Raw genomic sequence first — 99,573 nt, 5'->3', positions numbered from 1 at the left:
TCACGCTCCGGAATGCGCGTCGATGTAATGCCCCAATGCGCTCGCGGCGTTGAGCTCGCGCGCCCCGCTCCCACATGCAGTCCGCGACAGCCACATCGTACGGTCCTCGCGACTGTCGGCTTCCGGTCCCGCACTTGGCTTATCCTCGACCCGCTCCGACCCATTGGCTGGTGACGCCGCCGTTCCGGCCTCGTTCATCGCGCGCACCCTACCAAGAGACTTAGCGCTCGCTCCGGGGGCGCCTTGCTGATGAAGCCGGGCTCGGCGTTCGCGCGCGTGTCCATAAAGCCAGAGGCCGGGCCTGTGGAGCAGTGGGGCCGCCAAGGCAGTGGCAGGTATCAGCATGAGGATGGTACCAGCGCCCGTGAGCGGCTTGACCCGTGGGATGTTGTCCTCCGGTTCATCTCTTGTCTGATAGCCCTGTCAGGTGCTCTCCCGGGCTTCTTAAGAAATCTTTGAGACAATAGGCCATCTGCCGCCCTTATAGGAAAGTGTCGCCCGACCATGACCAGTCCGGTCCACCAGCCTCTCAAGATGCGCGCGTCACTGTCCTTCGCCGGGATGGGTGGTTGTCTTCGTCATCGGCTCGCCATGAGGCGGCGGCATGCGATCAGCGGATCGCCGTGGTGGGGGGCGTTCCGGCGCGACATGTCGCACGGCGCCGAGGCTTCTTCGCCTCGTTAGACCACCGGACTTATCGGATGAATTCGTTGCGTATGGCCCGCAGCAGAGTGAGTCCGGAACCCTCATCCGCCCTTCCGAGCCCTCCAGCATCATGATCCGGATCCCGTGAAGATCGCCCTCATCGCGCATCTCAAATTTCCGATCGCTCAGCCGTTCTCGGGAGGCCTCGAGATGCACACGCATCTTCTGGCCACGGCGCTGCAGGCGCGCGGCCATGCCGTGACGCTGTATGCGTCCGAAGGATCGACGGCGAGCCTCGGGCTCGAGGCAGTCTGCCCGCCGACGGGCAGCGCGTTCGATGACGTATCGGCCGAACGGATCGATGCGATCGAGGATGCCGCCTACGTGGCGATCATGGACGCGGTGGCGGATGGCGATTTCGACATCGTTCACAACAACAGCCTGCATTACCTGCCGCTGCTGCGGGCGCCGGAACTGACGGTGCCGATGGTGACGGCCTTGCACACCCCGCCTTTCGAGCCGTTCATGCGCGGCGTCCGGGCACGGGCGCACGACATGACCTTCGCCGCCGTCTCGGAATCGCTGGCGCGGGAATGGCGCGATCTGATCGGTATGCCGTTGGTGATCGCCAACGGCATCGACCTCAAGGCCTTCGCCTATTCCGCGGCGCCGAAGGGCGCGGCGCACGCGATCTGGATGGGACGGCTCGTGCCGGAAAAGGGCCCGCATCTCGCCATCGATGCCGCCCGTGCGGCGGGGCTCCCGTTGCGCTTTGCCGGCCCGCGGAGCGACCCGGCCTATTGGGACGCGGAGATCGCGCCCCGGCTCGGTCCGGATATCACCTATCTCGGTCATCTCGGCCATGCGGCTCTCGCCCGGGAGGTCGGCGAGGCGCATGTCGCCCTCTGCACGCCGCGCTGGGAGGAGCCGTTCGGCCTCGTGCTGGCGGAATTCCTGGCCTGCGGCACGCCGGTAGCGGCTTTCGCCCGCGGCGCGATCCCCGACATCCTCGATGAATCCTGCGGCGTCCTCGCCGCGGCCGACGACGTCGCGGGTCTCGGCCGCGCGGTCACCCATGCCATCCGCCTCCACCGTCACGATTGCCGACGCCGGGCGGAGCACCTGTTCGATGCCGACACCATGACGGATCGCTACGAGGCGATGTACCAGACCGTCCTGAAGGACTCGGTGCCGCGTGCAGGCATCGTCACCCATGCTCGCGCGCCGCTGCTCGACGATGCGTAAGTCTGCCCCTTCTCTCGGATGCGCCGTCGTCTGCGTCCCGGCCCGGAACGAGGCGGAGATCCTGCCCCGCTTGATCCGGTCCCTCGACGCTCAGCTCGGCGCCGGTGATGGCGCCCGCCTGCGCGTCGTCATCCTGGCCAACAATTGCACCGACGGCACCGTGGAGCTGATCCACGCCATGGAGCGCGACGGTGAGGCCACTCACCTGATATTACGCGTGATCGAGGCACGGATCGCCCCCCCCGATGCCCATGTCGGCACCGCACGCCGGATGGCCCTCGACGCCGGCGCCGACTGGCTCGACGCCGATGCCGTCGTGGACGGCGTCGTGCTCAGCACGGATGCCGATGCGGTTGCGCCGGCCGACTGGGTGCGAGCCAACCTCGCAGCCCTCGACGGAGCCGAACTCGTGGGTGGCCGCCTCGTCATCCACGGTGCCGTGAGCGACCCGGCCCTCGACGATCTGCATCGCCGGATCGAGCGTTACTGGGTCGGCGTGCGCGCCCTCGAGGAAGCGCTCGACCCGCCGGCTCATGATCCGGCGCCGCGCCACGGTGATCATGTCGCCGCGAGCCTCGCCATCCGGGCCGATCTGTATCGCCGCGTCGGCGGCCTGCCGGCCCTCGCCTGCGGGGAGGACAACGCCTTCGTCGCCCGGGTCCGCCTCCATGGTGGCCGGGTCCGGCATTGCCCTGCCGTGTCCATTGCGGTCTCGGATCGGGCGACCGGCCGGGTCGAGGGTGGGATGGCCACGGAGATGACCCGGCGCGCCCGCGTCGCTGCCGGCACCGAGGCATATCTGCTGCCGCCCGCCAGCCATTGGTGCGCCCTCATCGCACGCCGGCGTGCCCTGCGCGAAGCCTGGAACGCGCCAGCCGGGACCGAGACGGCGCTGCGCGCGCTCGGGATCACCCCCGCCGACATCGCAGCCATCGATCCGGCCACCTGTCCCAATGCCATCGCCCTCGTCGAGCGGATCGAGGCGCGGATCGGAGAAGGCTTGCCCGAGCCCGTGGCCGAACCCCTCGACCGGGTTCTGGCCGATATCGAGGCGATGCTCGCCGAACTGCACCGGGTGCCGGTGGCGCGAGTCGCATGAGCCGACGGCCGATCGGCTATTACGTCCACCATCAGGGGGCCGGTCATTGGCAGCGGGCCTGCCTGATCGCGGCGCATCTCGATCGCCCGGTGACGCTGATCGGCACATTCGGTGAGATCGAAACAGGCGGCGCGCCGGGTGCCGTTCTCGATTTGCCCGACGACAGGCTGACCGGGTTCGATGGTCGCGACGGGGAAGCCGAACGCCCGCAGGCATTGCACTACGCACCGCTCGGCGCCGATGCGATTCGGGCCCGCATGGCCCGGCTCGCGGCCTGGATCGGGGCTTCCGACCCGGTATTGATGATCGTCGATGTGTCCGTCGAGATCGCGCTGTTCGCCCGTCTCATGTCGGTGCCGACCCTGACGGTTCGGCTTGCCGGCAATCGCACCGATACGCCCCATCTGGAAGCGTTTCGCGGGGCCAAGAAGGTGCTGGCGTTCTTCCCGCCTGCCCTCGAAGCGGCCGGGACCCCCGACTGGGTCCGTTCCAAGACGCTCTATGCCGGATTCGTTTCGGCCGGATCGGCGACCGGGCGATCGGAGCCCGAGGATGGATCGATCGTCGTGATCTACGGGCGCGGCGGGGAGGGCGGCGGCCTCGGTGATCTCGCCGCAGCGGCCCGTATGGTGCCGGATCGGACCTGGCACGTGCTCGGGCCCGTGCGTGAAACCGATGCGACTGTCCTCACCCGGCTTCCTGCGAATCTGCATTGCCACGGCTGGGTCGCCGATCCGGCGCCGTTTCTGGCGCGCGCCGCCCTCGTCATCGGCGGCGGCGGCGATGGCGTGGTCGCGGGGGTCGCCGCATCGGCCAAGCGCTTCGTCTGTCTCTCGGAAGCCCGCGCCTTCGATGAACAGGTGACCAAAGCCGACGCGCTCCACGCGATGGGGGCGGCGATACATCGGCGGGATTGGCCGGCGGCGGCGGAGTGGCCCGGCCTCGTCCGGGCGGGGCTGGCGCTCGATCCGGCTGTGATCGGCGCCCTGGTCCAACCGGATTCGGCGAGGCGCGCTGCCGGACTCATCGCGGCGGAAGCCAACCGCATCGAGGGGCTGCGCCGCAGCTGAACCTCATTCGGCCCGCGCTGGCTGGTCAGCCCGACGTGAGCTATCGAAACGCCGCAGTTGGCGGAGCATAAAACTGCCCGCGCAGCGCGACCGGATCAGGCTTGCGACGCGGGCTCGACGATAAAGGCAGTTAAGTGTGTCGCCTCAGCGGCGACGGAACTGGCCGCGGATCGGCGGACGCGGACCGGCGGAGCGCTCGTCCTTGTGACGGAACACGAGGCGGCCCTTCTCCAGATCGTACGGCGACATTTCGACGGTGACGCGATCGCCGGCCAAAGTCTTGATGCGGTTCTTCTTCATCTTGCCGGCCGTGTAGGCCACGATCTCGTGGCCCTGGTCGAGCTGCACGCGGTAGCGAGCGTCCGGCAGGATCTCGATCACGAGACCGTCGAACTGCATCAACTCTTCTTTCGCCATCCACACTCTCCAGCCGGAACGCCGAACGGGGCGACCCGGGACACCAAAAAACAAAGCCGTTCGGCAAAACGCAGCGGGCGGCGGGTCCGATCCCATCGGATGCGCAACACCGGCGAGCGTTGCCTGGACATAATGTTCGTGCGGGGCCGAAGCAAGCTTTTACCGCCGTCGATGAATTCTCGTCGACAGAAAACCACAGGGCTGCAGTCCGCCGGCAAGTGTCGTGCGGCTTTCACCTGAGGCCATCGCGCGACCGCGTCGGACCCGGATTTCATCGGCGTTCATCGCCGGCGCCCGCATCTCCGGGCATCGTGCGTCCGGTCCGTGGGGCGATCATGGCGCGATGGCGTTGCCGGCATAGTCGATCCGCCCGTCCGGCGTCCGGCGCCAGACCTGCAGCGTATAGGCGGGACGTCGCGGATCGGCCTTGAGATCGCCCGTCGCGTCGAAGGCGATCTCGCCGATTGCCGTCCGCAGCGGCAGGCCCCGGTGCAGGAAGGCGGCGACCGCCTGGGCGTCCGCCGATTTCGCTCCTCCGATGCCGAGCGCCAGGACCTCAACGGCGGCGTAGCCCTGGGCGGCGAACGTATCGGCCTCCGGTGAACGCACGGACTTTGCCGGAGTGCCTTTCGCGTCGGGCAGCCGGCGCTCGGGTGCGAGGGTCATCACCGTGCCATCGGCGGCCGCTCCCGCCGCTTGCAGAAACTCTTTGTCGAGGAGGCCGTCGCTCCCGACCAGGGGAGCATCGAGGCCCGCCTCGCGCATCGCCTTGACCAACAGGCCGGCTTCGGGGCCGAGGCCGCCGAAATACACCACCGCGATGCGGGCCCGCTTCAACCGCGCGGCCAGGGCGGACAGATCTCTTTCACCGGGCGTCAGGGTCTCGAAGGCCGCCTCGCTCTGCCCGGCCGCCTTGAGTGCGCGAGCGACGCCGTCGACGAGCCCGCGTCCGAAGGTGGTCTTGTCGTGGACGAGGCCGATGCGCTGGCCTGCGAACTTCTCTGCGAGGTAGGCCCCGGCGATGGTGCTCTGGTCGGAATCGTTGGCGAACGGCCGGAAAACATTCCACTGCCCGCGTGCCGTCAGGGGCGCCCAACTGGTGCCGGGTGTCACTGCCACGATACCCGCCTCCGCGTAGGCCGGGATCGCCAGGGCTGCTACGGCCGCGTTCAGCGGCCCGACCACGAGACTCACCCGATCCGCGGCGAATTTCTTGACCACCGCGAGTCCCTGCTTGCCGTCGCCGGCATCGTCCGCCGCCACGAGGACGAGGCGCTGTCCGTTGACGCCGCCCGCCTTGTTCAGATCGGCCACCGCCTGCTCGGCGCCGCCTCGCAGTCCCTGGCCGAAGGCCGCGTCCGGTCCGGTGAGCGGCGCCGACAGCCCGATCTTCACCTGCGCCTGCGCGGCGGTGGCGAGACAGAGGAGGGCGGCGGCTGCGAGACACGGTCTCATGAGGTTTGTCACCGGTGGTCGAACTGGGGTGGTCGAACTGGAGCGCGACGATAGTTCGGCCGGACCCGTGCGGAAAGGCACGCCCTGCAGCGGCAACCCGGCGCGCAGGACGGTCGCTTTGTCCTGGATTCCTGTTTTCGCACCGACTGTTGATCGGCAAGAGGGTCGGCGCCGCGGGCCGATCCCCTGGCGCCCGACCTGTCGCGACGGCATTGTGTCGGGAGCGCGGGAGCCTAACTGCCTCTGCCTGTGTTGCGAGGAGGCGGATCCACGCCCGATCCCGGAGTCGCGTCCATGCTGTCCACCGACAACGACATTCTGAGCGCCGCTGAATCCTGGCGCCGCGACGGGCGCACGGTCGCCCTCGCCACCGTGATCGAGACCTGGGGGTCGGCCCCGCGTCCGGTCGGCAGCCATCTCGTGGTCGACGGGGACGGCAACTTCCTGGGGTCGGTCTCGGGCGGCTGCGTCGAGGGGGCGGTCATCACCGAGGGGTTGGACGCCATCGCCGATGGGCGGCCGCGTGTCGTCGAGTTCGGCGTCGCCGACGAAACCGCGTGGCGGGTCGGTTTGTCCTGCGGCGGGCGCATCCGCGTCTTCGTCGAGCCCGTGACCTGAGGCGCCCCCGATGAAGCTCGATTCCCTGACCATCCTCAACGCCGAGCGCGCCGCCCGGCGTGCGGCGATCCTCGTCACCGATCTCGACGATGGGGCGCAGCGCGTGGTTCGGGAAGCCGAGATCGCCGCCGACCCGCTCGCCGACATCCTCGCCAAACGCCTCGCCTCGGGGAAAAGCGGGCTGATCGAGCTGGACGGGCGGCAGGTGTTCTTCACCGTTCAGGCCCCGCCCGTGCGCCTCGTGGTGATCGGCGCGGTGCATATCAGCCAGGCCTTGTGTCCGATGGCTGCCGCCCTCGGCCTCTCGGTGGCCGTCATCGATCCGCGCACCGCCTTCGCGACGCCGGAGCGCTTTCCCGATATCGACTTGGTGGCCGAATGGCCCGACGACGCCTTCGCGACGCGGCTCGCCCCACTGGACCGCTACTGCGCGGTGGCGGCCCTGACGCACGATCCCAAGATCGACGACCCGGCCCTGATCGCCGCGTTGCACGCCGGGTGCTTCTATGTCGGGGCGCTCGGCTCGAAGAAGACTCACGCCGCCCGCGTGGCGCGGCTGGAGCAGGCCGGGTTCTCCGAGGCCGAGATCGGCCGCATCGCGGCGCCCATCGGCCTGAATATCGGTGCGATCAGCCCCGCCGAGATCGCGGTGTCGATCCTGGCACAGATCGTCGCGGCGCAGCGTGCGCCGCGCTCCGGGCCGGTGGCGTGAAATTCGGAATCGTCCCCATCGCTGAGGCCGGCGGTCTGATCGCCGCCCACACGGTGCGCGCGCACGACGTGACCTTGCGCAAGGGGCACCCGATCCCGTCCGAGGATGCGGCCCGTCTCGCGGCCGCCGGCTTGTCCGAACTCGTCGCCGTGACGCTGGAGGCGGGGGATGTCGGCGAGGATGCCGCCGCAGGCCGGCTCGCCTCCCTGTTGATGGGAGCGGCCCTGAGGGCCGAGCCGCCCTTCACCGGGCGCTGCAATCTCCACGCCCTGACCGCCGGCCTCCTTCTCGTCGACCGGGCCGGGATCGATGCCGTCAACGGCGTCGACGAGGCGATCACCGTGGCGACCCTGCCGCCCTACAAGCCGGTGGTGGCCGGCGAGATGGTCGCCACGGTCAAGATCATTCCCTACGCCGTCGCCGGCCGCGCGCTGGAACGCGCCTGTCTGGCAGCACCCGCGGCGGCCCTGCGCATCGCGCCCTATACCCGCCGTCGCGTCGCCGTGGTCTCGACCCTCCTGCCCGGCCTCAAGACATCCACCGTCGACAAGACCCTGGCGATCCTCGCCCAGCGCCTGGCGCCCACCGGGGCGGCCATCGTCACCGATGCCCGTGTGCCCCACCGCGCCGGGTCGGTGGCCGCGGCCATTGGTGCGGCCGTGGACGAGGACGGCGCCGATCTCGTCGTGGTGTTCGGTGCCTCGGCCATTACCGACCGGCGCGACGTGATCCCGGCCGGGATCGAGGCGTCCGGCGGGTCTGTCGCGCATCTCGGGATGCCGGTGGACCCGGGCAATCTGCTTCTCGTCGGCGCACGGGGCGACGTGCCGGTGATCGGTGCGCCGGGCTGCGCCCGCTCGCCGAAGGAGAACGGGTTCGACTGGGTGCTGCACCGTCTGCTGGCCGGCCTTGCCGTCACCCGCGCCGATATCGTCGCGCTCGGCGTCGGCGGCCTCCTGATGGAGATCGTCTCGCGGCCGCAGCCGCGCTCGGGCGGCGAATCGACCGGAGACGACGATGCCTGAAATCGGCATCGTCATACTGGCGGCCGGCCGCGGCACCCGGTTCGGAGCCGAGCCGAAACTCTTGAGCCTTCTCGGCGGCAAGCCCTTGGTCCGCCATGCCGCGGCCGCGGCCGTCGCGTCCCGTCTCGGGCTGGTGATCGTAGTGCTCGGCGCCCACGGCGAGGCAATGCGCGCCGCTCTGGACGGCCTCGATCTCACGCTGGTGGACAATCCGCATTTCGCCGACGGTCTCTCGACTTCCCTGCGCGCCGGCCTCGCTGCGATGCCCGACACGGTCACGGGCGTGCTCGTGCTGCTTGCCGACATGCCGCGGATCACAGCCGATCATCTGACCGCGCTCGCCGATGCCTATTCCGGCGCCGACCCGGCACCGGCGGCGGTGGTGCCGGTGAATGCCGGACGGCGCGGCAACCCGGTTCTGCTCGATCGCCGCCGGCTCGCGGACGATCTCGCCAGCCTCACCGGCGATCAGGGGGCGGGCCGTATCCTCGCCCGGCGCAGCGACGTGCTCGAGGTGGCGATGGATGCCGCCGTGGCGGCCGATATCGACACGCCGGCGGCCCTCGCCGCCCTTGCGGGCGGCCCTGAGCCCCGGCCTCAGGAGGCTTTGCCGCGCTTCGCTTCGGCCCGGCACCGGTCGGAGCAATAGCGCACCTCCTCCCACACCCGCTCCCATTTCTTGCGCCAGGTGAACGGCTTGGCGCAGTGCGCGCACAGCTTGGTCGGCAGGTCGGCCTTCTTGCGCATGCGCGCCATGGGAAATTCGCTCGCAGCGATGGGGCTTGGGATCGGCGTCTGGGTGATATGTGCTTGATCGAAGAAGCGTCGATAGCGTCCGGGACCAATGGCAGCGGGGACTGTTTCCCTACCCCGACCGATGAGCACTGGATGGGGATCGCGGCACACGACTCCGCTCCACGGGGTGTGGAAGGCGTTGGTCCTCTCAATCCGCTAATGCGATCATCGGCGAACTCGGGCGTCCCCCACTGTCACCGCCACGGGTCTCGCGCGCGAAGCGCGATGTCAGAGCGTCCGAATCCTATTACTCGTCGACGGCAGTTCGTACATCGACCCCGCCGCGCTGCGTTCGCCAAAGGTCTCGATGTCACCCCAGAGCGCTAGGATGCGCTCGGCCTTCTTGACCAAGGGCGCCCTGTTCAACCCCGACGACAGAAAGAAGCCAACCAAGCGGGACGTCCGGAACGCCTGGAATTCGGCCTTCGTCTTCCTGATCCGTCTGTCGGCCGAAAGGACGATCCAACGCCCTTCCTGGCCCAATTCCGGAATCCACTGGAGGTCCGTCACGCCAGCGCCGTAGCGGTCACGGATGTGGGTGATCTCATGCTCGCCGGCGAACAGGGCGTGAAGTGCACGGGCGAGGGCGGGCGGAAGGTTCTCGTCGACGACGACCTTCACGCGGCGAGCAGGTACTCTTCGAAGCGAACGGCATCGCGGACAACCGAAGGCGACACCTCATAGAGGCGCGCCACACGTTCCACTGACCCCTCCGACTTCACGGCCTCGGCCAGGGCAACCGTTGGGACCCCAAACTCCGCGGCGATCGGCTGCCCGAACGACCGCTGCGGATCGATCACGATGGTGTCCTTGCCCCGGAATGGCCGCCACCGGGCAACGACCTCGTTATCGAGATCCAGGTCCTTGAATGTCCGCTCGACGACCCCCAGAAAAACGAACTGGCCCTTCCGCAGATCTATGAGCTCACGCTCGCCGCTTGCCCGCAGGCTGTCCAGGAAGATGGTTCGGCCGTCGGTCTGGAACTTCCGCGTGGAGAATGGGCGGTCATCGCTCACGTACGTCCGCGCATGCTCCATGCAGCTCCGGATGACCCTCAGATCCAGATCCTTCTCAATGAATGCCTGGACGAACCGAAGCTCGATCAAATCGCGGAACCCAAGCTCGAGGTGGTCGCCATCCGCCGGCAGCTCAGGTGTCCACAGAGGCGGCATTCGCCCGGCCTTGCCCGCGGACTTGAAAGCGTAGCCGCCAAGCCACCGATTGATGTTGCGCGCGGGCATGCGGATGAGCCGCGCCGCTTCGGAAACGGTGTAATAACCGATCCCGAGAGGGGGCGCTTCACGCGCAGCCGTTTTCACGCGCTCCAACATCTTGTCGATCGTACGCGTTGGGCCAAGGCGCCGCTACGAGAATCCGCACCAGCGGCACCGTACGACGTGTGTATCCCTACCGCTGGCAAAGCGTATGACGGGCTGTCGGCGGCGGTGCAGCGTCGCCACCGCTGGTCCACTAAGGCGGCCAGAGCCACCGATTCTCGGGTTCCCGCTACCGCCCGAGGTGCTCGGCTTCCGTCAGCGCCATGGGGCTCCAGCGGGTGATCTGGATGTAGCCGTCGCGGGCGGCGACGACCATGTGGCGGCGGTAGCGGTGGACCACCGTGCCGGGCGAATGCCGGTGCGCCTCGCGCCAGCCCTCCGCCGCGGCCACGTAGACGCGGCTGTCTCCGAGGCGCGCGATGGTCTCGATGGTGCCGAAGGCGCGCACCCGGCGCAGGATCGCCTCGACCCCGGCCCTGAAATCGAGGGTCCGGTCGGCATCGCTGACGCGGGGCCAGTAGGAGCCTTCACCCTGGGGAGTGGCGGCCTTCCAGCGGGCCGGAAGATCCCGCGCGATCGCCCCGAAGGCGATGCGGCGGGCCGCCATCTGGCATTTGGCGAGCAGCGTTTCGTGGGTCTCGCCCGGTGCCACCGCGAAGTTCTCCTGCGCCAGGATGTCCCCGGTATCGAACCCCTCTTCGGCAAGGACGTGGGCGGTGACGCCCCAGGTGTCGTGCGCGTCCGTGATGGCCTTGAACAGCGGATAGGGTCCGCGACCCATCGGCAACGGCGAGGGGTGGAAGTTCAGGCCGTAGGCCGCGCGTCCGCGCCAGTCCCGGATGAGCCAGGGATAGCCCGCGACCACCAGGGCCCAATCGCCGCCATGGCTCTGGGCCAGGGCGTCCAGATCGGCGGCCTTGAGCCGCGAGAGCTGCATCGGCACCCGATGGCGCCGCGCCTGGGCCACCACCACGTCGTTGTGGTCGTAGAGCCCGTCGCAGGGCCGGGTGAACAGCTTCACCGGTGTCCAGCCCGCTTCGACGAGGGTCTCGAACACACCACCGAGGAAATCGATGCCGGCGAAGGCGAACTTCATGACGCATCTCGAATCAGGGGCTGCGACGCCGCGGCTGCGGCAATTCGGGAGGCCACCGCTCCACGGCGACCCTGCGCGCCTTACCTAATCGATCACGGACCGAATGGGAGCCGATTTTTCGGTGTCGGCAGGTCCGGCCAGACATGCCCGGGCAGACATGCCCGGGCAGACACGCCGGGGCAGGCAAGTGGGAGTTGGTATGGCACGGGTTCTTCTCTACGGCGGAACGGGCGGCATCGGGTTGGCGACGGCGCGGGCCCTTCGCGCACGGGGCCATGCCCTGCATCTCGCCGCCCGCGATTCGGCGCGCCTCGACGCGGCGGCGACGGAACTCGGCGACACCACCTTCACCGCCGGCGACGTGACCGACCCGGCCTTCTTCGAGCGTGCCACCGACGAGGCCGGCGCAGCCCTGTCCGGCCTGGTCTATGCGGTCGGTACCATCAATCTGCGCCCGCTTGCCCGGCTCACCGCCGCAGACGTGGAGACGGATTTCCGCATCAATGCGCTCGGCGCCTTCCTGGCGGTGCAGGCGGCGGCCTCCGCGCTCAAGGCCGGTGCCGGGCAAGCCGGTGCCGGCATCGTCCTGTTCTCCACGGTTGCGGTGGCGCAAGGGTTTCCCGCTCACGCCTCCGTGGCGATGGCCAAGGGCGCCGTCGAGGGCCTCGCCCTGTCGCTCGCCGCCGAGATGAGCCCCCATGTGCGGATCAACGTGGTGGCTCCGTCGCTCACCCGCACGCCCCTGGCCGCCGCGATCACCGGCAACGAGACCCTGGCGTCGGGGATCGCCGCCATGCATGCGCTCCAGCGCCTCGGCACGCCCGAGGATGTCGGGGGGCTCGCCGCATTCCTGGTCTCGCAGGAGGCGGGCTGGATCACCGGTCAGGTGATCGGCGTCGACGGCGGCCGGTCTTCGTTGCGCACCAAGGGCTGAGCGCATGCGGACCCTGCGCTTCGTGCTGGGCGACCAGCTCCACCGTCGGGTCTCCTCCCTGACCGATCTCGACCCGGACCACGACGTCGTCCTCCTCGTCGAGGTCCGGGCGGAGGCGACCTATGTCCGCCATCACAAGCAGAAGATCGCCTTCCTGTTCTCGGCCATGCGGCACTTCGCGGCCGAGCTCGAGGCCGAGGGTGTCGCGGTCGACTACGTTCGCCTCGATGCGCCGGGCAACACCGGCTCGTTCACCGGCGAACTGGAGCGGGCCATCGCCCGGCACGACCCGGCCCGCATCGTCGTCACCGAGCCCGGCGAGTGGCGGGTCTGGGAGATGATGCAGGGCTGGCGCGACGCCGTGCCGGTGCCGCTGGAGATCCGCGACGACAACCGCTTCCTGTGCCCGCGCCGCGACTTCGCCACTTGGGCCGAGGGCCGCCATTCCCTGCGAATGGAGACGTTCTATCGCGGCATGCGCAAGCGCACCGGCCTCCTGATGGAGAAGGGCGAGCCCGTGGGCGGCCAGTGGAACTTCGATCACGACAACCGCAAGAAGCTGCCCAAGGGCCACGTTCCGCCACAGCGTGTCGGCTTCCCGCCGGATGCGATCACGCAAGAGGTCATCGCTCTGGTTGAGCGGGAATTCCCCGACCATTTCGGGGACACCGAGAGCTTCGGATGGCCGGTGACGCGGGTGGAGGCGCTGAGCGCCCTCAAGCACTTCGTCGCCGATTGCCTGCCGACCTTCGGCGACTATCAGGACGCGATGAAGACCGGCGCGCCGTTTCTCTACCATGCGCTGATTTCGCCGGCCTTGAATGCCGGTCTGCTCACCGCCGAAGAGGTCTGCCGCGCCGCCGAGCGCGCCTATCACGATGGTGCCGCGCCGCTCCACTGCGTCGAGGGCTTCATTCGCCAGATTCTCGGCTGGCGCGAATACGTCCGCGGGCTCTACTGGGCGCGGATGCCGGCCTATGCCGAGACCAATGCGCTGGACGCGAAGCGCCCGCTGCCGTGGTTCTACTGGTCCGGAGAGACGAAGCTGAACTGCCTCGCGCAGTGCATCGGCGAGACCAGGGCCCACGCCTATGCCCATCATATCCAGCGCCTGATGGTGACCGGCAATTTCGCCCTGCTGGCGGGGCTCGATCCGGCACAGGTGGAGGAATGGTACCTCGTCGTCTATGCCGACGCCTACGAATGGGTCGAGTTGCCCAACGTCCACGGCATGGTCCTGTGGGCCGATGGCGGCGTGATGGGCTCGAAGCCCTATGCGGCGTCGGGCGCCTACATCAACCGGATGTCGGATTATTGCGGGGCCTGCGCCTACGACGTCACCGCCAAGGCCGGGGAGACGGCATGCCCGTTCAACTACCTCTACTGGAATTTTCTCATCGAACACGCCGAACGGCTGGAGCCGAACCCGCGCATGGCGATGCCCTACCGCACACTGGCGCGCATGGACGATGCGCGCCGGGCCGAGATCGTCGCGGATGCCGCGCGTTTTCTCGATGGACCCGCAATGAGCCCCGAGGCCGGGGAGGGCGGCCATCGGATGCCCGATCCTGCCACTCCAAGCCGTCGGCGTCGAAAGGCGTCGGCGTGATCGCCCGGGCAAGTCCGACGACCTGAGGCCTGAGCACCGTCACCACGGCGTCCAGACGTCGAACGCCACGTAGGGGCTTCCGCTCCGCGCCTCGGTGGTCCTCTGATATCCGGCCGAGGCGCGGAAACTGAACCGGCCGATCTTGAAGTCGGTGGCGTGAAGGCCGACGCTCCATTTCGCGTAGCCGGTGTGGTCGCCGTAGAGCGTCGCTTCCGGCCCGAGATAGGCGCCCCAGAGCTGCGTGCCCCAGGATATCCGGCTCCAGGCGCTGGTCCGGGCCGAGCCGAGAATCAGGGTGGCGGTCAGCAGCGTGCCTTCGCTCGGGCGAGCCCAGACCTCTCCGTGCAGGCGCAGGCCGAGGCGGGCGGGCAGAATCCCTGAGCCGGCGGCGCCGGACAGGACCTCCACCGATCCTTCAGGCCCGACATAGGCGGCGGCGACGCCCCAATCGCGGACCCATTGATAGCCGAACACCGCCGCAAAGCCGATCGTCTGGCGGACCAGCGCCGGCTCCGTACGCCGGCCGGCGCCGATGCTGGCCAAGGCGACGAACCCCTCGCGGTCGAGCCGGTCCAGGGCCAGTTTGGCGCCGGTGGTGGCGAAGACGGACGGACTCGCTTCGAGGCTGCCGAACAGCAGCAGCGAGGCCGGGTTCGTCTCCGCCCTCAACGGGTCGCTCCAGAGACATACGAAGATCGCCGTCCAGGCAACGGCCCGCGGCAATGTCAACCGATGCGTGTGCCCGTATCCTGCCCGGGTCATCAGATGACCGCCCCATGCGGGGCATGACAATACCGATCAGATAGTGGGTTGCATTCGATTTTATCAAAACAGCCGTGGATAGTGTGGATATCGCGTCATGCCATACTGAATTTCGATACTCGCTTGCCGAGTTACGATCGAAGCGTGACTTCAGATTAATTGGCCGACCGTTTTCAACCTTGGGTTGGCGGTACGGATTCGCGTCTCCGTCGAACGAGCCGCGTCGGTGTGTGGCCGACGCGGCGGTGCGGCGCTTGGCGCCGGACCGCGACTGGGTTACAGCCCGCGCCAGGACAGTCGCCAATGGCCGAGCATTCTTGTCACCCAGCGCCAGAACTTCCGAGGTTCTCACCGTGCTCGCCGCACAGGAGGGAGACCGACTGACCGTCGGCGACATCGTCGCCGTGCTGAAGGATCGCGCGTTCGCGCTCCTCATCGTCATCCTCGGCTTGCCCAACTGCCTGCCGATGCCGCCGCCGATCCCGCTGGTCTGCGGATTGCTGCTTCTGCTGGTGGCGCTCCAGATCACCGTCGGCATGGCCTCGCCGTGGCTCCCGAGCGCCTTGCTGCGCCGGTCTGTCGCCCGTAAGGACGTCGAGCGGGCCGCTAAGCGGGCCGTGCCGCTGCTGCGGCGGCTCGAGAACTGGTCGCGACCGCGCATGAGCCTGTTCGAGACCGCCATCGGCATGCGCGGCGTCGGCCTGCTGCTGCTGGCGCTGTCGCTGGCCCTGATCGTTGCCGCGCCGCTGGTGGGCCAGATCCCGCTCGGGCTGGCGATCTGCCTGGTCGGCCTCGGCCTGGTCGAGCGCGACGGCGTCGTCGTGATCGTCGGCCTCGCCGTCGGGGCCGTGGGCGTGCTGCTCAATGCCGGCTTCGTCTATGCCATCGTCTCGGGCATCATCAGCCTGTTCCACCACTGAAACCGAGGCGCCTCCTGGGGCGCTTCAGGCTTCGAGGTGACGGGCGCGGAACAACCGCCGGATGAGGCCGCCGCGTGGTCCCACCAGGATCGAGGCGAGGTAGAGCGCACCGGCGGCGAGCACGATGGCCGGTCCGGTAGGCAGATCGGCATGGTACGAGACGCTGAGCCCGATCACGCTCGACAGCATCGCGATCAGCATCGACACCGGGATCATGCCCGACAGGTCCGCCGCCCAGAACCGGGCCGCGATCGCGGGCAGCAGCATCAGGCCCACCGCCAGCAGGGTGCCGAGTGCCTGGAAGCCGCCGACGAGGTTCATGACCACGAGCCCGAGGAAGGCGTAATGCACCGGGCCGCCGGCCCGGCTCACGGTGCGCAGGAACAGCGGATCGACGCATTCCATCACCAGCGGCCGGTAGATCGCCGCCAGTCCGAACAGCGTGACGGTGCTGATGCCGCCGAGCAGCCACAGGGCCGGATCGTCGAGCGCCAGCACCGTGCCGAACAGGATGTGCAGGAGGTCGATCTGCGAGCCGCGCAGCGACACCAGCAGAACGCCGCCGGCGAGCGAGATCAGATAGAAGGCGGCCAGACTCGCATCCTCCTTGATCGCGGTGGACCGGGTGACGAAGCCCGCGAGCAACGCCACCGCCAGACCGGCCACAAGGCCGCCCAGCGTCATCGCCGGCAGTGACAGGCCGGCGACCAGGAAACCCACCGCGGCGCCGGGCAGGATCGCGTGGCTCATGGCGTCGCTCATCAGGCTCATGCGGCGCAGCATCAGGAACACGCCGACGGGCGGCGCCGACAGCGACAGCGCGAGGCAGCCGACCAGCGCTCGCCGCATGAAGCCGAATTCGAGGAACGGGCCGAACAGGAGGTCGATCAAGCGGCGTGCCCGTGGTCGTGGGGGTGATCGTGCGAAGAATGGTCGTGCGAAGAGTGGGTATGCGAAGAGTGTTCGTGCGGGTTGCCATGGGCGTGCTCGGCTCCGGGGCCGGTGGCCCCGCGCCCGCACACGGCCGCATCCTCGTCCCAGGCTTCCGACAGGGCTTGCGCCCGCGCCAGGTTGTGGGGCGTCAGCACCGCGTCGGTCGGCCCCCAGGCCACCGGCTCGCGGGCGAGGAGCAGGGTGTGGGAGAAGTGGCCGCGCACCTGCGCGAGGTCGTGCAGGGCCGCCACGATGGTGCGTCCCTGGCGGTGCCAATCCCGGATCAGCCCGAGGAGGTCGGCGGTGGTGCGCCCGTCGATCCCGGTGAAGGGCTCGTCGAGGAGCAGCACGCGGGCATCCTGCACGATCAGGCGGGCGAACAGGGCCCGCTGGAACTGGCCGCCCGAGAGCGTGCCGATGAGCCGGTCGGCGAAGCCGTCGAGGCCGACATTCGCCAGCGCCGCCAGCAGCGTCGCCCGATGCGGTCTGGCACTGCGCCACGGGCCGAGCCTTCGCCAAAGACCCATGGCGACGAGGTCGAGGACGCTCAACGGAAAGCTCCGGTCGATCTCGCCGGCCTGGGGCAGATACGCGATGGCATCCTTGAGAGCCGGCCGGTCGATCCGTCCATCGAGGCAGGGAATCTCGCCGACGATGCCTTTCAGCAGCGTCGACTTGCCTGCCCCGTTGGGGCCGACGAGGGCGAGCAGCGCCCCGCCAGGGATCGTGCCGTCGAGGTGGTGCACGGCCGGATGGCGGTCGTAGCCGAGGGTCAGACCGCGCAGGGTGATCGAGGTATCGGCGGTCATCGGGCGGCCCAGAGGATGGCGCCCCAGAGCAGGAGTGCCAGGATGAGCGCAACGATGAAGCGCACGCGCGCGCTGGCCTGAAACAGGGAGCTACGGACGGGAGCGGGGGGCCGGTGGGGTCGGGTCACGGATGGATCATTTGCCCGAACGGGAGCGCCGGCTTATGTTCGCGGGTGATACACTGTAACACTCGGCGAGTTCAATCGCCCGGGTTCGCGAGGCTCACCATGCACGACCATGCGGAGACGCATGATGCGGCCGGATGCTGCGGCGACGCGGATGGCGCGATCAGCCGCGCCGAGCGCATCTGCCGGGAGCGCGACCTCCAGTTCACCCGCCTGCGCCGGGACGTGCTGGTCGCGGTGGCGGGCCAGACCAAGCCCCTCGGCGCCTACGACATCGCCGAACGCCTGAGCGCGCCGGGCCGGCGGGTGGCGGCGGTGTCGGTCTACCGGGCCCTCGACTTCCTCACCGAGAACGGCCTCGTCCATCGCATCGCCAGCCGCAACGCCTTCGTCTCGTGCGGCCATTCGCATACCGACGGCGCCGGCCTCGTCTTCCTGATCTGCCGCAACTGCGGCACCATCGACGAGACCACCTCGCCGGAGATCGAGCATCAGCTCGGCCGCACCCTGGCAAAAGCCGGCTTCAAGCCGACGAGCCGGATCCTCGAGGTCGAGGGTGAGTGCGGGGCTTGCCTCGGCCGCTCGGCCGAGGCGTGAGGTGAACGCGCGGCTCGCCGATGGCTGCCGGCACTGGCCTTGGCTCGCCTGCGTCGTTGACGTATAGGTCGCGATGGCAAAGCCACTTCAGACGGTGGTCGAGACCGGAGTCTATGTCACCCGCTGCGACACGCTGGGGCTGACGGCGCAGGAGCGCATCGGCATCGTCGATCAAGTGGCCGGCAATCCGGGTGCCGGAGATCTGGTGCGCGGCTCCGGCGGTGTCCGCAAGGTGAGATACGGCGGGTCGGGCGGATACCGGATCATGGTCGCGTATTTCGGACCGGACGTTCCCACCTATCTGCTTTCGATCCTGTCGAAGGGGCAACAGGCGAATTTCACGGATGCGCAGATCAAGGTCATGCACGGGCTGACCAAGGACCTGAAAGCATGGTGGAGCAAGACGCTCAAGGAAGGGTGAAAGGCATGGCGGACGTGACGGATGACGTCTTCGGCGATCTTGTCGCCGGGCTCGGACAAGCCATCGCCCATGCCAGAGGGGAGGCGGATTCCGGGGTCATCGTCCATGTGCCCGATTCCGTCGACGTGGCCGGAATTCGCAAGCGCACGGGGAAGACCCAGCCGGCCTTCGCCGCCAGCATCGGCGTGCCGGTTGCGACGCTTCGGCAATGGGAGCATCGGCGACGCCAGCCGAAGGGCGCCGCTCGTGTGCTTCTCGCGCTCATCGAACGAAACCCACGCCTGGTGGAAGAGACGCTCGGTCGGCTCTAGCCTGCCGGCCGAATGGTCACGACCCGACCGGGTTCAAAACGCGTTCTTGTAGGCGCGGGGCGAGAACACGGTCATGAACATGATCCGGATGTCGAGCCAGATCGACCATTTGTCGATGTAGTGCAGGTCGTGCTGGACGCGCCGCTCCATGTCGAGGTCGGTGAGCGTCTCGCCGCGCAGGCCGTTGACCTGGGCCCAGCCTGTGATGCCCGGCATGACGTTGTGGCGGCGGGCGTAGAGGGCGATGCGGTTCTCGAAGCTGCGATCATGCGCCAGCGCGTGCGGCCGGGGGCCGACCAGGGACATCTCACCGCGCAGCACGTTGATGAGCTGGGGCAATTCGTCGATGTTCGAGCGGCGCAGGATCGCCCCGATCGGCGTGATGCGACTGTCGTTGCGGGCGGCCTGCTTGAACACCGCGTCGCGCTCGGTCTTCATGCTGCGGAACTTGTACACGCCGAAGGGCTGCTGGTTGAAGCCGTAGCGCTTCTGCCGAAAGAACACCGGCCCCGGGCTGTCGAACTTGATCAGCGCCGCGACCGCGGCGAAGAGCGGCGCCAGCAGCACGAGGGCGACGAGCGCCAGGGTCAGGTCGAGGGCGCGCTTCATCAGGAGCTCGCCGGTGCTCAGCGGCCGGCGTCCGATATTGATGCCGGACAGGCGGCCGACGCGGGCGACCTTGAGATCGGGGAAACGATCCATCACCGAGCCGGGGCGCAGGTGCAGGGCGGCGGGTACGCGCAGGAATGCATCGATGCAGCGCTCGATATCGGCGGAATCCGACCACGGAACCAGGATGAACACGTCGTCCGGGCGCAGGAAGCGCACCACCGAGACCGCGAGATCGAGGTCTTCCGACATCTGACTGCGGCGGGACAGGGCGTCGCCCATCGGATCGATGCTGCGCAGGTAGCTGGTCCCGATCACGCGCAGGCCCAGCGCCTCGGTGTCGTTGTTGGCGTAGAAGCGCGCGATGTCCTCCTCGTACCCGACGAGATGGATGCGATTGATCGAGGCCGAGTTCGGCGTGATCGCACCGCGCACCACGCCCACCATGGCGAAGCGCACCAGCACCACCGCCGGCAGCCCGGCGAAGAAGAACCCGAGCGAGACGATGCGCGAAACGTCGTTCGTGGTCTTCGTGGCGAAGCCGACGACGAGGACGAGAGCCCAGGCCATCAGCCACAGGGTCGCGGTGCGTCGCAGGTGCGGCCCGTGCGAGAGCTGCGTCTCGATGCTGTATTCCTCGCGCACGATGTTGGTGAGCACCACGAAGAGTGCCACGAGAACGGAGATCTCGAAGCTTCCGGTGGAGCCGACCTCGGGGAGCGCGCCGAGTACAACGTAGTAATAGGCCGCCTCGATCAGCGCGGCGGTGCCGAGAATGGTCAGGACATCGGCAACCGCCACCGCCGCGGAGATTCCGAAGCGAAACGCCGCCCGGCGCCGACGCGGCAGGAGAGCGGCCCAGACATCGCGGCGCCGACCCGGGGTAGCGGGCAGGCTCTGAAAGACCTCGGGGATCGGTTCGTGAAACATCTGCAGCGCCATGTCCCGTCGTGAGGCGGAAAGTGTCCCAAATCGAGCCGTTTTCGGGTTCGATCTCGGTTTCTGGAGACCAAGGCGCAAACCTCGGACCTCGACCGCCGTCACAGGGATCCCTACGTCGCGACCGGCACCGACGTTTCACACGCGTGGGATTTCACGATTTCATGAGTCTAGTTGAGGTACGCGCACGACATCGGACGCGCGCAGACGAGCTCGTTATAGAATCAGCTCAGCCCGCATCTCCGCTCGCGTCACCTACGCTTCCGCTGCGGCGACGGCAACGCATGGTTAATCGCGCGCGCTCCAGACCCACAGCTTCGTGAGTGTCGGAGCCTCGCTCCGCCTGCGGCAGAGGTTTGCGAAGCAGGGCGCGCGTGACGTAAGTCCAGCCGCACCGGGCTTCGGGAAGGACGACCTCCGAACCGGCCTCAACGGGACCGACCATGGCAGGGACATCGAACCAGGTTGCCGATGGCACGATGCAGACGCGGCCGATCGCGGCCACCGGCCCGGCTTTCGCGATCCTGGGCGCCCTCAGCCTCTCGCACCTGCTCAACGATCTCGTCTAGTCGCTGCTGCCCGCGATCTATCCGCTGCTGAAGACCACGTTCCAGCTCGATTTCGGCCAGATCGGGCTCATCACCCTCGTGTTCCAAGTGACCGCCTCGGTGTTGCAGCCCCTGGTCGGGCTTTACACGGACCGGCGGCCGATGCCGTTCTCGCTGGCGCTCGGCATGGCATCTTCCCTTGTCGGCCTCGTTTTGCTGTCGATGGCGTGGAGCTTCGGCGTGCTGCTGCTCGCGGCCGGCCTCGTCGGCCTCGGGTCCGCGGTGTTCCATCCGGAATCGTCACGGGTGGCGCGCCTCGCCTCCGGCGGACGCTACGGATTCGCTCAGTCGGTGTTCCAGGTCGGCGGCAATGCCGGCACGGCGCTCGGGCCGCTCCTGGCCGCCTTCGTCGTCGTGCCGCACGGCCAGTCGAGCGTGGCGTGGTTCTCCCTCGTCGCCCTCGCCGGCATCTGCGTGCTCAGCCTCGTCGGTCGCTGGTACCGCGACCGGCTGGCGACGTCCGTCCGGCCCGCCCCCAGGACGACGACGGGTGCCGAGGCGCCGCTGTCGCGCGCCCGGGTCAGCGTGACGGTCGCGATCCTGCTCACGCTGATCTTCTCCAAGTACTTCTACATGGCGAGTTTTTCGTCCTACTACACCTTCTATCTGATCCAGCGCTTCGGCGTGTCGGTGGCCCAGTCGCAGATCTACCTTTTCGTCTTCCTCGGGGCGGCGGCGGCTGGAACCATCCTCGGCGGCCCGATCGGCGACAGGTTCGGGCGCAAACCCGTGATCTGGGGCTCGATCCTCGGCGTCCTGCCGTTCACCCTCGCCCTGCCGCATGTCGGCCTGCTCTGGACGGTGCTCCTGACGGTTCCGATCGGGATGATCCTCGCCTCGGCGATGCCCGCCATCCTGGTCTATGCGCAGGAACTCCTTCCGGGGCGGATCGGCCTCGTGGGCGGCCTGTTCTTCGGCTTCGCCTTCGGGATGGGCGGGCTCGGAGCCGCGATCCTCGGAGAACTCGCCGACCACCGCGGCATCACCTCCGTCTACACGCTCTGTTCCTACCTGCCGCTGATCGGCCTGGCGGCAGCGTTCCTGCCGCGTCTGCGCCGCTAACGGATTGGTCGCGGGATGCGTTCACGAACGCGCGTGCCGGCCCCCGATCGGAGGCCGGCGTTCAGGTCTGGCGCAAGTCGCGAATCAGGCCGCGGCTTCCGAAGCCGGACGGGCCACCGTCTGAATGGTCTCGAAGCCTTCGAATTGCGGATGGCCGAGGTAGAGCGGCTTCGTCGTCGGCACCCGACCATGAGCCTTTCGAAATTGTTCGGAGCGGGTCCAAGCCTCGAAGTCAGCTTTCGAGGACCAGATGGTATGCGATGCGTACAATACGTAGTCTTCGTGCTCGGGCCCACGCAGCAGATGGAACTCGACGAAGCCTGGCATCTCGCCTAAGTGGCTGTCACGGCCAAGCCAGACCTGTTCGAAGTCTTGTGCGGAGTCCTTGACCACCTGGAACCGATTCATCGCGATATACATGATGTGCCTTCGCTTTCTCGACTTCGGAGTGCTCCGGTGCGCACCTTAGACAGGTTGCGTGCCGATCGGAATTCCTCCGATCGCCGCTGCCCCCGGAAAGCGCGTTTTGGAGCGCCGATGCTCCGTCCCCGTGTCGCGCTACCGCACTTGTGATACGCGTCTCCGACATGACCGATTTCGTTCGGTGCGGGTTTTACCTTTCAGATACAATCGCAGGCTTGCATTTCGTGTTTGCTTTGTGGTCAATCTGTCACAACGGTCAGGGCCTCAAGCGGCTCGGGAGTAAAATACTAGTGAGTACGCACTTTCGTACACGCTTGATCTGTTCGTCACGGAGTGACTGACTTAGGATTGGCGTCGGTCGAGCTTTTTCAGCTTTTCCACCCGTCGCTATGACTTTGTACGATAGCGAACGTTTCGAAGCGCCCCGGTGGCTGGTCCGGGCAGGGGCGCGACTCTTCGATAAGGACTGGATCGAGACATGATGCCCAAGCAAACCACCGACGTTGACCGCCTCGTCGGGTTGCGGATCACGGCTTTGCGCAAAGCGCGCGGCCTGAGCCAGACCGCCCTCGGCACTGCCGTCGGCGTGACCTTTCAGCAGGTCCAGAAATACGAGAAGGGCCAGAACCGCGTCGGCGCCGGCCGGCTGCGCGAGATCTCCCGACTTCTCGAAGTCCCGGTCTCCGCCTTTTTCGAGGACGACGACGCCGGCGGCACCCAGTCCGATGTGTTCGGCTTCCTGAGTGCGCAGGGCGCCATCGAGTTGCTCCGGGCCTACGCGCTCATCGAGGACGACCAGTTGCGGCGTGACGTCCTGGCCATCGTCCGCACCGCGGCCAAGATGGGCAAGCACGCCGAGCCGGCTGTGGCCGTCGTCGCGGAATAGCCCTCCGGCTCCGGCCCTGAGCCGTGTCCGCCGAGGTGGACCGGCATCGGGGTGGCGAGGAGACGCGTATTTTGGCGTGCGCCGGGCCCACCCGCCGCTCAGACGCTCTACCCGATCAGATGGAAGAAGCTTCCGGTCACACGGCCCCGGCGATGACCGGCGAGCCCTTGGGGCACGCCCTCCGCATCGGTGACGCGGGCGAGTGCCGTCGCGTCGTCGGGGGCCGGCGTACGCTCGCTCGCATAGTGGAATTCGTGCCCGACGAGGCGTGCGCCGGCGGCCCCGAGGGCGCCGTCCGCCAGTAGCGTCGCCACCCGGTAGCCGAGATGCAGGCGGCGGGTCTTGTACGAGGTCGCCACCGGCAGAAGGCCAGCCATGGCGTGGGTGGTTCCGGCGGCATCCTCGAGGCTGTCCCCGAGCACCATGTAGCCGCCGCACTCTCCGTGGATCGGCTTTTCCGCGCCGAAGGCCCGTAGCCCGTCGAGAAAGCGTCGGGCGGTCCCGATGCGATCGGCGTGCAATTCGGGATAGCCCCCGGGCAGCCAGCAGGCATCGCAATCGGCGGGGGGCGCCTCGTCGGCGAGCGGCGAGAACGCCACGAGTTCGGCGCCCTGGGCGCGCCAGCCCGCTTCCATATGCGGATACAGGAACGAGAACGCCGCGTCGGAGGCCACTGCGATGCGCTGCCCGGGCGGCCGGGGCAGGGCGCTCGGACCCGCCACCGGGGATCGGCCGCCCGCCGCGGCAAGGATCGCGTCGAGGTCGAGCCCCGCCTCGGCCAGATCGGCCAGCCGGTCGAGCCGCGCGTCGAGGTCGTTTGTCTCGCGCGCCTGGACGAGGCCGAGATGGCGCTCGGGCAGGACCAGGGTGGTATCCCGCATCAGCGCGCCGAAGACCGGCAACCCGACCTGGGCCAAGCCCGCTTCCACCAGGCGGCGATGGCGCGGGCTCGCGACCTTGTTGAGCACCACGCCCGCGATGCGGATGCGGGCATCGTAGAGCTTGCACCCCAGCGCCACGGCGGCGGCCGATTGCGCTGCGCCGGAGACGTCCAGGACGAGGAGTATGGGCCAATCGTAACGGGCGGCGATATCGGCATTGGCCCCCGTGCGGCCGGCGCCGGCGACGATGCCGTCGAACAGGCCCATGGAGCCCTCGGCCACGACGAGGTCGGCGCCCTCCGCCGCCAATGCGGCCACGGAATCGAGCATCGCCTCGGGCATCGCGAAACTGTCGAGGTTGAAGCTCGGATACCCCGTCGCCGCCTGATGGAAGGCCGGATCGATGTAGTCCGGCCCGCATTTGGCGCCGCGGACCGCGATCCCGCGCCGGGCGAGCGCGCGCATCAGGGCCAGAGTGACGGTGGTCTTGCCGGAACTCGATCTCGGCGCCGCCACGAGGAGGCCGCGGGCGGGCGTCATGTCCGGTCTCCGGCGATCGTGTTGGCATTGGGGCGGAAGCGCCGATCGTAATCGGGCGAATACAGCGCGCTCTCGCGAAAATCCCGCGGCGCCAGGGCCGGGCCGACCAGGATCAGCGCCGTGCGCTCCAGGGCGGCCGCCTCGACGCTGGCGCGGATCGTCGCCAACGTCCCGGTCAGGACCTGCTCGTCGGGCCAAGTGGCCCGGAACACCACGGCGGCCGGGCAGGTCGCCCCGTAGAACGGGGTGAGTTCGTCGACCACGGTGCCGATCACGTGGATCGAGAGGTGCAGCGCCAGGGTCGCGCCGGTGGCGGCGAAAGCCGCGAGGGTCTCGCGCTCCGGCATGGCGCTCGCCCGGCCCGAGGTCCGGGTGAGGATGACGGATTGGGCCAGCCCCGGCACGGTCAGTTCGCGCCCGAGCACGGCCGCGGCGGCGGCGAAGGCGGGCACCCCCGGCGTCACCGTGTAGGAAATACCGGCCTGTTCGAGGCGGCGGGTCTGTTCGGCGAGCGCGCTCCAGATCGACAGATCGCCCGAATGCAGGCGCGCCACGTCCTGGCCGGCGGCCTGTGCGGCGGCGCATTCGGCCACGATGGCGTCGAGGTCGAGGGGAGCGGTATCGACGATGCGCGCACCCGGCGGACACCAGCCCAGGATCTCGGGCGCAACCAGGGAGCCGGCATGCAGGCAGACGGGGCAGCGGGCGATGAGATCGCGGCCGCGCACGGTGATGAGGTCGGCGGCACCGGGGCCGGCACCGATGAAATGGACGGTCATGTCGCCTGAGTGACGGATTGTGGGCCGAGCGCAAGGGCGCATGTCGCCCCGCCACTCGCGATTCGCGGAAGGAGCAGGGTCGCCTGCGGCCCCGCCACCGCCAGCGCCGCGGCCTCCGCCACGGAACCGATCCCGCGGCTCGCCGCGATCCGCCCCGAGCGGGTCACCACGAGATCGTCGACCGCGATCAGCGCATCGGACGGTACCGCGACCAGCGGCACCGCGAAAACCGCCGCGACGGCGCGGATCGCCGGTTCCTCGGCCCGGTCGGCGGCGGTGGCGAGGCGACCGAGCCGGCCGGGATCGAGGCCGCACGCCGCGAGCGCCTGATGAATCAGCCCGACGATCTCGTCCGTGGGCGTGGCGTGACGGAAGCCGAGGCCGGCGACGCAGTCTCGCGCCATCGTCACGGCTTGACCCAGGCCCATTGCGTCACCGGCATCGCGGTGCGCCAGCCGTGGAGGTGCCCGACCGGGTCGGCGCGGGCCACCGAAAGCCGTTTGAGGCTGCCGCCATGCCGGGCGAAAGCGGCGAGCAGGACGGCTTCGCCCTCCAGGGTCACCACGTTCGAGACCAGCCGGCCACCGGGGCGCAACGCTCCCATCGCTCGGACGAGCAGGCCCGGCACCGAGATGCCGCCGCCGATGAAGAGCGCGTCCGGCGGCGCCAATCCGTCGAGGGATGCCGGGGCCGGCCCCTCGACCACCCTGAGGTCGGGAACGCCGAGGCGGCTCGCGTTGCGGGCGATGCGCGCGGCGCGGTCCGGGTTCGCCTCCACCGCGATGGCGCCCATGCTAGGGTGGCGCAGCATCCATTCGATGGAGATCGAGCCGGCCCCGGCGCCGATATCCCACAAAAGCTGCCCGGCGCGAGGGCGCAGGGCCGCCAACGTCACCGCGCGGATGTCCGACTTGGTGAGCTGGCCATCATTTTCGAACCACGCATCGTCGAGGCCCGGCGCCAGCGTCACCACCTGCGCGTCGGGGGCCGCCATGACGACGATGGCCAGGGTGTTGAGCGGATCGATATCGGCGATGTCGAATCCGTCGGCCGGACAGCTGCGCCGCCGCTCGCGCGGGCCGCCCATGGCCTCCAGCACGGTGAGGTCCGAGGCGCCGAAGCCGCGCGCGCGCATCAGTGCGGCGACGGTGTACGGCGTGGTCTCGTCCCAGCTCAGCACGAGCAGACGGGCGCCGGGTTGGAGATGCGGTACGATGCGGGTCAGTGCGCGGCCGTGCAGGGTCAGGCATGCGGTCTCGGCGAGCGGCCAGCCGAGGCGGGCGGAGGCGAGGCTGAAGGCGGAGGGTTGCGAAAACACCCGCATTTCGGCCGCCGGGACCAGCCGGGCGATCTCGGCGCCGATGCCGTAATGGAACGGGTCGCCGGTGGCGAGGATGCAGGTCGGCAGACCGCGCCGCGCGAGGATGTCGGGATAGGCGTTTGCGATCGGGCTCGGCCAGGATCGCGTCTCGGCGGCGAGCGGGGCGGCCAATGCGAGGTGGCGTCGTCCGCCATAGACCAGGGTCGCCGTGTCGAGGGCGTTCTGCGCCGCCGGGCTCAAGCCGGCTCGCCCATCCTCGCCGATCCCGACGAGAGTCAGCCACGGCGTGCTCGACAGGGGATCATCGCTCATGGACAAGGCGCTCATGCGTATCCTGATCCTCGGCGGCACCGGAGAGGCGAGCGCCCTGGTGCGGGGCCTGCCCCCCGGCCTCGACGCCACGCTTTCGCTCGCTGGCCGGACCTCGGCGCCGAAGGCCGAGCCGGTGCCGACCCGCAGCGGCGGCTTCGGCGGTGCGGAGGGTCTCGGCGCCTGGATCGTCGAGCATCGCATCGGGTGCGTGATCGACGCGACCCATCCGTTCGCCGCCCGGATCAGCGCCAACGCGGCGCAGGCCTGCGCGGCCACCGGCACGACGCTGCTCGCCATCCGCCGTCCGGCCTGGGACCCGGTGCCGGGCGATCGCTGGATCGACGCCGCCGACATGGCCGCCGCCGTGCTGGCCCTGGGCGATACGCCGCGCCGCATCTTCCTCACCGTGGGCCGCCTCGAAGTCGGGGCCTTCGCGGTGGCGCCGCAGCACGATTACGTGGTGCGGGCCATCGAGCCGATCGGCGACGCTCTGCCGGTGCCGCGCCTCACCACCATCGCGGCGCGCGGGCCCTTCGACGTCCAGGCCGAGACGGCCTTCCTGGCCGAGCGCGGCATCGCGGTGCTGGTCAGCAAGAATTCCGGCGGGGCCGCGACCTACGGCAAGATCGCGGCGGCGCGGGCGCTCGCCCTGCCGGTGGTGATGGTGCGCCGGCCGGCCAAGCCCGCCGTGGCGAGCGTGGCGGACGCGGCGGGGGCGCTGGACTGGCTGAAGGCTTTGTAGCTCGTCCGCGGTCCCTCCCCCCTCCGCGGGGGAGGGTGGGCTTCGCGTCGGCGAAGGTCGGGAGAGGGGAGCGCCGCTCTCTCCGAAGAGACCTGAGCCGGCCCCTCTCCCGCCCGCTCCGCGGGCACCCTCCCCGGCGGAGGGGGGAGGGGTCTGGGCTCTCCCCGTCACGCCGGCGACACGCTGCGCGGTGTGTAGACGTAGGGCTGGTCACCGGGCCCGCGTGTGATCAGGCGGGTGGCGGAGGCGCCGATGATCACCATCGTGGCCATGTCCGCCGTGGTCTCCCGCGCCCGATCGAGGGTGAGGATGCGGATCGCTTCGTCGGGCCGCGACACCGCGCGGGCGAAGATGACCGGGGTGTCGCCCGACCGGAACTCAGCGGCGAGCCCCAGGGCCTTGCCGAGCTGCCACGGCCGCGCGGACGAGATCGGGTTGTACAGGCTGATCACGAAATCGGCCCGTAGAACCGCCTCCAGCCGAGCCAGGATGACGTCCCAGGGCTTCAGGTTGTCCGACAGCGACATCGCGCAGAAATCGCCGCCGAGCGGCGCGCCGAGCTTGGCGGCGGCGGCCAGCATCGCGGTGATACCGGGCTCGACCGTGATGGTGAGCCGCGCCCAAGCCGGATCGCCGGCTTCCACCGCCTCGAACACCGCAGCCGCCATGGCGAACACGCCCGGATCGCCACCCGACACCACCGCCACCCGGCGTCCGGAGGCGGCGAGTTCCAGCGCGTGGCGGGCGCGGTCGACCTCGACCCGATTGTCGGAGGCGTGCCGGGTCAGGCCCGCGCGCTCGGGCACGCGGGCGACGTACGGGATGTACCCGATCAGGTCCTGCGCCGCGGCCAGGGCTTCGGAGGCGGCTTGCGTGAGCAGGCGCGGATCGCCGGGACCGAGCCCGATGATCGTGACGCACCCGGTCACGGCCGGCGGCCTTCGCCCGGCAGCAGCACCATCGAGAAGTACGGCGCCACGTCGTCAAGTTTTTCGTCGAGCGCGATCACCCGCTCGCCGGCCATGGTGCCGCGCTCGACATAGACCGCGCGGGCCAGCACGCCGACCTCGGCCAAGGCCGCGCGGACCTTGGGCAGGTGGCGCCCGAGTTTCATGATGACCGCGGCGTCGGTGATCCGCAGGCGCTCGACGAGGGCCGCATGCGGCAGCGTCGCCGGAAGCACGGTGAGCACATCGTCGCCCCACGTAATCGGGGTGCCGGCCCGCGTCCAGCAGCCGGACATGCCGGTGACGCCGGGGACCACCTCCACGGGGAAACGGTCTTTCAACCGCCGCCACAGGTGCATGAACGAGCCGTAGAAGAACGGATCGCCCTCCGACAGGATCGCCACGTCGCGCCCAGCGCCGAGATGGTCGGCGAGCCGGCCCGCCGCGTCGTCGTAGAAGCTCGCCAGCGCGGAGACGTAATCCGGATGATCGGGATGCAGCTCTGTGGTGTAGGGATAGACCAGCGGGTGCTCGCGCGCCGGCTCCGGGCTCAGCACCGCATCCGCGATGGTGCGGGCATTGCCGCGCCGGCCCTTCTTGCAGAAATGCACCAGCACCGGGGCCGCGGCCAGCACCTTCATGGCGCGGACCGTGAGGTAGTCCGGCTCACCTGGCCCCATGCCGACGCCGAACAGCGTGCCGGTGGTCACGGTGCGCGGCAGCTCGATCCGTTCCGCCGGATCGGCGGGGCTCAGGCGCTCGCCGGCCTCCATCACTCGATCTCCTGCGCGAGCGCGTTGACGGCGGCGGCCGTCATGGCGCTGCCGCCGCGCCGGCCATGGACGACGATGAAGGGCACGCGCCCATCGCGCGCCAGCGCCTCCTTCGACTCGGCCGCGCCGACGAAGCCTACCGGAATGCCGATGACGGCCGCTGGCGGCGCGATGCCCTCGTCGAGCAATTCGAGCAGGCGGAACAGCGATGTCGGCGCATTGCCCACCGCCACGACGCTGCCGGGAAGGTGCTCGCGCCACAATTCCATCGCGGCCGCCGAGCGGGTGGTGCCCATGGCGGCGGCCATGTCGGCCACGCGCGGATCGCTGAGCGTACAGATCACCCGGTTGTCGGAGGGCAGGCGCGCGCGGGTGACGCCGTCGGCGACCATGCGGACGTCGCACAGGATCGGCGCGCCGGCCTTCAACGCCGCTTCGCCGCTGGCGGCGAAATCGTCGGAGGCTTCCACGTCCCCGGGCAGATCGGTCATGCCACAGGCATGGATCATGCGGACGACCACACGCTCGGCGGTGCCGTGGAACCGGCCGAGGTCGGCCTCGGCGCGAATCATCGCGAAGGAGCGGGCGTAGATCGCCTGCCCGTCGCGCAGATAGTCCAGGCGCGAACTCATGCGGGCGAACTCATCGTGTCGGTGGTCCTGAAGGCCTGGGCGAGGGCGGCTGCCGAATCCGCACTCCTTACGCGGTCCAGCGCGGCCTCGAAAGTGAGTCGCATCGCCGGCAATGCATCGGGGCGGCCGTCGAGGACGATGTCGTAGTGGCCGTGATGGCCGACGAGGGTGAGGGCGGCGGCGCCCGGATGGGCGCAGCCCTTGGCGCAGCCGGAGACATGTGCGGTCAGGCCGGCAGCGATCAGCGGACCTAAGGCCTCGGCCAACCGGGCTGCGTCGCCGAGGGTCGGCGTCGTGCCGGAGGCACAGGCCGGTGCGCCGGGGCAGGCGGCCACGCCGCCGCGCGGATCGTCGGCGGCATGGACGAACCCTTGGGCTCCGAGCGCGTCCCAGGCACGCCGTGCGCCCTCGCTGTCCGTCCCCACGAGGACGAAGCCGCGGGTCGGGCTGAGGCGCAGGTCGGGTGCGCCGATGGCGTCGCTCCAGGCGGCGAGGCTGTCGAGCCCATCGGCGCTGCAGCGTCCGAAAGCCGTATCGACGGCGAGGACCAGACGATCGCCGCCAAAATCATGCAGTCCCGGCTCCAGCGCCGGTGCTGGGAGCGGTGGCGGTATCGCTGTGCTGTCCGCTCCGAGCCGGGACAGGGTGTCGGCATCGAGATCCCGCATGCGCCGGGCCCCGCTCGCCGCCAGTGCGTGCAGACTTTCGGTGAGATGGCGCAAAACCTGGGCCGTGGGAACGGCCGCGAACCAGACCGGTCCGTCCGGCGTCGCGAGCGCCCACGCGATCCGGTCGGGGTCGACGAGGCGGAGCATCACGTCGGCCTCCGCGCCGGCCAGCCCGAACCGACTGCCATCCTCGAGGGTCACCAGGGTCTTGGCCGGTAGGCCAGCGACCGCGCGTCCGGCCGCCTCGACGGCTTCGGCCAGAATCGCGATGGCGGGCCCGGCCAACGGTGCGGTGAGGGTCAGGCGTTGCACGCTGCCGTCATCGCGCACATCGCCCAGGCCCACCGCTTCCAGGCTCGCGGCGAGCGGACCCTGCGTCTCCGGCGTGACGCCGCGGATCTGGAGGTTGGCCCGTGCGGTGACGTCGATATGCCCGTTGCCGAAATGGCGCGCGCCCTGCGCCACCGCGCGCGCCTGCAAGCCGGTGAGCCGCCCGAGCGGCGGATGGACCCGGACCAGCAGACCGTCGCCGGTGGGCATCGGCCGCAGCAGGCTCGGGCACCAGCCACGCCGGTTGGGAGCATCGGGGAGGACGCGGCGGTCGGCGCTCATTCGGCGGCCTCCGGCATCAATTCGTCGGCGGCCATCGCGTTGCGACGGGTGGTCCACAGGCCGCGTCGCCGCGCCTCGTCGAAGCGCTCGAGGATGGCGCGGGCGGCCTCAGGGTTGGCGGCGCGCAGGGTCTCGAAGGTGTCGAGATCGGCGATCATCGCACCGTAGAGCCGGTCGAGATCGGCATCCGAGACCGCATCCGTGGTGGCGGCGAGCACGAACACCGCGTCGATGCCCTGCGCCAATTCCTGCGCGCCGCGATAGCCGTGGCGCAACTGCGCCGCGATCCAGCGCGGATGGCTCAGCTTTCCCCGGATGAGCCGGGCGGTGTCCTCGCGGGCGGTGCGGGCCTTCGGGGCCTCGGGCGTTGCCACGTCGAGGCTGTAGAGGGTCGGGCTGGCGCCGGTGAGCGCGGCGGCGGCGGAAAATCCGCCCATGGCATCCACGGCGGCATCGCCGTCCAGGAGGTCGCGCTCGGCGACGTCGAAGGCGTGGACATAGGCGTCGGCTTGCGCGACCCGGGCGGCAAAGCCCACATCGGCCGTATCCTCCGCGCCGCCATAGGCGTGCGACGTGGCGTCCAGATAGGCGCGGCCGAGGTCGGCGCGCCCATCCCACACCCCATCGAGGGCGAGGCCGCCGGCTCCGGCGCCGTAGCGGCCCGGCGCCGCGCCGTAGACGCGGGCGGCGGCCTCGCCCCGGCGACGGGCGGCGGCCAGGGGATTCTCGGAATCCTCCTCGTCGCGGGCGGCGACCGCGGCGGCGGCGCGGGCGAGCAGCGACAGGGTGTCCGGAAAGGTATCGCGAAACGCGCCGGAGACCCGCACCGTCACGTCGATGCGCGGCCGGTCGAGGAGGGCGAGCGGCAGCACCTCGAAGCCGGTGACGCGGGTCGAGGCGTGGTCCCAGACCGGGCGCACGCCCATCAGGTTGAGGGCATGCGCGACGTCTTCGCCGCCGGTGCGCAGAGTCGGCGAGGCCCACAGATCCATGACGATGCGGGCCGGATACTCGCCCTCGTCCTGGAGGTAGCGGCGCACCACCGCGTCGGCCGCCTTGGCGCCGAGGATGGTGGCGGCGCGGGTCGGCAGACTGCGCGGATCGAGGGTCGTCAGGTTCCGGCCCGTGGGCATCACGTCCGTGCGTCCGCGCGACGGCGAGCCGGCCGGGCCCGGCACCACGAAGCGGCCATCGAGGGCGGCGAGCAGCCCCGCGCCCTCGGCCGCGGCACAGGCCGCCACGCCCGGCGCGGCCCCGGCGGCGGCCCGTCCGAAGACGTGGAGCCCGTCGCGGGTGGTCACCTCGCCGAGATCGCACAGGTGCGCGTCGAGGGCCGCCAGCGCGTCGGGCATCGCCGTGCCGGTATCGATGCCGGCCGATGCCAGCAGCCCGGCGGATGCGGCCTCGTCGAGGATCGTCCGGGCGATGAGGGCGGCCCGGCGCGGATCGAGCACGCTCGCCGCCGAGTATTCCTCGACGAGTTCGCGCAGGTGCGCGGCTTCGGGGTCGAGCCCCGAACTTTCGGTCTGCGGCGTGAGATGGCCGAGCGCCACGCCGCCGAGCCGGCGCTTCAGGGGCGCTGCCTCACCGGGATCGTCGACGATGAACGGGTAGATCACCGGCAGTGGACCGATGGCACGGGCCGGCCAGCAATCCGGCGACAGGGCCACGGCCTTGCCGGGCAGCCACTCGGTGGTGCCGTGGGTGCCGAGATGGATCAGGGCATCGAAGTGGGTCCGCAGTCCGAGATGGAAGGCGAGATAGGCATGCGTCGGGACCGCATCGGGATCGTGGTAGCCGGCCTTGCGGTCGGCGGCGCGGCCGCGGTCGGGCTGCAGGAACAGGGCGATGCGGCCCTCGATGCTACTCCGCCCCCTACCATCGTCTTCGGACAGGTCACGCCCCTCTCCCGAATGGGAGAGCGAGCCCGGCGCGGGCCCGCGTGCAAGGTCCCCCGCAGGGGCGTCCGGACACACCATCGCAAAACGGAAGGCGCCGTCGATGCAGAGTGGGTCGGCCTCGGGCGCACCCCAGCTCGCGCTCAGATCGGTCCGTTCGTCCGCCGCCAGGGTGGCGAACCAAGCCCGATAGGCGTCGAGGGACACGGAAAAACTGCGCGATCCCTGCGTGAGCGCACGCATGAGCGCATCCGCTTCCGGCAGCGCGTCCGTCGCATAACCGGCCTCGGCGAGATCCGACAGGATGGCGCGCGCGCTCTCGGGCGTATCGAGGCCGACGGCGAAGCCCGCCCGGCCGCCACGGGCCGGATAATCCGAGAGCACCAGTGCGAGGCGGCGGTCCGCCCGCGGCAGGCGCGCCAGCCGGACCCAGGCGGTGGCCCGGTCGGCGAGGGCGGAAATCCCTGCGGTGAAGGGCCGGGCCCGGCGTTCGCTGAAACCGTCGATCTCCGGGCCGTCCTCCTTGAACGAGATCGGAAACCCGGAAAGCCGCCCGTCGAATTCCGGCAGGGCGACCTGCATGGCGAGATCCGCCGCGCCCATGCCGCGCGCCGAAGCGCCCCAGGCAGCCTGTGCAGCACCGATGGTGAAGGCCTGGATTACCGGGCAATCGGCGGCATCCAGAACGAAGCCCGCATCCTCGCGTGCCGAAAACGCGGTGGCGGCGATGACGATGGCGGGCTTCTGCGCCGCGATGGTCTCACGGAGGGTTCCGAGGGCCTCCGGATCCTTGAGGCTCGACACGGCGACCGCCACCACCTGAAGACCCCGCGCCTGCAATGCGTCGGCGAGCGCGGCGATGGGCGCGGCATCGCCCGACAGGATCGCCGAGCGGTAGACGACGAGGAGGGCCAGCGGTGCCTTTGTGACCCGAGACTGCAACGGCCGTCCGGCGGCAAGCGCCCGCTCCCGGTCGACCGGACCGCAGCCGGGGCAGCAGACGAAACCGCGCGGCAGGGCCTGCGGCGCCTCGACCTCCCCCGCAAAGCCGATCTCGGCGGCGAGCCGCCCGAGCATCCGCCGCAGATTGTCGGTGCCGGCGGCCCGGAAATAGGCGTCGAGAACGCCGGCGAGAGCGGGTGCCGTGGAGAAGGTGTCGAGGCGGGGGTCGGGCCTGTCGTCGCCGGGCAGGACCACGAGCTTGACGCCGTTGGCGCGTACGGCGACAGCGGCCCGCTCGATGCCGTAGCGCCAATAATCGAGGCCGCCGAGGCAGCGGATCACGACGATCTTCGACCGCGCGATCACCGCCTCGACGTAGAGGTCCACCGACATCGGATGGCGCAGCTTGGCGAGCTTGGCGAGGCGCAGGGTCGGGGCGCGGTGCGGGCCGTCCCCGTTCGGGAGAGGGGTCGGAAACGCGGCCGCAAAGGCGCCGGCGACCCCGAACAGATCGGAATCGGTGAAGGACAGAAACACGATGTCGCCCGGCGCCTGACCGAGATCGATCGCGGCTTCGCCCTCGTCGAGGGAAACCGTATCGATGCGGATCAGGTGCATGGCGGAACGCTACCCAGCCAGGGCGGCGGCCACCGCGCCCTGGTCGAAGCCCTTGAGGCCGATGACCACGAGGCGTCCGTCGCGCGCTTCGGTGCCCTTCCAGGGCCGGTCGTAATGATGCGCGATGCGGGTGCCGACGCCCTGCACCACGAGGCGCATGGGCTTGCCGGTGACTTCGGCGAATCCCTTGATGCGCAGGACGCCCGGGGTCTCGGCGGCCCGCGCCACGCGGATCGCCAGATCTTCGGCGGTGGCGGCGGCGGAGACGGGCAGGGCAACGGAATCGAAGTCGTCGTGATCGTGATCTTCACCCTCGCCGTGATGCGAGGGACGGGCGTCGAGGTCGTCCTCGGCGGCGGCCCCGAGGCCGAGGATCACGCGCGGATCGAGGCGGCCGTGCTCGGATTCCACCATCTTCACGGCGCGCGGCAGATGGGCCTGCACCTCGGCGCGGACCTTGGCGCGGCCGGCGGCGTCGAGGAGGTCGGCCTTGTTCATCACCACCAGATCGGCGCAGAGGAGCTGGTCCTCGAACACCTCTTCCAGCGGATTGTCGTGATCGACGCTGGCGTCGTCGGTGCGCTGGGCGGCGGACGCCGCCGGATCGTCGGCGAAGAAGCCGGCGGCCACCGCCGGTCCGTCGATGACGGCGATGACGCCATCCACCGTCACCCGCGAGCGGATCGCCGGCCACTGGAACGCCTGGACCAAGGGCTTGGGCAGGGCGAGACCGGAGGTCTCGATGAGGATGTGCTCGGGCGGATCGGCCCGGTCGAGCAGCTTGTTCAAGGCCGGCACGAAGTCGTCGGCGACCGTGCAGCAGATGCAGCCATTGGCGAGTTCGACGATGTCCTCGTCCTGGCAGCCTTCGATGCCGCAGGCGGCGAGAAACGAGCCGTCGAAGCCGATATCGCCGAACTCGTTGACGATGATCGCGAGGCGCCGGCCGTTGGCGTTCTCGATGAGGTGACGCACCAGGGTGGTCTTGCCGGCCCCGAGGAAGCCGGTGACGATGGTGCAGGGAATCTTCTCGACGAGGCTCATTCGGCGGCGTCCGGGATCGGGTGCGCCGCGAGCGGCGGGATGCGGGCGACGACGCCCTTGCGGAATTCCTGCGGACGCGCCTTCCACGGCACGATGCCGTCGGGCGTCTGTCCGTAGAGGCCGACGCCCGCCAGGATGGCGCGGGCGGATTCGGCCGGGTCGAGGTCGCCGTAGACGTAGGTCCAGCGCCCTTCCGAGGCCACCGCGACGGTGCAGGGCCGCTTGCACACCGAGAGGCATTCGACGCCCTCGATGCGCAGGTGCGGATGCTCGCTGCCGGTCACCGCCTCCCGCAGGGCGGTGAGCAGCCGGGCCCCGGCGCGGGGCTCGGCCGTGTCGCCTTCGGCGCGGCAGGCGGTGCAGACGTAGAGTGTGACGGGATCAGGCATGCGCCGGTCCCGTCGCCTTGCGCCCCAGCATCGCCCAGGCCCAGCCGTAGCTGAGCCCCAGCACCGTCCAGAACACGAAGGCGATCCCGAGCGAGCGCGCGGCGAATTGGGCCGCGTATCCCGGCGGCAGGGCGGACGCCGAATGGCTCGTCTCCGGCGCGCCGGCGAGATGCGGCGCGACGATGAGCACGAGGCCGCCCGCGATGGCGATCGGCACTCGGCGGATCGCGATGAGGTAGAGCCCCATGGCGGTGGCGGCGGCAGTCATCACCCACCAGAACTGGCGTTCGGCCAGGGGCGCGGCGTCCATCCCGGGCAGTTCCGGCGGCAGGCCGACGGCCGGCGCCAGCGCCACGGCGAGGAAGCCCGCGATAGCGAAGCGCAGACCCGTCTCCGGTGTGGGTTCGCGGCCGCAGGCCAGCAGCACGGCCCCGAGCAGCAGCGCGTAGCCGACGCCGCCGACCAGAGTGGCGAGCGCGGTGAACGCCATGCGCGGCAGGCCCGGGCCGGGCTGCCATTCCGGCGCGGTTTCACCGCCGCTCACGCTCGGATCCTTCTCGCCGTGATCGTGTCCGCTATGGACCTGCACGATGAGGGAGGCGGGCGAGAGAAGCGCGGGAGCGTGGGAAGCCTGCATCTCATAACGCTCGGCCGCGATGATCAGCGGCGAAGTGAGCGAGAGCTGCAGGCCCGTCGCGACCACAGCCGCGAGGAAGCCGGCGACCAGGGCCGCCGACACGAGCCGGATGATCATGGGGGTGTCTGCCTGAGCGCGAATGCGGTCAGTGGCAGGGGAAATTCTGGGTGTGGCGGAAGTCGTGCGCCGCGTTGTGCAGCGCCATCGCCGGGGCGAAGCCGGCCATGAACACGAGACCGAGGCCGAGGAACGCCGCCATGAGCACGGCGCCGAGGCGCTCGTTGGTGCGGGTGCCGGCAAGAACGAGGGTGTTGGTCGACATCGGTTCTATCTCCTGGCCGCCCCGCCGGCGGCCGTGATCGAGCGGGTGGGGTCGAACCCCTTCGGATGGCAGGTCTCCTGGCTCGCGGGTCATCCGGTCCTGCCGCCTTCCCGGATCGCTCCAGTGGCCGATGGCAGGCCCGTCTCCGCTCACAGTTGCGGGGGCAGCCGCGGTTTCGGGGCTCGCACCCCACACCGCATTCCCTTTTCACCCCGTTTCCGGGGCACCGTCCTGTTTTCGGTTCTACGCGTTCGATGAAGCGCTGACAACGCGCCGGTCAGGCGTTTTGCAGGCTTTGACCGCGGAGGCCGATTTCGGGCACAGGGGGGGCATGGTGCATGTCCCTCCCAAGATGACTTTTGCCCGCCTGACCCTGGTGCTGGGCGGTGCGCGCTCGGGGAAAAGCGTCCATGCCGAGGCGCTGATCGAGGCGCATCCGGCGCCGTGGCTCTACCTCGCCACCGCGCAGGCTTACGACGACGAGATGCGTGCGCGCATCGGGCTTCACCGCGAGCGACGCTCGGCCGACTGGATCACCCGCGACGTGCCGATCGACCTGCCCGAGGCGGTGGCGCAGGCGCCCGGGCCGGTGCTGGTCGATTGCCTCACGCTCTGGCTCACCAACATCATCCTGTCGGAGGCCGATGTCGCGGCGGCGATCGCCGCCCTCCTGGCGGCCTGCGCGACGGCACCTGGCCCGGTGGTGCTGGTCGGCAACGAGGTCGGCCTCGGCATCGTGCCCGACAACGCGCTCGCCCGCCGGTTTCGCGACGAAGCCGGGCGTCTGCATCAGCGCCTCGCAGCCCAGGCCGACCACGTCGTGTTCCTGGTGGCGGGTCTGCCGCTGATCGTAAAACCCCAACCCGGAGCCGCCTCATGAGCCAAGCCGACAGCCAAGTCGACAGTGATGCCGAGGCCGACCGCCATCGCGAAAAGATGGGGAAGCGCAAGGCCGTGCAGGATGCCGAGGTTGCCGAGAAGACGATCGAGAAGGGCCTCCTCATCGTCAATACCGGTCCCGGCAAGGGCAAGACCACGGCCGCCCTCGGCCTGATGCTGCGTGCCCTCGGGCATGGCTGGCGGGTGGGCGTGGTGCAGTTCATCAAGGGTGCGTGGGACACGGGCGAGAGGCATGCGCTGAAGGCCTTCGGCACACAGATCGACTGGCATACCCTCGGCGAGGGCTTCACCTGGGAGACCCAGGACAAGGCCCGCGACATCGCCGCCGCCGAACACGCCTGGGCCAAGGCCCTCGAGCTGATGGCCGATCCGACGATCCGCCTCGTGGTGCTGGACGAGCTCAACATCGCGCTCCGCTACGACTATCTCCCCATCGCCGACGTGGTCGCGGCCTTCCGGGCGCGCCGGCCGGATCTCCACGTGATCGTCACCGGCCGCAACGCCAAGCCGGCCTTGATCGAGGCCGCCGACCTCGTCACCGAGATGGCCTCCGTGAAGCACCATTTCGCCGCCGGCGTGAAGGCGCAGGAGGGGATCGAGTTCTGATGGGCCCGCTCCGATGACCCGCGCCTTCATGATCCAGGGCACCGGCTCGGATGTCGGCAAGTCGCTCGTCGTCGCCGGCCTGTGCCGGGCCTTCGCCAAGAGGGGCCTGGTGGTGCGGCCGTTCAAGCCGCAGAACATGTCGAACAACGCCGCCGTCACCGCCGATGGCGGCGAGATCGGGCGGGCCCAGGCGCTGCAGGCGCGGGCGGCCGGGGTGGCGCCCTCGGTCCACATGAACCCGGTGCTACTGAAACCCCAGAGCGAGACCGGCAGCCAGATCGTGGTCCAGGGCCGCATGGTGGGACAGGCCGGCGCGCGGGAGTATCAGGCGTGGAAGCCGCGCCTGCTCGCCTCGGTTCTTGAGAGTTTCTCGCATCTGAAGGGCGAGGCCGACCTCGTCATCGTCGAGGGCGCGGGGTCTGCCTCGGAGGTGAACCTGCGCCGCGGCGACATCGCCAATATGGGGTTTGCCCGCGCTTCGGGCACGCCGGTGATCCTGCTCGGCGACATCGACCGGGGGGGCGTCATCGCCAGCCTCGTCGGCACCAAGGCGGTCATCGATGCCGACGATGCGGCGATGATCCGCGGCTTCCTCGTCAACCGCTTTCGCGGCGACCCCAGCCTGTTCGCAGACGGCATGGACATCGTCGCGCGCGCCACCGGCTGGCCGAGCTTCGGCTTGATCCCGCATTTTCCGCAAGCCGCGCGCCTGCCCGCCGAGGACGTGCTCGGGCTGACCGGATCGCAGGCGCGTTCGGGACGCTGCAAGATCGCCGTGCCGGTGCTGCCGCGCATCGCCAATTTCGACGATCTCGATCCCTTGCGCGCCGAACCCGGCGTGTCGGTGGTTCTGGTGCATCCGGGCGCGCCGATCCCGGCCGAGGCCGACCTCGTGCTGCTGCCGGGCTCGAAGACCACCATCGACGATCTGCTGTTCCTGCAGGCGCAGGGCTGGGACATCGACATCCGGGCCCATGTCCGGCGCGGCGGGCGTGTGCTCGGCCTGTGCGGCGGCTACCAGATGCTGGGGCGGCGCATCGACGATCCGCACGGCATCGAGGGGAGCCCGCGCTCCGTCCCCGGTCTCGGCCTCCTCGATATCGAAACCGTCATGACACCGCTGAAGCGCCTGGCCGCCGTCACCGGCACCAGCCTGCCCGATGACGTGCCGTTCTCCGGCTACGAGATGCATGTGGGCGAGACCACCGGTCCCGATATCGCCCGCCCGCTGATCCGCCTCGCCGATGGGCGCAAGGACGGTGCGATCTCGGCCGATGGTCTGGTCTGCGGCACCTATATCCATGGCTTGTTCGCCGATGATCGCCAGCGCGGAGCCTGGCTCGCGCGCCTCGGAACCACCGCGAGCGGGGCCTCGTACGAGGCGGGCATCGAGACGGTGCTCGACCAGCTTGCCGCGCACATGGAGCGGTACGTGGATTGCGACCGCCTGCTCGCCCTCGGCTGAGGCTTAACGGATCGGCACCGCGTAGGCGCGCGGGCCGCCGTTCTTCAGGCTGTCGAACAGCATCAGCAGGCGGCCCGGCCCGAGCCGGACCATCGCCTCGGCCTTGCCGCCCGCATCCTCGCCTTCGAGCGCCGCGAAGGTTCCCACCGAGGTGAGCTTGCCCGAGGCGATCTCGAAAGCGAACAGGCGGTAGGGCACGGCGAGGCCGTTCTCGGCCGGGCCGGTGAGCACCAGGAGCGTCCCGTCAGGGAGGACCGAGAGGTCGCGGATGCCCGCATCGGCACCGACATCGAGCGGGATCACCCTGGGCGTCTCGGCCAGCGCCGCGGTGCCGGGCGCGAATAGGGCCTCGACCCCGACCGAGACCAGGAACGCCTTGCCGTCGAGGTTGGGCGCGCGCAGGCCGGCGTAGAGCCGCCCGCCCGCCACCGCGAGGCCCTCGACGTTGAGGCCCTTGGTCGAGGTGCCGCCGGCCCGCGCTTCGAGATCCTTGAGGAAGTAGGCGCCCACTGTCTCGGCGTTCTTCAGCGCATCGCCGAGCCGATAGGTCGTCTCCACCGCCTCCGCCCCCGTACCCGCCGCGTTCGGGCGGATTCGGGCGAGGACGAAGGTCGACATCTTGTATTCGCGGCCCCTGCGCGAACACCCGTGCGAGCCGGTGACGTAGAAGTTCGGCGCCGCGTAGGCGACCGCCTCGCCGTCCATTTCGCCGTATTCTCCCTGGCCGAGGGTGCAGCCGCCCGTGGTCGGGGCCGCGCCGAGGGTGGTCCGCGACGGCGCCCGGCCGACGAGGTCGACTTCCGCGCCCGGAATCAGGGTGGTGCCGTCGATGGCGACGAATTGCGCGCCGGTATTCTCGTCGTTGACCACCAGGCACCGCATTGGGCCGGTCTCGTCCGGCCGGCAGGCGATGCCGCTGATATCCTCCGCCCATTTGATCTTGCCCTTGCGGCTGGTCTTGCCGGCAAGGTCGCCCGAGACGGCGTAGGGCGGACCGACGGGCTGCAACGCTTCCGCCATCGCGGCGCCTGGCGGAAGTGCCGATGCGACCAGGAGCGCGATCAGCGAACGGGTGCGAATCATGATGGCTCTCCGGGGCGAAGATCGTTGTTCGAGGTTAGGCGCGTGTAATCTTGAGTAAAGCCAGCATCGCCGCTGCAGCCCCGAACAGGATCACGCAGGCGGTGCGGTAGAGGGCCAGTGCCCGTTCCACATCGTGCGGAGTCGCCTCGGGGCGTCCATCACCCATCCAGGCATCCTCGACCCGCTCCGCACCGTAGATCCGCGGTCCGGCGAGCCGTAATCCGAGCGCGCCGGCCATGGCGGCTTCCGGCCAGCCGGCATTGGGCGAGCGATGCTTGTGCGCATCGCGCCGGACCGCCCGAAACGCTCCGCCCGCCGAGGCGTCTCGATGAAACAGACAGGCCAGCACGATCAATCCGGCGCCGAGCCGGGAGGCCGGCAGGTTGACGAGATCGTCGAGGCGCGCGGAGGCCCAGCCATAGGCCTCGTGGCGCGGGGTGCGGTGCCCGATCATGCTGTCGGCGGTGTTGATCGCCTTGTAGAGCGCGCCTCCCGGCAGGCCGCCGAGGCCGATCCAGACGGCCGGTGCGACGATGCCGTCGGAAAAGTTCTCGGCCAGACTCTCGATCGCCGCCCGGCAGATGCCGGCCTCGTCGAGCGTTTCAGGATTGCGCCCGACGATCATCGAGACGGCGTGGCGCCCGCCCGCAAGTCCGTCGGAGCGCAGGTCCGCGGCCACCCGGGCCACGTGTTGGTGCAGGCTGCGCTGGGCCGGCAGGCTGGCGCAGAGCAGGCCGACGAGGCAGAGCCCGGCCCAGGGGCCGGCGAGGCCCGCGAGCGCGGTCGACCCCAGTGAGACCGCGCCGACCACCGCCAGCAGGACGACGAGGCCGGCCACACCCGCGCGCCTGCGGCGGGCCGGTGTGCCGTGGTTGAGGCGCCGGTCGAGCGCTCCGATCAGGGCGCCGATCCAGGTGACAGGGTGGCCGAGCGCCCTGTAGAGCCGGTCCGGATAGCCGGCCGCCGCCTCGACGGCGAGGGCGAGCAGCAGGACGATGAGCGTGTCGGGCGGATGGGTGAGGGCGGTCCAGGGCATGCGTTTTCGGTGATGGCGCGCGAGCCGATCGCGCATGGGGGCGACCTCGACGCGGCGCGCAGGCTGTTTCCGGCGGCCCCCGAGCCATGGGTCGATCTCTCGACGGGGATCAATCCGGTGCCGTATCCCTGTCCGGCGCTCGACGCCAGCGCGTTCCGGCGCCTGCCCTCCGGTGCCGACCTCGCGGCCCTGACGGCAGTTGCGGCCAGCGCCTATGGCGTGTCCGATCCGCGCTGCATCGCGGCGGCACCCGGCACCCAGATCCTGATCGAGACCCTTCCGCGGCTGCGGGCGCCGGGCCGCGTCGCCGTGCTGGGGCCGACCTATGCCGAGCATGCGGCGGCCTGGACCCGCGGCGGCCACGCGGTCACGGCCGTGACCGATCTCGCCGAGACCGACGGGGCCGACGTCGTCGTCGTGGTCAACCCGAACAATCCGGACGGGCGGATCGTGTCGGTCCCGGTCCTGATCGCACTGGCGGACCGGCTCGGCGCCCGCGCCGGTCTCCTCGTCGTCGACGAGGCATTCGCCGATCTCGAACCCATGGACTGTCTCGGGCCGCACTTGCGGCCGGGCGTCGTCGTACTGCGCTCCTTCGGCAAGACCTATGGTCTCGCCGGCATCCGGCTCGGCTTTGCGGCCACCGACCCGGCTTTGGCAGCGCGGATCGCCGCGGCACTCGGGCCCTGGGCGGTGTCCGGCCCGGCTCTCGCCATCGGCCGGGCCGCGCTCGGCGATGCCGCCTGGAGGATGGATGCGGCGGCGGCGCGGGAAACGGACGCCGCCCGGCTCGACCGGATGATCGTTCGCGCCGGGGGTGAACGCATCGGCGGGACCTGCCTGTTCCGCACCGCGACTTTCCCGGATGCGCCCGGCCTGTACCACCGCCTCGGCGAGGCCGGGATCTACGTGCGGCGTTTTGCCGACGCGCCGACGCGGCTGCGCTTCGGTCTTCCCGCCGACAAGACCGAATGGTGCCGGCTCTCGCGCATCCTCAAATAGCGGATGCGGCCTTCACGTGGCTCCGATCGCGCCACGCCACCAGGAGCCCGGCCCCCGACAGGAGGATTCCGACGGCGCAGACACCGGCCCATCCCGCCATCAGGAAGGCCTGCGAGCCGGCGAATGCCCCGAACGCGCCGAAGACGAACATCACGGTGAACAGCACGGTGTTGATGCGGCCGCGTGCGCCCGGCACTAGGGCATAGGCCCGGGTCTGATTGGCGATGAGCGCGCCGTTGAGCCCGATATCGATCAGCAGCACGCCCAACCCCACGGCGATCAGCGAGACCGAGCCTCCCGCCCACAGCACCACGAAGGAGGCGACCACCAGGACCGCGCCGCCCACCACCACCGGGCGCGCGCCGCGTCGGTCGGTATAGCGCCCCGACAGCGGTGCGATCAGCGCCCCGGCGACCCCGATGACGCCGAACAGGCCGGCACCGGCCGAGGTCAGATCGAAGGGCGGCGCCTCGACGAGCAGGGCCAGCGTCGCCCAGAACGCGTTGAAGCTGGCAAACAGCAGCCCTTGCGTCAGGCTGGCCCGGCGCAGCACCGGCTGGGTCCGCACCATGTGGAGGATCGATATCATCAGCGCGCGGTAGCGCAGCGGTTTCGTCTGAGGCGTGTTCGGGAGGGTCGCGGCGGCGACCCCCGCGATGGCGACGGCCACGCCGGCGGCGGCGAAGAACACCGCCCGCCAGCCGAAATGCGCTCCGACGAATCCGCTCACCGTACGGGCGAGCAGGATGCCGGTGAACAAGCCGGTCATCACCTGGCCGACCATGCGCCCGCGCGTGGCATCGGGCGCCAGTTCGGCCGCGAACGGCACGGCCTGCTGGGCCGCCGAGGCGAGGAAGCCGATGAGTAGGCTGGCGGCACTCAGCATCGCGAGGTTGGGGCTGAGGGCGGCGGCGAGCAGCGCGACGCTGAGACCGAGCAACTGGGCGACGATCAGGCTGCGTCGGGGCAGAGCGTCGCCGATCGGTACGAGGCCGAGGATGCCGAGCCCGTAGCCGATCAGCGAGGCCGTCGGCACCAGTACAGCGGCGCGCGCGCCGAACTCGCCCACCAGCAGTCCCAGGAGCGGCTGGTTGTAGTAGATGTTGGCCACCGCCCCGCCCGCGATCAGGGTGAGGCCGAGGCGTGCCTTAGTGGTGAAACCGTGGGTCGCTGCCGTGTCTTGCGCTGTCATGCGCAGGACACGCGGGCATCGGCCGACGGCGTGGGCTGGCGGCGGGGCATGGATGTCATCCGGTGTGCTTCTCGCGAGCTCGGCACTCGAAACCTGGGGCGCAATCGACCTCCGCCTAAGCAGATGCGCGCGCATCGGCAACCCGAGTCACCGGCGTCCGGCGCCGGTGACGCAGGGGTGGTTCCGGTCGGATGCGAGGCTCCCCATATACGAAGTGTTGTCCAGAACGTGCACGAATCCCGGTTGTGCCTTGGCCAAATACGAGCGCGTTTTCCCAAGCCCTTGGAGAACGGCGAGTCTTACGGTCTGATCACCGGGCGGAACCGGTCGATTCGCGCGATCCGCCTCGTGGACATCGTACGTTCTCGTCGATCACGGAGTTTGGAATGCTGAATTATCGTGTCAATTTCGCCAAGCAGATCCTCGGTGTGCCTTTCACCGTGGGCTCGGTGGAGATCGTCCGTGCCCGCGATCCGCTGCGCGCCCTGAGGGCTGCCGAGCTTCGGTTCGCGCGCCAGCACGGGGTCGAGGATTGGCGCGAACGTGCCGACCGCGCCGACATCGCGTCCGCCGGCGGTCAGGGCTGAGTGCAGAACTTCGCACCGGTTTCGATGATGATCGGCGGGATGGTGCGTTAGTCGGCTAAACCCCGCGCATACATCGATTTCCCGGTATTTTCCGGACGGCGCTCCCAGCCAAGTCTCTGGCCCTTCGCCATGAGCCGGCATAGACTATCGGGATTGCCGGTAGTTCTTTGTGCGGGACCGGCACCGCCCGCCATGGGCGGCAGCCAAGGGTCAGCGACGTTACATGGCGGCGATCTCTTTTTTCGGCGATCTGCTCCAAACCATCAGCGACCGCGGTCGCGACCTCATCGGCATCGGGCGCGGTGATCTGGCCGCCAAGGCCAACGCCCCCGAACTGCTCAAACTCTGCGAAGACCTGATTTCCAGGCGCGGCGAGGCGTCCGGCGTCGCGCTCGCTCGACTGATCCTCGACCGTTACGCGAGCCTCGGCAGGGCCGAGCGCTCGGCCTTCCTGGGAATGGTCTCCACCGAGTTCGCGGCGGATCATACCGCGGTCGACGAAGCCATCGCCGCCTACCGGGCCGACCCCACCCGCGCGGCGCTGAGCGTGCTGCACGATGCCGCCGAGCCGCGCAGCCAGGAATTGATCCGCCGGCTCAACCTCGCGCGCGACGGCACCCTCGCCCTGGTGCGGATGCGCGAAGACCTGTTCGGCCTACGCCGATCTTTGCGCGGCGCGGAGGGAGTGGACCCCGATCTCGTCGACGCGGCCGATAGCCTCGACAGCGATTTCGAGCACCTGTTCGCATCGTGGTTCAATCGCGGCTTCCTGGTCCTTCGACACATCGACTGGACCACCCCGGCGCATATCCTGGAAAAGATCATCCGCTACGAGGCCGTCCACGAGATCGCCGGCTGGGACGATCTGCGCCGACGCATCGAGCCGCCGGACCGGCGCTGCTTCGCCTTCTTCCACCCGGCTCTCCTCGATGAGCCGCTGATCTTCGTCGAAGTGGCGCTCACCGCCGCCATCGCTCCGGCCATCGCGCCGATCCTGGCGCATGAGCGCGATCTGCTGCCGGCGCGGGCGGCCACCACCGCCATCTTCTACTCGATCTCGAACTGTCAGAAGGGTCTGGCCGGCGTCACCTTCGGCAACTTCCTGATCAAGCAGGTGGTGGAGGATCTGGCCCGTGAGATCCCGTCGCTCAAGACCTTCGTCACTCTCTCGCCGGTGCCCGGCTTCTCGGCCTGGCTCGACCGCGAGCGCCGCGCCGACGCTCCCCAGGGCCTGACCCGCGAAGACGTGGAAGCCCTCCGCCTCATCGACGAGGCGGATTGGCAGGCCGACAAGGTGAAGTCCGAGGCGGTACGCAAGGTGATGATTCCCGCCGCCGCCGCCTATTTCCTGCGGGCCAAGAACGAGCGCGGCAAACCGCTCGATCCGGTCGCCCGCTTTCATCTCGGCAACGGCGCCCGTCTCGAGCGTTTGAACTTCCTCGGCGACGTGTCGGCCAAGGGCCTCGCCCAGTCGCGCGGCTTGATGGTCAACTACCTCTACGACCTCTCGGCCATCGAGAAGAACCACGAGACCTATGCCAACCTCGGCACCGTCGCCGCCTCGAGCACGGTGACCCGCGAATTACGGGCGAACCTGCCGCCGGTGCGGGCGGTGGCGCTGGCCGAGGCTTGAATTCTCGACGGAAAGCTGTTCGACGCGTCCATGCCCAATCATCTGTTCGATCTCGTCCGCGCCCATCTGCCTGTCGACCCAAGCGCGAAAACCTTCATCGAGACCGGTGACGGCATCCACCTGAGCTACGCCGATCTGCTGGCGCGTTCGGGGGCCTATGCGACGGCGCTGGTGGTGCTCGGCGTGAAACCCGGCGACCGCGTCGCGGTCCAGGCCGAGAAGAGCCCGGATTTCATCTTCCTTTATCTCGGCGCCGTGCGGGCCGGGGCGGTGTTCCTGCCGCTCAACACTGCCTACACCGCCACCGAGATCGACTACTTCCTGTCGGATGCCGATCCGGTTCTGTTCGTCTGCGATCCGGCCAAGGCCGAGGCTCTGGCGGCCGTCGCGCGCAAGGCCGGCGTCGCCGAAATCCGCACCCTCGGCGCCGACGGGCGCGGCAGCATCGCCGAGGCTGCCGATGCGGCTCAGACCGATTTTTCGGACGTGACGCGCGGCCCCGACGATCTGGCCGCCATCCTCTACACCTCCGGCACCACCGGGCGCTCGAAAGGCGCCATGCTCAGCCACGACAACCTCGCCTCGAACGCGCTGACGCTCAAGGAGTCCTGGCGCTTCACGGCCGACGACGTGCTGATCCACGCCCTGCCGGTGTTCCACACCCACGGCCTGTTCGTGGCGACCAACGTCGTGCTGGCCACCGGCGGCACCCTGCTGTTCCTTGCCAAGTTCGACCCCGGTCGGGCGCTCGCCCTGATGGCACGCGCCACCGCCATGATGGGCGTACCGACCTTCTACACCCGCCTGCTGAAGGAGCCCGGCCTGACCCGGGAGGCCACCGCCGCGATCCGGCTGTTCGTCTCCGGCTCGGCGCCGCTGCTTGCCGAGACCCATCGCGACTGGCAGGCCCGCACCGGCCACGCCATCCTCGAGCGCTACGGCATGACCGAGACCAACATGAACACCTCGAACCCCTATGCGGGCGCGCGGGTGGCCGGCACCGTCGGTCCGGCCCTTCCCGGCGTCGCAGTGCGGGTGGTCGATCCCGAGACCGGTCGGGTCTTGGCCGCGGACGCCGTCGGCATGATCGAGGTCAAGGGCCCCAACGTGTTCAAGGGCTATTGGCGCATGCCGGAGAAGACGGCCGCCGAGTTCAAGGCGGACGGGTTCTTCATCACCGGCGATCTCGGCAAGATCGATCCGCAGGGCTACGTCCACATCGTCGGGCGCGGCAAGGATCTCATCATCACCGGCGGCTACAACGTCTACCCGAAGGAAATCGAGAACGAGATCGACGCGCTGCCGGGGGTCGTGGAATCAGCTGTGATCGGTCTGGCCCATGCCGATTTCGGCGAGGGCGTCACCGCCGTCGTTGTGGCGCGCCCGGACGTGGCGCCCGAGGCCGAGATGCTCCGCGCGCTCGAAGCGCGGCTTGCGCGCTACAAGTGCCCCAAGCGCGTGCTGTTCGTCGATGAATTGCCGCGCAACGCCATGGGTAAGGTTCAGAAGAACGTCCTGCGCGACACCTATGCGAGGCTCTACGGCGGCTGAGTCCGCGGCGGATCGGCTCGCCGTCGCGACCGGCGGAACGCCTTGCGCCCATTGGCGTTCCTCTCGCATATGCCCAAGCTTGGCGTTGCCTTACGCTCCGGTCCCCGAACGATGTCCTCTTCCCCCGACCAGGCCCCCGATCCGAGCGGGCCGGCAACGCTGCTGTGGACCCTCGCGATGGGGGCCGCCCTGGCGGCTTTGGCCGTAGGCGGTCCGCTGCGGCGTGCCGGTGCGGCGAATGCTCCGGCCGCCGACCGGGACCCCGCACCGACGCGCACACAAGGGGCTCGCTCGTATAGCGGGGTCGCAGCCGACCGGATCGCCGCCAAGGAGGTCGCGCGCGGGCGCCATGCCGGAAGCCCGACCCAGATCACGGCCTCCGGCTGGAAGGACATCCTCGTTCGAGTCTACCTCGAGTTCAACAAGGACCGGGTGCTCTCGGTCGCCGCCGGCGTGACGTTCTACAGCCTGCTCTCGCTGTTCCCGGCCATCGGCGCCCTTGTGTCGTGCTACGGCCTCGTTGCCGATGCCGGTGCGATCAACGTCCATCTGGCGAGCCTGCACGGCGTGCTGCCCGCGGGCGCCATCGATATTATCGGCGATCAGGTCAAGCGGATCGTCGCCAAGGGCAATGGCAGCCTCGGGCTGACCTTCTTCACCAGCCTCCTGCTCTCCCTGTGGAGTGCCAATGCCGCCATGAAGGCGATGTTCGACGCGTTGAACGTCGTCTACGAGGAGGAGGAGAAGCGCTCGTTCCTGATGCTCAACCTGCGGTCCCTCACCTTCACCATCGGCGCGCTCGGGTTCACCATCCTGGCGCTGACCGGGATCGTCGTCCTGCCGGTGGTGTTCACCTTCGTCGGGTTCGGCGACACCGCTTGGCTCATCGCGTCGCTGCGCTGGCCAGCCCTGCTCATCGTGTTGCTGGGCGGCCTTTCGCTGCTCTATCGCTACGGACCGAGCCGGGAGCGCCCGCGCTGGCGCTGGGTCGGTGTCGGCGGTGCCGTGGCGGGCCTGCTCTGGCTCGTCGCCTCGATCCTGTTCTCGTGGTATGTTGCAAGCTTCGGCAACTACAACGAGACCTACGGCTCGCTCGGCGCCGTGATCGGCTTCATGACCTGGATCTGGATCTCGACGACGATCGTGTTGCTCGGCGGCGAGATCAACGCCGAAATGGAGCACCAGACCGCCCGCGACACCACCACGGGGCCGGATACGCCGATGGGCACGCGTGCGGCGCGGATGGCCGACACCGTCGGGGCGGCGGCGTGACGACGGATCGTCTCGCGAAAATCCGTCGTCGCCCTACATGAGCCGACGAATGGATCAGGAGCAGACGATGACGGACACCCCTCCGGGCGCGACCGACGCGAAGGATACCCGCACCGAAGCCGAATGGCGTGAGATTCTCACCCCCGAGCAGTATCGGGTCCTGCGGGAGCACGGCACCGAGCGTGCCGGGACCAGCTGCCTCAACGCCGAGAAGCGTCCCGGTACCTTCTTCTGCGCCGGCTGCGGCACGCCGTTGTTCCTCAACGGTACCAAGTTCGAATCCGGCACCGGTTGGCCGAGCTTCTTCGATCCGCTCGAGGGCGCGGTGGAGACGCAGGCAGACCGCAGCCACGCGATGGTGCGCACCGAGGCGCACTGCGCCCATTGCAAAGGCCATCTCGGCCACGTCTTCAACGACGGCCCGGCCCCGACAGGCCTACGTTACTGCATGAACGGCACATCGCTCCGGTTCGAACCAAAGGATTGATTCCGCCATCGGCCGATCGTGCCCTGGGCGTTGCGTTCTTGCATGTTCGATGGGGATGATCGGCCGTTCATCGACGCCGGATGCCGACGATGGACTTGATTTAGTCGCCATTTTGCTTAGTCAAAAGGGGCGTTTTATTGGCGGAACCGACGCATCGGCGGAACGCTGCATCGGTTTCGTTGCGACATGCACGCGCTCCGGCATGACAATGCCTCGCGCGGCGTGCCACCTCGCCGGCCGGCCCTTGTTTATCACGGGGTGTCGGCCCTGACTTTTCTCGGTCTGATCGGTATCCCGCCCGGGGGACGAACGGACCCGCGGAGAATGTAGAATGAGCGTCGTTCGTCGGTTTCTCGTGGCCTCCTCTCTCGTTCGCCTGATCCGCAAGGAGCGCGGCGGTGCGCGGATCACCGAGGGCTATTTCGCCCCGCAATCCGGTCGCGTCTCCTACGTGCGGGTCGACGGCCAGAACTGTCACCTCGTCCTCGTCTCCACGACGCCCGACGGCGCGTCCAGCGAGGAGCGCACCGACGTTCCGCGCGCGCACGGCGATGCGTTGCTCGATGTGTGTTCGGGCAAGGCGGCCTACGACCGGACGGCGATCGCCCTCGGCGGTGGCCGCGAAGCCGTGGTCGACCGCTACGTCACCCCCGGTACCCTCGATCTCGTCAGCGTCACCTTCGACGGTGTGGACGAGGCCGGCGCGTTTCAGGTCCCGGCCTGGTTCGCCGCCGAGGTCACCACCGATCCGGCCTATGATCGGCATGCGGTGGCCCTCCAGGGCGTGCCCCAGCCGGGCGAGATCGGCGTCAGCAATGCCGGCGTCGAGGCGGTCCTCGACCTCGTGGAGCCGCGCTTCGGCTTCGGCCGCTACGGCACTGCGCCGAAGGCGACCGAGAATGACGGGATGATGAAGGCCCTGCGCCGTGTCGCCGGTACCCCCGCCACAGCAACGGCTGCGGTTCCGATGGCCGCGTCACCCGAGCCCGTTTACGAGGAGCCGGTCCATGCGCAGGAGGCTCTCCTTCCGGAACCCCCGGCCGAGGCGCCCCACACGCACGAGACTGCCCAGCCGGTCGACTCGCGCATCGACGACGTGATCGAGAGCCTTTCGCAGGCGCTCGGCAACCCTCCGCCCCAGGCCGATGCCCGCGAGGAGGGCGTCGCTGCCGAATTCGAGCGCTGGACCGTCCGTCCCCGCCGCACGCAACAGACCTGAGGCGGGTCCAGCGGGCGGGGCTTCAGGGTCTGATCGAGATCTGCGCCCCGCCATAGCTGCTCGCCAGGGCAAAGAGCTCGCGCGCGTGGCCGGGGCTCAAGCGGATGCAGCCGTGGCTGGCCCGGCGCCCGAGATGCTGCACGGCACCGGTGCCGTGGATGGCATAACCGCCCCGGAAGAACAGCGCGTACGGCATCGGCGAGCCGTGATACTTGTGCGAATACCACATCCGCTCCATCCGGCCGACGCGATACCGCCCGTTGGGTGTGACGTATCCGGTTCGCGCGGTGGAGACCGGCCAGTCATAGGCCAGCGCCCCTTCGACATAGACACGCATCCGTTGTGAGGATTGGTCGACGCGGGCGAGAACGCCGGCATCCACCGGACCGGCGATCATTCCGACCGCGAGGATGAAACACGCCGCCGCGAGGGGGCGGCGCAACGCGTGTTGTGGTGAGGCGGATGTCGGCGGGAGGAGGGCGGACAATGCGGTGCGTCCCGATGTCGAAGACGACGGGTGTCGCCAGTCCGCAGGGTGCATCGGGTCCACCGCCAGCAAAAGCTGGCTATCCGGGTGCTCCACACGAATTCGGCGAAAGAATGTAATTCCGGCGATGGATGTCCGATTGAGCCGTGGCATCAATTTCGATAGCGTCCCTTTCAAGAAACTTTTGATAGGCGTGCGTTCAGCGCGTTGGGGAGGGGAATATGGCTCAAGCGACGCTTCATGGGACGGCGGCAGACGCGCGTCCGCCGCGCGAGCCCTGGTACAAAGTGCTGTACATCCAGGTGCTGATCGCCATCGCGCTCGGCGTCCTCCTTGGATACCTCCATCCGGAATGGGGCAAGTCGGTCAAATGGCTGGGCGACGCCTTCATCGCCCTGATCAAGATGATGATTGCGCCGATCATCTTCTGCACCATCGTGCACGGTATCGCGTCGATCGGCGACCTGAAGAAGGTCGGTCGTGTCGGCTTGAAAGCGCTGGTCTACTTCGAGGTGGTCTCCACCCTCGCGCTCCTCATCGGCATCCTCGTCGGCGAAGTCGTGAAGCCGGGTGCGGGCTTCAATGCCGACGTGACCAAACTCGACGGTAAGGCGGTCGAGAAATACGCCAAGCTCGCGGCCGACGATTCCGTGACCGGCCACATCATGGGGTTGATCCCCAAGAGCTTCTTCGATGCCTTCGCCACCGGCGATCTGCTTCAGGTGCTCCTGATCTCGATCCTCACCGGCGTCGTCGTCACCGGCATGGGTCAGCGCGGCGAGGCCATCACCCACGCCATCGACACGGCGGGGCAGATCTTCTTCCGCATCATCGGCCTCATCGTGAAGCTGGCGCCCATCGGCGCCTTCGGCGCCATGGCCTTCACCATCGGCCAGTACGGCATCGGCAAGGTGATCGATCTCGCCTGGCTCGTCGGCACCTTCTACGTCACGGCGTTCCTGTTCGTCGTGGTGGTGCTCGGCGGTATCGCCCGTGTCGCCGGCTTCTCGATCTTCCGCTTCCTGGCCTTCATCAAGGACGAACTGCTCATCGTGCTCGGCACCTCGTCGTCCGAGACGGTGCTGCCGCACATGATGACCAAGATGCGTCGCCTCGGCGCCTCGGATTCCGTGGTCGGCCTCGTCATCCCCACCGGCTATTCGTTCAACCTCGACGGCACCAACATCTACATGACCCTGGCGACCCTGTTCCTCGCCCAGGCCGTGGGCGCGGACCTGTCGATCGCCCAGTACGCCACTATCATCCTCGTGGCGATGCTGACCTCGAAGGGCGCGTCCGGCGTCACCGGGGCGGGATTCATCACCCTGGCGGCGACCTTGAGCGCGATCCCCAATAACCCGGTGCCGGTGGCCGCGATGACGCTGATCCTCGGCGTCGACAAGTTCATGTCGGAGTGCCGGGCGATCACCAACCTCATCGGTAACGGTGTCGCCACCGTCGTGGTCAGCCGCTGGGAAGGCGAACTCGATCTCGAGAAGCTGCGTCAGGTGATGGAGAATCCCGTCTCCATCGGCACCGACATCTCCGATCACTCGCCGAACATGGACCCGGTCGCCAAGCCGTCGTCCGTGGCGGCGCCGATCCCTGTCGCTGCGCGCTAGAGCTGACCTTGCGCATCGGAATCGACCTTGGCGGCACCAAGATCGCCGGGATCGTCATCGATGAGAACGGGGCGTCGCGAGCCGAAGGCCGGATCGCGACGCCCCGCGATGATTATGACGGCACCCTGGGGGCGATTGCCGGCCTCGTCGCTGATCTCGAGGCGCGTGCCGGCCGGGGCTTCTCGGATCAGCAGGCCAGCGTCGGGATCGGGATGCCCGGTGCGATCGCGCCGGCGACGCGCCTCGTCAAGAACGCCAATTCGATCTGGCTCAATGGTCGTCCCTTCGCCGTTGACCTGGAGCGGGTTCTCGGCCGCCCGGTGCGCATCGAGAACGACGCCAATTGCCTCGCCGTTTCCGAGGCGGTGGACGGCGCCGGGGCGGGGGCGCATTTGGTTTGGGCGGTGATCCTCGGCACCGGCGTCGGGTCGGGCATCGCCATCGACGGCCGCGCCCTGTCCGGGCGGTCGCGGATCGCCGGCGAATGGGGCCATAATCCGCTACCCAACCCGCGCGACGACGAGCGGCCGGGGCCTGCCTGCTATTGCGGACGGACTGGCTGTATCGAGACCTGGCTGTCTGGGCCCGGCCTTGGCGCCGATCATGCCCGACGTCACGGCGGCTCGCTCGCTGCCGAAGCCGTGGTATCGGCCATGCGAGCCGGCGATCCGGCGGCCCTTAAAACGCTCGCGCGCTACGTCGACCGGCTCGGCCGCAGCCTCGCCCACGTGGTCAATCTGATCGACCCGGATGCGATCGTCATCGGTGGCGGCCTGTCGCGCATTCCCGAGGTGATGGAAGCGCTCCCGATGGCGACGGCGCCCCATGTCTTCACCGACGCTTTTGACACGCCGATCCGCCCGAGCCTGCATGGCGACGCCTCCGGCGTTCGCGGCGCGGCCTGGTTGTGGAACGACGGTTAGGCCAGGCGCGAACGCCCTTGCCATCGTGGCGATTTGCACATAAACATATCTTTATGTCTCCTGATGGCGCCTCCTCAGTCCGTCTGGTGCCGTTTGCGGACGCCCTCTCGGTGTTGCGCGCGGCGGCAGAAGAAACGCGTCTGCGCATCCTGGCTCTGCTGGCGGAAGGCGAGCTCTCCGTCTCCGACCTCACCGACATCCTCGGCCAATCGCAGCCGCGCATCTCACGCCACCTCAAGCTTCTGGTGGAGGCCGGGCTGGTGGAGCGTCACCGGGAGGGGGCCTGGGCCTTCTTCCGGCTCGTGGACGGCCGCACCGGCCTGATCGATCCGCTCGTCGCCGGGCTCGACGCGTTGCGGCCGCCGCTCTCCGAGGATCGTGCCCGGCGCGATGCCGTGCTGGGCCAGCGGGCGGAGGCGGCGCAGGCCTTCTTCGCGCGTCTCGCGCCGAAATGGGACCGCCTGCGCTCGCTGCATGTGGCCGAGGCCATCGTCGAGGCCGCGGTGCTCGACGTGCTTGGACCGCACCCGATCCACAATCTCATCGACCTCGGCACCGGGACGGGACGGATGCTCGGCCTTCTCGCCGGGCACGCGAACCGCGCCACCGGGCTCGATTCCAACCATGCGATGCTGTCGGTCGCCCGCGCCAATCTCGAGCGGCTCGGCCTGTCGCGGGTGGATTTGCGCCAGGGCGACATCCATGCGCCGCCCTTCGGCCGGGCGAGTTTCGATCTCGTCCTCGTGCACCAGGTGCTGCACTATCTCGACGATCCGGCCCGTGCGCTGCGCGAGGCGGCCCGCCTCGTGGCGCCGGGCGGGCGCCTGCTGGTGGTGGATTTCGCGCCGCACGATCTGGAATTCCTGCGCGAGACCCAGGCCCACCGGCGCCTCGGCTTCGCGCCGGAGCAGGTGAGTGGCTGGCTCACCGATTGCGGCCTCGCCACCGTGACGACGCGCAATCTCGCGCCGGCGGATGGCGATGCGGACCATCCGCTCACCGTCACCCTCTGGCTCGGCACCGACGCCGCCGAAGCCGACCTGGAACGGGCCGTGGCCTGAAACCGGATCCGCTCAACTTTCACGCAATGCCCGACCGTCTGAACCGACCGACATTGAGGACGCCCCCGATGCCCACCGCCTCTCAACACCGCGCCAGCCGGGACGGCTACCAGCCGATCCGCGTCTCCATCGAGTTCTTTCCGCCCAAGAGCGACGAGATGGAGAAGATCCTCTGGTCGTCCATCGAGCGTCTGGCTCCGCTGCAGCCGAAATTCGTTTCGGTAACCTACGGCGCCGGCGGGTCCACCCGCGAGCGCACCCACAACACCGTGGCGCGGATGATCAAGGATACGAGCCTCAAGCCCGCCGCCCATCTGACCTGCGTCGACGCCACCCGCGAGGAGATCGACGCGGTGGTCCAGTCCTACTGGGATGCCGGAGTGCGCCACATCGTGGCCCTGCGCGGTGATCCCCAGGACGGCGTCGGCACCGCCTACCGGCCGCATCCGGGCGGCTACGCCCAGACCGCGGATCTGGTGGCCGGGATCAAGCGGATCGGCGACTTCAAGGTGTCGGTCTCGGCCTATCCCGAGAAGCACCCCGAGGCTGCCTCGCTCGATGCAGATATCGACGCCCTGAAGGCCAAGGTCGATGCGGGCGCCGACCAGGCGATCACGCAGTTCTTCTTCGAGAACGACGTCTACCTGCGCTACGTCGACAAGGTCCGCGCCGCCGGTATCGACATCCCGATCATCCCGGGCATCCTCCCGGTCCAGAACTTCAAGCAATCGGCCAACTTCGCGCGGCGCACGGGCGCTTCGGTTCCCTATTGGCTCGCCGCCCGCTTCGAGGGGCTCGACGACGACGTCGATACCCGCCGTCTCATCGCGGCGGCGGTGGCGGCCGAGCAGGTGCTCGATCTCGTCGATCGCGGGGTCAGCGACTTCCATTTCTACTCGATGAACCGGTCCGATCTCGTCTACGCCATCTGCCACCTGCTCGGTCTGCGTTCGCAGGCCCCGAAGGCTGCGGCCAAGGCCGCTTGAGCTTCGTCCGTCGAGACTTCCGCTACGCTCCGGCACCTCGGTACGAGGTGAATCGATGGGACCCCGCGTCTCCAGGGATATGACATGACAGACCTCCGCCCCGTCGACGGTAAAGAGATCGAAGCCGCCCTGCGCGCCCGCGCGCAGGAGAAGATTCTCGTCCTCGATGGGGCGATGGGCACCGTGATCCAGCGCCTCGGCTATGGCGAGGCGGATTTTCGCGGCACCCGGTTCGTGGATCATTCGCATGACCAGAAGGGCAACAACGACCTTCTGATCCTGACCCAGCCCGATGCGATCCGGCAGATACACCTCGACTACTTCCTCGCCGGCGCCGACATGTGCGAGACCAACACGTTCTCCGGCACCACCATCGCCCAGGCCGATTACGGCATGGAATCGATCGTCCACGAGCTGAATTCGGAAGGCGCGCGCCTCGCCCGCGAAGCCGCCAAGCTCGCCGAGGAGCAGGATGGCCGCCGCCGCTTCGTCGCCGGCGCCATCGGCCCGACCAACCGCACGCTGTCGATCTCGCCGGACGTCAACAACCCGGGCTACCGGGCGGTGACCTTCGATCAGGTCCGGCAAGCCTATATCGAGCAGGTGCACGGCCTCATCGAAGGCGGCGCCGAACTGATCCTGATCGAAACGATCTTCGACACCCTCAACGCCAAGGCGGCAGTGGCGGCCGCCTGGGCGGTGTTCGAGGAGACCGGCATCACCCTGCCGATCATGATCTCGGGCACGATCACCGATCTGTCGGGCCGCACCCTGTCGGGCCAGACGCCGGAAGCCTTCTGGAACGCCCTGCGCCATTCCGCGCCGCTCACCATCGGCCTCAACTGTGCCCTCGGCGCCAAGGAGATGCGCGGCCATATCAGCGAGCTTTCGCGGATCAGCGATACCCTGGTCTGTGCTTACCCGAATGCCGGCCTGCCCAACGAGTTCGGCCTCTACGACGAGAGCCCGGAAGCCATGGGCAAGCTCGTCGGCGAGTTCGCGGCCGGCGGCATCGTCAACATGGTTGGCGGCTGCTGCGGCACCACGCCGGACCATATCCGCGCCATCGCCGAGGCCGTGGCCGACAAGGCTCCGCGAAAGATCCCCGAGATCGCTCCGCTGATGCGCCTGTCGGGCCTCGAGCCGTTCACGCTCACGAAGGAGATTCCCTTCGTCAACGTCGGCGAGCGCACCAACGTCACGGGTTCGGCCAAGTTCAGAAAGCTCATCACCGCCGGCGACTACGCGGCGGCGCTCGACGTCGCCCGCGATCAGGTGGCGGCCGGCGCCAGCATCATCGATATCAACATGGACGAGGGCCTGCTCGATTCCGAGAAGGCCATGGTCGAGTTCCTCAACCTCGTCGCCGCCGAGCCCGACATCGCCCGCGTGCCGGTGATGATCGATTCCTCGAAGTTCAATGTCATCGAGGCCGGCCTCAAGTGCGTCCAGGGCAAGGCGATCGTGAACTCGATCTCCATGAAGGAGGGCGTCGAGAAGTTCATCCACGACGCCAAGATCTGCCGGTCCTACGGCGCGGCGATCGTGGTGATGGCCTTCGACGAGCAGGGCCAGGCCGACACGCTGGAGCGCAAGGTCGAGATCTGCACCAAGGCCTACAAGGTCCTCACCGAGGAGATCGGCTTCCCGCCCGAAGACATTATCTTCGATCCCAACGTGTTCGCGGTGGCCACCGGCATCGAGGAGCATAACGGCTACGGCGTCGCCTTCATCGAGGCCACCCGGATCATCCGCGAGACGTTGCCCCACGCCCATATCTCGGGCGGCATCTCGAACCTCAGCTTCGCCTTCCGCGGCAACGAGCCGGTGCGCGAGGCGATGCACGCGGTGTTCCTCTACCACGCGATCCAGGTCGGCATGGATATGGGCATCGTGAATGCGGGCCAGCTCGCGCTCTACAACGAGCTCCCGGCCGAACTCCGCGAACTCTGCGAGGACGTGGTCCTCAACCGCCGCGACGATTCCACCGACCGGCTGCTCGATGCGGCCGCGCGCTTCAAGTCCGGTGGCGGCGTCCAGGCCAAGACCGCCGACCTGTCCTGGCGCGAGGCCTCGGTGGAGAAGCGCCTGGAGCACGCGCTGGTCAACGGCATCACCGAATACGTGGTGGCCGATACCGAAGAGGCGCGGTTGCAATCCGTGCGGCCGCTCCATGTCATCGAAGGCCCGCTGATGGCCGGCATGAACGTGGTCGGCGATCTGTTCGGCTCGGGAAAGATGTTCCTGCCGCAAGTGGTGAAGTCCGCCCGCGTGATGAAGCAGGCGGTCGCCCATCTCGAGCCGTTCATGGAGGCCGAAAAGCTCGCCAATGGCGGCGACGGCAAGCGCCAGGCCGCCGGCAAGATCCTGATGGCGACCGTGAAGGGCGATGTCCACGACATCGGCAAGAACATCGTCGGCGTCGTGCTCGCCTGCAACAACTACGAGATCATCGATCTCGGCGTGATGGTGCCGGCCGCCAAGATCCTCGATGTCGCCCGCAAGGAAAACGTCGACATCATCGGCCTGTCCGGCCTCATCACCCCGTCGCTGGACGAGATGGTGCACGTCGCCGCCGAGATGGAGCGCGAGGGCTTCGACGTGCCGCTGCTGATCGGCGGCGCCACCACCAGCCGCGTCCATACGGCGGTGAAGATCCACCCCTCCTATGCGCGCGGGCAGACCGTCTACGTCACCGATGCGAGCCGGGCGGTGGGCGTGGTGTCGAGCCTGCTCTCGAAGGAGACGCGGGATACGACCATCGAGAAGGTGCGCGCCGAGTACAAGAAGGTCGCCGACGCCCATGCGCGCTCGGAACTCGACAAGCAGCGCCTGCCACTGGCCAAGGCCCGCGCCAACCCGTTCAAGATCGACTGGTCGGGCTACGCGCCGACCAAGCCCACCTTCACGGGCGCGCGCGTCTTCGCGTCCTACGAGGTCGCCGACCTCGTGCCCTATATCGACTGGACGCCGTTCCTGCAGACCTACGAGTTCAAGGGCCGCTACCCGGCGATCTTCGAGGACCCCAACCAGGGTCCGGCCGCCAAGGCCCTGTTCGACGATGCGCAGGAGATGCTGAAGCAGATCGTCGACGAGCGCTGGTTCAACCCGAAGGCGATCATCGGCTTCTGGCCGGCCAACAGCGTCGGCGACGATATCGCCCTCTATACCGGCGAGAGTCGCGCGGAGAAGCTCGCCACCTTCCACGGCCTGCGTCAGCAACTGTCGAAGCGCGACGGGCGCGCCAATACCTGCCTGTCCGACTTCGTGGCGCCGAAAGAGTCCGGCGTCGCCGACTATATCGGCGGCTTCGTCGTCACGGCGGGGCTCGAGGAAGTGCGCATCGCCGAGCGTTTCGAGCGGGCCAACGACGATTACCGCTCGATCCTGGTCAAGGCGCTGGCCGATCGCATCGCCGAGGCCCTGGCCGAGCGGATGCACGAGCGCGTGCGCAAGGAGTTCTGGGGCTACGGCGCCGACGAGACCTTCGCGCCGGAAGATCTGACGCGCGAGGAATATGCCGGCATCCGCCCCGCCCCCGGCTACCCGTCGCAGCCCGACCATACCGAGAAGGTGACGCTGTTCGACCTCCTCAAGGCCGAGCCGCGCATCGGGGTCAAGCTCACCGAAAGCTACGCCATGTGGCCGGGCTCCTCGGTCTCGGGCCTCTACATCGCCCACCCGGAGTCGCATTACTTCGGCGTGGCCAAGGTCGAGCGCGACCAGGTCGAGGATTACGCCGTGCGCAAGGGCATGGATCTGGTGCAGGTCGAACGCTGGCTCGGCCCGATCCTCAACTACGATCCGGCCCGCTACCTCGCGGCGGCGGCTGAGTAGTCGCTCCGACTGCTACGGTCTTGCGTCGATCAGGGTGCCTCACCGTTCAGGAGAGGCCCTGCGCGATCGTTCGCCGGTCGAGCCCGGCTGGCCCCTACCGATCCGCCGTCGTCAGCGCGAACAATGCGCCTTGCGGGTCGAGGCCGTGCAGGATCCAGGCGCCGCCCGGCACCTGATGCGGGCCGTTGAGGACCTGGCCGCCGGCCTCCGTCACCCGCGCGGCGGCGGCGTCGATGCCCTCGACCGTGAAGTAGTACAGCCACATCGGCGGCCCCTGCATCTGCGGTGGCTTGGTCATCAGGCCGCCCTCCGCCTGCTCGCCGCCCATGGCGAAAAGCTGGTAGAGGCCCATCGGCCCGAGATCGATCGCCTCCGTCGGCGTCCACCCGAACAAACCCGAATAGAAGGCGAAGTCCGTCACGCGGTCTCCCGCATGCAACTCGCGCCAGCCGACATTGCCGGGCGCAGTGGAGCCGACGGGCGGTGGCCGGCTCCCATCCGATGGCAGCCCCGGCGCGAACAGTACGAAGGCCGCCCCATGCGGGTCGGCGGCCACCGCAAAGCGCCCGATGCCGGGACTGTCCGCTGGCGGCCGATGGATGGCGCCGCCGTCTTCGCTCACCCGCCGCGCAAATGCGTCGACATCGTCGACGGCGATGTGGCCGATCCAGCCGGGGCGGCCGCCGGAAGCGCGAGCCTCCTCGGGCAGTTCCATGAGGCCGGCCACCGGCGTCGCGCCGGCGGAGAACCGGGTATAGGCCATGCCCGCGACGTCGGCGGGCGCCGCCTGCCACCCGACCACGCTCCGATAGAAGGCTTCGGCAGCGGGCACGTCGCTGGTCAGGAGTTCGTACCAGATGAACTGTCCGTCGGGTGCCGGCATGGAGCGTCTCCGTCTGGATGGGATCGGGGGCGTCGCGCGAACGGAAGTCAGGCGTCGCAGTCGCGTTGCAGCCTTGCGCTATCGATCCGGGTCATCGTCATCATCGCCGCCATGAACGAGACCGCGGTGGCGGAGGCAGCATTCCGGCCCCGTGAAAGACCGGCCGGCGCGGTTGAATCTCGGCGATTCTCTTTGACAAATAAGTTGATGTCAACGTAGCTGGGCCATGTCGAAGCCGATCGCCGTGCCGTTCGAGACGACCCTGCGGGTGCGCGATGCCTGCCTGTGCCTTCACGTCCAGCGCGCCGCGCGCGCGCTCGCGCGCCGGTTCGACGATCTGCTGCGTCCGGTTGGGATCACCCACGGGCAGTTCTCACTGTTGATGGCGCTCAATCGGCCCGATCCGCCGGGCGTCGGGGCCGTCGCGTCGCTGCTCGCCATGGACCGTACGACGCTGACGGCGGCGCTGAAGCCGCTGGAGCGGCGCCGCCTTGTGACGATCTCATCAGACCCGAAGGACGGTCGCGGCCGGCTACTTGGCCTGACCCCGGAGGGCCTGGCGCTGCTCGTCGCAGCTGTTCCGATCTGGGAGCACGCCCATACGGCGATCGAGGCGCGGATTCCGGATGCCGACCCGGAGCGCTTTCGCGCAAGCCTGCGTGCCCTGGCCTGAGGACGCGTGCACCGAAACCCGTGAGAGTGTGGCCGGGCAAGGCTTGACCGTGGGAGCGCCTGCGCTTCAATGCCCATCGAGACTTTGGTGAGACGAAAAGCAGGGGCGCCCCGATCGTGTACCGGTTCACCGGCCCCTCCCTCGGCCCATTGGCCGCCATCGCCGCGATCGGCCTCCTGGTTTCGGGCTGCACAGGCTTTGCCTATCTGTCGAAGACCTATGTCAGCCTGACGCCGCAGGTGGTCACCATCGGCTGCAAGGACCCCTACGAGGTCTACGACCAGCGCCGCCTCCGCAAGATGCTGATCGTCTCCAACTCCCTGCGCGAGATCACCGGCTGCGGGATCGACGACCGCCTCGCCGGCGGCGACCCGGCCTTGACCCGCGCCAAGCGATTCCGCGAGGCGGCGCGCGCCTATCTCGACGAGACCGTGCGCGAGGATTGCCGGATCACCGGCGAGACCGTGTTCACCGACCTCCAGACCGAGTTCGCCTATAGCTGTGCCGCACCGATCGAGCCGCGCGGCACCAAGGTGCCCCGTCTGCCCGGCCGCAGCCGCGTCGGGCTTTAAGTATCGCCGGCTCCCGGCATCCGTGGAAACGTCCGCTCCATCGCGTCGCCTGAGGCGGCGAGGAGCGCGCGTGCCAGGGTGCGGGCCTCGTCCCGGTCGAGGCTGAGGATCGCCGTGACGGGCTTGCCATCGAGATTGGGTAAGCCGATCTCAAGGCGCACGCCCTCGGCTGCGGCCGCCACCGACAGGCTCCAGTCTCGGTTCGTGCCCATTGCGCTCATTGGCTCGATGCCCCCGTCGCGTGCGATTCCCGAACCGATCCGCCGCGTCGGCCCTGCATGACCGATCCCACCCCACGATGCCAGTGGCCGCGCCGCCTCGATTGACGCCGTGCCGCCGGGTGGTGTTTGTGCGCCCCGATCCATCCCGGCGACCGCCCGGACGATGCCGCTTCCCCGAGAGGATGATTCCATGTCCGAAATCTGGTTCCGCACCGGCGAGGCGACCGTACTCGCCGCCGAAGGTCAGTACACCGACGCCATGCCGGAGGTGCTCATCGGCTCCACCCGCGGCCCGGCGGGCCACGCCTTCGCCGGCATGATGGGTCAGGTCCAGGGCCATACCCGGATGTTCGTGGTGCGCGACCTCAACCAGCTCGTGCGGCCGTCGACGATGATGACCACCAAGGCCACGATCCACACCGCCGAGTATGTCGAGCTCCTCGGCGGCGTGGTCCAGGCCGCCACGGGCGATGCCATCATCGACTGCGTCATCGAAGGCGTGCTTCCGAAGGACGGCCTCGACGACCTGTGCATGATCATCATGATCTGGCTCGACCCGCGCTGCGCCGAGGACGAGTCCCTCGACCGCAAGGACCTCTACCGCACCAACTACGAGGCGACGAAGCTCGCCATCGCGCGGGCGATGAAGAACGAGCCGTCCATCGACGAACTCATCGCCAACCGCAAGACGGTGAAGCACTACGCCCTGGAAGACGTGATCGAGTATTAATTCTTTCGCGAGGGGGGCGGGTCTGCCCACTCCCTCACTCCGGCGGGATGCGCCCCACCGAGCACAGGGTGCGGATCGCGCCGGCGCGGTCGGTGTAGCAACTGGCCGACCAGCCGTTCTGCTGGATGAAGGATTTGCGCCCCTCGCTCAGCGCCGTGGCGTGAGCCTTGGCGATGGCCGCCTGCACCGCGCTCGCGCTGTCGCCGACCACGGCCTGCCCCGCGATGGCGAGATCCTGAAAATACGCCGCCGAGGGCGTCGGATCGCTGGAGGCCGCCTGGACGATGGGCTCGGCCCGGCAAGTGAGGTCGATCTTGATCCCGCCCGGCACCCGAATGTCGATGCTCGGCCCCTGACGCTTGCCCACCTTGGCGCCGATGGATGCGGCGACCTGGGCGGCGAGCCCATCGCACTCGTCGGCGGCCCGGGCGGCACCGGCGGTGATGAGGAGGAGGGCGGCGAGGGTTGAGCGAAGCATGGCCGCACTCTCGTGGAGCCTCTCGTCCGTGTCGAGGCCCACCATCAATAGAAATCCCGGCTGCGATAGACCCGCCGGTCCGGCGGTGCGCCGAAATCGTTGGTCTCGGGCGGCAGGGGTAGCCCGCCCTCGCGCAGGGAGCGCAACTCCGGCGACAGGTCGCGAAAGCGCTCGGCCAGGAGATGGACGACGAGGCCCTGTCGCTGCACCCGCCCGCGCACGGCCAGGAAGCGCGCGCCCATCGCCACCGCACGGTTGGCCTCGAACACCTTGGCCCAGACGATGACGTTGGCGATGCCGGTTTCGTCCTCCAGGGTCAGGAACACCGTCCCACGCGCCGTGCCGGGGCGTTGGCGGGTGAGCACGAGGCCCGCCACGGTGACGCGGGCGTTGCCGGGCACCAGGCTTACGTCATGATGGTCGCGGGTGGGGATCGCGCCGATCCGGGCGAGGCGCGCCCGGAAGAACGCCACCGGATGGCCCTTGAGCGAGAGTCCGGTGGCGGCATAATCCTCCGCCACGTGCTCCGAGGAGCGCATGACCGGCAGGGCCACCGCCGGCTCGGCCCGAAACAGGCCGTCGTCGGCATGGAAGGCGAAGAGCGGCAGCGGCGCCTCCAGAAGGTGGGCGCGCCGGTCCGTCGCATTGCGCTGTGCGGCCTTGCGGCTCGCGGTTCCCTCCAGGGTCCGCACGGCCCACAGGGCCGCGCGTCGGTCGAGGTCGAGGGAGCGGAAGGCGTCGGCTTCGGCCAGGCGTTCGAGGGCGTTGCGCGGCAGGGCGAGGGCCGCCTGCAGACCCTCGATGGTGGCGTATCCGTTACCCCGCAGGGCCACGAGGCGGCGCATGGCGGCGCCCGGCACTCCACTGACCTGTCTCAGGCCGAGCCGCACGGCGAAACGCCGCTCGACGCCGGGGGGCGGGGGCAGGCGAGACGGCTCCAGGGTGCAATCCCAGTCGCTGGCATTCACGTCGACCCCGCGCACCTCGACGCCGTGGGCGCGGGCATCGCGCACCAGCTGGGCCGGCCGATAGAAGCCCATCGGCTGGGAATTGAGGATCGCGGCGAGGAAGACGTCGGGGTGCCGGCATTTCATCCAGGCCGAGGCGTAGACCAGCAACGCGAAGCTGGCCGCGTGGCTTTCCGGAAAGCCGTAGGTAGAAAACCCCTCGATCTGCTTGAAGCAGCGCTCGGTGAAATCGCGCGGGTAGCCGCGTGCCACCATGCCCTCGACGAATTTGGTGCGGAAATTCACGATCTGGCCGTTGTGCCGGAAGGTCGCCATCGCCCGGCGCAGGCCGTCGGCCTCGGACGGAAGGAAACCGGCCGCCGTGATCGCGATCTGCATCGCGTGTTCCTGGAATAGCGGCACGCCGTAGGTCCGCTTGAGCACCGCCTCCAACTCGTTGGCCGGCCCGTGCTCGGGCGCCGGGGAGGGGTAGATCACGGGCTCATCGCCCGAGCGCCGGCGCAGGTAGGGATGCACCATGTCGCCCTGGATCGGGCCCGGGCGGACGATCGCCACCTGCACCACGAGGTCGTAGAATTCCGTCGGCTTGAGCCGCGGCAGCATCGACATCTGCGCCCGGCTCTCGACCTGGAACACGCCCACGGAATCGGCCTTCGACAGCATCGCGTAGACGTCCGGCTCCTCGGACGGCAGGTCGGCCAGCGTCGGGTAGTCGAGGCCGTAATCCTTGCGCAGGAAGTCGACCCCGCGGCGCAGGCAGCTCAGCATGCCGAGGGCCAGAACATCGACCTTCATCAGGCCGAGGGTATCGATGTCGTCCTTGTCCCACTCAATGAAGGTGCGGTCCGGCATGGCGCCGTTGCCCACCGGAACCGTTTCGTCGAGGCGTCCGCGCGTGAGCACGAACCCGCCGACATGCTGCGACAGGTGGCGCGGGAAGCCGATCAAGCCATGGGCGAGGTCGAGGGCCTGCCGGATGCCCGGATTCTTCGGGTCGAGCCCGGCCTGGACGATATGCGCGTCGGGCAGCCCGTCGCCCCAGGAGCCCCATACCGTGTCGGCCATCACACCGGTGATGTCGGGGGTGAGGCCCAGCACCTTGCCGACCTCGCGGATGGCGCTGCGCGGACGGTAATGGATCACCGTGGCGCAGATCGCGGCGCGGTCCCGGCCGTAGCGGTCGTAGAGGTACTGGATCACCTCCTCGCGCCGCTCATGCTCGAAATCGACGTCGATGTCGGGCGGCTCCGCTCGGTTCTCTGAGATGAAGCGGGCAAACAGCAGCCGGATTTTGGTCGGGTCCACGGCTGTGATGCCGAGGCAGTAGCAGACCACCGAATTGGCGGCCGACCCGCGGCCCTGGCACAGGATGCCCTTGTCGCGCGCGAATTCGACGATGTCGAACAGGGTGAGGAAGTAGCGCGCGTAGTCCATTTTCGCGATGAGTTGCAGCTCCTCGACGATTGTGTTCACGATTTGTTCTGGAATGCCATCGGGATAGCGCCATTGCGCGCGGTGCCAGACCCGGTCGGTCAGATAGGCTTGAGCGGTGAAGCCGGGCGGGACCGGCTCGTCCGGATATTCGTAGATGAGTTCCGACAGCGAGAAGTCGCAGGCCTCCGCGATCTCGGTCGCGCGCGCCAAGGCGGCCGGGTGGTCGGCGAACAGGCGCGCCATCTCGGCTGCTGGCTTCAGGTGGCGCTCGGCGTTGGGCTCCAGCCGATAACCGGCCCGATCCAGGGTGCAGCCCTCGCGGATACAGGTGACGATGTCCTGCAACGGCCTGCGCGCAGGGTGGTGGTAGAGCGCGTCCGACACCGCCACCAGAGGCGCGCCGACGCGGGTTCCGAGTTCCGCGAGAAGTCCCAGACGCCGCCGCTCGTCGCCGCGGCGGCGATGACTCCCGGCGAGGCTGACCCGGCCCGGGGCATGATCGGCCACGATCGCCAGCCGCGTTTCGAACGCGTCGAACGCGCACGGATCTTCCGGCGGAATCGCGATCAGCATCTGGCCTTCGCAGGCGTCCAGCATCTCGGCGAAACCGAAACGGCATTCGCCTTTTACGGAGCGGCGGTTGCCTGCGGTGAGCAGCCGGCACAGGCGGCCATAGGCGGGCCGGTCCGTCGGATAGGCGATGATCTCGAACCCGTCTTCGGTGACGAGGCGCACGCCGGGCAGGAAGCGGACCGGGGTGTTCTCGCCCGCGAGACGCTTGGCTTCCGCATGTGCGCGCACCACGCCCGCCAAAGTGTTGCGGTCGGCGATCCCGATGGCCGCTAAGCCGAGTTCGGCTGCGCGCGCCACCATCTCCTGCGGATGCGAGGCGCCGTGCAGGAACGAGAAATTCGTGGTGACGGCCAACTCCGCATAGGCCGATACCGGATCGGGCGTGCCTGTGGTCGGTGTGTCCATGCCCGGTTCGCCGCGTGCATCCCGGTTCGAAGGAATCGAGATATTCCTCGGTTAGGAATGCCGTCATTGCGCAAGGAGTCAAAGCGACCCGCGCGCGCAGGTACCGCGAACGGAGCCAATCCGACCGGATTTCCCGAACTGTGTCCCAGACGTGCAATGGCATCGAGACGGGCCCATGCTGTCATGGCCCAAAGAATCATCGACAAATTCGAAACCGAAAGCCCATCAAAACGCACAAAATCTCACAAATTCGATCCGAATGCAGTCGGCCGGCAGCGCGGATCCGACCGTCATCTCACCGCGATCGAGAAGCCGAGGAGACTGACGATGAGCATCATCGCGGCGCAGGGGCGGATCGATGGGACCCGTCGCAGCTTCTGCGGGGGCGCGGCCCTCACGGCGGCGCTGCCGTTCGGCCTGGCCGGAACGGTGGCAGCGCGTAGTGCCACGCCGCAACCCAACCCCCTGCTCGCGGCCGGCCCGAACCCGTCCACCGGCTTCGCGGCCCTCAAGCAGATCGATGCGGGGCCGTTGAACGTCGGCTATGCGGAAGTGGGCTCGGCGGATGGTCCGGCCGTCCTCCTCCTGCACGGCTGGCCCTACGACATCCACAGTTTCGTCGATGTCGCGCCCGTGCTGGCAGCGGCCGGGTATCGGGTGATCGTGCCGTATCTGCGCGGCTACGGCACGACGCGCTTCCGCTCCGGTGACACGCTCCGCAACGGTCAGCAATCGGTCCTGGCCGCCGACCTCGTCGCGTTGATGGATGCGCTGGCGATCCCGAAGGCGGTCATCGGCGGCTTCGATTGGGGTGCGCGTACGGCCAATGTCGTGGCAGCGCTGTGGCCGGAGCGCTGCAAGGCCATGGTCTCGGTGAGCGGCTATCTGATCAGCAATCAGGAGGCCAACAAGGCGCCTTTGCCACCGCAGGCGGAACTGGCGTGGTGGTACCAGTTCTACTTCGCGACGGAGCGCGGGCGTCTCGGCTACGAGGCCAACCGGAACGATTTTGCAAAGCTCATCTGGCAGAGCGCGTCGCCGCAATGGACTTTCGACGATGCCACGTTCGACCGATCCGCCCTGGCCTTCGCCAATCCCGATCACGTCGCGATCGTGATCCACAATTACCGCTGGCGGCTGGGGCTGGCCGAGAGCGATCCGCATTACGACGCCCTGGAACAGCGTCTGGCCGGCGCCCCGATGATCACCGTGCCGACGATTACCCTCGAAGGCGATGCCAATGGCGCCTCGCACCCGGCGCCGGCGGCCTATGCGGGCAAGTTCTCCGGCCCCTACAGCCACCGGACCCTCACGGGCGGCATCGGTCACAACCTACCCCAGGAGGCGTCTCAGGCCTTCGCGCCGGCCATCATCGACGTGGACAAGACGTGCTGCCGCGCGGGAAGCGGAAAGGATCTCGGCGCCAGCCGGCGCTTTTAAGCCAGGGGCGGCATCCGCGTCCGGGGTCGGTCGCCTAAACCCGCTCCTCCACGAACGCCCGCATCAGCGTGTGCGCGATGGCCATGGGGGGCGGCACGCTCAGACCCGCTTGGTGGTTCCCCGCGATCATCGCCGCCACCGCCTCGCGCGAGAACCAGCGCGCGTCGGCCAGTTCCACCGGGTCGATGACGATGGTCTCGTCGAGGGCGTCGGCGATGCAGCCGATCATCAGGGAGGACGGGAACGGCCAGGGCTGCGAGGCGTGGTAGGCGACCGTGCCGACGCGAATCCCGACCTCCTCGAAGGTCTCGCGACGCACGGCATCCTCGATGGTCTCGCCGGGCTCGAGGAAGCCGGCGAGGCAGGAATACATGTCCTCCTTGAACCGCGGCGAGCGGCCGAGCAGACAGGTATCCCCGCGCCGGATCAGCATGATCACCACCGGGTCGGTTCGCGGGAAATGATGCGTCTCGCAGGCCGGGCATTCCCGGCGGAAGCCGCCGGCGGCGAGGGTGGTGGCCGCACCGCAATTGGCGCAGAAGCGGTGGCGTGCATGCCAGGCGAGGATCGACTTGCCCGTGGCCAAAAGCCCGAGTTCGTGAGACGCGACGACGCCCTCGGCGGCGAGGCTGCGCAGGTCGATGGCGCGGAAGGCCGGATCGGCCTCATAGGTCTCGGCCATCTCCGCCGGAACCGCGACGGCGAAGACCGGCCGGCCATCGAGACGGCCGAGGTAGAGCGTGACGCTGCGCTGGTCGGCCCGCGCCGCCTGCTCCGGCGTGAGAAGCGCCGTGCCGGCCGTGACGACGATGCGATCGCCGGCCAGCACCACGAGGCGCGCGCCCGGATCGTCGGTGGCCGGCACGGCCTCGGGGCTCTCCGCCGAATGGCGCACGAGCCGGCTGTGGGCATAGCCGAGAGCGTCGAGGGGATCGGCCATCGCTCAGGCTGCCGCGAACAGGGCGCCGATGCGCTCGATCATCTGGGCGCGGGCATGGAGTGGGTAGGGGGTCGGCGTGCCGATGCCCCAGATCGGCTTCGGCCAGGCCGGATCGGACAGGAAGCGGCCGATCACGTGGACATGGAGCTGGGGCACGACATTGCCGAGGGCAGCGACGTTGACCTTGTCGGGTTTGGCGAGGTCCAGCATCACCCGGGTGGCGATCCGCATCTCGTCCATCAGGGCGTGGGCGTCCTCCGGAGCCAGATCGGTGATCTCGCTGGCGCCGGGGCGGCGCGGCACCAGGATCAGCCAGGGAAACCGGGCATCGTCCATCAGCAATACGCTGCACAAGGCGAGATCACCGACATGGACGGTGTCGGCGGCCAGCGTCGGATCGAGGGTGAAGTCGGTGCTCATCGCTCGGCTACGTAGAGCGGAAGCCGTGCCGATGCGAGGGGGCAACCATCGACGGCACCACGGTGCGTCTCGGAAACCGGATCGGCAGACCCGCGCAGGTCAGATCCCGCTGAACCAGTTGTAGCCCTGGTCCTCCCAGTAGCCGCCCGGATAGTCGTTGGTGACAAAGACGCTGGCGATGTATTTCGGGCTCTTGAAGCCGAGCTTCGTCGGGACGCGCACCCGGAGCGGATAGCCGTATTCCGGTGCGAGTTCCTTGCCGGCGAAGTCGAGCGCGAGGATGGTCTGCGGGTGCAGGGCGCTCGGCATGTCGAGGCTGCCGTAATAGCGGTCGGCGCATTTGAAGCCGACATACTTCGCAGTCAGGTCGGCGCCGATCCGCTCCAGGAAGGTCTTGAGCGGCACCCCGCTCCATTGCCCGATCTGGCTCCAGCCCTCGATGCAGATGTGGCGGGTGATCTGGCTTTCCTGGGGGAGGGTGCGCAGCTTCGCCAGGGTCCACGGCGCCTTGTCGGCGACGAGGCCCGAGACGTCGAGCTTCCAGTCGGCGCCTTCGACATCGGGGATGTTGTCGGGCGGATAGAAGGCATTGAAGCGGAACGGCGTATCGATCATCGAGGCCGGGTAGGTCGGCGCCAGGGTGTTCGGGTCGAACAGCCAACCCTGGACCCGGTCGTTAAACTTCGACATCGCCCACAGCACCCGATCGGCAACGTTGCCGTTGGAGCCGGTGGAGAGGTCGCAGCCCGAGAGCAGGGTGAGCGCGCCGAGGGACAGGCCCGAACGCAGCAGCGTCCGCCGCTCCAGCTTGACCAGATCCGGTTCGATGTCGCGGCGCAGGGCCTTGAGGCGGGCGGCGGTCTCGGGATCGCGGGTCATGGTCGGGTCTCCGCCGTTGTCACGCGGGCGCGGCCGGTGATCATCGCCACGAGGGTGCTCGGCACGATCAGAACCAGGGCGAGGTGGAGAAGAATGAAGCCGACGAGGCCCGACATCGCTATGAAGTGCACCCGACGCGCCCATTCGTAACCACCGAACAGGCCAGCCAGGCTCTGGAACTGGACCGGCTTCCACAAAGCGAGGCCGGAGGCGAGGAGGAGAATCCCGAGCAGGAACGCCACCACGTAGGCGAGGCGCTGCACCGCGTTGTACTGCCCGAGCCGGTGGGCGAGCCGCAGACGCAAGGCCGCCCGCGCATCGCGCCACACGGCGGCCGGGCTCACGGGAAAGAAGGTCCGCGAAAAGTGGCGGGCGAACAGGCCGTAGAGGGTGTAGGCGAGGCCGTTCAGCGCAAACAGCCACATCGCCGCAAAGTGCCAGGCCAGCGCCCCGCCGAGCCAGCCGCCGAGCGTCGCCCATTTCGGAAATTCGAAGGGGAAGAACGGCGACGCGTTGTAGATCGCCCAGCCACTGAACAGCATGCAGAACACCGCCACCGCATTGATCCAATGGGTGATCCGCACGATGAGCGGATGGATCACGATGAGGCGTGACGGCGTGTCGGGGACGAGCGTCATCGTGGCTTGCCTTTGAAGATGAGCGACGCCGATCCTATCGAGCGCGCGTCCCTCCCCCCTTTGCGGGGGAGGGTGGGCTTCGCGTCAGCGAAGGTCGGGAGAGTGGGGCACCTTCGCCGGATAGACCGGTAACCTGGCCCCCATCCTGCCGAGCTCCACCAGAAACCCTCCCCTGCCAACAGGGGAGGGTCAGGCGCATTACATCGACGGGACGGTTCCGTTGCGGCCGACGATCAGGATCGCCGCGCTCAGCTTGCCGTCTGCGCCCTTCTTGGTGAAGGCGACGAGCTTGGCGCCGGGGACGACGATGCTCTTCTCGCCGGGATCGACCAGGGTCACCGGCACGTCGTCGGGCACCATGACCTTCTTCTCGCCGCCCTGGTACTTGACCAGCATGGTGCGCCCATCGGTGCCAGAGAGGGTGCCGACTGCGCCGTTGGTCATGGTGGTGTTGGCGCCGAGATCCCACGGGTAATGCCCGTCGGCGGTGCCGCGCAGGGAGGCGGCGAACACCGTCACCTGCAGCGCCTTCTGCGAGCCGTCGGGCTGCGGCACGGCCGCCGTGCCGATGTAGCTGTCGGGCTTCACGTCAGTGAGCTTGCCGGTGCTGGCGGACAGGATCTTGGTGTCGCCGGAGAAGCTGACCATCAGCGGCTCGCCGGTGCGTGGCTTGATCGTCAGGGTCGTGCCGTCGACCTTCTCGATGGTGCCGCGATAGCGGACGATGTCGTCGGCGCGCGCGGCAGTGGTGGCGATGGCGAGCGTCAGGGTCAGGCCTGTGAGGACGGACTTCATCATGGCGTTACTCCTCTGGGGTCGTTTCTTGGTGGATATGGTCTGAGGTAGAGGGCGCACCGGCGGTGCGCCCGAGGTGACAACCCTACATGGGCGGAACGGTGCCGTTCTCGCCAACCACCATTCTGTCGGCGACGGCGATCCCGCTGGCATCCGCCTTCGTGAACGCGACGATGCGGGCGCCGGGCTTGATCAGGCTTTTGTCGCCGGGAGCCAGGGCCACCACCGGCACGTCCTCGGGAACCGTGATGGTCTTCTCGCCGCCGGAATACTTCACCGTGAGCGTCCGATTGCCGGTGCCGGCGAGCGCGCCCACCGCGCCGTTGGTCATGGTGTTCTCCTTTTCGAGATCCCATGGATAATGGCCGTCGCCGGTGCCGCGCATGCTCGGCGCGAACACCGCGACCTCGAGGGCCTTGAGGGTGCCGTCGGGCTGAGGGGTTGCGGCGGTGCCGATGTAGCTGTCGGGCTTGATGTCGGAAAACTGCGCCTTGTTGGCGCTGGCGACCCTGACCGAATCGCCGAGCTTGACCGTCACTGAGTCGCCGACACGCGGCTTGATCGTGATGCTGGTGGCGTCCGCTGCCGCGATGGTGCCGCGGATACGGACCACCGGCGCGTCTGCGGAGGCGGGAAGGGCGGAGACAAGCCCGAGACCGAGAAGTCCGGTAAAGAGGGCAGCTCTGTTCATTCGGTTTCCTTCCGGATCGACCGGCGGTCGATTGCGGGCGGAACCTGCCTCGATTTACCTATGTGCGCAAGTCAATTGCGCGCTACCCGGATGACGGTCCGCGCGTCAATGCGCCATCAGCATCGGAATGGTGGCGTGGCTGAGCAGATGGCTGGTCGGCCCGCCGAAGATCATCTGGCGCAAGCGGCTTTGGGTGTATGCACCCTTGATCAGGAGGTCGCAGCCGAAGGATTCCGCCTCCGTAATGAAGACCTCGCCGGGGGTGCGCCGACCGGCGGACAGGGCACGGTGATCGGCGGCGATCCCCTCGCAGGCGAGCGCGCGGGCCAGATCCTCCGCACTCGGCCCCGGCACGGTGCCGCCCTCGACGCTGAGCACCCGGATGCGTTTGGCCTGGCGCAGGAACGGCATCGCGAAGGCCACGGCGCGGGCGGTCTCGGTGGAGCCGTTCCAGGCGATCAGCACTGCCTCGCCGAGCGTCGCCGGGGCGATGGGCGGGGCGAGCAGGATCGGTCGTCCACTCTCGAACAACGCGGTTTCGAACGTCGTCATCCGGGGTGCGCCGTCCTCGGAGCCGGGGCGGCCAACCACCGTGGCGGTGAACAGGCGGGCATACTGGCCGAGGAAGGCGTCCCCGGCCGGCACGTCCGGGCGCCAGCGGTAGCGCGGACCGGCGGCCGCTACCGCCTCGGGGGTGCAGGGGCCGATCTGGGCGACCGACACACCGGCCTGTTCCATGAACGCGACGAAGCGCCGGCCGGCCGCCTCGGCCTCGGCGAGGTCTGCCTCCTCGTCGCGCAGCCACGTCATGCCGCCCACCATGTCGACGGGAACGTACTCGGCGAGCGCCGGGCGCAGGGACACGCCCTCGACGAGGCTGCCGAACCGGCGCGCGGCCAGGAGGGCGGTCTCGAACACCGAGGGCAGGCAATCGTGGAGGGCCACCGGAACGAGGAGAGTCTTCATGGCCGGCACGCCTCTGTCGCGAGCTGTAACGTGCCCGTGACGCTAGTGCGATTTGGGCCGCCCGCAAACTCCCGGCGTCGCGCCGATCACACGGTTTTTTGCAGGCGTGGCGCGGGATCGAGCCAGCGGCGCAGGGTGCGGGTCAACGGTTGCTCGACGAAGCGGGCGGCGGCGAGAGAGATCACGATTGCCAGGGCGACCATCAGCGTAATGCCACCCCAGGGTCCGAGCACGGGGGCGAGGCCAAGGCGCAGGATCGCCTCTCGCGCGCCGCGCAGAACGAAGGGATGAAGCAGGTAGAGGGCATAGGAGGCATCCCCCAGCGCGATCAGCGCCCGCACCGGCCGGCTGGTCTCATCCATCCGCCCCGGGCTGCCGAGGGCGGCGGCGGCGACGAGGAGCAGGGCCGGAATCCCGTAGGCCAGCGGCCGAGCGAGATCGGTGACGGTACCGGCGCTCGCGAGAAGCACGAGGCCGGCGGCCGCCAGGCCGAGACGCGGGAGGAACGCGAGGCGCAGGCCTTCCGCACGGACGAGGCCGATGGCGGCGCCCAACGCGAATTCGAGCACGATCGGGTCGCTCCAGAACGCCAGCGGTGTCGGCAGTCCCGCGACGAGGAGGCCGAGGGCAACCAGTCCGCTCAAGGCCACGCACAGCCACGCGAAGGCGGCGCGCCGGCCCCAGCCGAGGCCGACCGCGAAGACGAGGTAGAACGCCATTTCGTAATTCAGCGTCCAGCCCAGCGAATAGAGCGGCTGGATCAGTCCGTCGGCCCTGAGGGCGGGCCAGAATAGGAATGCGGCCGCGACATAGCCCGGCACCAGGTTGTCGCCGCCGTTCAACAGGGCGGGCGTCCGCCACGCCACCACCAGGTAGAGCGTGGTGACCAGCCAATAGAGCGGGACCAACCGGGCGACCCGGTGGGCGAGGAAGCGCGCCCGCCCGCCCGGCTGCCCGTATAGCGATCGAGCCGCATGGACGATGATGAAGCCGGAGATGACGAAGAACACGTCGACCCCCGCCCGCCACGGCAGCATCGTGCTGCCCAAGAATGGCGTGCCGACGCGCGTGGCCAACGTCGCCGCCTCGAACTGGGCATGGTGCATCACCACGAGGAGCGCCGCGAACGCCCGCAGGATCTGAATCGCGACGAGCTTCATGACGCTGCGCCACCGCAGCCAACGCATTGTGAAAGATAGAGCGTAGACGCTTCGTAGTCGCGTTCGGTCGGTGAGAAGATCAGATTTTGAGCGGAGCTCAGCGTGTCTGTCGTCGTTGACGGAGAGAGCGCGACAGGTGCAAGCGCTATAGGACGTTTCGGCCACGATGATCTTATTCGCAAGTCGTTAAAGCCCGATCGAGAATAAAGATAATCATGCCACCCCGGCTTTTGCCCAGGGGATGATGGGCGGTGATTTCCGTATGGACGCGATGCAGGCCAATAGCTTCGAGATCCAGCCGAACCGGAAGCAGCAGGCAATGCTCGCCGAGCTGTCGCAGACCCCGGCCGGTCCTCATTTCGACCGCCTGTATGGGTCGATGCAGGTGACATCGCACGAAATGGCGATCGGCCTGTGTCAGTCCTACGCCTCCGGCGGCCCGAACCCGGCGTTGCGCACCCACGCCGAGCAGGCGCTTCCGGTGCAGCAACATTACCAGATGGCCCAGCGTCTGCCGGGCGCCCGCTAAGCCTGAACCATCGGGTCCGCCGCGCCGACATCCGCGTCACGAAGCGAGCGCGCGGATGTCGTGGGGCAGAGGCTCACGCCTCCACGCAGCCGATCAGCGACGTCGGCGAGATCGTCTGGCCCTGGCGATCGACGGCGGCCTTGAACACCCCCGTTTCCGGATCTCGCAGCAGAAGCTCGCCACGGGCGATGCCGAAATGGGCGCCGTGGAGCGCAAGCTTGCCACTCAAGACGCGCTCGCGGACGAACGGGAACGTCATCAGGTTTTCGAGGCTCTGCGCGACCATCGCGTATTCCAGTCGCGTCAGGTAGTCCGGCCCGTGCTGCTCGCCGACCTTCTCGGCGGCTGGCTTCACAAGCGACACCCACTTGCCGATGAAGTCACCCTTGGAGAGCGGCTCCGACGGGTTGGCATAGGCCTTGATGCCGCCGCAGGTCGCGTGGCCGAGCACGACGATGTGCTTGACCTCGAGCGACTGGACGGCGAATTCGAGCGCCGCCGAAGTGCCATGATAGTCGCCGCCCATTTCGAAGGGCGGGACGATGTTGGCGACGTTGCGGACGACGAACAGCTCTCCCGGCCCGGTATCGAAGATCACCTCAGGCGAGACCCTGCTATCGCAGCAGCCGATGAGCAGCACTTCCGGACTCTGGCCCTCGGCGAGCTTGACGTAGCGCTTGGCCAGGTCCGGCAGGCGTCCATCGAGGAAGGAGCGGTAGCCTTCGGTCAGATTTTCAGGAAACATGCGGTCCTCTTTCAGGGCTGGGATCAAGCCTCGGCTTGGCGCCGACTTCGGCTGGGCCTTCGATAACGGCCATCTTCACATACCGTGCCACGACAACACCACCGGCTCGGCCGGAAAGGTTCCGGCGGCGACCTGGCGCGCGAGGGCGGCCAGACCCGAGGGCTCGATCCGGTCGGTGGTGGCGTCGAGTTCGTCGAGCGTCCACCAACGCGTGCCGAGCACTGCGTTGTCCTCCGTCTCCGCCAGCCGGCTGGTATCGATCTGCGCGTCGGGGAGCCGGACGACGAAGTAGCGTTCGCGGGCGTGGCGCGGGGTGCGGAACAGGTGGAATGGTCCGTCGCAACGACCGACCTGCGGGCCGATGGTGGCATCGGCCACGCCGATCTCCTCGGAGAGTTCGCGCCGGCATGCGGTGACGTGATCCTCCCCCGTCTCCAGGCCGCCACCGGGCATGAACCAGAACGTCCGCGACTCCGAAATGGCGGCATCGACCGGCCCTGCCGCCACGTAGGCAATCAGCAGGAGACGGTCCTGCGGATCGAACACCAGGGCGCGCGCGATATCCCGGAACGGCGGCGTGGCGGCTGGCATGTCAGGGCTCATGCCACCGCTTTAGCCGGTTTTTCCGGAAGGTGGACCCGGCAGGGGTCAAGAAACGCGATCGCTCGAAACCAGAGCTTCGATTTCCGCTTCAGAAGAGCGGCGTGCCGGCAACGAAAGCGTGGATCGCCGGGGGGGCGAGGCTACCCGCAGACCCGTGCCGGCGCCCAGATCACCACGGGCAGGCCGTACGTATCGCGTCCCGGCGGATCGGGCATCGCCTGTGCGCGCCCGAGGACGATGTCGCGAGCGACGATTAGTGCCGCCATGGCGTCGAGATGATCGTCGGCGCCGATCCGCGACGGTGACGGAGATGCCACCAGTGCAGCGGGCAGGCCCGCGGCGATCAGGAGGGCCCGGCGCTCGGCCAGACCCGCCTGGCGCAGCGGACCCTTCTTCGGCGCGGCCAAGGGACGGTCGCGGTTAAGCCGCCGGAAGGCGATCTCGGGATGGACCTCGTGCAGTCGGTCGACGAGGTCTCTGCGCGCGCGAAGCAGGACATCGACCTCGCGGACGTAGCGCAGGATGTTCCAGCACTGGATCGATGGCGCGAAGGGCGGGTCGCTGGTGGCCCGCGAGAGCGCCTTGGCGGACTCGTAATCGGGCGCATAGACGGCGGACCGCGCCGGGACGGGAAAGACGCTGGCTCGACCGGCCTGCAGATAGACGCGGGCGGCCCGGTCTGCGACGCGCCCGCCGGCCTCGACCCGGTCGGGCAGGCCGATGGGCACGTCGATTCCGACGCAGACCGGCGCTTCCGGACCGTCGAGAACGTCGGCGACGGTGGCGAAGCGCTCCGCCCGGTACCGCGTCGGGTCGTCGAGATCGAGCAACACCCCCGCCCAGGCGCCGCGGCAGCCGTCGAGGCCGGCGATCCAGCGCGTCACGGTCGGCTCCCTGGTCGACCGCATCGCTCGCCGAACCCGAGGGGCGCTGGCGGGTTGTGAGTGCTCAAGGCCACCGCGAACGGTGGCCGCTGCATTGGGACATCGTTCATGGACATCGCCGTCGACAAGGTCACCGAGATCATCCTGCGGGTTCGTGCGATCGCGGTGAAGGAGGGAGCGACCGATCCCGATTCCGGTTCCAATCCCATCGATGACGGCTCCACCGACGTGCTGGTTTCGGGCACCGACGACGCCACCGAGCAGGAGGTGAGCGGCATGATCGGCAGCCTCAACGACGACGAGCGCGCCGATCTCCTCGCCCTGTTGTATGTCGGGCGCGGTGACATGGAGCCAGAAGACTGGTCGGAGGCGGTGCGTTTTGCCCGGGAGCGCGAAGCGGCCGGCGAAGGCGCGTTGCGCGAAATTCTCGGGACGCCGAATGCCGGCGATCTTCTCGACGAGGGCATGGCCAATCTCGGCATCACTCCCGACCTGCCGCAGGCCTGACGTCATGGGGCAGCCCCGGCGTGACGCCGGGGCTGCCTTCACCTAATGGCAGGGCATCGCCAGTGCCGCGTCGGCGACGAACCCGGCGGTGTCGCGCAAGCTCTGTGCGTAGCGTGGGCTTTTCGCAACGGTCTCGGCCTCGCTGTGCAGCCGCGCATTACAGGAGCAGGTCGGCAGCTCTCCCCGTGCGGGAGAGCAGGCATCGTGGTGCATGCAGGCCTCGTCGAGGGCATCGACGGGCGGACGCGGACTGCGATTGCCGGGACCGCAGTAATTGCCATGGATCAGCATGGTGCCGTGCGCGACGTCGATGAACGGCGTCTCCTGGGCGCTGCCCGGCGCGGTGGTGGCGAGCGACAGCGCGATGGCGAGGCCGGTCAGGCGGATCGTTCGGAAGCGATGGTCGGCTATGGTCGTCACGGTCTATTCCCGTTGGTAGCAGCGCCCTCGTCGACCAAGATGGAGTCGGCCTCCGGTTCGACAAGTCTCAGGTCCGGCAAGATTATCCGATGATCCCATTGCGGTGCTGCACCGATTCCTGAAGAAAAGTGCCTAAACACACCCTTTATGGCAAGATATCCCGGTCGGTCTCCCGCCGTTATGCTTGACATGCCGGCCGTGCCGTCGTTTCGAGCTCTGGCAAGATGTGTCGCGGTGGCGCGCAGACCGCCGCTTGAACCCTCCGGTCGGCTCGCCTGATAGGGGCGGAAATCCCCGGCCGGCCCCCCCCTGAATCCGTCATCCACAGCGTTAACCTTTTAGTAACCCGGCGATTGCGGTGAAACCTCGGCCGTGAGAGCTTCGTTAACAGAAGCTTAACGAGACGGACGGCGGCCATGCGGATCGCGATTTCCCAGCGTTTGACGGCACTTGCAGGCATCGCCCGGGCGTTTCGCGGTGCGTCCGTCCTCGCCGCCGGCCTGCTCTTCGCCCCCGCCGCCGGGGCCCAGACCCTGGCCTCCCTGCCCAGCGTGCCCAGCATCATCGCCGCAGTCGGTCAGGCCCGCCCCATCGCTGCCTGGGTCACGTTTTGCGAGACCTATGCCGCCGAATGCGCCGTCGACCGCAACGAGCCCACCGAGATTGCCCTGACCCCGGCAATCTGGAGCACCATCGTCTCGGTCAACCGCAAGGTGAACAACTCGCTGCGTGCGGTCACCGACATGGAACACTTCCACGTCGCCGACCGCTGGGACCTCGCCGAAGACGGTGCCGGAGACTGCGAGGACTACCAGCTCCTCAAGCGCAAGCTGCTGGCCGATGCCGGCCTGCCGCGCCGGGCAATGCGGATGACGGTGGTCATCGACGAGAAGGGCGAGGGCCATGCCGTGCTCACCCTGATCACCAGTCGCGGCGATCTGATCCTCGACAACAAGACCAGCACCATCCTGCCCTGGCGCCAGACCGGCTACACCTTCATTAAGCGTGAAAGCCAGGATGCCGTGGCCTGGGTGTCGCTCGGCCGCGCTGCGTCGCCGGTCACCACCGCCAACCGCTGATCCGAACGGCGTCCCGAAACGGGACTGTCGACAATGCTACCCTTAACCGCCGATTAGGGGTGTCTGCGCGAGGTTTCCCGGGCTCGGGACCTTAGAACCTCATGACGCACCGCGCGCACGCCGCACTGCTCCTCACCGCGCTCTTCCTGTCGATGGCTTGCGGCCCTGCCCATGCCGAAGGCGCGGTCGCTCCGCTGCATGCCGCCTGGCAGGGCTGCTTGCACCGCAGCTTCGATCTCCAGGCCATGCTCACCAGCCGGACATTGGCAGCCGATACCGCCCTGAGGGACTGCCGGGAGCGCGAGAGCGCCTATCTCACCGCCCTGTCGTCGTCGCCCCTCGTCGATGGAGACGATGTGGCGCGGGTTCGTCCGGCTCTGCTCGCGCGCGCGCGGGGTTGGCTGCTCGGGCGCGGAACGTCCCCTTCGCTCTAGGACAGCGACGCCGTTCCTCCGGACCCGGCGAGCTTCGGCCGATGCGGCGGGCGCCGACGATCAGGCCGCGCTGACCCGGCGCATCGATCCGTCCTTGAGAAGTTTCGATACGCCCTGTGCGGTGGTGGCGCGGCCATAGAGGTAGCCCTGGCCCTCGCGGCAGCCCATCGCCAGCAGGATCGCTTCCTGTTCCGGCTGCTCGATCCCTTCCGCGATCACGTCGAGGCCGAAGCTGTCGGCCATGGCGAGCACCGCGCGGATGATCTCGGCATCGTGCCGGTCTGTGAGCACGTCGCGCACGAAGCTGCGGTCGATCTTGAGGCGCGTGAGCGGGAAACGCTTGAGCGAACTGAGCGAGGCATAGCCCGTGCCGAAATCGTCGAAGGCGATGGCGACGCCATGGGCATGGAGTTCGCGGATCGGCTCGAGGATCGCATCGTCGGCCCGGAGTGCGATGCGCTCCGTCACCTCGATCTCGAGGGTCTGCGGCGGCAGCGTGTAGCGGGCGAGCGAGCCGATCACGTCTTTCGTCAGCGTACCGCCCTTGAGCTGGGCGTCGAACAGATTGACGGCGACCCGGACGGGCGGCAGCCGGGCCGCCCGCCACGCCGCGGCCTGGCGACAGGCCTCGTCGATGATCCAGCGGCCGACCGGGTCGGCGAGGGGATGCGCTTCGAGGGCAGACAGGAACGCGCCCGGCAGGAGCAGGCCGCGCTCTGGATGTTGCCAGCGCAGCAGCGCTTCGACGCCCACGACCCGCCCGGTGCGGAGATTCACCTGAGGCTGGTAGTGGAGCACCAGCTGAGCGCCCTCGACGGCCCGCGTCAGTTCATCGTGTAGGGCTCGGCGTGCGAGTACGGCCTTGCGCATGGCCGGCGCGAACAGGCGCATGCAGCGCCGGCCATCGCGCTTGGCCTGATACAGGGCGAGATCCGCATCGGCGATGAGGTCGTCGGGAGTCGTCGCGTGCGCATTGCCGATGGCCGCACCGATACTCAGGCCGACGTGGAAGGTGTGCCCGCAGATCTGGAACGGCGCCTGAAAACCGGTCAGGATCGCCGCGGCGCAGGCATTCGCGCTCTGCACGCCGCCGCCGCGGGGCAGAAGCAGCGCGAACTCGTCGCCGCCGAAGCGCGCGATGATCGTGCCTTCCTCGATACAGATCGGAAGCCGTACCGCCACCGCCTGCAGCAGCGCATCGCCGGTGGCATGCCCGAGACTGTCGTTCACCTCCTTGAAGCCGTCGAGATCGAGCAGCAGCACGGTGGCGGGCCCGCCCGCATCGAGGACAGCCCGCAGATGTTCGTCGAAACAGGCGCGGTTGGTGAGGCCCGTCAGCTTATCGTGATGGGCCATCTGGATCAGGGTGGCATCGCGGGCGCGCCATTCGCTGATGTCGCGGATAATCGCGCCGATGCCGGTGCCGGTGCCGGTTTGGGTCGGCCACAGCGAAAGCGAAAACTCGATCGGGAAGATCGTGCCGTCCCGGCGCTGGGCGTTCAGCTCGATGGTCTGCCCGGCGAGTTTCGAGGCCTTTCCGGTCGCGATGCGGGCGACACCCGCCTTGTGCGCCTCGCGGAACGACTCGGGGATGATGATGTCGATGTCCTGGCCCAGCATCGCGCCGGGCTCGTAGCCGAAGATCGCTTCGCAGGCCCGATTGGCGAATGTGATGGTGCCGTCGCCGTCGATCGACACGAAGGCATACTCGGAGGCTTCCGCAAAGCCCGCGATGGCCGCCCGCTCGAACGCGCAGCGTCGGGCCTCGAGCCAGTCTATGACCAGGCCGGCGAATGAGGCGAGGCTCGCCTTTTCGGCAGGCGAAAGGATCCGCTCCGGGTTCGGGTCCATCACGCACAGAGTACCGATTCGGTCTCCTTCTGTGGTGACGAGCGCCGCGCCGGCATAGACCTGCATCGCCTGCATCGGTTCGGGGAAGGTGCCGGCGGCAAAGCGCGCGTCGCGGTGCAGGTCGACGACGAAGACCTCGTCGGCGTTCATGGCGGCCTCGCACGGCGTACCGTGCCGCGGTACCCGCGCGATCTGGGCACCGAAGCAGGCATGGGGCAGCAGCCATGCATCGTCGATCAGCGAGACCCACGCCAATGACATCCCGAGGCTGAATGCGGCCAGCCGCGTGATCCTCTCGAGGCCAGGCTCCGTCACACCATCGGCGAGCCGAAAGGATCGCAAGGCAGCGATCCGTGATCCTTTCGTGCCCACCGACGTTTGATTGACCACCATCGGCTCGTCACCAGCACATCACGGAAAGATGATGCAGCTTAGGTCAAAACACTAATATTTTTGCTCGCTTGCCGCACACCGGACGAATTCTCATTCGGCGATCCGTTTCGACCCTATGGCGATCGAAACGGTTCACGACACCTGTCGCGTGCAACATCCGACACTCGGGCGATTGCGTGTCGGACCGGCATCGCGCAGCGTCACGCTGAACAGGAGACCGGCACTCAGGCGAACGATTTGCGGGGATCGAATGCGTCGCGCACCGCCTCGCCGGCAAAGACCAACAGACTCAGCATCACGGCGACCACGAAGAAGCCGGTGAGCCCGAGCCAGGGCGCCTGGATGTTGTCCTTGCCCTGAGCCAGCAATTCCCCGAGCGAGGCCGAGCCGGGCGGAAGGCCGAAACCGAGGAAGTCCAGCGAGGTCAGGGTGCCGATCGAGCCGTTGAGGATGAAGGGCAGGAAGGTCAGCGTCGCCACCATTGCGTTGGGCAGTAGGTGGCGGCTCATGATGCGGATGTTGGACAGACCCAAGGCGCGGGCGGCGCGGACATATTCGAAATTGCGCGCGCGCAGGAACTCGGCGCGGACGACGCCGACGAGCGACACCCATGAGAACAGCAACAGGATACCGAGCAGCACGAAGAAACCCGGCTCAATGAACGCCGAAATGATGATGATGAGATAGAGCGTCGGAATACCGCTCCAAACCTCGATGAAACGCTGGAGGGACAGGTCGACCCAGCCGCCGAAATAGCCCTGCACCGCGCCGGCGATCACGCCAATCACCGAGGAGACCACGGCCAGGATCAGCCCGAACAGCACCGAGATGCGAAAGCCGTAGATGATCCGCGCCAGTACATCGCGGGTGGTGTTGTCTGTCCCGAGCCAATGCGTTTCGAGATCGCGACACGGGGTCCCGGCGGCCTGACACTGAGCATCCGTCAGCATCCAGGTCGGCGGCGACGGCGAAGGGGTCGGCAGACCGTCGATGATGGTGTCGTAGGAATACGGAATCGGCGGCCAGAGGGCCCAGCCGTGATCGGCGATCTCCTTGCGGGTTTCGGCCGATCGGTAGTTCGGCCGCGCATAGAACCCACCGAACTTCTCGTCCGGATAGTCGATCAGGACGGGAAACAGGATTTCGCCCTTGTACGACACCACCAGGGGTCGGTCGTTGGCGATGAACTCGGCAAACAGGCTTGTGGCGAACAGCCCGGTGAAGATCACGAAGGACCAGAAGCCGAGCCGGTTTCGCCGGAAGTTCGACAGCCGCCGTCGGTTGAGCGGCGACAGCCACTGCGCGCGCGGCGCCGGAACAGCCATTTGGGGGAGAGGGTGAGCGGTCCTGTTCATCGGACCGCGCTCCAGGCCACCGGCACGACGTTCAGCCGTCGATGTGCACGGCTTTGCCTTCGATTTCGTTGGTGCGCAGCCCCCCGTGCTTTTCGAGATGGCGACGCAACAGACGGACATTGCGCCGATTGGCCTTGAAGGCGGCGTCGAAGATGTCGCCGGCCAGCGGCACCGAGCCGATTACCCCATCGAAGGCCACGTTCAGCGCCATCCGGGCGATCAGCCAGCGCGGCACGCCGAGGCGGCGCGCCTCGTAGATCACGTAGGAGGACAACAGCATGCCGGCGACGTCGCCGATCACCGGCACGAGGCCGATCAGCGCGTCGAGGCCCACACGCCTGTTGATGCCCGGGATGACGAATGCCGTGTCCATCAGGTGTGCGAACGCTTCCAGGCGCAGCAGCGTCGCCTCGCGGTCGTCGGCCTTGGGACGAAAACGGGTGGTGGCGCCGGCGGTCTGCGTGAAGTCCATGCTCGGGCTCCGAGGGATGCGCATCGTGCTCATGCCCTCCGATGTGGCCTCGGCCGCCCCGGCCCGCAAGCGGCCCGCCCCGCGACATCGTGAGAGGGGAACCGCCGATCATGCCGCCCTCCGTACTACGGCGTCCAGCCTGTCGAGGGCCGCGTCGAGGGTGGCGTCCCGCTTGGCGAAGCACAGGCGCACGAGGTGGCACACCGGAGAGTCGGCATAGAAGGCGCTCACCGGAATCGCCGCGACTCCATGGGTGCGGACCAATCGTTCACAGAAGGCGATGTCGTCGGTCCAGCCCAGTGGCGCGATGTCGACGTTGAGGAAGTAGGTGCCGGAGGAGGGCAGCACGGTGAACCCGCGCTCCCGCAACCCGGCGCTCAACCGGTCGCGCGAGCGGGCCAAACGCGCCCGCATGGCGGTGAAGTAGGCATCGTCCTTTCCAAGCCCGTAGGCGACCGCCTCCTGCAGGCAGGGCGGTGTGGTGAAGGTGAGGAACTGGTGCGCGTTGGCGACCACCTTGAGGAGCGGCGGTGCGGCCATGACGAAGCCGACCTTCCAGCCGGTGAGCCCGAAGATCTTGCCGGCCGAGCCGATCTTCACCGTCCGGTCGCGCATGCCCGGCAAGGCCATCAACGGGACATGGCGGGCGCCATCGAAAACGATGTGCTCCCAGACCTCGTCGCAGACGGCGATGACGTCGTGGCGCACGCATACCTCCGCCAGCAGCGACAGGTCAGCCTGCGAAAAGGTGGTGGCGCTCGGATTCAGCGGGTTGTTGAGGACGACGAGCTTGGTGCGGTCCGAGAAGGCCTGGTCCAGCGCGTCCGCGTCGAGCCGGAAATGCGGCGGGCTCAGGTTGACGATCCGGGCGATGCCGCCGGCCTGCCGGACCAGGGGGAGGTAGGCATCGTAGAGGGGGGCGAACAGCACGACCTCGTCGCCCGGCGCGATCAACGCCAGAAGGGCGGCCGCGATGGCCTCGGTGGCGCCCGACGTCACCATCACCTCGGCCTGCGGATCGAGGTCGAGCCCTTGATGGTGGGCGTAATGCGTCGCGATGGCTTGGCGCAAAAGCGGCAATCCCATCATCGGTGGATATTGATTGTCGCCATCGAGCACTGCCTCGGCCGCCTTGCGCCGGACATCTTCGGGACCTGGATCATCGGGAAATCCCTGGCCGAGATTGATCGCCCCGCATTCGCGGGCAAGGGCGGACATCACGGTGAACACGGTCGTCGGCAGGTCGGCGAAGACGGAATTCATAAGCTGCGTCAACAGGTTGGCGGTGATGGTCCAGGGTCGTGGGACCAGACCGGCCGCACGCACCCTCGTTCCGTAGCATGGGGCCAACGGCCCGCGAAATGTGCGTGCCCGCACGCGGCTGGCGAAAGCCGGTCCGCAGATGACTGACGAATGTTGACATTCATCAGTCGTGATTTATTTTCTGGCTCACGGCTGGAGCGGCGATCGCTTGGACGGGACTTCGCCCCCTCGTTTCGCTCGGGTGATCGCCACTCCAGTCCGTTCTCCGTTCGAAGGTCGTCGCCCCTCGCGGCGGCCTTTTTTCGTGTCTGCGTCGCGGTCTTTGTGGCAAGGAGGCCTGGCGATGCGCACCAGCACCTGTCTCCTCCTCGCTCTCGTGACCGCGCTGCTCGGCCTTGGCCTGCGGCTCGCCGTCCCGGTGGCGCCGGTCGATGCGTCCTATCGTGATGTCGTCCGCGCCTACGACCCTTCCCAGCGGCCCTGAGCGTCGTTCACGCCCGTCGCGGGGCTGATCGCCGGGCAGCAACACGAGGGAAACTTCGATGCCGTACTGGTGTCGTATTGGCCCGTCAGAGTTGTGATCATGCCGTGCTGCAAGCGGGATGAAGGGGCGAGGCGCCGCGTCGCCCGTGTGATCCTCCCGATCTGCGACGATGCCGCTGCATCGTTCCGGTGCAGAGCGGAGGTGCGACGCCATTCCGATCTGTCGCGCGGACGACCGGGAACCTATCTTGAATCCAACGAACGGCATGCGGTTTTGCATGCGGTCAGGGAGCTTGGGAAACCGTTGAACAGGCTGGCCGAGACCATCCGCATTGCCGGGAGGACCGGGGCGCCGCGCGTCCGGGGCATGAACCCATGAATGAGAGCTCCCCCATCCGCACCGAGACGGCGCGCGACTATGCGCTGCCGCCGGGCCAGACGAGACCGGTCAAGACACGGCGCGGCCGTGGCTGGGTGTGGTTCGTCCTCCTTCTGCTGCTCCTGGGCGGCGGCTACGCCGCGTATCGACACTTCCACGCGCCGAAGACTGAGGGCCAGACCGATACGGCGGCGGCGCGCGGCAAGGGCGCCGGTCGCGGCGGCCGCCATGGTGGCGAGCCAGCCCAGGCGGTGGGTATCGCCACGGTGGTGGCCGGCGACGTGCCGATCGTGCTCGCGGGCCTCGGCACGGTGACCCCGCTCGCCACCGTTACTGTGCGCTCGCAGATCAGCGGCTACCTCACCGAGATCGGCTTTCGCGAAGGTCAGATGGTGAAGAAGGGCGACTTCCTCGCCCAGATCGATTCCCGGCCCTACGAGGCGCTGCTCGCCCAATACCAGGGGCAGCTCATGCGCGATCAGGCGCTGCTGCAGAATTCGAAGCTTGATCTCGCCCGTTTCCAGCGCCTGAGCCAGCAGGACTCGATCTCGAAGCAGAACGTCGACACGCAAGGCGCCCTGGTCAAGCAGAACGAGGGCACGGTGGCGGCCGACCAGGCCATCGTCGACCAGCAGAAGCTCAACATCGCCTATACCCGCATTACCTCGCCGGTGGATGGCCGGGTTGGCCTGCGCCAGATCGACCAGGGCAACTACATCACCGCTGCCTCCACCAGCCTCGTGGTGGTGACGCAGCTGCATCCGATCTCCGTGCTCTTCACCCTGCCGGAGGACGATGTCTCGCGGGTGATGAAGCGCCTGCGCGCCGGGGCCAAGCTCGGCGTCACCGCGTATGACCGCGGTGATGCCAACGCCATCGCTACCGGCGTCCTCGACACGGTGGACAACCAGATCGACACCACCACCGGCACCGTGAAACTGCGCGCGATCTTCGAGAACCAGGACGACGCGCTGTTTCCAAACCAGTTCGTGAACGCCAAGCTCATCGTCGATACGGTGCGCGCCGCCCCCATTGTGCCCACGTCCGCGATCCTCCGCGGCACCCCCGGGACCTACGTCTACCTGATGGACGGGACCGATAAGGTCGTGGTCCGCCCCATCACCCTGGGCGAGGCGGACGGTGCCCGCACCGTCGTCACCAAGGGCCTCGGCGTCGGCGACCGGGTGGTGGTCGACGGCACCGATCGCCTGCGCGAGGGGGCGAGCGTGCGCATCACCGACGACGGCAAGCCGAAGGATGCCGCCTCGCCGACCCCCGCCGCCGCTCCGGCGACGGAGGGTGACAAGGCCGACGCCGCCAAGGCGGATGCCGTCGCGCCCGAAGGCCAGAAGCGCGAACGCCGCCGCCAGCGGCCGGCCGCTCAGTGATGAACGTTCGCCATGCGATTGATGCGCATATCCCTCCCCCCGCAGGGGTGGAAGGGATGGGCGTGGTCGCCCCATGAACCCGTCCCGCCTCTTCATCCTGCGGCCCGTCGCCACGACGCTGTTCATGCTGGCGATCCTGCTCGTCGGCATGGTCTCGTACCTCAACCTGCCGGTTTCGGCTCTACCGTCGGTGGATTACCCGACGATCCAGATCCAGACGTTCTATCCGGGCGCCAGCCCCGAGGTGATGACCTCGGCGGTGACCGCACCGCTGGAGCGGCAATTCGGTCAGCTCGCCAACCTCAACCAGATGACGTCGCAAAGCTCGGCTGGCGCCTCCGTCGTCACCCTACAGTTCAGCCTGGACCTGCCCCTCGACATCGCCGAACAGCAGGTCCAGGCGGCGATCAACGCCGCTGGTAACCTGCTGCCCGCCGATCTGCCGGCCCCGCCGATCTACGCCAAGGTGAATCCGGCCGACGCGCCGGTGCTCACCCTCGCGCTGACCTCGAAGACCATGCCGCTGACGGAAGTCCGCGATCTCGCCGAGACCCGGCTCGCCCAGAAAATCTCCCAGGTGGCCGGTGTCGGCCTCGTCAGCACCGGTGGCGGCCAGCGTCCCTCCGTGCGGGTGCGCTTCAACGCCCGCGCGCTCGCGGCCTACGGCCTCAACATCGACGATCTGCGCACCACGATCACCAACCTCAACGTCAACACGCCGAAAGGCACCATCGACGGTCCGACCCAGTCCTACGCCATCAATGCCAACGACCAGATCCGCGACCCGAAGGCCTACGAAGACGCGATCATCGCCTACAAGAACGGCGCCCCGGTGAAGCTGTCCGACGTGGCCGACGTGGTCAACGGGCCCGAGAACACCAAGCTCGGCGCCTGGATGGACCAGACGCCGGCCGTCATCCTCAACATCCAGCGCCAGCCCGGCGCCAACGTCATCAGTACCGTCGACAAGATCAAGGCGCTGCTGCCCCAACTCCGCGGGACCCTGCCAGCGGCCATCACCGTGACGGTGCTCACCGACCGGACCACCACGATCCGCGCCTCGGTCCACGACGTTCAGGTCGAGTTGGCTTTGGCCATCGGGCTCGTGGTGCTGGTCATCTTCCTGTTTCTGCGGAGCTTCTCGGCGACGCTGATCCCGAGTCTGTCGGTGCCGCTCTCGCTGATCGGTTCGCTGGCGGTCATGGACCTCTATGGCTTCTCGCTCGACAACCTGTCGCTGATGGCACTCACGATCGCCACCGGCTTCGTAGTCGACGACGCCATCGTGGTCATCGAGAACATCGCCCGCCACGTCGAGGAGGGGGATTCGCCGCTGGAGGCCGCGCTGAAGGGCTCGCGCGAGATCGGCTTCACCATCATCTCGCTCACCGTCTCGCTGATCGCGGTGCTGATCCCGCTGCTGTTCATGGGCGACGTCGTCGGGCGCCTGTTCCACGAATTCGCGATCACGCTCGCGGCCACCATCGTCATCTCGGCGGTGGTGTCGCTCACCCTGGTGCCGATGCTGTGCGCGCGCCTCCTGAAGCCCAAGCCGGCAACGGAGGCCGAGCGGCGCGAAGGCTTCATCGCGCGCACCGCCCGGCGTGGGATGGACGGCATCATCGGCGGCTACGGGCGCATGCTGCGCGTGGTCCTGCGCCACCAGGGCATCACCCTCCTGGTGACACTCGGTACCGTCGCGCTCACCGCCTACCTGTTCGTGGTGATCCCCAAGGGGTTTTTCCCGGTGCAGGATACCGGCGTGATTCAGGGCATCACCCAGGCCGACCAGACCGTCTCCTATGCGGCCATGGCCGAGCGCCAGCAGAAGCTCGCGGCGATCGTATTGAAGGACCCGGATGTCGCCAGCCTGTCGTCGTTCATCGGTGTCGACGGTCAGAACGTCACGCTGAATTCCGGCCGCTTCCTCATCAACCTCAAAGCGCATGACGCGCGGGCTGCGAGTGCCAGCCAGATCATCGAGCGGATCAAGGCGGCCACCACCGATGTGCCCGGCATCCGCCTCTACCTGCAATCGGTGCAGGACCTGACCATCGATACAGCGGTGAGCGCGACCCAGTACCAAGTGATCCTCGAGAACCCGAACCTCACGGAATTCGAGACCTGGGTGCCGCGCTTCGTACGCGAATTGCAGCGTTCGCCCCTGCTGTCTGACGTCGCGAGCGACCTCCAGGCGAGTGGGCTGGCCGCCTACGTCACCATCGATCGGGCCACCGCCGGACGCTACGGCATCACCCCGGCCACCGTCGACAACGCCCTCTACGATGCCTTCGGCCAGCGCATCATCTCGACGATCTTCACCCAGTCGAACCAGTACCGGGTGATCCTCGAGGCCGACCCGGAGCTCCACAAGACCATCGAGAGCCTGGAGCACATCTACCTGCCATCTTCCACGGTGACGTCTGGGCAGGTTCCGCTCTCGGCGGTAGCCACCGTGACCGAACGCAGCGCGCCGCTGCTCATCAGCCATCTCGGCCAGTTTCCCGCCACCACGGTATCGTTCAACCTCGCCGCAGGCGCGGCCCTGGGCGATGCGGTGGACGCGGTGGATGCGGCCGCCAAGGCGATCGACCTGCCGCCGAGTTTTCGCGTGGTGCCGCAGGGCTCGGTCTTCGCCTTCCAGTCCGCCCTTTCCAACCAGCTCTTCCTCGTCATCGCCGCCATCGTCACCGTCTACATCGTGCTCGGCGTGCTCTACGAGAGCTTCATTCACCCGATCACGATCCTCTCGACGCTGCCCTCGGCGGGAATCGGTGCCCTTCTGGGCCTGATGCTGTTCGGGCTTTCCCTCGACATCATCGCGGTCATCGGCATCGTGCTCCTCATCGGCATCGTGAAGAAGAACGCGATCATGATGATCGACTTCGCGCTCCAGGCCGAGCGCGAGGAGGGCATGAGCCCGCGCGACGCGATCTACGAGGCCTGCATCCTGCGCTTCCGCCCGATCCTGATGACGACGCTGGCCGCCCTGTTCGCTGCCGTGCCGCTCATCGCCGGCACCGGTGTCGGTGCGGAATTGCGCCAGCCTCTGGGCATCGTCATCGCCGGCGGCCTGATCGTCAGTCAGGTGCTTACGCTCTTCACCACGCCGGTGATCTACCTGGCGTTCGACCGCCTCGAGCGCCGTCTCACTGGCCGGCGTGACGGCGGCACGGGACGTGTCGAGGCGCTGCCGTGAGGTGGTCGATTGCAAGCGGACCGATCGCGGATGGAATTTCCGACGGCGTCGGGGCATTCACCTGCGATCACTCTCCTTCTAGGAGACGGGGCACGCGCTCCGTATTACCGATGGCGGTGGCAGACCCCCTAAGGTCGAGCGGTCCCGGCCTCCGAGATGGTCGCGGCCTCGGGCTAATTGGAGGCGCGCCATGAACGTCTCCGAACCGTTCATCCGTCGCCCGGTCGCCACGACGCTGCTGACCATCGGCGTACTGCTGGCAGGCGTCTTCGCGTTTCTGAAGCTGCCGGTGGCGCCGCTGCCGCAGGTCGACTTCCCGGTCATCCTCGTCCAGGCCGCGATGGCCGGGGCCTCGCCCGACACCATGGCCACCACCGTGGCCGCTCCTCTCGAGCGGCGCCTCGGCGCCATCGCCGACGTCACCGAGATGACGTCGACGAGTTCTGTCGGTTCGGTGCGCATCGTTCTGTTGTTCGGCCTCAACCGCGACATCGACGGAGCGGCCCGTGACGTCCAGGCGGCGATCAACGCGGCCCGCGCCGATCTGCCCACGGCGTTGCGCCAGAACCCGACCTACCGGAAGTTCAATCCGGCCGACGCTCCGATCCTCATCCTGGGGCTGACCTCCGACACGCTGTCGCCGGGGCAGCTCTACGATTCCGCCGCGACGGTGGTGCAGCAGAAGATGTCCCAGCTTCCCGGTGTCGGCAATGTCGATATCGGCGGATCGTCGCTGCCGGCGGTGCGGGTGGAGCTCGATCCCACCGCCCTGTTCAACTACGGCATCGGCCTGGAAGGCATCCGCGCGGCGCTCGCCTCGGCCAATGCCAACTCGCCCAAGGGGTCCATCGAGACCGACACCCGTCACTACCAGCTCTATGCCAACGACCAGGGCCGGGTGGCGGCCGATTATCGCGACATCGTCGTGGCCTATCGCAACGGCGCCGCCGTGCGCCTCACCGATGTCGGCAAAGTCGAGGATTCGGTGGAGGACAAGCGCAACCTCGGCCTCGTCAACGGCAAGCAGGGCGTGATCCTGTTCATCTACAAGCAGCCGGGTTCCAACGTCGTCGACACCATCGACGGGTTGAAGAAGGCGATTCCGCAGGTGAAGGCGGCGCTGCCCGGCGACATCGATCTCACCATCACCGGCGATCGCAGCGCCACCATCCGCGCCTCCCTGCTGGAGACCGAGGAGACGTTGATCATCGCCGTCGTGCTGGTGATCTTCGTGGTGTTCGTGTTCCTGCGCTCCGGGCGCGCCACGCTGATTCCGGCGGTGGCGGTCCCGATCTCCATCGTCGGCACGTTTTCGGCGATGTACCTGCTCGATTACAGCCTCGACATCCTGTCGCTGATGGCTCTGATCATCGCCACCGGCTTCGTCGTCGACGACGCCATCGTCGTCCTGGAAAACATCCAGCGGCACATCGAGCAGGGCAAGCCGCGGGTGGAAGCGGCGCTGCTCGGCGCCCGCGAGGTCGGCTTCACCGTGATTTCCATGAGCCTGTCGCTGGTGGCGGTGTTCCTGCCGATCCTGCTGATGGGCGGCATCGTCGGGCGGCTCTTCCAGGAATTCGCCGTCACCCTGTCTCTCGCGATCATCATCTCGCTGGTGCTCTCGCTCACCACCACGCCGATGATGTGCGCGCTCCTCCTCAAGCCGGAGGTTCACGATCCGGGCCAGCGCCCCAATGTCCTGATCCGCGGCCTCGAGGCGGGGTTCGAAGGAATGCTGTCGGGCTACGAGCGCACCCTGCGCGTGGCGTTGCGCCACCGCCGCATCGTCGTGCTGACGCTGCTCGCGACGATCGGACTCAACGTCTACCTCTATATCATCGTGCCCAAGGGTTTCTTTCCCGAGCAGGATACCGGGCAGATGATGGGCGGCATCCAAGCCGACCAGCGCATCTCGTTCCAGGCGATGAAGCAGAAGCTCGAGCAGGCCACCGCCATCGTGCAGGCCGACCCGGCAGTGGACAGCGTCGTCGGCTTCACCGGCGGGCGGGGCACCAATTCCGCCAACGTCTTCGTCGGGCTCAAGCCCCGGGGCGAGCGCGATGCCATTACGGAAGTAATGACGCGTCTGCGTCCGAAGCTCGCCCAGGTGGCGGGTGCCCGGCTCTATCTGTTCCCACGCCAGGATCTGCGGATGGGCGGGCGACAGAGCTTCGCCACCTATCAGTACACCCTCCAGGGTGACACCGCGGAGGAGCTCTATGCGGCGGCGCCGAAGCTCGTCCAGGCGCTCCAGAAGGACCCGCTTTTCGCCGACGTCACCTCCGACCAGCAGGAGGGCGGCTTGGAGAGCCGCCTCGTCATCGACCGGGCCACGGCCTTCCGCTACGGCCTGACCCCGGACAAGATCGACAACACCCTCTACGACGCCTTCGGCCAGCGTCAGGTCTCGACGATCTACAATCCGCTGAACCAGTACCACGTCGTGATGGAGGTGGCGCCGCGCTACCTCCAGAGCCCCGACACCCTGAAGATGCTCTACGTTTCGACCTCGGGCGGCAAGGCACGGGGGTCAGCCACCACCAATGCGGTGGCGGGGACAGTCGCGGCGAATGGCACCACCAACACCAACGCGGCTGGCAATGCCACCACGGTGTCGTCCACCGCTGTCGTCGACCCGACCGCCACCGCCGCCTCCATCGCAGGGGATTCCGCCCGCAACGCCGCCGCCAATGCCATTTCAGGTTCGAAGGGCGGCACCTCCTCGGCGGCGCCGGTATCGAGCGCCAAGGAAACGATGATTCCGCTCTCGGCCTTCGCCCGGCTGGAGACCGGCAACGCACCGGTACAGGTGAGCCATCAGGGCCTGTTCGTGGCGACCACGATCTCGTTCAACCTCGCCCCCGGCAAGAGCCTGTCGGATGCCACCGCCGCCATCGAGGAGGCGATCACCGAATTGCGGCTGCCCGCCACCATCCACGGCGAGTTCGCGGGCTCGGCCAAGAGCTTCCAGGAATCCTCGTCGCGCCAGCCGCTGCTGATCCTGGCCGCCCTCGTCGCCGTCTACACAATCCTCGGAATCCTCTACGAAAGCTTCGTCCACCCAATCACGATCCTGTCCACCCTGCCGTCGGCCGGGATCGGCGCGCTGCTGGCGCTGCTGGTGTCGGGGACCGAGTTCACCGTGATCGCGCTGATCGCGGTGTTCCTGCTGATCGGCATCGTGAAGAAGAACGCCATCATGATGATCGACTTCGCCCTCGATGCCGAGCGCACGCGCGGGGCCAGTCCGCAGGCGGCGATCTTCGAGGCCTGCCTCTTGCGCTTTCGCCCGATCATGATGACAACCTTGGCCGCCATGCTCGGTGCGCTTCCCCTCATCCTCGCCGGCGGAGAGGGGTCGGAACTGCGCCGCCCCCTCGGCATCGCCATCGTCGGCGGCCTCATCGTGAGCCAGATCCTGACCCTCTACACCACGCCCGTCGTCTATCTCTATCTCGACCGTCTGCGGCGGCGGAAGCCCGCGGCCGGCGTGGCGCTGAGCCCGGCCGAATGAGGTTGAGTGTTTCGGCAGGCCGTCGCGCGCGCGCGACCGTCCCCGCAATGGGGGGAGGTAAGCCGGTGTCGCGCCTCGCCGCGCTCCTGCTCCTGTCCACAGCCGTGTCCGGCTGCATGGTCGGGCCCGACTATTCGCGTCCTTCGGTCGAGACGCCGCTCGGCTTCAAGGAAGGCGGCGCGCGCGAGGACAGTGCGGCCTATGTGGCGAGCCGAAAGGGCTGGCGTCCGGCCGCGCCCAATGACGGAGCCGAGCGCGGCGACTGGTGGCGGGTGTTCAGGGACCCCGCCCTCGACCGGCTGGTCCGCCTCGTCGACGTCGACAGCCAGACCCTCCGCGCCCAGGTCGCCGCCTACGAGCAGGCGCGCGGCTTCGTGGCTCAGGCCCGCGCCGCCCTATTCCCCACAGTGATCGGCGCGCCGAGTATCGCGCGGTCACGCGCGGGTGGCATCGAGCGCACCACGGTCTCGCTGCAGGGCCAGGCGAGCTGGGAGCTCGACCTGTTCGGCCGCATCCGCCGTAACATCGAGAGCGAAGTCGCCACCGCGCAGGCCAGTGCGGCGGACCTCGCCCTGGTCCGCCTGACGATCCAGTCGGAAGTCGCGACCAATTACCTGACGCTGCGCTACCAGGATTCGCTCCAGCGCCTCCTCGACGAGACCATCGCGGGCTACAAGAAGAGCCTCGCGATCACCGAGAACCAGTACAATGCCGGGGTGGCGGCCCGCTCGGACGTGATCACCGCGCAGACGCTGCTGCAATCGACTCAGGCCCAGGCCATCGCGGTCGGCCTGCAGCGGGCGATCTTCGAGCACGCCATCGCCACGCTGATCGGACGCCCGCCCTCGGAGCTGTCCTTACCGGTCGCTCTCCTGCCGGTGCGTCCGCCGCCGGTGCCTGTGGGCATCCCCTCGACCTTGCTGGAGCGCCGGCCCGACGTCGCCCAGGCCGAGCGTAACGTGCAGGCGCAGAGCGAGCAGATCGGCGTCGCGGTGGCGGCGTTCTACCCCACGGTGACGCTCTCGGCGTCGGGTGGTGTTTCGGGGGATCCGTCGCTCGGGCTGTTCTCGGCCGCAAACCAGATCTGGTCGGTGGCGGCCGCCGGCTCCGAGGTTCTGTTCGATGGGGGCGCCCGTGCGGCCGCGTTGCGCATCACGCGCGCGGCTTATGACGCCGCGGTGGCGAACTATCGCCAGACCGTGCTCACCGCCTTCGGCGAGGTCGAGAATGGCTTGGCCGGCGTGCGCATTCTCGCCCGCCAGCAGGCGGCGCAGGACGAAGCTGTCGTTTCGGCACGGCGCGCGGTCGAGATCACGCTCAACGAGTACCGGGCGGGGACCCAGAACTACACCACCGTGGTCACCGCCCAGGCGATCGCGCTCAACAACGAGGTCAACGCACTGCAGATTCGGCTCAACCGCTTCACGACTGCGGTTTCGCTGATCCGCGCTCTCGGCGGCGGATGGGACGCGCGCAGTCTCCCCACCGGAGACGAATTGAAGGGGACGCATCTACCCATCGATTCCGGTCAGGCGGTCCGCACCGACGAGTGAGTGCCTCACCCGCCTTTGCAGGCCGACATATCAGCCGGCGAGGGTGATCTCGCCTTCGCGCACGGCGCGCTCGCCGGTGCCGGACTTGATGCGGTAGAACGGCTCGCCGGTCTGGTCCTCGGGGACGAGGCGGACGATCTCGAAGACGTCCCCGGTATCGGTCTTGGCGTCGGCGTAGCCGATGCGCGAACGGCGCACGCGCTGGCCGAGCTTGAACTTATGGGACATGGAGGGTCTCCCGTGACTTGAGCCGGCGCTGGACCGCGCGCCTCGCGTCGTACGCGGACCTGAAATCCGCGCCTGTCTGGCCAAAAGATCTCGAAAGACGAGACCGCTTCGGCCGAAGGACTTCGCAGCGCCGGCCGGACCGGCGCGGGCTCCTGTTCCGAAACGAAAGAGGAAACCCGAGCGCGATCGCCGATGCGACGTGAGTGCCTTGACTACTTGCGCGCCTTGGCCTTGCGGGCCGCATAGCGGGCATCGCGAAGGGTCTTCTGCTCGATGCGAGCAGCGGCGGCCTGTTCGATCTTCTCTTCGGCGGCACGAATGGCCTCGGCGGCGAGACGCTCGCGCTCGGCATCGGCTTCGGCGATCCGCTGGGCATCGGCAGCGGCGCGGGCTTCTTCCCGGGCTGCGACGCGAATTTCACGCTCGCGGACGATCTGCTCACGCTCGGCCTTGCGGGCGAGCACGGCCGGATCATCGGCGGCCGGACGATCGCGAAAACGCGCGAGCGCGGCCTGACGGGCTTCCGTGGCCGCCTTGAGGCGGTCGGTCATGGAGTTTTCGTTGAATTGGCTCACACACGATCCTGGATTGCGCGGATGGAAGATGCTCGGGGAACGAAGCCCCGAAAACACGAAGAAGCCGCTCCCCAGTGAGGGGAGCGGCCTGTTGAGACGTCAGGCCCGGTCAGAGCCTGAAGTGGCTCACGCGGTCTGGAGGTTACCGGCGGACTGCTTGCCGCTGCGCTTGTCGGTTTCCATCTCGTAGGAAACCTTCTGGCCTTCGGCGAGGCCGCGCATGCCGGCACGCTCGACGGCCGAGATGTGCACGAACACATCGTTGCCGCCGTCATCCGGCTGGATGAACCCAAAACCCTTTTGCTCGTTGAACCACTTAACAGTACCGACAGCCATCATATTCCTTCGCCCTTGCGGGCTTATATGTCAGAGGTCCACGCGAATCTGCGCGGCCACCTCCCGACCAACCTAACACGAAATTTCGAGGGCCTGAATTCGTCTCCGAAACGAGGCGCGAAAAACTCTGGGTTTGAGTTGGTGGCGAGCTTATACGCCTTTGGTGGGGATTTGGCAAACCGGCATTTATTCGAACAGCGGCATCATTCAGACCTTTGTGATCGTCATACATTTATCGATGAGGTGCCGCTGTTTTTCTTAGCATCTTTTCTTCCGACTGGTTTTGTCGCTGCGCGTACCACAAACGGCAAAGTGACGAACATCGCGCCAAAGAAATTTACAACTTCTGGTAGATACTTTTGGTAGGCTATCTAATTTTAGTCGTGGAATATACATCTTTAATATTCTGATGGAAGTATTTTCCTTTTGAGGGAGCATCCAGTAAAGCTTGAAAAAATATCTACGCTAACTCCGGCGTAGTCATACTGGCCACCGTTTTTAAATAGTATTGTTAGAGTATTGCTTTTTTTATCGTGACCAACCGATTCTATATTGCTAGAAACAACATTTATCATAATGGAACTCCATAATATTTTGATTTTAGATTCAAATAATAGAATACAATTCTACTACCGCCCGAAGCGATGGGTGCTTTTTATACCTCAAGATTTCACCCAGAATCTAGAGAACATCACACGAACATCGAATAATTTTGTTGCCGAACTCTCTGAGTGCCTCCAAACTGAGTAAGCGCCGAGATTGAGAAGGCAAAATGATCATTCGTAGAATAAATATTCGTAATTATAGATCTATTCGGCACGCGGAGATACTGTTTGAGAAGCAGACTGCAATACTCGGATCTAATGGTGCTGGAAAATCGACAATATTGAGGGCTATTGATCGGTTTTATGGAAAATCAACGTCCGTTGATCCTGATGATTTTTTTGGACGTGATTGGAATAATCCAATAGAAATTGCAATAACATTTAGTGATCTAAATGAATCTGAATCTAATTTATTTGAAAGTAGAATTCATAATGGAGAAATGACTGTTGTGCGTGTCTTCGATATGAACGACGCGAAATTAAACGGTCGCTATTTTGGAATGACACGACAGTGCCCCGATTTCCAAAAGGTCCGTTCCGTTTCGGGAGCGATCCCCAAGCGAGAAGCATTTAACGCTCTCATAGGTGCAGATCAAAAATATTCAGAATTGGAAATAGCTAAGACCGCTGATCAAGTTGAGACGGCGATGAGAGAGTGGGAAAATCACAATATAAATCTTTGTTCACTTGCGAGAGATGACGGTCAATTTTTTGGCTTCACAAATGTTGCTAAAGGAGCACTTCAAAAAGCCACTAGTTTTGTTTTTATACCGGCGATTAGAGATGTTTCCGCAGATGCAATTGATGCACGCGGAGCCGTCATCTCCCGTTTGATGGAATTAGTCGTTCGTAGCGCGATTCAAAAAAGAGTTGAAATACGACAATGGCAAGAAAAAGCGTCAACCGAGTATCGGGAGCTCACTGATCCATCAAAGTTGAAAGAGCTTGGTTTGCTGTCAAATGACCTTACTCAAACACTTCAAGTATTCTACTCCGATGCGGGTGTCGCTCTGAAATGGAAGGCAACCGAAGATTTTGTAGTTCCACTTCCGATCGCGGATGTTTTATTACAGGAGGACGGTTTTGAGGGGCCAGTTGATCGGAAAGGGCACGGTTTACAAAGAGCATTTATATTAACGCTACTTCAACATTTAGCTAAAGCGTCTTCTGAGAGTGATTCACAACAGAATACTGATTCGGATATAGATTCTTTAACTGTCGGTAAGGAGTTGACGCAGCAATATGCGTTGCCTGGCTTAATTCTTGCGATCGAAGAGCCGGAGTTATATCAACATCCAACGAAACAGAGGCACTTTTCAAAGGTTCTTACGCAAATAAGTGGAGGTACACTCCCCGGGGTTGCAACTCAAACTCAGGTGATTTTTGCATCTCATTCGTCATTATTTGTTTCTATGGATCGTTTCGAAGAAATTAGATTGGCTCGCCGCCCTGACCATCTATCAGTTTCTATGTTTTCCAGAGCGGGGGCAGCGGGAGGAGACCC

96 protein-coding genes, 2 pseudogenes and 1 riboswitch are annotated in these 99,573 nt (G+C 67.9%); of the genes and pseudogenes, 46 read left to right on the top strand and 52 right to left on the bottom strand.

What is annotated here, in order from left to right:
* The first annotated feature begins 789 nt into the window (after nucleotides 1-789).
* The 3 genes from G3T14_RS13065 to G3T14_RS13055 are packed head-to-tail and all read left to right on the top strand — an operon-like array spanning nucleotide 790 to nucleotide 4,059.
* Nucleotides 790-1,890, top strand: coding sequence for a glycosyltransferase family 4 protein (locus G3T14_RS13065; protein WP_163642977.1), 1,101 nt, complete (start codon nucleotides 790-792; stop codon nucleotides 1,888-1,890).
* Nucleotides 1,883-2,989, top strand: coding sequence for a glycosyltransferase family 2 protein (locus G3T14_RS13060; RefSeq protein WP_163642976.1), 1,107 nt, complete (start codon nucleotides 1,883-1,885; stop codon nucleotides 2,987-2,989). Before G3T14_RS13065 ends, G3T14_RS13060 begins: the two co-directional genes overlap by 8 nt.
* Complete coding sequence (locus tag G3T14_RS13055; RefSeq protein ID WP_163642975.1) at nucleotides 2,986-4,059, top strand: glycosyltransferase; 1,074 nt, start codon at nucleotides 2,986-2,988, stop codon at nucleotides 4,057-4,059. Before G3T14_RS13060 ends, G3T14_RS13055 begins: the two co-directional genes overlap by 4 nt.
* 144 nt (nucleotides 4,060-4,203) lie before the next feature.
* Here the strand turns inward: G3T14_RS13055 and infA are convergent, their stop codons facing one another.
* Both infA and G3T14_RS13045 read right to left on the bottom strand, forming a co-directional pair.
* Nucleotides 4,204-4,476, bottom strand: a complete 273-nt coding sequence (gene infA, locus G3T14_RS13050; RefSeq protein WP_055879197.1) for a translation initiation factor IF-1 — start codon at nucleotides 4,474-4,476, stop codon at nucleotides 4,204-4,206.
* Nucleotides 4,477-4,809: 333 nt separating this feature from the next.
* On the bottom strand, nucleotides 4,810-5,931 hold the full coding sequence (locus G3T14_RS13045; protein WP_163642974.1) for a branched-chain amino acid ABC transporter substrate-binding protein: 1,122 nt from the start codon (nucleotides 5,929-5,931) through the stop codon (nucleotides 4,810-4,812).
* Between the two features lie 294 nt (nucleotides 5,932-6,225).
* Here G3T14_RS13045 and G3T14_RS13040 point away from each other — a divergent pair, with 294 nt between their 5' ends.
* From G3T14_RS13040 to G3T14_RS13025, 4 genes are read left to right on the top strand one after another with little or no spacing between them, the layout of a single operon-like run.
* On the top strand, nucleotides 6,226-6,549 hold the full coding sequence (locus G3T14_RS13040) for an XdhC family protein (RefSeq protein ID WP_163642973.1): 324 nt from the start codon (nucleotides 6,226-6,228) through the stop codon (nucleotides 6,547-6,549).
* 10 nt (nucleotides 6,550-6,559) lie between these two features.
* Complete coding sequence (locus tag G3T14_RS13035; protein ID WP_163642972.1) at nucleotides 6,560-7,261, top strand: XdhC family protein; 702 nt, start codon at nucleotides 6,560-6,562, stop codon at nucleotides 7,259-7,261.
* Complete coding sequence (locus tag G3T14_RS13030; protein WP_163642971.1) at nucleotides 7,258-8,286, top strand: molybdopterin-binding protein; 1,029 nt, start codon at nucleotides 7,258-7,260, stop codon at nucleotides 8,284-8,286. Before G3T14_RS13035 ends, G3T14_RS13030 begins: the two co-directional genes overlap by 4 nt.
* The gene (locus tag G3T14_RS13025; protein ID WP_163642970.1) at nucleotides 8,279-8,935 is read left to right on the top strand and encodes a nucleotidyltransferase family protein; all 657 of its coding nucleotides are present in this window, start codon (nucleotides 8,279-8,281) and stop codon (nucleotides 8,933-8,935) included. Before G3T14_RS13030 ends, G3T14_RS13025 begins: the two co-directional genes overlap by 8 nt.
* On the opposite strand, the gene G3T14_RS13020 is transcribed toward G3T14_RS13025, so the two are convergent.
* From G3T14_RS13020 to G3T14_RS13005, 4 genes are all read right to left on the bottom strand, one after another.
* Nucleotides 8,884-9,042 (bottom strand): DUF2256 domain-containing protein, encoded by a 159-nt coding sequence (locus G3T14_RS13020; RefSeq protein WP_204262842.1) that lies wholly within the window; start codon nucleotides 9,040-9,042, stop codon nucleotides 8,884-8,886. The genes G3T14_RS13025 and G3T14_RS13020 overlap by 52 nt on opposite strands.
* A 267-nt stretch (nucleotides 9,043-9,309) precedes the next feature.
* Entirely contained in the window at nucleotides 9,310-9,702 is a 393-nt protein-coding gene (locus tag G3T14_RS13015) for a hypothetical protein (RefSeq protein WP_163642969.1), read from the bottom strand.
* Nucleotides 9,699-10,412, bottom strand: a complete 714-nt coding sequence (locus G3T14_RS13010) for a hypothetical protein (RefSeq protein ID WP_163642968.1) — start codon at nucleotides 10,410-10,412, stop codon at nucleotides 9,699-9,701. Before G3T14_RS13010 ends, G3T14_RS13015 begins: the two co-directional genes overlap by 4 nt.
* A 175-nt stretch (nucleotides 10,413-10,587) precedes the next feature.
* Nucleotides 10,588-11,454 (bottom strand): formyltransferase family protein, encoded by an 867-nt coding sequence (locus tag G3T14_RS13005; protein ID WP_163642967.1) that lies wholly within the window; start codon nucleotides 11,452-11,454, stop codon nucleotides 10,588-10,590.
* Between the two features lie 199 nt (nucleotides 11,455-11,653).
* Here G3T14_RS13005 and G3T14_RS13000 point away from each other — a divergent pair, with 199 nt between their 5' ends.
* Together G3T14_RS13000 and G3T14_RS12995 are read left to right on the top strand one after the other, a co-directional pair.
* Nucleotides 11,654-12,388, top strand: coding sequence for an SDR family oxidoreductase (locus G3T14_RS13000; RefSeq protein WP_163642966.1), 735 nt, complete (start codon nucleotides 11,654-11,656; stop codon nucleotides 12,386-12,388).
* Between the two features lie 4 nt (nucleotides 12,389-12,392).
* Complete coding sequence (locus tag G3T14_RS12995; RefSeq protein WP_163642965.1) at nucleotides 12,393-13,997, top strand: cryptochrome/photolyase family protein; 1,605 nt, start codon at nucleotides 12,393-12,395, stop codon at nucleotides 13,995-13,997.
* 39 nt (nucleotides 13,998-14,036) lie between these two features.
* Here G3T14_RS12995 and bcsS read toward each other — a convergent pair whose 3' ends face one another.
* A complete protein-coding gene (gene bcsS / locus G3T14_RS12990; RefSeq protein WP_246733316.1) occupies nucleotides 14,037-14,666 on the bottom strand; it encodes a cellulose biosynthesis protein BcsS in 630 nt (209 codons plus the stop codon).
* A gap of 410 nt (nucleotides 14,667-15,076) precedes the next feature.
* On the opposite strand from bcsS, the gene G3T14_RS12985 reads away from it, so the two are divergent.
* Nucleotides 15,077-15,679, top strand: coding sequence for an exopolysaccharide biosynthesis protein (locus G3T14_RS12985; RefSeq protein WP_204262841.1), 603 nt, complete (start codon nucleotides 15,077-15,079; stop codon nucleotides 15,677-15,679).
* A 24-nt stretch (nucleotides 15,680-15,703) separates the two neighbouring features.
* Here G3T14_RS12985 and G3T14_RS12980 read toward each other — a convergent pair whose 3' ends face one another.
* Genes G3T14_RS12980 through G3T14_RS25405 form a run of 3 tightly spaced genes read right to left on the bottom strand, consistent with a single transcriptional unit; the run spans nucleotide 15,704 to nucleotide 17,549 of the window.
* A complete protein-coding gene (locus tag G3T14_RS12980) occupies nucleotides 15,704-16,528 on the bottom strand; it encodes a metal ABC transporter permease (protein ID WP_163642988.1) in 825 nt (274 codons plus the stop codon).
* Between the two features lie 38 nt (nucleotides 16,529-16,566).
* On the bottom strand, nucleotides 16,567-17,421 hold the full coding sequence (locus tag G3T14_RS12975) for an ABC transporter ATP-binding protein (protein ID WP_163642964.1): 855 nt from the start codon (nucleotides 17,419-17,421) through the stop codon (nucleotides 16,567-16,569).
* Nucleotides 17,418-17,549, bottom strand: a complete 132-nt coding sequence (locus tag G3T14_RS25405; protein WP_281409810.1) for a hypothetical protein — start codon at nucleotides 17,547-17,549, stop codon at nucleotides 17,418-17,420. Before G3T14_RS25405 ends, G3T14_RS12975 begins: the two co-directional genes overlap by 4 nt.
* A 99-nt stretch (nucleotides 17,550-17,648) precedes the next feature.
* On the opposite strand from G3T14_RS25405, the gene G3T14_RS12970 reads away from it, so the two are divergent.
* The 3 genes from G3T14_RS12970 to G3T14_RS12960 all read left to right on the top strand — a co-directional run bounded on the left by G3T14_RS12970 (nucleotide 17,649) and on the right by G3T14_RS12960 (nucleotide 18,875).
* Nucleotides 17,649-18,143, top strand: coding sequence for a Fur family transcriptional regulator (locus G3T14_RS12970; RefSeq protein ID WP_163642963.1), 495 nt, complete (start codon nucleotides 17,649-17,651; stop codon nucleotides 18,141-18,143).
* Nucleotides 18,144-18,216: 73 nt separating this feature from the next.
* Nucleotides 18,217-18,564: a hypothetical protein gene (locus G3T14_RS12965; protein WP_163642962.1), complete on the top strand. Its 348-nt coding sequence runs from the start codon at nucleotides 18,217-18,219 to the stop codon at nucleotides 18,562-18,564.
* Nucleotides 18,565-18,569: 5 nt separating this feature from the next.
* Nucleotides 18,570-18,875, top strand: a complete 306-nt coding sequence (locus G3T14_RS12960; RefSeq protein WP_163642961.1) for a transcriptional regulator — start codon at nucleotides 18,570-18,572, stop codon at nucleotides 18,873-18,875.
* 33 nt (nucleotides 18,876-18,908) lie between these two features.
* On the opposite strand, the gene G3T14_RS12955 is transcribed toward G3T14_RS12960, so the two are convergent.
* Nucleotides 18,909-20,414 carry an exopolysaccharide biosynthesis polyprenyl glycosylphosphotransferase gene (locus G3T14_RS12955; RefSeq protein WP_163642987.1) on the bottom strand — a complete coding sequence of 502 codons (1,506 nt, stop codon included), beginning with the start codon at nucleotides 20,412-20,414 and terminating at the stop codon, nucleotides 18,909-18,911.
* A 488-nt stretch (nucleotides 20,415-20,902) separates the two neighbouring features.
* On the opposite strand from G3T14_RS12955, the pseudogene G3T14_RS12950 reads away from it, so the two are divergent.
* Nucleotides 20,903-22,093: pseudogene (locus G3T14_RS12950) on the top strand (MFS transporter).
* Nucleotides 22,094-22,177: 84 nt separating this feature from the next.
* On the opposite strand, the gene G3T14_RS12945 reads toward G3T14_RS12950, so the two are convergent.
* Nucleotides 22,178-22,513 carry an antibiotic biosynthesis monooxygenase gene (locus G3T14_RS12945; protein ID WP_163642960.1) on the bottom strand — a complete coding sequence of 112 codons (336 nt, stop codon included), beginning with the start codon at nucleotides 22,511-22,513 and terminating at the stop codon, nucleotides 22,178-22,180.
* Between the two features lie 481 nt (nucleotides 22,514-22,994).
* Here G3T14_RS12945 and G3T14_RS12940 point away from each other — a divergent pair, with 481 nt between their 5' ends.
* Entirely contained in the window at nucleotides 22,995-23,402 is a 408-nt protein-coding gene (locus G3T14_RS12940) for a helix-turn-helix transcriptional regulator (RefSeq protein WP_163642959.1), read from the top strand.
* 107 nt (nucleotides 23,403-23,509) lie between these two features.
* On the opposite strand, the gene G3T14_RS12935 is transcribed toward G3T14_RS12940, so the two are convergent.
* The 4 genes from G3T14_RS12935 to cbiE are packed head-to-tail and all read right to left on the bottom strand — an operon-like array spanning nucleotide 23,510 to nucleotide 27,250.
* Nucleotides 23,510-24,823, bottom strand: a complete 1,314-nt coding sequence (locus G3T14_RS12935; protein ID WP_163642958.1) for a cobyrinate a,c-diamide synthase — start codon at nucleotides 24,821-24,823, stop codon at nucleotides 23,510-23,512.
* Nucleotides 24,820-25,602 carry a precorrin-4 C(11)-methyltransferase gene (cobM, locus tag G3T14_RS12930; protein WP_163642957.1) on the bottom strand — a complete coding sequence of 261 codons (783 nt, stop codon included), beginning with the start codon at nucleotides 25,600-25,602 and terminating at the stop codon, nucleotides 24,820-24,822. Before cobM ends, G3T14_RS12935 begins: the two co-directional genes overlap by 4 nt.
* Nucleotides 25,599-26,030, bottom strand: coding sequence for a cobalamin biosynthesis protein (locus G3T14_RS12925; protein ID WP_163642956.1), 432 nt, complete (start codon nucleotides 26,028-26,030; stop codon nucleotides 25,599-25,601). Before G3T14_RS12925 ends, cobM begins: the two co-directional genes overlap by 4 nt.
* Nucleotides 26,009-27,250 (bottom strand): precorrin-6y C5,15-methyltransferase (decarboxylating) subunit CbiE, encoded by a 1,242-nt coding sequence (gene cbiE, locus G3T14_RS12920; protein WP_163642955.1) that lies wholly within the window; start codon nucleotides 27,248-27,250, stop codon nucleotides 26,009-26,011. Before cbiE ends, G3T14_RS12925 begins: the two co-directional genes overlap by 22 nt.
* Here cbiE and G3T14_RS12915 point away from each other — a divergent pair.
* Entirely contained in the window at nucleotides 27,234-27,977 is a 744-nt protein-coding gene (locus G3T14_RS12915) for a cobalt-precorrin-6A reductase (RefSeq protein ID WP_246733314.1), read from the top strand. The genes cbiE and G3T14_RS12915 overlap by 17 nt on opposite strands.
* Nucleotides 27,978-28,144: 167 nt before the next feature.
* Here the strand turns inward: G3T14_RS12915 and cobJ are convergent, their stop codons facing one another.
* From cobJ to G3T14_RS12870, 9 genes are read right to left on the bottom strand one after another with little or no spacing between them, the layout of a single operon-like run.
* Nucleotides 28,145-28,906, bottom strand: coding sequence for a precorrin-3B C(17)-methyltransferase (cobJ, locus tag G3T14_RS12910; RefSeq protein ID WP_163642954.1), 762 nt, complete (start codon nucleotides 28,904-28,906; stop codon nucleotides 28,145-28,147).
* Nucleotides 28,903-29,697 carry a precorrin-2 C(20)-methyltransferase gene (locus G3T14_RS12905; RefSeq protein WP_163642953.1) on the bottom strand — a complete coding sequence of 265 codons (795 nt, stop codon included), beginning with the start codon at nucleotides 29,695-29,697 and terminating at the stop codon, nucleotides 28,903-28,905. The genes cobJ and G3T14_RS12905 overlap by 4 nt, the downstream gene beginning before the upstream one ends.
* The gene (locus tag G3T14_RS12900; protein ID WP_163642952.1) at nucleotides 29,697-30,329 is read right to left on the bottom strand and encodes a precorrin-8X methylmutase; all 633 of its coding nucleotides are present in this window, start codon (nucleotides 30,327-30,329) and stop codon (nucleotides 29,697-29,699) included. Before G3T14_RS12900 ends, G3T14_RS12905 begins: the two co-directional genes overlap by 1 nt.
* Entirely contained in the window at nucleotides 30,326-31,609 is a 1,284-nt protein-coding gene (gene cobG, locus G3T14_RS12895; protein WP_163642951.1) for a precorrin-3B synthase, read from the bottom strand. Before cobG ends, G3T14_RS12900 begins: the two co-directional genes overlap by 4 nt.
* Complete coding sequence (gene cobN / locus G3T14_RS12890; protein WP_163642950.1) at nucleotides 31,606-35,067, bottom strand: cobaltochelatase subunit CobN; 3,462 nt, start codon at nucleotides 35,065-35,067, stop codon at nucleotides 31,606-31,608. Before cobN ends, cobG begins: the two co-directional genes overlap by 4 nt.
* 9 nt (nucleotides 35,068-35,076) lie before the next feature.
* On the bottom strand, nucleotides 35,077-36,111 hold the full coding sequence (gene cobW, locus G3T14_RS12885; RefSeq protein WP_163642949.1) for a cobalamin biosynthesis protein CobW: 1,035 nt from the start codon (nucleotides 36,109-36,111) through the stop codon (nucleotides 35,077-35,079).
* Nucleotides 36,108-36,500, bottom strand: coding sequence for a DUF1636 domain-containing protein (locus G3T14_RS12880; protein ID WP_163642948.1), 393 nt, complete (start codon nucleotides 36,498-36,500; stop codon nucleotides 36,108-36,110). The genes cobW and G3T14_RS12880 overlap by 4 nt, the downstream gene beginning before the upstream one ends.
* On the bottom strand, nucleotides 36,493-37,254 hold the full coding sequence (locus G3T14_RS12875; RefSeq protein WP_163642947.1) for a CbtA family protein: 762 nt from the start codon (nucleotides 37,252-37,254) through the stop codon (nucleotides 36,493-36,495). Before G3T14_RS12875 ends, G3T14_RS12880 begins: the two co-directional genes overlap by 8 nt.
* A gap of 28 nt (nucleotides 37,255-37,282) precedes the next feature.
* On the bottom strand, nucleotides 37,283-37,459 hold the full coding sequence (locus tag G3T14_RS12870; RefSeq protein WP_163642946.1) for a CbtB-domain containing protein: 177 nt from the start codon (nucleotides 37,457-37,459) through the stop codon (nucleotides 37,283-37,285).
* A gap of 49 nt (nucleotides 37,460-37,508) precedes the next feature.
* Nucleotides 37,509-37,705: riboswitch (cobalamin riboswitch) on the bottom strand.
* A 106-nt stretch (nucleotides 37,706-37,811) separates the two neighbouring features.
* Here G3T14_RS12870 and cobU point away from each other — a divergent pair.
* The 3 genes from cobU to G3T14_RS12855 are packed head-to-tail and all read left to right on the top strand — an operon-like array spanning nucleotide 37,812 to nucleotide 40,430.
* Nucleotides 37,812-38,339: a bifunctional adenosylcobinamide kinase/adenosylcobinamide-phosphate guanylyltransferase gene (gene cobU, locus G3T14_RS12865; protein WP_246733313.1), complete on the top strand. Its 528-nt coding sequence runs from the start codon at nucleotides 37,812-37,814 to the stop codon at nucleotides 38,337-38,339.
* Nucleotides 38,336-38,965 (top strand): cob(I)yrinic acid a,c-diamide adenosyltransferase, encoded by a 630-nt coding sequence (gene cobO, locus G3T14_RS12860; RefSeq protein ID WP_163642945.1) that lies wholly within the window; start codon nucleotides 38,336-38,338, stop codon nucleotides 38,963-38,965. Before cobU ends, cobO begins: the two co-directional genes overlap by 4 nt.
* Nucleotides 38,966-38,978: 13 nt before the next feature.
* Nucleotides 38,979-40,430 (top strand): cobyric acid synthase, encoded by a 1,452-nt coding sequence (locus G3T14_RS12855; protein ID WP_204262839.1) that lies wholly within the window; start codon nucleotides 38,979-38,981, stop codon nucleotides 40,428-40,430.
* A 3-nt stretch (nucleotides 40,431-40,433) separates the two neighbouring features.
* Here the strand turns inward: G3T14_RS12855 and G3T14_RS12850 are convergent, their stop codons facing one another.
* A complete protein-coding gene (locus G3T14_RS12850; RefSeq protein ID WP_246733312.1) occupies nucleotides 40,434-41,513 on the bottom strand; it encodes a DUF3616 domain-containing protein in 1,080 nt (359 codons plus the stop codon).
* Between the two features lie 34 nt (nucleotides 41,514-41,547).
* Nucleotides 41,548-42,549, bottom strand: a complete 1,002-nt coding sequence (gene cbiB, locus G3T14_RS12845; protein ID WP_163642944.1) for an adenosylcobinamide-phosphate synthase CbiB — start codon at nucleotides 42,547-42,549, stop codon at nucleotides 41,548-41,550.
* 12 nt (nucleotides 42,550-42,561) lie between these two features.
* On the opposite strand from cbiB, the gene cobD reads away from it, so the two are divergent.
* Complete coding sequence (cobD, locus tag G3T14_RS12840; protein ID WP_246733311.1) at nucleotides 42,562-43,551, top strand: threonine-phosphate decarboxylase CobD; 990 nt, start codon at nucleotides 42,562-42,564, stop codon at nucleotides 43,549-43,551.
* Here cobD and G3T14_RS12835 read toward each other — a convergent pair.
* The gene (locus G3T14_RS12835; protein ID WP_163642942.1) at nucleotides 43,544-44,743 is read right to left on the bottom strand and encodes an MFS transporter; all 1,200 of its coding nucleotides are present in this window, start codon (nucleotides 44,741-44,743) and stop codon (nucleotides 43,544-43,546) included. The two genes, cobD and G3T14_RS12835, sit on opposite strands and share 8 nt — an antisense overlap.
* A 386-nt stretch (nucleotides 44,744-45,129) precedes the next feature.
* Between G3T14_RS12835 and G3T14_RS12830 the strand changes: the two genes are divergently transcribed.
* The 6 genes from G3T14_RS12830 (at nucleotide 45,130) to G3T14_RS12805 (ending at nucleotide 51,492) form a co-directional block, all read left to right on the top strand.
* Nucleotides 45,130-45,330, top strand: coding sequence for a hypothetical protein (locus G3T14_RS12830; RefSeq protein ID WP_163642941.1), 201 nt, complete (start codon nucleotides 45,130-45,132; stop codon nucleotides 45,328-45,330).
* 223 nt (nucleotides 45,331-45,553) lie between these two features.
* Nucleotides 45,554-46,963 (top strand): malonyl-CoA decarboxylase, encoded by a 1,410-nt coding sequence (locus G3T14_RS12825; protein ID WP_163642940.1) that lies wholly within the window; start codon nucleotides 45,554-45,556, stop codon nucleotides 46,961-46,963.
* Between the two features lie 30 nt (nucleotides 46,964-46,993).
* Nucleotides 46,994-48,514: a malonyl-CoA synthase gene (locus G3T14_RS12820; RefSeq protein ID WP_163642939.1), complete on the top strand. Its 1,521-nt coding sequence runs from the start codon at nucleotides 46,994-46,996 to the stop codon at nucleotides 48,512-48,514.
* A gap of 111 nt (nucleotides 48,515-48,625) precedes the next feature.
* Nucleotides 48,626-49,786 carry a YihY/virulence factor BrkB family protein gene (locus tag G3T14_RS12815; RefSeq protein WP_204262838.1) on the top strand — a complete coding sequence of 387 codons (1,161 nt, stop codon included), beginning with the start codon at nucleotides 48,626-48,628 and terminating at the stop codon, nucleotides 49,784-49,786.
* Between the two features lie 67 nt (nucleotides 49,787-49,853).
* The gene (msrB, locus tag G3T14_RS12810) at nucleotides 49,854-50,273 is read left to right on the top strand and encodes a peptide-methionine (R)-S-oxide reductase MsrB (RefSeq protein WP_163642938.1); all 420 of its coding nucleotides are present in this window, start codon (nucleotides 49,854-49,856) and stop codon (nucleotides 50,271-50,273) included.
* A gap of 331 nt (nucleotides 50,274-50,604) precedes the next feature.
* Complete coding sequence (locus G3T14_RS12805; RefSeq protein WP_163642937.1) at nucleotides 50,605-51,492, top strand: hypothetical protein; 888 nt, start codon at nucleotides 50,605-50,607, stop codon at nucleotides 51,490-51,492.
* 22 nt (nucleotides 51,493-51,514) lie between these two features.
* Here G3T14_RS12805 and G3T14_RS12800 read toward each other — a convergent pair whose 3' ends face one another.
* Nucleotides 51,515-51,979 carry a L,D-transpeptidase gene (locus G3T14_RS12800; RefSeq protein WP_246733309.1) on the bottom strand — a complete coding sequence of 155 codons (465 nt, stop codon included), beginning with the start codon at nucleotides 51,977-51,979 and terminating at the stop codon, nucleotides 51,515-51,517.
* Between the two features lie 221 nt (nucleotides 51,980-52,200).
* Between G3T14_RS12800 and G3T14_RS12795 the strand changes: the two genes are divergently transcribed.
* From G3T14_RS12795 to metH, 5 genes are all read left to right on the top strand, one after another.
* Nucleotides 52,201-53,601, top strand: coding sequence for a dicarboxylate/amino acid:cation symporter (locus G3T14_RS12795; RefSeq protein WP_163642935.1), 1,401 nt, complete (start codon nucleotides 52,201-52,203; stop codon nucleotides 53,599-53,601).
* An 8-nt stretch (nucleotides 53,602-53,609) separates the two neighbouring features.
* Nucleotides 53,610-54,524 carry an ROK family protein gene (locus tag G3T14_RS12790; RefSeq protein WP_163642934.1) on the top strand — a complete coding sequence of 305 codons (915 nt, stop codon included), beginning with the start codon at nucleotides 53,610-53,612 and terminating at the stop codon, nucleotides 54,522-54,524.
* Between the two features lie 53 nt (nucleotides 54,525-54,577).
* Nucleotides 54,578-55,585, top strand: a complete 1,008-nt coding sequence (locus G3T14_RS12785) for a metalloregulator ArsR/SmtB family transcription factor (RefSeq protein WP_163642933.1) — start codon at nucleotides 54,578-54,580, stop codon at nucleotides 55,583-55,585.
* Between the two features lie 68 nt (nucleotides 55,586-55,653).
* Nucleotides 55,654-56,571, top strand: a complete 918-nt coding sequence (gene metF, locus G3T14_RS12780; protein ID WP_163642932.1) for a methylenetetrahydrofolate reductase [NAD(P)H] — start codon at nucleotides 55,654-55,656, stop codon at nucleotides 56,569-56,571.
* Between the two features lie 84 nt (nucleotides 56,572-56,655).
* A complete protein-coding gene (gene metH / locus G3T14_RS12775) occupies nucleotides 56,656-60,408 on the top strand; it encodes a methionine synthase (protein WP_163642931.1) in 3,753 nt (1,250 codons plus the stop codon).
* A 94-nt stretch (nucleotides 60,409-60,502) separates the two neighbouring features.
* Here the strand turns inward: metH and G3T14_RS12770 are convergent, their stop codons facing one another.
* Nucleotides 60,503-61,291, bottom strand: a complete 789-nt coding sequence (locus tag G3T14_RS12770; protein WP_163642930.1) for a VOC family protein — start codon at nucleotides 61,289-61,291, stop codon at nucleotides 60,503-60,505.
* A 226-nt stretch (nucleotides 61,292-61,517) separates the two neighbouring features.
* On the opposite strand from G3T14_RS12770, the gene G3T14_RS12765 reads away from it, so the two are divergent.
* Together G3T14_RS12765 and G3T14_RS12760 are read left to right on the top strand one after the other, a co-directional pair.
* Complete coding sequence (locus tag G3T14_RS12765; protein WP_163642929.1) at nucleotides 61,518-61,964, top strand: MarR family winged helix-turn-helix transcriptional regulator; 447 nt, start codon at nucleotides 61,518-61,520, stop codon at nucleotides 61,962-61,964.
* Between the two features lie 116 nt (nucleotides 61,965-62,080).
* Complete coding sequence (locus G3T14_RS12760; protein ID WP_348645266.1) at nucleotides 62,081-62,536, top strand: hypothetical protein; 456 nt, start codon at nucleotides 62,081-62,083, stop codon at nucleotides 62,534-62,536.
* Here G3T14_RS12760 and G3T14_RS12755 read toward each other — a convergent pair.
* Nucleotides 62,533-62,748 (bottom strand): hypothetical protein, encoded by a 216-nt coding sequence (locus G3T14_RS12755; protein WP_163642928.1) that lies wholly within the window; start codon nucleotides 62,746-62,748, stop codon nucleotides 62,533-62,535. The genes G3T14_RS12760 and G3T14_RS12755 overlap by 4 nt on opposite strands.
* Before the next feature lie 199 nt (nucleotides 62,749-62,947).
* On the opposite strand from G3T14_RS12755, the gene fae reads away from it, so the two are divergent.
* Nucleotides 62,948-63,487, top strand: coding sequence for a formaldehyde-activating enzyme (gene fae / locus G3T14_RS12750; RefSeq protein ID WP_163642927.1), 540 nt, complete (start codon nucleotides 62,948-62,950; stop codon nucleotides 63,485-63,487).
* Between the two features lie 34 nt (nucleotides 63,488-63,521).
* Here fae and G3T14_RS12745 read toward each other — a convergent pair whose 3' ends face one another.
* Nucleotides 63,522-63,965 (bottom strand): hypothetical protein, encoded by a 444-nt coding sequence (locus G3T14_RS12745; RefSeq protein ID WP_163642926.1) that lies wholly within the window; start codon nucleotides 63,963-63,965, stop codon nucleotides 63,522-63,524.
* 44 nt (nucleotides 63,966-64,009) lie between these two features.
* On the bottom strand, nucleotides 64,010-67,345 hold the full coding sequence (locus G3T14_RS12740; RefSeq protein WP_163642925.1) for an error-prone DNA polymerase: 3,336 nt from the start codon (nucleotides 67,343-67,345) through the stop codon (nucleotides 64,010-64,012).
* Nucleotides 67,346-67,672: 327 nt separating this feature from the next.
* Here G3T14_RS12740 and G3T14_RS12735 point away from each other — a divergent pair, with 327 nt between their 5' ends.
* Nucleotides 67,673-68,785 carry an alpha/beta hydrolase gene (locus G3T14_RS12735; protein ID WP_163642924.1) on the top strand — a complete coding sequence of 371 codons (1,113 nt, stop codon included), beginning with the start codon at nucleotides 67,673-67,675 and terminating at the stop codon, nucleotides 68,783-68,785.
* Nucleotides 68,786-68,819: 34 nt separating this feature from the next.
* Here G3T14_RS12735 and nudC read toward each other — a convergent pair whose 3' ends face one another.
* The 8 genes from nudC to G3T14_RS12695 all read right to left on the bottom strand — a co-directional run bounded on the left by nudC (nucleotide 68,820) and on the right by G3T14_RS12695 (nucleotide 75,274).
* Complete coding sequence (gene nudC / locus G3T14_RS12730; RefSeq protein WP_163642923.1) at nucleotides 68,820-69,725, bottom strand: NAD(+) diphosphatase; 906 nt, start codon at nucleotides 69,723-69,725, stop codon at nucleotides 68,820-68,822.
* A gap of 3 nt (nucleotides 69,726-69,728) precedes the next feature.
* Nucleotides 69,729-70,145, bottom strand: a complete 417-nt coding sequence (locus G3T14_RS12725) for an HIT domain-containing protein (protein WP_163642922.1) — start codon at nucleotides 70,143-70,145, stop codon at nucleotides 69,729-69,731.
* A 99-nt stretch (nucleotides 70,146-70,244) separates the two neighbouring features.
* A complete protein-coding gene (locus tag G3T14_RS12720) occupies nucleotides 70,245-71,024 on the bottom strand; it encodes a molybdopterin-dependent oxidoreductase (RefSeq protein WP_163642921.1) in 780 nt (259 codons plus the stop codon).
* Nucleotides 71,021-71,662, bottom strand: a complete 642-nt coding sequence (locus G3T14_RS12715) for a cytochrome b/b6 domain-containing protein (RefSeq protein WP_163642920.1) — start codon at nucleotides 71,660-71,662, stop codon at nucleotides 71,021-71,023. The genes G3T14_RS12720 and G3T14_RS12715 overlap by 4 nt, the downstream gene beginning before the upstream one ends.
* A gap of 198 nt (nucleotides 71,663-71,860) precedes the next feature.
* The gene (locus tag G3T14_RS12710; RefSeq protein WP_163642919.1) at nucleotides 71,861-72,460 is read right to left on the bottom strand and encodes a hypothetical protein; all 600 of its coding nucleotides are present in this window, start codon (nucleotides 72,458-72,460) and stop codon (nucleotides 71,861-71,863) included.
* Between the two features lie 82 nt (nucleotides 72,461-72,542).
* Entirely contained in the window at nucleotides 72,543-73,148 is a 606-nt protein-coding gene (locus G3T14_RS12705; RefSeq protein ID WP_163642918.1) for a hypothetical protein, read from the bottom strand.
* Between the two features lie 105 nt (nucleotides 73,149-73,253).
* Complete coding sequence (locus G3T14_RS12700; RefSeq protein WP_163642917.1) at nucleotides 73,254-74,114, bottom strand: universal stress protein; 861 nt, start codon at nucleotides 74,112-74,114, stop codon at nucleotides 73,254-73,256.
* Nucleotides 74,115-74,200: 86 nt separating this feature from the next.
* On the bottom strand, nucleotides 74,201-75,274 hold the full coding sequence (locus G3T14_RS12695; RefSeq protein WP_204262837.1) for an acyltransferase: 1,074 nt from the start codon (nucleotides 75,272-75,274) through the stop codon (nucleotides 74,201-74,203).
* Nucleotides 75,275-75,566: 292 nt separating this feature from the next.
* On the opposite strand from G3T14_RS12695, the pseudogene G3T14_RS12690 reads away from it, so the two are divergent.
* Nucleotides 75,567-75,803 (top strand): annotated as a pseudogene (locus tag G3T14_RS12690) (DUF4142 domain-containing protein); the annotation flags it as partial.
* A 73-nt stretch (nucleotides 75,804-75,876) separates the two neighbouring features.
* Here G3T14_RS12690 and G3T14_RS12685 read toward each other — a convergent pair.
* The 3 genes from G3T14_RS12685 to G3T14_RS12675 all read right to left on the bottom strand — a co-directional run bounded on the left by G3T14_RS12685 (nucleotide 75,877) and on the right by G3T14_RS12675 (nucleotide 78,035).
* A complete protein-coding gene (locus G3T14_RS12685) occupies nucleotides 75,877-76,548 on the bottom strand; it encodes a carbonic anhydrase (RefSeq protein WP_163642915.1) in 672 nt (223 codons plus the stop codon).
* A 75-nt stretch (nucleotides 76,549-76,623) separates the two neighbouring features.
* Nucleotides 76,624-77,139, bottom strand: coding sequence for an NUDIX domain-containing protein (locus tag G3T14_RS12680; protein WP_246733307.1), 516 nt, complete (start codon nucleotides 77,137-77,139; stop codon nucleotides 76,624-76,626).
* A 152-nt stretch (nucleotides 77,140-77,291) separates the two neighbouring features.
* Complete coding sequence (locus G3T14_RS12675; protein WP_163642913.1) at nucleotides 77,292-78,035, bottom strand: DUF429 domain-containing protein; 744 nt, start codon at nucleotides 78,033-78,035, stop codon at nucleotides 77,292-77,294.
* 108 nt (nucleotides 78,036-78,143) lie between these two features.
* On the opposite strand from G3T14_RS12675, the gene G3T14_RS12670 reads away from it, so the two are divergent.
* A complete protein-coding gene (locus tag G3T14_RS12670) occupies nucleotides 78,144-78,542 on the top strand; it encodes a DUF3775 domain-containing protein (protein ID WP_163642912.1) in 399 nt (132 codons plus the stop codon).
* A 42-nt stretch (nucleotides 78,543-78,584) separates the two neighbouring features.
* Here the strand turns inward: G3T14_RS12670 and G3T14_RS12665 are convergent, their stop codons facing one another.
* Nucleotides 78,585-78,962 carry a hypothetical protein gene (locus G3T14_RS12665; protein WP_348645265.1) on the bottom strand — a complete coding sequence of 126 codons (378 nt, stop codon included), beginning with the start codon at nucleotides 78,960-78,962 and terminating at the stop codon, nucleotides 78,585-78,587.
* Between the two features lie 416 nt (nucleotides 78,963-79,378).
* Here G3T14_RS12665 and G3T14_RS12660 point away from each other — a divergent pair, with 416 nt between their 5' ends.
* Entirely contained in the window at nucleotides 79,379-80,041 is a 663-nt protein-coding gene (locus tag G3T14_RS12660; protein ID WP_163642911.1) for a transglutaminase-like cysteine peptidase, read from the top strand.
* 101 nt (nucleotides 80,042-80,142) lie between these two features.
* On the top strand, nucleotides 80,143-80,475 hold the full coding sequence (locus tag G3T14_RS12655; RefSeq protein ID WP_163642910.1) for a hypothetical protein: 333 nt from the start codon (nucleotides 80,143-80,145) through the stop codon (nucleotides 80,473-80,475).
* 60 nt (nucleotides 80,476-80,535) lie between these two features.
* Here the strand turns inward: G3T14_RS12655 and G3T14_RS12650 are convergent, their stop codons facing one another.
* The 4 genes from G3T14_RS12650 to G3T14_RS12635 all read right to left on the bottom strand — a co-directional run bounded on the left by G3T14_RS12650 (nucleotide 80,536) and on the right by G3T14_RS12635 (nucleotide 85,809).
* Complete coding sequence (locus tag G3T14_RS12650; protein ID WP_246733302.1) at nucleotides 80,536-82,668, bottom strand: EAL domain-containing protein; 2,133 nt, start codon at nucleotides 82,666-82,668, stop codon at nucleotides 80,536-80,538.
* A gap of 275 nt (nucleotides 82,669-82,943) precedes the next feature.
* Nucleotides 82,944-84,074, bottom strand: coding sequence for an ABC transporter permease (locus tag G3T14_RS12645; RefSeq protein ID WP_163642908.1), 1,131 nt, complete (start codon nucleotides 84,072-84,074; stop codon nucleotides 82,944-82,946).
* 31 nt (nucleotides 84,075-84,105) lie between these two features.
* On the bottom strand, nucleotides 84,106-84,546 hold the full coding sequence (locus G3T14_RS12640) for a DUF4112 domain-containing protein (protein WP_163642907.1): 441 nt from the start codon (nucleotides 84,544-84,546) through the stop codon (nucleotides 84,106-84,108).
* A 108-nt stretch (nucleotides 84,547-84,654) separates the two neighbouring features.
* Entirely contained in the window at nucleotides 84,655-85,809 is a 1,155-nt protein-coding gene (locus G3T14_RS12635) for an aminotransferase (RefSeq protein ID WP_163642978.1), read from the bottom strand.
* A gap of 343 nt (nucleotides 85,810-86,152) precedes the next feature.
* Here G3T14_RS12635 and G3T14_RS24720 point away from each other — a divergent pair, with 343 nt between their 5' ends.
* From G3T14_RS24720 to G3T14_RS12615, 5 genes are all read left to right on the top strand, one after another.
* Nucleotides 86,153-86,293: a hypothetical protein gene (locus G3T14_RS24720; protein ID WP_204262835.1), complete on the top strand. Its 141-nt coding sequence runs from the start codon at nucleotides 86,153-86,155 to the stop codon at nucleotides 86,291-86,293.
* A 374-nt stretch (nucleotides 86,294-86,667) separates the two neighbouring features.
* Nucleotides 86,668-88,059, top strand: coding sequence for an MdtA/MuxA family multidrug efflux RND transporter periplasmic adaptor subunit (locus tag G3T14_RS12630; protein WP_163642906.1), 1,392 nt, complete (start codon nucleotides 86,668-86,670; stop codon nucleotides 88,057-88,059).
* Nucleotides 88,060-88,132: 73 nt separating this feature from the next.
* A complete protein-coding gene (locus G3T14_RS12625; RefSeq protein ID WP_163642905.1) occupies nucleotides 88,133-91,258 on the top strand; it encodes an MdtB/MuxB family multidrug efflux RND transporter permease subunit in 3,126 nt (1,041 codons plus the stop codon).
* 190 nt (nucleotides 91,259-91,448) lie between these two features.
* Complete coding sequence (locus tag G3T14_RS12620) at nucleotides 91,449-94,772, top strand: efflux RND transporter permease subunit (RefSeq protein ID WP_163642904.1); 3,324 nt, start codon at nucleotides 91,449-91,451, stop codon at nucleotides 94,770-94,772.
* A 47-nt stretch (nucleotides 94,773-94,819) separates the two neighbouring features.
* Entirely contained in the window at nucleotides 94,820-96,325 is a 1,506-nt protein-coding gene (locus G3T14_RS12615; protein WP_163642903.1) for an efflux transporter outer membrane subunit, read from the top strand.
* A gap of 30 nt (nucleotides 96,326-96,355) precedes the next feature.
* Here G3T14_RS12615 and G3T14_RS12610 read toward each other — a convergent pair whose 3' ends face one another.
* The 3 genes from G3T14_RS12610 to G3T14_RS12600 all read right to left on the bottom strand — a co-directional run bounded on the left by G3T14_RS12610 (nucleotide 96,356) and on the right by G3T14_RS12600 (nucleotide 97,464).
* Nucleotides 96,356-96,553: a hypothetical protein gene (locus tag G3T14_RS12610; protein WP_163642902.1), complete on the bottom strand. Its 198-nt coding sequence runs from the start codon at nucleotides 96,551-96,553 to the stop codon at nucleotides 96,356-96,358.
* A gap of 212 nt (nucleotides 96,554-96,765) precedes the next feature.
* Nucleotides 96,766-97,128 (bottom strand): DUF6481 family protein, encoded by a 363-nt coding sequence (locus tag G3T14_RS12605; protein ID WP_348645264.1) that lies wholly within the window; start codon nucleotides 97,126-97,128, stop codon nucleotides 96,766-96,768.
* A gap of 126 nt (nucleotides 97,129-97,254) precedes the next feature.
* Nucleotides 97,255-97,464 carry a cold-shock protein gene (locus tag G3T14_RS12600; protein ID WP_056088410.1) on the bottom strand — a complete coding sequence of 70 codons (210 nt, stop codon included), beginning with the start codon at nucleotides 97,462-97,464 and terminating at the stop codon, nucleotides 97,255-97,257.
* Between G3T14_RS12600 and G3T14_RS12595 the strand changes: the two genes are divergently transcribed.
* The gene (locus tag G3T14_RS12595; protein WP_163642899.1) at nucleotides 97,375-97,830 is read left to right on the top strand and encodes a hypothetical protein; all 456 of its coding nucleotides are present in this window, start codon (nucleotides 97,375-97,377) and stop codon (nucleotides 97,828-97,830) included. The two genes, G3T14_RS12600 and G3T14_RS12595, sit on opposite strands and share 90 nt — an antisense overlap.
* A 406-nt stretch (nucleotides 97,831-98,236) precedes the next feature.
* A partial coding sequence (locus tag G3T14_RS12585; RefSeq protein WP_163642900.1) for an AAA family ATPase occupies nucleotides 98,237-99,573 on the top strand: 1,337 nt, incomplete at its 3' end.

It is taken from the genome of Methylobacterium sp. BTF04, assembly GCF_010692745.1.
Classification (GTDB): domain Bacteria; phylum Pseudomonadota; class Alphaproteobacteria; order Rhizobiales; family Beijerinckiaceae; genus Methylobacterium.
This window is presented reverse-complemented; position numbering and strand designations above follow the sequence as displayed.

Coding starts and splice junctions, on each gene's coding strand:
- G3T14_RS13035 (WP_163642972.1), top strand. CDS start 6,560: ATGAAGCTCGATTCCCTGACCATCCTCAACGCCGAGCGCGCCGCCCGG.
- fae (WP_163642927.1), top strand. CDS start 62,948: ATGTCCGAAATCTGGTTCCGCACCGGCGAGGCGACCGTACTCGCCGCC.
- G3T14_RS13045 (WP_163642974.1), bottom strand. CDS start 5,931: ATGAGACCGTGTCTCGCAGCCGCCGCCCTCCTCTGTCTCGCCACCGCC.
- G3T14_RS12610 (WP_163642902.1), bottom strand. CDS start 96,553: ATGTCCCATAAGTTCAAGCTCGGCCAGCGCGTGCGCCGTTCGCGCATC.
- G3T14_RS12855 (WP_204262839.1), top strand. CDS start 38,979: ATGACCCGCGCCTTCATGATCCAGGGCACCGGCTCGGATGTCGGCAAG.
- G3T14_RS12935 (WP_163642958.1), bottom strand. CDS start 24,823: ATGACGCCCGCCCGCGGCCTCCTCGTGGCGGCGCCGAGATCGAGTTCC.
- msrB (WP_163642938.1), top strand. CDS start 49,854: ATGACGGACACCCCTCCGGGCGCGACCGACGCGAAGGATACCCGCACC.
- G3T14_RS13020 (WP_204262842.1), bottom strand. CDS start 9,042: ATGGCGCGCATGCGCAAGAAGGCCGACCTGCCGACCAAGCTGTGCGCG.
- G3T14_RS13055 (WP_163642975.1), top strand. CDS start 2,986: ATGAGCCGACGGCCGATCGGCTATTACGTCCACCATCAGGGGGCCGGT.
- G3T14_RS12710 (WP_163642919.1), bottom strand. CDS start 72,460: ATGATGAAGTCCGTCCTCACAGGCCTGACCCTGACGCTCGCCATCGCC.
- cobU (WP_246733313.1), top strand. CDS start 37,812: ATGACTTTTGCCCGCCTGACCCTGGTGCTGGGCGGTGCGCGCTCGGGG.
- G3T14_RS12630 (WP_163642906.1), top strand. CDS start 86,668: ATGAATGAGAGCTCCCCCATCCGCACCGAGACGGCGCGCGACTATGCG.
- cbiB (WP_163642944.1), bottom strand. CDS start 42,549: ATGCCCTGGACCGCCCTCACCCATCCGCCCGACACGCTCATCGTCCTG.
- G3T14_RS12940 (WP_163642959.1), top strand. CDS start 22,995: ATGATGCCCAAGCAAACCACCGACGTTGACCGCCTCGTCGGGTTGCGG.
- cobO (WP_163642945.1), top strand. CDS start 38,336: ATGAGCCAAGCCGACAGCCAAGTCGACAGTGATGCCGAGGCCGACCGC.
- G3T14_RS12725 (WP_163642922.1), bottom strand. CDS start 70,145: ATGAGCACCGACTTCACCCTCGATCCGACGCTGGCCGCCGACACCGTC.
- G3T14_RS12825 (WP_163642940.1), top strand. CDS start 45,554: ATGGCGGCGATCTCTTTTTTCGGCGATCTGCTCCAAACCATCAGCGAC.
- cobW (WP_163642949.1), bottom strand. CDS start 36,111: ATGAGCCTCGTCGAGAAGATTCCCTGCACCATCGTCACCGGCTTCCTC.
- G3T14_RS12625 (WP_163642905.1), top strand. CDS start 88,133: ATGAACCCGTCCCGCCTCTTCATCCTGCGGCCCGTCGCCACGACGCTG.
- G3T14_RS12680 (WP_246733307.1), bottom strand. CDS start 77,139: ATGCCAGCCGCCACGCCGCCGTTCCGGGATATCGCGCGCGCCCTGGTG.
- G3T14_RS12755 (WP_163642928.1), bottom strand. CDS start 62,748: ATGGGCACGAACCGAGACTGGAGCCTGTCGGTGGCGGCCGCAGCCGAG.
- G3T14_RS12745 (WP_163642926.1), bottom strand. CDS start 63,965: ATGCTTCGCTCAACCCTCGCCGCCCTCCTCCTCATCACCGCCGGTGCC.
- G3T14_RS24720 (WP_204262835.1), top strand. CDS start 86,153: ATGCGCACCAGCACCTGTCTCCTCCTCGCTCTCGTGACCGCGCTGCTC.
- cobM (WP_163642957.1), bottom strand. CDS start 25,602: ATGACCGTCCATTTCATCGGTGCCGGCCCCGGTGCCGCCGACCTCATC.
- G3T14_RS12620 (WP_163642904.1), top strand. CDS start 91,449: ATGAACGTCTCCGAACCGTTCATCCGTCGCCCGGTCGCCACGACGCTG.
- G3T14_RS13060 (WP_163642976.1), top strand. CDS start 1,883: ATGCGTAAGTCTGCCCCTTCTCTCGGATGCGCCGTCGTCTGCGTCCCG.
- G3T14_RS12980 (WP_163642988.1), bottom strand. CDS start 16,528: ATGCGGCGAGCGCTGGTCGGCTGCCTCGCGCTGTCGCTGTCGGCGCCG.
- metH (WP_163642931.1), top strand. CDS start 56,656: ATGACAGACCTCCGCCCCGTCGACGGTAAAGAGATCGAAGCCGCCCTG.
- G3T14_RS12815 (WP_204262838.1), top strand. CDS start 48,626: ATGTCCTCTTCCCCCGACCAGGCCCCCGATCCGAGCGGGCCGGCAACG.
- G3T14_RS12765 (WP_163642929.1), top strand. CDS start 61,518: ATGTCGAAGCCGATCGCCGTGCCGTTCGAGACGACCCTGCGGGTGCGC.
- G3T14_RS12960 (WP_163642961.1), top strand. CDS start 18,570: ATGGCGGACGTGACGGATGACGTCTTCGGCGATCTTGTCGCCGGGCTC.
- G3T14_RS12635 (WP_163642978.1), bottom strand. CDS start 85,809: ATGAATTCCGTCTTCGCCGACCTGCCGACGACCGTGTTCACCGTGATG.
- G3T14_RS12695 (WP_204262837.1), bottom strand. CDS start 75,274: ATGAAGCTCGTCGCGATTCAGATCCTGCGGGCGTTCGCGGCGCTCCTC.
- G3T14_RS12655 (WP_163642910.1), top strand. CDS start 80,143: ATGACGCACCGCGCGCACGCCGCACTGCTCCTCACCGCGCTCTTCCTG.
- G3T14_RS12640 (WP_163642907.1), bottom strand. CDS start 84,546: ATGGACTTCACGCAGACCGCCGGCGCCACCACCCGTTTTCGTCCCAAG.
- G3T14_RS12880 (WP_163642948.1), bottom strand. CDS start 36,500: ATGCCTGATCCCGTCACACTCTACGTCTGCACCGCCTGCCGCGCCGAA.
- G3T14_RS12835 (WP_163642942.1), bottom strand. CDS start 44,743: ATGACAGCGCAAGACACGGCAGCGACCCACGGTTTCACCACTAAGGCA.
- G3T14_RS12850 (WP_246733312.1), bottom strand. CDS start 41,513: ATGATTCGCACCCGTTCGCTGATCGCGCTCCTGGTCGCATCGGCACTT.
- G3T14_RS12965 (WP_163642962.1), top strand. CDS start 18,217: ATGGCAAAGCCACTTCAGACGGTGGTCGAGACCGGAGTCTATGTCACC.
- G3T14_RS12615 (WP_163642903.1), top strand. CDS start 94,820: ATGGGGGGAGGTAAGCCGGTGTCGCGCCTCGCCGCGCTCCTGCTCCTG.
- G3T14_RS12600 (WP_056088410.1), bottom strand. CDS start 97,464: ATGGCTGTCGGTACTGTTAAGTGGTTCAACGAGCAAAAGGGTTTTGGG.
- G3T14_RS12900 (WP_163642952.1), bottom strand. CDS start 30,329: ATGAGTTCGCGCCTGGACTATCTGCGCGACGGGCAGGCGATCTACGCC.
- G3T14_RS12905 (WP_163642953.1), bottom strand. CDS start 29,697: ATGGAGGCCGGCGAGCGCCTGAGCCCCGCCGATCCGGCGGAACGGATC.
- G3T14_RS13040 (WP_163642973.1), top strand. CDS start 6,226: ATGCTGTCCACCGACAACGACATTCTGAGCGCCGCTGAATCCTGGCGC.
- G3T14_RS12830 (WP_163642941.1), top strand. CDS start 45,130: ATGCTGAATTATCGTGTCAATTTCGCCAAGCAGATCCTCGGTGTGCCT.
- G3T14_RS13000 (WP_163642966.1), top strand. CDS start 11,654: ATGGCACGGGTTCTTCTCTACGGCGGAACGGGCGGCATCGGGTTGGCG.
- cbiE (WP_163642955.1), bottom strand. CDS start 27,250: ATGAGCGCCTTGTCCATGAGCGATGATCCCCTGTCGAGCACGCCGTGG.
- G3T14_RS12805 (WP_163642937.1), top strand. CDS start 50,605: ATGAGCGTCGTTCGTCGGTTTCTCGTGGCCTCCTCTCTCGTTCGCCTG.
- G3T14_RS12740 (WP_163642925.1), bottom strand. CDS start 67,345: ATGGACACACCGACCACAGGCACGCCCGATCCGGTATCGGCCTATGCG.
- G3T14_RS13010 (WP_163642968.1), bottom strand. CDS start 10,412: ATGTTGGAGCGCGTGAAAACGGCTGCGCGTGAAGCGCCCCCTCTCGGG.
- G3T14_RS12795 (WP_163642935.1), top strand. CDS start 52,201: ATGGCTCAAGCGACGCTTCATGGGACGGCGGCAGACGCGCGTCCGCCG.
- cobN (WP_163642950.1), bottom strand. CDS start 35,067: ATGCACCTGATCCGCATCGATACGGTTTCCCTCGACGAGGGCGAAGCC.
- G3T14_RS12785 (WP_163642933.1), top strand. CDS start 54,578: ATGTCTCCTGATGGCGCCTCCTCAGTCCGTCTGGTGCCGTTTGCGGAC.
- G3T14_RS12645 (WP_163642908.1), bottom strand. CDS start 84,074: ATGAACAGGACCGCTCACCCTCTCCCCCAAATGGCTGTTCCGGCGCCG.
- G3T14_RS12945 (WP_163642960.1), bottom strand. CDS start 22,513: ATGTATATCGCGATGAATCGGTTCCAGGTGGTCAAGGACTCCGCACAA.
- G3T14_RS12770 (WP_163642930.1), bottom strand. CDS start 61,291: ATGCCGGCACCCGACGGACAGTTCATCTGGTACGAACTCCTGACCAGC.
- G3T14_RS12995 (WP_163642965.1), top strand. CDS start 12,393: ATGCGGACCCTGCGCTTCGTGCTGGGCGACCAGCTCCACCGTCGGGTC.
- G3T14_RS13025 (WP_163642970.1), top strand. CDS start 8,279: ATGCCTGAAATCGGCATCGTCATACTGGCGGCCGGCCGCGGCACCCGG.
- G3T14_RS12735 (WP_163642924.1), top strand. CDS start 67,673: ATGAGCATCATCGCGGCGCAGGGGCGGATCGATGGGACCCGTCGCAGC.
- G3T14_RS12955 (WP_163642987.1), bottom strand. CDS start 20,414: ATGTTTCACGAACCGATCCCCGAGGTCTTTCAGAGCCTGCCCGCTACC.
- cobG (WP_163642951.1), bottom strand. CDS start 31,609: ATGAGCGCCGACCGCCGCGTCCTCCCCGATGCTCCCAACCGGCGTGGC.
- G3T14_RS12970 (WP_163642963.1), top strand. CDS start 17,649: ATGCACGACCATGCGGAGACGCATGATGCGGCCGGATGCTGCGGCGAC.
- G3T14_RS12720 (WP_163642921.1), bottom strand. CDS start 71,024: ATGACCCGCGATCCCGAGACCGCCGCCCGCCTCAAGGCCCTGCGCCGC.
- G3T14_RS12975 (WP_163642964.1), bottom strand. CDS start 17,421: ATGACCGCCGATACCTCGATCACCCTGCGCGGTCTGACCCTCGGCTAC.
- G3T14_RS12705 (WP_163642918.1), bottom strand. CDS start 73,148: ATGAACAGAGCTGCCCTCTTTACCGGACTTCTCGGTCTCGGGCTTGTC.
- G3T14_RS12915 (WP_246733314.1), top strand. CDS start 27,234: ATGGACAAGGCGCTCATGCGTATCCTGATCCTCGGCGGCACCGGAGAG.
- G3T14_RS13005 (WP_163642967.1), bottom strand. CDS start 11,454: ATGAAGTTCGCCTTCGCCGGCATCGATTTCCTCGGTGGTGTGTTCGAG.
- metF (WP_163642932.1), top strand. CDS start 55,654: ATGCCCACCGCCTCTCAACACCGCGCCAGCCGGGACGGCTACCAGCCG.
- infA (WP_055879197.1), bottom strand. CDS start 4,476: ATGGCGAAAGAAGAGTTGATGCAGTTCGACGGTCTCGTGATCGAGATC.
- G3T14_RS12820 (WP_163642939.1), top strand. CDS start 46,994: ATGCCCAATCATCTGTTCGATCTCGTCCGCGCCCATCTGCCTGTCGAC.
- G3T14_RS12685 (WP_163642915.1), bottom strand. CDS start 76,548: ATGTTTCCTGAAAATCTGACCGAAGGCTACCGCTCCTTCCTCGATGGA.
- nudC (WP_163642923.1), bottom strand. CDS start 69,725: ATGGCCGATCCCCTCGACGCTCTCGGCTATGCCCACAGCCGGCTCGTG.
- G3T14_RS12670 (WP_163642912.1), top strand. CDS start 78,144: ATGGACATCGCCGTCGACAAGGTCACCGAGATCATCCTGCGGGTTCGT.
- cobD (WP_246733311.1), top strand. CDS start 42,562: ATGGCGCGCGAGCCGATCGCGCATGGGGGCGACCTCGACGCGGCGCGC.
- G3T14_RS12660 (WP_163642911.1), top strand. CDS start 79,379: ATGCGGATCGCGATTTCCCAGCGTTTGACGGCACTTGCAGGCATCGCC.
- G3T14_RS12700 (WP_163642917.1), bottom strand. CDS start 74,114: ATGAAGACTCTCCTCGTTCCGGTGGCCCTCCACGATTGCCTGCCCTCG.
- G3T14_RS12875 (WP_163642947.1), bottom strand. CDS start 37,254: ATGATCATCCGGCTCGTGTCGGCGGCCCTGGTCGCCGGCTTCCTCGCG.
- G3T14_RS12870 (WP_163642946.1), bottom strand. CDS start 37,459: ATGTCGACCAACACCCTCGTTCTTGCCGGCACCCGCACCAACGAGCGC.
- G3T14_RS12925 (WP_163642956.1), bottom strand. CDS start 26,030: ATGGGCCTGGGTCAAGCCGTGACGATGGCGCGAGACTGCGTCGCCGGC.
- G3T14_RS12715 (WP_163642920.1), bottom strand. CDS start 71,662: ATGACGCTCGTCCCCGACACGCCGTCACGCCTCATCGTGATCCATCCG.